We start from the raw sequence: 110,210 nt of genomic DNA on the forward strand, positions 1-110,210 counted from the left end.
GGGCGCAATATGTGAAGACCTATTACGTCGAGGAGGGGTTTGAGCGGGTGACGGCGGGCTGCCCGGTTCCGATCGTGATCGCGGGCGGCAAGAAGCTGCCGGAGCTCGAGGCGCTGGACATGGCGTATAAGGCGATCGACCAGGGGGCGCTGGGTGTCGATATGGGGCGCAACATCTTCCAGGCGGAAGACCCGGTTGCGATGATCCAGGCGGTATCGGCGGTGGTGCACGATCTGGAGAAACCCGGGCAGGCATTCCAGCTCTACAACGATCTGAAGGGCAAGGGCTGACCCCGGCCTTTCCCTAGCAAGCGAACGCCCCGGCCAGGCGGCCGGGGCGTTTTGTTTGGGGGCGTTCAGGTCCGCGCGTTGCGGATGCGCAGGGCTTCCTCCTGATCGCTCTGATCGAGATATTCCGTCACCGCGTTGAGCGTGGCGACGGTTTCCGGCAGGATCACGTTTTCCAGCGCCCGCGCGCGGCGCTCGGTGGCGCGGTATTCGCGGATCAGCCGCAGGATATTGCGCCGGTGAAGCGCGGTGCGGATCGCGAGCGGCACCAGCGCGGCAAAGGCGCTGCGGCAGGCTTCGGCGGCGTCGGAGGCATCGGGCGCGGGCATCGGCTTTGGCGGCTCCCAACTCGCCATGACGGGTTGCAGCAGGCCGAGGCCGAGGAAATTGCGGCTGGTGAGCGCCAGCCCGTCTGCCGCGCCGTCGCCCGTCGGGTAAAGCGCAAGGCTGTCGAAGCCATGCCGCCCCAGCGCCGATTTCAGCGTTGCCACCGCGGTTTGCATCGCGGCATCGTACTCGGCCGACGCGGCGCGCCACGCGGCCAGTTCCTCCAGCAGCGTCGAGGCGAGCAGCATCCGCTTTTCATCGAGAAATTCGTAGCCGTTTTCGAGAAACCGCTGGTCCTCCGCGAGCGAGAGCGCCGCGCCCCGTGTGGGAATGACGTCAACCATCGGTGGCCTCCCCGGCGGTTTCCCGCAGCGGCGCGATATGGCGGGCGATCTGCTTGTCCGACAGCCGCGAAAGCTCCCGCTCCGGCAGCATCGCCAGCATCTCCCAGCCGATCGCGAAGCTGGCCTCGAAGGGGCGCATCTCTTCGTGGTGGACGAAGCGATCTTCGAAGGTGTTGCCGAAATCGAGATAGAGCCGGTCCACATCCGTCAGCCCGTCGCGCCCGACGACGCTGGACAGCACCCGCACCCGCGTGGCGCGGGCATAGCTGGAAAAAAGCTGTTGCGCGAGCGCCGGGTGATCGGGATGGGTGTAGCCCTCGCCGATCCCCTGATCCATCAGCCGCGACAGCGACGGCAGCACGTTGACCGGCGGGTAGATCCCTTTGTGTTCCAGCGCGCGGTCGAGCACGATCTGGCCTTCGGTGATGTAGCCGGTGAGATCGGGGATCGGGTGGCTGATATCGTCGGCGGGCATGGTCAGGATCGGCACCTGGGTGAGCGTGCCCGGCTTGCCCTCGACCAGACCGGCGCGCTCGAAGATGGTGGCGAGGTCGGAATACATGTAGCCGGGGTAGCCCTTGCGCGACGGAATTTCGCCGTGGCTGGCCGAGACCTCGCGCAGCGCCTCGCAATAATTCGTCATGTCGGTGAGGATCACCAGCACGTGCCGGCCTTCCTCGAAGGCGAGGTATTCCGCCGCCGTCAGCGCATAGCGCGGGGTCAGCAGGCGCTGGGCGGAGGGTTCGGAGGCGAGGTTGAGAAACATCGCGGTATGTTCCAGCGCCCCGGATTTTTCCATCGCGGTGCGGAACGCCTCGGCGGAATCGTAGGAAATGCCGATCCCGGCGAAGACCACGGCAAAGCCCTCGGCCCCCTCGCCGCGCAGCCGGGCGGTCTGGGCGATGCCGGCGGCGAGCCGGTCATGCGGCAGCCCGCCGGCGGAAAAGATCGGCAGCTTCTGCCCGCGCACGAGGCTGTTGAGGATGTCGATGGACGATACCCCGGTTTCGATGAAGTCCTGCGGCAGCCCGCGCAAGGCGGGGTTGATCGTGCCGGTATCGACGCGCTTGCGCACCATCGCGGGCACCGGCGCGCCGCCATCGCGGGGGCGGCCCACGCCGTCGAAGACGCGGCCAAGCAGGCCGGGGCCGAGCGCCATGGTCATCGGCTCGCCGCGGAAGCGCACGACCACATCGTCGATGCCGAGGCCGGCGGTGTTTTCCAGCAGCTCCACCACGATCCGGTCTTCGTCGAGCGCGACGATCCGGCCGGGGCGCACCCCGCCATCCGCCGCCTCGACCTCGACCGCCTCGCCAAGCCCCGCCTTCACCACCCGTTTGAGAAACAGGAGCGGGCCTTCGATGGCGGTGACGGAGCCGGTTGCGCGCAGTTCAAAGCTCATCCTGTCCCTCCAGTTTCAGGCCGCCAATGGCGGCGTCGATCTCGGCGGTGAGCGCGACGAAGGCGTCGAGATCGCCATCGGCGATCTCTTCGCCCATCCGCGACACCCGCCGATAGACCGGCAGTTCGGCAATCGCCTGCACATCGGCCCCGCGGGCGACGGCGGCGGTGGCCCGGTCGAAGAATTGCATCAGCACCGAGAGCATGGCGGTTTGCTTTTCGGGCGAGCAGGTGCGGTCCATCTCGGAAAATGCCGACTGGCGCAGAAAGGCATCGTCGACGAGGTCGGCGCAGAGCAGGGTGAGCTGCTGGCCCGGCGGCATCGCGTCCTTGCCGACGATCCGCGCCATGCGTTCCAGTTCGGCCTGCGCTTCGAGCAGGTCGAGCACGCGGCCACGCTGTTCGGGCCATTTCGGGTTGCCATGCGCCGTCCACCAGCCGGTGAGTCCGGCGGCGTCTTCGGAATAGCTCTGCAGCGGGTGGATCGCCGGGTAGAACCGGGCCTGCGCCCGGCCACGGTCGAGCCCCCAGAAGGAGCGCACGAAGCGCTTGGTGTGGCTGGTCACCGGCTCGGAGAAATCCCCGGCGGGCGGGCTGACCGCGCCGATGATCGTCAGCGATCCCTCGCCGCCGCCCAGCGTTTCGACCCGCCCGGCACGCTCGTAGAATTCCGACATCCGCGACGACAGATAGGCCGGGTAGCCGCTTTCGGAGGGCAGCTCGCCCAGCCGGCCCGACACCTCGCGCAGCGCCTCGGCCCAGCGGGAGGTGGAATCCGCCATCAGCGCGACGTTGAAGCCCTGATCGCGGAAATACTCGCCCACCGTCGCCCCGGTATAGATCGAGGCTTCGCGCGCGGCGACGGGCATGTTGGAGGTGTTGGCGACGATCACCGTGCGCTCCATCAGTGGCCGCCCGGTGCGCGGGTCTTCCAGCGCCGGAAACTCGTGCAGCACCTCGGCCATCTCGTTGCCGCGCTCGCCGCAGCCGACATAGACGATCACATCGGCATCGCACCACTTGGCGAGGGTTTCCTGCAGCACCGTCTTGCCGGTGCCGAAACCGCCGGGAATGGCGGCCCGGCCGCCGCGCGCCACCGGGAACAGGCTGTCGAGGATGCGCTGGCCGGTGACCATCGCGGTATCGGCGGGCAGGCGGTGCCGCACCGGGCGCGGCTGGCGCACCGGCCAGGTGTGGGTGAGCGCGATCTCGCGTTCGCTGCCATCGGGCAGGCGCAGAATGGCGACGCTGTCGTCCCTGGCGTAGCTGCCGGACTCGATGCTGGCCACCTCGGCCTGCGCCACCCCGGCGGGGACGAGGATGAACTGGTCTTTCGCCGGGCCGCTCACGCGGGCGAGCTTCTGGCCCGCGCTGACCCGGTCGCCGGGATTGACCATATGCTCCACGTCATAGCTCACCGGGGCGAGGTCATGGCGCAGCGGGCGCAACAGCCCGTCGAAGATATGGCCCAGCAGATGCGGGCCGAGCCGCACCGACAGCGGCGCCCCGGTGCCGGTGAGCATGTCGCCGGGGGCAAGGCCGGTGGTGTCTTCGTAAACCTGCGCGGTCATCTCGGTCGATGACAGCCGCACCACCTCGCCCAGCAGCGCATCATGGCCGACGCGCACCGCTTCGCCGAGGGTGATCGGGCCGTCCCGCCGGGCCTTGATGACCGGCCCGGCCACGGAGGTGATGAGCCCATGCGTCATGTTGCGTCCTCCCCGTCGCGTTCGATCTCGGCGAGCAGCCGCGCGCCAAGCTCCTGCGGGTTATCCATCAGGGCGGCGGTGGTGGCGTCGAGGCAGACAGCGCCGTCGCGGATGCGCAGGCCCGCCGCCAGATCGGCATCGGCGCGCAACTCCGGCGCAGTGCCGCAGGCCGCCTTCGCCGCCTTGGCGATGCTTTGCAGTTCGGCCTTGTCCCAGCCTGCGGGGTGCTCGATCACCCAGGCGCCGGGGATCAGCCGGCGCGCGGCCATCGCCACCGCCGCCTGTGCCCAGCCCTCGCGCGTTTCGGGATCGGCCCAAAGCGTGGCAAAGGCGGCCTCCAGCGCCGGCAGGCCGGTTTCGATCAGGCGGCTCGCCTCGCGCTGGCGCACTTGCCGCCGGGCCGTGTCGAGCCGGGCTTTCTCGTGCCGCCGGGCCTCGTCGCGCGCCCGGCGCAGCGCGCCGATCTCGTCATGCATCCGCTTGCGGGCGCGGGCATGGGCCCTGGCCACCAACACGGCGCCGGCCGCCTCCGCCTCGCGGTGTATCCGCTGCACTTCCTGCGCCGTCGCGGCCTCGATCCGGGCGATCAGCGCTTCGGCGCGGTCCGTGTGCCGTTCATCCGCCATCTCACACCTCGATTCCCAGCGCCCGGCGCACCTCGGTTTCGATATCCGGCACCGCAATGCTGCCGCGTGCATCGGGCACGATCGCCAGCAGCGGATCATCGCCGGTTTCCAGCGCCTGCGCCACGGGGCCAGGCAGGGCCGCCAGCGTTTCGGCGGTCATCATCAGCACCATTGCGTCGCGCGCCAGCTCACCGACAAGCGCGTCGAGCGCGCCCTCCTCGGGCACGTAGCTTGGCACGCCCGCCAGCCGGAACCCCGCCGCCGTCACCGCGTCGCCTATGAAGATCACGTCGCGCATATCCGGTGCCTCACACCGTGTTGAGGATCAGCACGGCCACGATCAGGCCGTAGATGGCGATCCCTTCGGCAAGGCCGACGAGGATCAGCAGCCGGCCGAGCAGTTCGGGCTTTTCGGTCATCGCGCCAACGGCGGCGCTGCCGACCATCGCCACGGCATAGGCTGCGCCGAGCGAGGCGAGGCCGGCGGCGATAGCGGCGCCGATCATCGCCAGCCCGGCATGGGGCGAGACGATGGCGGCAGAGGCCGCCTCGGCCTCCTGCGCGATGGCGGGATTGACCCAGAGATAGGTGAGCGCGATTGCGACCGGCACGGCCAGGGCGATCAGCCCGATCAGGGGTGCGATGGAGCGTTTCATGATGAGGTTCCCTCGTTGAAGTGAGATCGCGGGGCAGATAGCGGGCGAAACTCCCGCCCCTCCGCCCGGAAAAACCGGATGAAGAACTCGAACAGGATCAGGCGCGTCGTCTGGATGGCGGTGACCAATCCTTCGAGTGCCAGGATGATGATGTTGCCGATCAGCAGGGCGATCCAGAAGCCGGGCCCGGGCAGGGCCTCGGCCACGCCGACGATGGCGGCGGACAGCCCGGCATGGGCCAGAGCAAAGGCCCCGACCCGCGAGAACGACACGGTGGCGACGAGCAGGCGCATCATCGCCTCGACGAATTCGGCCAAAGCGGCGCCGGCGGCGGACAGGCTCCAGCCCGTTTCGCCCCGCGCGCCCGCGGCGGTGAGCACCAGCCCCAGCGGCAGGCCCCAGGCGAGCACCGGGACAAACCACGCGCCCAGCAGGCCAAGATAGGCCAGCGACAGCCCGCCATATCCGGCCAGCCAGTGCAGGCCCTGCCGGTGCCAGACGGCCTGGACGAAATCGAGCGCGAGGCCGAGAAGGAGCAGCGCCACGCCGATCCCCAGCGCCGCCACGAGCAGGGTGATCGGCTCGTCAAGCGGATGGACCCAGAGCGCGGGCACCACATGTTCGAGGCTGAAGACCGAGCCGAACAGCAGCCCGAACACCATCGCCACCGCGCCGCCCGGCACCAGCAGGAAGAGCATCGGGATCCGGCGCGAGAGCACCAGCCCCGCCACCAGCAGCACCGCGCCCTGACCGACATCGCCGAACATGAAGCCGAACAGCAGCGGCGCGATGAAAGCGGTGAGCAGCGAGGGGTCTATGTCATGGTCGGCGGGCACGCCGAGGAGGCGGGGGAAGAACTCGAAGGGCTTCAGCCACCACGGGTTGTCGAGCACCATCGGCGGGTTGCCGGCGACGGCGCTGTCGAGGCTGAGGGCGTAATCCACCTTCGCCCGGTCGAGTGCCGCGCGCAGCTCGGCCCCGTCGGCGGAGCGGGTCCAGCCGGTGATCCGCATCATGTGCCGGGTGGCGCTGATGTCGCCGGAGTTTTCCTGCAGCCATTCGAGCACCGCCACACGGTTGAGCAGCCCCTTGAGATCGGTTTGCGCGGCCAGCCGGTCGAGCGCGGCATGGCCCTCGCGGCAGGCGCTTTCGGTTTCGGCAATCTCGGCCTGCACCTGCGCGGCATAGGCGGCCTGCTCTTCGGGCAGGAAATCGGGCAGCGGCACCGGCGTTGCCGCCAGCATGCCCATCCGGGCCTCGACCTGCGGAATATCCTCGGGCGTGGCGATGATGATGGCAAAGGCCCCGTCCTGCGACGGGAAGACATGCAGCAGCGCGTCGCCGATCTCGCCGATCTCGGTATCGGCGTCGGACAGATAGTAGATCCGGTGATGGAGCAGATCGCTCCGGTGGCCGGAGAATTGTGCCAGCGGCGTGCCGGCATCCACCGCCTCGACGAGCCGGGCCACCAGCGCCAACTCGCCCTGCCGGGCCTCGCAGGCGCGCAGGCTCGACACGACCGGATCGGCCTCGTCGACCCAGGCTTCAAGCCGGGTCAGCGTGTCGTCCAGCAGCGCGATGGGGTTTTCCAGCACCAGCCCGGCATGGCCGCGCTCCTCGGGCCAGTAGCGGCCATATTCGGCTTCGAGCGCCCCGAAGGCGGTGAAGAAATCGTCGAGCCGGGGCAGGACCGGCTCGGACCCGTCGAGCGGCCGGGTTTCGAGCTGGGCTGCGCCGGTGGCGGCCAGCGTCTGCATCGTCAGGGCGAACTGGTCGCGGCCGGTGAGCAGCTCGAACCAGTGGGTGGCGCGTGGTCTCAGCATCAGCCTGCCTCCGCCGGCGCCCGGGCCGGAAACAGCAGCGCACGCAGCAAGGCACCACGCAGCCGCTCGAAGACAAGGGCCATCAGGCCGAGCCAGGCCAACGCCGCCACCGGCTCTTGCGCCTGCCGGCGAAAGACGCGATCGAGGTGCTGCCACAGCGCGGCGGTTTCGCTGGCGGGGCTGGGCTGGCCTTCGAGGAACCGGGCGAACAGCGGAGCGAGCGCCGTATCCATTGCCGGATCGCGGGCCGGGAGGCGGGTGGCAAACCCCGCGCGCCAGGCCTGCGAGATCGTCGCGCCCCGCGCCATCTGTTCCGCCAGTTCGGGGCTGCCGTCGAGCGGTGGCGGCATCCCGGCTTCGATCACGCGAAGATGCGGCAGCAGGGCGAACCAGCGCAGCGCCGGTTGCCAGGCGGGCGGCACCCAGGTGGCGACGCGGTCCACCGTTTCGGCCCAGGCCTGCCGCAGCGCCTCCTCGGTGGCGGCCCGGCTGCTCTCGCGGCCAAGCCGGGCGACGATGCCCGCGAGCGAGGTGCGGCTTGCCGCGTCGAGGCATTGCGAAAAATCGCGGCTGGTTTCGATCATCTGCCAGTCCGCAGGCGAAGGAACGCTGGCGAGGCGGGCCTGCAGGCGGACATGGGCATATGCGAAACCGGCCTGTCTCATGATGTGTCGAGCCCCACGAGACGGCGCGCGAGCCTGAGGGCGGCGGCTGAAATATCGGCGGCGGCCACATCCGCCTCGTGATCCTGCCGTTCCGCGTCGAAGGCGGCGGCGAGCTCGGCCCGGTCGGCCTCGATCTGCCGCTGCATGCCGGCATGAAGCGCCTGAACGCGCCGGTCGGTGCGCGCCTCTATGCGATGTTCCTGCGCATGGGCGGCCTGACGGATTGCCTCCGCCGCCTGCCGCCCCTCGGCAAGACGCGCATCGGCGGCCTTTTCGCCGTCGAGCACACGGGCGATGTTGCCGGTGCCGCTGTCCGCTGCCGCAAGACGAGGATCAACCTCTTTCATGACCATTCCTCCCCACAGCCGCAAGTTTCATGGGAATCACCCTGCATTGCCTTGATCTGGCGCAGAGAAATGGCCCGTCAGGGCGGTTCGGTGCGGATCTGCACCGGTACGGGCATGGCCCCTACCGTTTTGCCTCCGGCATGCCTAGAAAGGCGCAAGCGGATGCGCAGCCAGAGGAGCGGCGGATATGAACGATCTCGCAGGAAAGACGGCGCTGGTGACCGGCTCGGTGCAGGGTATCGGGCTGGGAGTGGCGAAGGCGCTGGCCGGCGCGGGCGCGCGGATTGCCGTGCACGGGCTGGCGACGCCAGAGCAAGCCGCCGAAGCGCTGGAGGCCGTGACCGCCGCCGGTGCGCCCGAGGCGCGGTTTTTCGATGCCGATCTGCGCGACGTGGCGGCGATCGAAGCGATGATGGCGGAACTGGCCGATTGGGGCGGCGTCGATATTCTCGTCAACAATGCCGGGATTCAGAAAACCGTGAGTCTGGCCGATGCCGATGCGGCAACATGGGATGCGGTGATCGGGGTCAACCTGTCGGCCGCCTTCCACACCATGCGCCTCGCCATGCCCGCGATGGCCGGGCGCGGCTATGGCCGGGTGGTCAACATCGCCAGTGTGCATGGGCTGGTGGCCTCGGTGAACAAGGCGCCTTACGTGTCGGCCAAGTTCGGGCTGGTCGGGCTGAGCAAGGTGGCGGCGCTGGAATATGCGGCGGCGGGCAATCGCGAGAGCGGCGGCGTCACGGTCAACTGCATCGCGCCGGGCTGGACCGAGACCGAGCTGATCGAGCCGCAGATCCAGGCCCGCGCCGCGGACCATGGTGGCGACAGGGCGGCGGGTGTGGCCGATCTGCTGAGCGAGAAGCAACCGAGCCTGCGTATGACCTCAACCGACGAGATCGGTGCTCTGGCGCTGTGGCTGTGCCATCCGATCGCCCATAACGTGACCGGCACCACGATCCCCGTCGATGGCGGCTGGACGGCGCAATAGCCGGGCCGCGCTATCGGATTTGTGCCGCCGCAAAGGGCGCGGGGGCGGAAATCGCGCCCAAAATCCGGGCGCTTGCTGCATCGCAGCATGCGAGGGGCGGCGCGTGCTTGCCTTTGCCGCGACGGCGGGTGACGCTGGAGGCATAAGGCCCACGGGCCGCGTTCCCTTTCCTTCCATGGGACACGTCACGCCACCCGGCCAACCGCTCTTCTCCTCCCTACGGCGCGGTCGGGTGGCTGACGCCGGGGCATTCCCCACCAACAGGACTTCTTCAGCTTGCGGGCAGGTCGTAGCCGAAATGGGCGATCTCTTCGGCGCAGGCGCGCGCCACCGCCGCTGCCGCGCCGGGGAATTGCGCGTAGATCTCCGCCACCGATGCGCCCTCTTTCGGGCGCGACTGGCCCTTGGCGCTGAGCCCGCGAAAGACCTCCCAGACATCGCCAAGGCCGATCGCGGCAAGCTCGGCTTCGAGGTTTTCATAGGCCAGATAGGTGTCGAGCCGGGCCGGGCCGGAGAGCGGCGCGATCTCGGTGTTCACGTCGATCAGATCGGGGTTTTGCGCCACGAAGGCGCCGAAATCGAGTCCGGGCAGGGTGCGCCGCCGCCAGTAATAGCGCGAGATCACCGCGTCGAACGGGTTCCGCCAGATGGTGATCTTGCGATAATCCCGCCAGATCGCAGCGGGGATGCGGGCTTTCAGGCTTGGCGCGGTCTCGTGCGCCACGAAACCGCCCGCGCTCACGGAGCCATCCGGCCAACGTGTATTTTCGAAATTCTGCGCGCCGCGCCCGGCGAGCGCCTGCCGGGCCTTTTCATCGCCCCAGCCAAGCGGGGTGATGACGCAATCCGGCCCGCAAAAGGCCGACAGAGCCATCTCGAACGATGAGCCGCCGACCTTCTTTGTCTTGATGAAGATGAGTTTGCGGGTGTGCGAAACGATCATCGGGCGGCACAGGCCCCGGCGCGGTCAGATGCCGCGCGCGAGGATTTCGCCGTTATTGTCCGGGTCCATGTCGTGATATTCGCGGCGCACCACGCCCTGGTACTGGGCGAACTCGGCCTGAACGTTCTCGGGGAACATCGACACCTTGAAGCCTTCGAAGCCGGGCAGCCCGCGCAGGACCGTCGATATCGAATTGGCGCAGAACGCCTTTGGCACCGCGCCGTATTCCTGCACCGCGCGCAGCGCCTGCTCGGCCACGGCGGCGGGCACCACCAGATCCTGCCGCACCACGCGCCAGGTCGTGCGCGAATGGTAGTCGATGTAGAAATCGACCGCCGGGTCGGTCATGCCGAAGACCACGTCGTTGCGCTCGGGCAGGCGGGGGTGATGAAAGCTGCCGGCCGGATCGAACAGCACCCGTTCCGACGGGGCCGACACCATCAGCGCCGCATGGCCGCCATTGCCGGAACGTTCGTTGATGACGGTGAACAGCGTCAGCGTCGGCGGGCCGGAGGTGGAGAAGCGCGCGCGTTCGACGGCCTCGTCCGGCGCCCAGACGGATTCGGCGCTGCCGCAGGCGGCAAGACCGAGAAGGAGGGTGAGCAGAACGAAAATGCGTCTCATAGCGGCAGCATACCCCGGTAATTCAAAAACTGTGTGACATCCGGAGCGGAGGCGCAGGCGCGCGCGCCCCGGACGCCGAGATCAGGCGTTGAAGATCGCCATGAAGATGAGAATCGCGAAGATCGCGATGACGGAACGCACCGTGATCTTGATGAAACCCTCGTAGGTCTTTTCCTGCACGCGGGTATCCATCGTGCCGTGTTGATGTTCAGCCATATCTTTCTCCCTAACCATCTTTGCGTGGTCGTGATATCAATCGACGCTTAGACGATTTGTCGCGCCCTGTCACGGCCCCGGATGCCCCCTGAGTCGCAGGCGTGGCAGACAGGGCGCAGGCGCTGATTTTCCCTTGCCACCCTGGGCGATCCGGCCTATACGCCCGACTTCAACCGCGCGGCCGGCCGATGTGGCATGCCGAGTCGCGCTATTCTGGTAACCTCGCAAGGAGACCGAAATGCCCAAGATGAAGACCAAGTCGAGCTGCAAGAAGCGGTTCAGCATGACGGCCTCTGGCCGCGTCAAGACGGGCCAGGCCGGCAAGCGCCATGGCATGATCAAGCGTCACAAGAAGTTCATCCGCCAGGCGCGGGGGACGACCCTGTTGTCGAAGGCTGATGAGCAGATCATCAAGCCGATGATGCCCTATTCGCGCTAAGGAGGCTTGAGACATGTCCCGCGTTAAAGGTGGAACCACGACCCACGCCCGTCACAAGAAAGTCCTGAAGGCCGCGAAAGGCTATTACGGCGCCCGTTCGCGCAACTTCAAGACCGCGACCCAGGCCGTCGACAAGGCCAATCAATATGCGACCCGCGACCGCAAGCAGCGCAAGCGCAACTTCCGCGCGCTGTGGATCCAGCGGATCAACGCCGCCGTGCGCGCTCATGACGAGGCGCTGACCTATTCGCGCTTCATCAACGGCCTCGGCAATGCCGGGATCGAGGTGGACCGCAAGGTGCTCGCCGATCTCGCCGTGAACGAGCCGGAAGCCTTCGGCGCCATCGTCGACAAGGCGAAAGCCGCGCTGGCCTGATCCGGGCGGCAGAGTGATTTCGGGATGCGCCGGCCTTAAGTGCCGGCGCATTTTCGTTTCGGCATGGCCCATTGCCCTCCTGCCGCCACCGTATAATGGTGGGCCTGCGGATCGGCGTGACGGCGGTCCGGTGACGGGTCGCGCGGGGAGCCGATGAGCATCGTCATCTTCGTCAATGGGGCCGTGATCCTGTTCGCGGCGGTGCTGATGGCGGCCGACGCGGCGCTGTTTCCGGCCACGGCGGGTGTGTTCCTCACCGCCGCCGTGCTGGCCGGGGCGGTGGGCCTCTTCGTGATGATCGCCACCCGCAGCGCCAAGGCGCGGCTCGACCGGCTTCACGCCTTTCTGCTCACCGCCTCGATCTGGCTGGTCGCCGGGCTTGTCGGCGCGTTGCCGTTATGGGTCTGGGCGCTTGATCCGGTGGATGCGATCTTCGAGGCGATGTCGGGCATCACCACCACCGGATCGACGGTGATGAGCGGGCTCGACGACACGCCGCGCGGCATCCTGTTCTGGCGGGCGCTGTTGCAATTGCTGGGCGGCGTCGGCTTCGTTGTCACCGGCATGGCGCTGCTGCCGATGCTGCGGGTGGGCGGGATGCAGCTTTACCGCACCGAAAGCTCGGAAAAGGGCGAGAAGGAACTGCGCACAGCCGCGGCCTATGCCCTTGCCACGCTGACGATCTATCTGGGCCTCGTTCTGCTGGCGGCGATCACCTACTGGGCCGGCGGCATGTCGCCCTTCGATGCCACGACCCATGCGATGACCACGCTCTCCACCGGCGGTTATTCCAACTACGATGCCTCCTTTGGTCATTTCACCAGCCCGTTCCTGCAATGGTCGGCGACGCTGTTCATGCTGGCGGGCGGGCTGCCCTTCGTGTGGTATATCCGCGTCTATACCCGGCGGACCTTTCATTCCGAACAGGTGACGGCCTTTCTGGGCAGCGTCGCCGTGGTGATCCTGCTGCTCACCGTCTGGCTCGCCTGGGCCGATGCGGTGCCGCTTGCCGTGGCCCTGCGGCTGGTGGCGTTCAACGTTGTGTCGGTCGTCACCACCACCGGCTATGCCACCGCCGACTACCTCACATGGGGGCCGGTCTTTGCCGTCGCCTTCTTCGTGCTGACGCCGGTCGGCGGCTGCACCGGCTCGACCGCGGGCGGGGCGAAGGCGATGCGCTGGCTGATCCTGTTTCGCGCGGTGAAGGACCGGGTGCGCGCGATCAACCTGCCGCATGGCGTGTTCGTCACCCGCTACGAGGGCCGCGCGGTCTCGGACGATGTGCTTTCGGGCGTGGTCTCGTTCTTCTTTTTCTACGTGCTCACCGTGGGCGTGGTGGCGATCATCCTCGATTTCGAGGGGCTCGACACGCTCACCGCGCTCTCCGCCGCGCTGACGGCGGTGGCCAATGTCGGCCCCGGCGTGGGCGAAATCGTCGGCCCGGCGGGCAATTTCGCCACGCTCCCCGACTTCGCCAAATCCGTCCTCGCCTTCGCGATGTATGCGGGCCGGCTGGAAATGCTCACCGTCTTCGTGCTGTTCACCCCGGCCTTCTGGCGGGCGCTCTGAGCCGCGCAAAGCCTTGTGGCGCTGGACAAGCTGCGTTAGCAAGCCTCGAACCTGAATTGAGGAAGCCGGGATGGACGATCTGAGGCAGAAATATCTGGACGCGATTGCCGGGACCGACAGCGAAGCGGCGCTGGAAGAGATCCGCGTCGCCGCCGTGGGCAAGAAGGGCGAAGTGGCGCTGGCGATGCGCGAGCTGGGCAAGATGACGCCGGAGGAACGGCAGGTCATGGGCCCGAAGCTGAACGCCCTGAAGGATGAGATTAACGCGGCGCTGGCGGCCAAGAAAGAGGCGCTGGGCGATGCGGCTCTGGATGAACGGCTGAAGACGGAATGGCTCGACGTGACCCTGCCGGCGCGGCCCCGCCCGGCAGGCACGATCCACCCGGTTTCGCAGGTTACCGAAGAAGTCACTACGATCTTCGCCGATATGGGCTTCTCCGTCGCCGAAGGGCCGCAGATCGAAGACGACTGGCACAATTTCGACGCGCTCAACATCCCGCCGCACCACCCGGCGCGGCAGGAATTCGACACGTTCTACATGCACCGCGCCGAGGGCGATAACCGCCCGCCGCATGTGCTGCGCACCCATACCTCGCCGGTGCAGATCCGCGCGATGCTGGAGCATGGCGCGCCGATCCGCGTGATCGCGCCGGGGCGGGTGTATCGGTCGGATTACGATCAGACCCACACGCCGATGTTCCATCAGGTCGAGGGGCTGGCGATTGGCAAAGACATCTCGATGGCGAACCTCAAGTGGACGCTGGAGGAATTCTGCCGCGCCTTTTTCGAGGTCGACGAGGTGGAACTGCGCTTCCGCGCCTCGCATTTCCCGTTCACCGAACCCTCCGCCGAGGTCGACCTGCGCTGCTCGTGGGAAGACGGCAAGCTGCATGTGGGCGAGGGCGACGACTGGATGGAAATCCTCGGCTCCGGCATGGTGCACCCGAAGGTGCTGGAAGCCGCCGGCGTGGACCCGAACGAATGGCAGGGCTTTGCGTTCGGGATCGGGATCGACCGGCTGGCGATGCTTAAGTATGGCATCCCGGATTTGCGGGCGTTCTTTGACTCGGATTTGCGGTGGTTGAAGCACTACGGGTTCAGCGCGCTGGATATGCCGACGATGCGGGGTGGGTTGAGCCGGTGAGCACGAGTTTCATCGCCACGCCCGAGGGTGCGGACTACGCGAGAAACGCGGCTGCCATGGCGGTCGGGTTCTCGATAGCAAATGCCTCTCAGTATCTATTCGCGCCGAAGAAGACAGCCAAACAGATCTTGGCTACAGAGCTTGGGGCATACGCTGTTGTCTCGATCTTTACGATCAACCTGCTTGCTTCCAATTTCGGCACGATAGCTGGTCCGATTTCGGAGAGTGCGGCAAACTGGGCTAGGATAGCGCTAAGTTTCGGCATTGGCTCACTCGCAAGCATTGTGTTCATGATGCTCGATGGTTCGCGACGTCTGGTGTTCGACAACGGGCAAGCCTTCAGATTTCCCAACGCCGTCTTTCTTTCAATGATGATGGCGGTGTTCTCGGTGGCATTCGCTGGGCTCCTCAGAATCATAGGATAGAGAAATGAAATTCACACTCTCCTGGCTGAAAGACCACCTCGACACCACGGCCTCCGTGGACGAGATCGCCGAGGCGCTGACCGATCTCGGCCTCGAAGTCGAGGGCATCGAGAACCCGCTGGCCACGCTTGAGGGCTTCACCCTTGGCCGCGTCAAATCCGCCGTCCAGCACCCTGACGCTGACCGTCTGCGCGTGTGCATCGTCGAGACTGACGAGGGCGACAAGCAGATCGTCTGCGGTGCGCCGAACGCGCGCGAGGGGATCACCGTGGTTGTCGCCAAGCCCGGCGATTATGTGCCCGGCATCGACGTGACGCTCAGCGTCGGCAAGATCCGTGGCGTCGAGAGCCACGGCATGATGGCCTCGGAGCGCGAGCTGGAATTGTCGGACGAGCATAGCGGCATCATCGAGCTGCCCTCGGGCGAGGTCGGCCAGAGCTTCGCCGCCTGGATGGCGCAGAACCGGCCCGAGAAGGTCGACCCGGTGATCGAGATCGCCATCACGCCGAACCGCCCCGATGCGCTCGGCGTGCGCGGTGTGGCGCGAGACCTTGCGGCGCGCGGCCTCGGCACGCTGAAGCCGGAGAAGACGGCCAATGTGCCCGGCACCTTCGAATGCCCGATCACCGTCACCATCGACGACGATACCCGCACCGATGGTTGCGAGGTGTTCATGGGCCGGCTGATCAAGGGCGTGAAGAACGGCCCCTCGCCGGACTGGCTGCAACAGCGCCTGCGCGCCATCGGGTTGCGTCCGATTTCGGCGCTGGTCGATGTGACCAACTTCTTCACCTATGACATGAACCGCCCGCTCCACGTGTTCGACGCCGACAAGGTGCGCGGCAATCTCCGCGTGCACCGCGCCAAGGGTGGCGAAACGCTCGTGGGTCTCGACGAGAAGGAATATACCTTCCCCGAAGGCGCGGTGGTGATCTCGGATGACGAAGAGATCGAGAGCATTGCCGGGATCATGGGGGGGCTGCGCACCGGCTGCACCGAGGAGACGACGAATGTGTTCCTCGAAGCCGCCGTCTGGGACAATATCCAGATCGCCAAGACCGGCCGTGCGCTGAAGATCAATTCCGACGCCCGCTACCGCAACGAACGCGGTATCGACCCGGGCTTCAACGCCCCCGCGATCGAGCTGGCGACGCAGATGATCATGGAGCTGTGCGGCGGCGCGCCGTCGAGCGTGGTGGTGGCCGGCGAGGTGCCGGATACCGACCGCGCCTACAAGCTCGACACCGACCGTGTGCAATCGCTCGTCGGCATGGATATTCCCGCCGAGGAACAGCGCCGCACGCTGCAGGCGCTGGGCTTCAGGCTGGACGGCGATATGGCCCATGTGCCCTCGTGGCGCCCCGATGTGCTGGGCGAGGCCGACCTTGTGGAAGAGGTGGCGCGCATCGCCAGCCTCACCAAGCTGGTCGGCAAACCGATGACGCGCGCCTCCACCGGCGTGCCGAAGCCCGTGCTCACGCCGCTGCAAAAGCGCGAGGGCCTGGCCCGGCGCACCATGGCCGCGCTCGGCTATAATGAGGCGGTGACTTATTCCTTCATCGACCAGACCTCCGCCGAACTGTTCGGCGGCGGAGCCGATGCGACGATGCTGGAAAACCCGATCTCGTCGGAAATGTCGCATATGCGGCCCGATCTGCTGCCGGGCCTGCTGCAAGCCGCCGCCCGCAACCAGGCGCGCGGCTTCATGGACCTTGCGCTGTTCGAGGTCGGCCCCGCCTTCGACGGTGGCGAGCCGGAGGAAAGCCATCTGCAAGTGGCCGGCCTGCTCGTCGGCGGCTCTGCCCCGCGCGATCCGTGGGGGTCGCGGCGCAATGTCGATGTCTACGATGCCAAGGCCGATGCCGAGGCGGTGCTTGCCGCCATCGGTGCGCCGGCCAAGGTGATGGTGCTGCGCGATGCGCCCGCCTGGTGGCATCCGGGCCGCTCGGGGCGTGTCGGGCTCGGGCCGAAAAACATCATCGCCACTTTCGGTGAGGTGCACCCGAAAGTGCTTGACAGGATGGGTGTGAAAGGCCCCGCCGTGGCCTTCACCGTATGGCCCGAGCGCGTGCCCTTCCCGAAATCCACCGGTGCCACCCGTCCGGCGCTCGGCGCGTCCGACCTGCAACCGGTCGAGCGCGATTTCGCCTTCGTGGTGGATCGGGATGTCGAGGCGCTGGCCCTCGTCAACGCCGCCGCCGGGGCCGACAAGGCGCTGATCGAGAGCGTGCGGGTGTTCGACGAATTCCATGGCGAGAAGGCCGAGGCGCAGATGGGGGCGGGCAAGAAGAGCCTCGCCATCACCGTGCGCCTGCAACCGCGCGACAAGACCCTCACCGACGCCGAGATCGAGGCGGTCGGGGCGAAGATCGTCGACAAGGTGGCGAAGGCCACCGGCGGCAGCCTGCGCGGCTGATAGCGACTGGCACCGACTCGGCGTCGGTGCCATGCTGCCCCCATGTTCAGAGACCGACAGGATGCGGGCAAGCAACTCGCCGAGGCGCTGGCACAGCTCGATTTGCCGGACCCGGTGGTGCTTGCGCTGCCGCGGGGCGGCGTGCCCGTGGCCCTGCCCATCGCCCGGCGGCTGAACGCGCCGCTCGATCTGTTGCTGGTGCGCAAGATCGGCGTGCCGGGCAACGCCGAACTGGCCGCCGGGGCGGTGGTCGAGGGGGCGGAGCCGGTGTTCAACGCCGATGTGCTGCGCAGCTTCGGGCTGACCGAAGCGCGGCTGGCCGATGCGGTGGAGAGCAAGCGCGCCGAGATCGCCGCCCGCCGTAGGCTCTGGCTCGGGGCGCGGGCGCCGGTGCCGCGCGCGGGCAAGACGCTGATCGTCGTCGATGACGGCATCGCCACCGGCGCGACGATGCGCGCGGCGCTCTCGGGCCTTGTGGGGGCGGAGCCGGCCGCCATCGTTCTTGCCGTGCCCGTCGCCCCGCCCGAAACGCTCGCGGCGCTGGAGGCGCTGTGCACCAGCGCGGTATGCCTCGAAACGCCGGCCTTCTTCGGTGCGGTCGGCGCCCATTACGCGCGCTTCGACCAGGTGGCCGATGCGGCAGTGGCCGAGATGATCGGCGCGGCCTGATCCGGGCGGGGAAGTGCCGCCGGTTTTTCCCCGAAAGATTTGCGGTTGCCGCTCGCCTGTTTATGCTATCTTAACGCGAGTTAACGCCAACATTGGCGGAAACGTTCTGGGTATGGGGACAGCAATGCTTAAAGAATTCAAAGATTTCATCGCCAAGGGCAATGTCATGGACATGGCCGTCGGGATCATCATCGGCGCGGCGTTCACGGCCATCGTCACTTCGCTGGTCACTGACCTGATCAACCCGATCATCGGGCTGTTCACCGGTGGGCTCGACTTCACCAACAACTATGCCGTCCTGTCGGGCGACGTGACCGACGGCGCCTCGCTCGAAGCGGCGCGCGAAGCCGGGGCGGCGGTGTTTGCCTATGGCTCGTTCATCATGGCGATCATCAATTTCCTGATCATCGCCTTCGTGGTGTTCATGCTGGTGCGCTACGTGAACAAGGTGAAAGACGCCGCCGTGAAGAAGGAAGAGGCCGCGCCCGAGGCGCCCGCAGGCCCCTCGGAGATCGACCTGCTCAAAGAAATCCGCGACTCGCTCGCCGCCAAATAAATGGCGCCCGGACTATCGGAAGGGGACGGCCCGCCGTCCCCTTTTTGGTGCCCGCTGCCGGGCGCCGGACCGATCGCGGCCCGCGGCGCGATCCCGAAACAAATCCGGCGATTTCCGCGTTGACACGCGCGGCGCGCAGGGCTATCTGCCCCTTCACGGTGAATGGCGTGGTAGCTCAGCTGGTTAGAGCACAGCACTCATAATGCTGGGGTCGGCGGTTCAAGTCCGCCCCACGCTACCACCGGATCTCCCCCCTTCATCTTGCCGGAAATATCCCGGGGGTGTGGGGGCAGAGCCCCCACCCGGCCTTACCTCCCCAAAGCCAGTTTTGCCGAGATCACGTCAATCCCCTGCGCCATGCCCACCGGGTAGCAGGTGAGCTGCCCGGCATGGACGTTCAGCCCGTCGAGCAGGTGGGGATCGTCTTCGCAGGCCTGCCGCCAGCCCTTGTCGGCCAGCGCCAGCAGGAAGGGCAGGGTGGCATTGCCGAGCGCCAGCGTCGAGGTGCGGGCGACGGCGCCGGGCATGTTGGCCACGCAGTAGTGCATGATCCCGTCCACCTCGTAGGTCGGGTCTTCATGGGTGGTGGCGTGGCTGGTCTCGAAGCAACCGCCCTGGTCGATGGCCACGTCCACCAGCGCGGCGCCTGGCTTCATCGTGCCCAGCATCTCGCGGGTGACGACCCTGGGCGCGGCGGCGCCGGGCACCAGCACCGCCCCGATCACCATATCGGCGCCGGCCACCAGTTCGGCGGTGAGGCCGGAGGAGGTGAAGCCGGTGGAAAATTCCTGGCGGAAGCCGTCATCGAGCTGGCGCAGGCGGGTGAGCGACTTGTCGAGCACCGTCACATCGGCGCCCATGCCGGCGGCCACCCGGGCGGCTTGCGTGCCGACCACGCCGCCACCGATCACGACCACTTTCGCCGGGCCGACGCCGGGCACGCCGCCCATCAGCACGCCGCGCCCGCCATTGGCCTTCTGCAGTGTCCAGGCGCCGACCTGCGGCGCCAGCTTGCCGGCGACTTCCGACATCGGCGCGAGCAAGGGCAGCCGCCCGTCGGGATCGGTGACCGTTTCATAGGCGATTGCGGTCACGCCGCTCGCCAGCAGATCCCGGGTTTGTTCCGGGTCGGGCGCGAGGTGGAGGTAGGTAAACAGCACCTGTCCCTCGCGCAGCATCTTGCGTTCGCCGGCCTGTGGCTCCTTCACCTTCACGACGAGCTCGGCGCGGGCGAAGACCTCCTGCGCTGTCTCCGCCACCTGCGCGCCGACCGCGCGGTAATCGTCGTCGGTGAAGCCGGCACCGTTTCCCGCGCCGGTCTCGACCAGCACCGCGTGGCCGTGTGCGATCACTTCGGCGGCGGCGCGTGGCGTGAGGCCGACGCGGAACTCCTGTGGTTTGATTTCTTTCGGGCAACCGATGAGCATGAAAACCTCCCTTTCCTTCTGCCGCCAATCTGCGCCGGAATTTGCGCAAATGCTTTGACAATATTGCGATCCGCGGGCATGGCCTGTGGTGAAAACTTCGAAAAATCTGCAGCCGATTGAAAGGATCTTCACCAAACATGGATTTGGATAGCATGGACCGCCGTATTCTGACCGTTCTGCAAAAGAGCGGTCGAATGTCGAACGCCGATCTTTCCGAACGGGTCAATCTCTCGGCCTCGGCCTGCCACCGGCGGGTGCAGCGGCTGGAGAAAGAGGGCTATATCAGCGATTACGTCGCACTGGTGAATCCGCGCCGGATCGGGCTGCCCACCACTGCCTTTGTCGAAATCACCCTGTCGGGCCAGGCCGACGAATTGCTCGACGCCTTCGAGCGCGAGGTGGCCCGGGTGCCGGAAGTGCTGGAATGCCACCTGATGGCGGGCAAGTCCGATTATCTGCTGAAGGTCGTGGCGCAGGATACCGACGATTTCGCCCGTATCCACCGCCAGAAGCTCGCCCGGTTGCCCGGTGTGCTGGGGATGCAATCGAGCTTCGCGCTGCGCACGGTGTTCAAAACCACGGCGCTGCCGGTCTAGGCGGCGGCAAGGCCATCCGGCCCGCGGTCGAGCGGCTTTTCGCGGATCGGCAGGTGGATCAGCGCCGAGAAGGTGCCCACGCCGACGCCGATCCACCAGACGAAGGTGTAATCCCCGGTCAGGTCATACATCCGGCCGCCCAGCCAGACGCCGAGGAAACTGCCGAGCTGGTGCGAGAAAAAGACGATGCCATAGAGCGTGCCCATGTAGCGCAGCCCGTAGATATGCGCGATGAGGCCAGAGGTGAGAGGCACGGTGGCAAGCCAGAGGCTGCCCATCGAGATCGAGAACAGCACCACGCTGGTGGGGGTGATCGGAAAGATGATGAACAGCGCCGCAATCACCGTGCGCGCGGCGTAGATTCCGGCGAGCAGGTATTTCTTCGGCAGCCGGTTGCCAAGTGCCCCCGCCGCCAGCGTGCCCGCGATGTTGGCGAGCCCGATCAGCGAGATCGAGACCGCGCCGAGCGCAGAGGTGGTCGCCACGCCGAGCGAGGCGAGCGTGCCCGACGGGTCGATCGCGCCGCACATCTCGGTGACGAAGGCGGGGAAATGGGCGGTGATGAAGGCAAGCTGATAGCCGCAGGAGAAGAAGCCGAGAAAGATCATCGTGTAGGACGGGTCGCGGAAGGCCGTTTTCAGCACCGTGCCGAGGCTCTCCTCCAGCTCCGCCTTGTTGGCGGTGGTGGGCGTGCGCATCATCGGCAGCAGGAGCAGGCTGCCGAGGATCACGGCGGCGAAGATGAAAAACACCTGTTGCCAGGGCATCAGTGAGAGCAACCATTCCGCCAGCGGGGCGCCAACCACCTGGCCCGCCGAGCCGGCTGCCGTCGCGACCGCGAGTGCCATCGAGCGGTGCCGGTCCGAGGCGGCGCGCCCGACCACGGCCAGGATCACCCCAAAGCCGGTGCCGGCGATGCCAAAGCCCACGGCAACTTCCAGCATCTGGTGCTGAAGCGGGGTGACGGCGTAGGCCGAGGCCACCAGCCCACCGGCATAGAGCAGCGCACCGAGGATGATCGCGCGCCGGTCGCCCAGCTTTTCGGCGAGGGCGCCGAAGATCGGCTGGCCGATGCCCCAGGCGAGGTTCTGGATGGCGATGGCGAGCGAGAACTCCGCCCGTGCCCAGCCGAACTCGCTGGCGATAGGGATCTGGAACACCCCGAAGCTCGCCCGAACGGCAAAACTCAGCATCAGAATGAGAGAGCCGGTGAAGAGCACCGGCGTGACAAGGCGCGCGCTGTTCATGATATTCTCCGTCGCGGCACGCTCGGCGATAAGCCCTGCCCCGTCAATCGCTTTTCAACCGCCGGCGCGGCTTGTATGCGTGGAGCATGAGCGAGACGATTGCCGAAATCTATGCCGCCCGCGTGGCGGATGGCGCCCTGCACCCCGACCCGGCGCAGGAGGCGGTTCTGCCGATGCTCGAAGACATCCGCCATCACCTCGAAACCACCAGGCTGAAGCGCAAGGGCATTCTCGGCGGGCTGTTTCACAAGCCGCAGGAGGTGCCGCAGGGGCTGTATCTCTGGGGGGGCGTGGGGCGCGGCAAGTCGATGCTGATGGACCTGTTCGTCGGCCATCTGGATATTCCCGACAAGCGGCGGGTGCATTTTCATGCGCTGATGCAGGAGGTGCATACGGGGATGCACGCGGCCCGCGCGAACGGCGTCGCGGATGCGCTGGCGCCGGTGGCCGAGAAGCTGGTGAAAGGCGTGCGCCTGCTGGCGCTCGACGAGATGCAGATCACCGATATCACCGATGCGATGATCGTCGGGCGGCTGTTCGAGAAGCTGTTCGAGGCCGGGGTGGTGGTGATCACCACCTCCAACCGTCCGCCGGAAGAGCTTTACAAGAACGGGCTCAACCGCCAGCTTTTTCTGCCCTTCATCGACATGATCCGTGAGCGGCTCGTGGTGCATGAGCTGGTGAGCCCGAAGGATTACCGGCAAAACCGGCTGGCGGGTGCGCAGACCTATTTCACCCCGCTTGGCCCCGAGGCGCAGGCCGGGATCGACGCGATCTGGAAGAGCTTCACCAATCATGGCCAGCCGCGCCCGCTGGTGCTGACGGTGAAGGGGCGTGAGGTGGAGCTGCCTGCCGTTTGCTCCGGTGTGGCGCGGGCAAGCTTCTACGATCTCTGCGCCAGGCCGCATGGCCCGGCCGATTACCTCGCCATCGCCGAGGCGGTGCGGATGCTGATCCTTGAAAACATCCCGGCGCTGGGGCGCGGCAATTTCAACGAGGCGCGCCGGTTCGTGACGCTGATCGACGCGCTGTACGAGGCTCATGTGCGCCTGATCGCCTCGGCGGCGGCGGAGCCGGAATATCTCTATATCGAGGGCGAGGGGAGCTTCGAGTTCGAGCGCACCGCCTCGCGGCTGCGCGAGATGCAATCGGCGGATTGGGCGCGCTGAACAGAAAACCGCCCCGGCGAGGGGCCGGGGCGGCAGGTGCACCTTTCCGGGTCTTTTATGGGAGACGACAGCCCGGTGTCTGAAGTGGCGCGATCAGAGCGACCCCGCCGGTATTCGCTGCGCCCCTGACGGCGCTTTCGTTCTCGGCCCCTGCGATCCTGTTATGGCCTGTGTCGATCGCTTCGAAGCTTCGATGCCGTTGGTTCGTCTGGTGTGGGCGTATATCGGTGATTTTGTGATCACAAATTTCGGGAATACGCTCGTGAACCGCCGAACCTTCTTGTGTCCCCCTATCCCCTGTCCTGCTCGACAGGTTGGTGCCGTTTTTGGTTAGCCACCCGTTAATTCGATATGTCAACATTTAGACTGAAGTGCTTGAATTCGTCAATATAATGGGTTGACGAAGATGAAAATTGCCCTAATGCGCCAAAAATTGAGTCGCGCCAATGGGTTGAGTCGCTTTTCTGGGCGTGTGGCGTGCGGGCGGCGAAATTTTTTTCTTGTGATCACGAACGGAATGCGGCGGATCCACGCGCAGAAGGGCGCGTCAGCCGTTCTCGCGAAGCACCTGTCCGGCGAGGTAGAGCGAGCCGCAAATCAGCAGCCGCGCCTGCGGATGATCGGCGGTAATCGCAGCGATGGCGCTGGCCACGTCCGGCGCCGTGCCGCTCCCGATCCCCGCGGCCGCGGCGATCCGGGCGGTCTCTTCCGCCGGCAGCGTTGCCGCTTCGCCGGGGATCGAAACGGCGGTGAGCGTGGCGGCATGGGGTGCGAGCGGGCGCATGAACCCGGCCACGTCCTTGGTGTTGAGCATGCCGCAGATCAGGTGCGTGGGCCGGTCGGGCAGGCGGGCCAGCACCCGCGCCAGCATCTCGCCCGCCGCCGGGTTGTGCCCGCCATCGAGCCAAAGCTCCGCCGCGCCCGCCGCCTCGACCAGCGGGCCGTGGCGCAGACGCTGCATCCGCGCGGGCCAGGTCACATCGGTCATCGCCGCGGCGCAGGCCGCTTCGCCGTAGCCGAGTGCGCGCAGCGCCGCCAGCGCCATCCCGGCATTGTCCACCTGGTGCTCGCCGATCAGGGCGGGCATCGGCAGATCGAGCAAGCCGGTTTCGTCCTGAAACACCAGCCGCCCGTGTTCTTCCCAGACATGCCAGTGCTGCCCGTGGGCAATCATCGGCGCGCCGAGCTTTGCCGCCCGCGCCTCGATCACCTCCAGCGCCGCCTCTTCCTGCCGCCCGACGATCACCGGCACACCCGGCTTGATGATCCCGGCCTTCTCGCCCGCAATCGCCTCCAGCGTCTCGCCGAGAAACTGGGTGTGGTCGATGGAGACGGGGGTGATGATCGTCAGCGCCGGCTTGTCCACCACGTTGGTGGCGTCGAGCCGTCCGCCAAGCCCGACTTCGAGCAGCGTGTAATCGGCCGGTGTCTCGGCGAAGGCCATCAGCGCGGCAACGGTGGTGATCTCGAAATAGGTGATGTTGCCGCCGTCATTGGCGGCGTAGCACCTGTCGAGCACTTCCGTCAGCGCGGCTTCGGAAATCAGCTCGCCCGCAAGCCGGATCCGCTCGTGAAACCGCGCCAGATGCGGGCTGGTATAGGCATGGACCCGCTTGCCATCCCCTTCCAGCCCGGCGCGGATCATCGAGAGCGTGGACCCCTTGCCGTTGGTGCCGGCGATATGGATCACCGGCGGCAGGCGGCGTTCGGGGTGGCCGACAGCCGCGAGCAGCCGCCAGACACGGTCCAGCGTCAGGTCGATCACCTTGGGATGAAGCGCCATCATCCGGTCGAGGATGATGTCGGAGCCGGGGGCGCTCACTCTTTCGCGGCCTCTTCGGCAGGGGCGGGGGCGGGCAGCGGCGCGGGCAGATCGCCCTTCACCGCCGGTGTGTCGCGCATGAGCATCCGCAGGATGATGACGAGTTCGTCCTTGATCGCCTTGCGGTGGGTCACCCGGTCGAGCATCCCGTGGTCGAGCAGGTATTCGGCGCGCTGGAAGCCCTCGGGCAGCTTTTCGCGGATCGTCTGTTCGATCACGCGGGGGCCTGCGAAACAGATCAGCGCGTTGGGCTCGGCGATATGCACGTCGCCCAGCATCGCATAGCTTGCCGTCACCCCGCCGGTGGTGGGGTGGGTCAGCACGACGATATAAGGCAGCCCCGCCTCGCGCACCATCTCGACCGCCACGGTGGTGCGGGGCATCTGCATGAGCGAGAGAATCCCCTCCTGCATCCGCGCCCCGCCAGCGGCGGAAAACAGCACCAGCGGGCGCTTCAGCTTCACCGCGCGCTCGGCGGCGGCGATGATCGCGTTGCCCACATACATGCCCATCGAGCCGCCCATGAAGGCGAAATCCTGCGCCGCGGCCACGATCGGCGTGCGCCCGATCTCGCCCTCGGCCACCAGCATCGCCTCTTTCTCGCCGGTCGCCTTCTGGGCGGCCTTCATCCGGTCGGGATAGCGTTTCTGATCCTTGAAATGCAGCGGATCGGCGACCGGCACGGGCACGTCGATCTCGGAAAAGATCCCGCCATCGAACAGTGCGGCGAACCGGTCGCGCGGGGTGATCGCCATGTGATGCTCACAGGAGGAACAGACATTCAGGTTTTGCTCAAGCTCGCGGTGGAACAGCATCTGCCCGCATTCGGGGCACTTGATCCACAGGTTCTCGGGCACTTCGCGGCGCGAGAAGAGCGAGTTGATCCGGGGCCGGACGTAGTTGGAAATCCAGTTCATCGTTGGTCCTCGTCTGCTTGGCCCTACCTAAGCCGCGTCGCCGCTATTTGCAATCGGGCGGTGGCGGGCCATCCAGCGCCACCACAGCGCGAAGATCACGGCCATCGCGGCGGTCTGCGTCAGGATCGAATAGGTGGCGTAGCCGCTCCTGAGTTCCATCTCGACGACGAAGAGCGAGAAGCCGGCCAGGTTGCCCTTGAGCCCGATGGCCGCCAGCGCCGCGTTGTTGCCGAAATGCAGGCCAATGGCGGCGGCGAGATTGCCGGTGCGCAGCGTCACGAAGGCGGCGAAGGTGCCCATGAGCGTGGCGTTGAGCACATAGGCGGCGGCGTTGATCGTGCCGTAGGTGGTGGCGTCGAAATGCAAAAGGCCGAACAGGAGCGAGGGCGCCACGGCCCAGATCAGCGGCGAGCGGAACCGGGCGCGGAGCTGTTGCAGCAGGTAACCCCGAAACACCGCTTCTTCGGCGAGGACCTGCAGGAAGATGAGCGCGAGCGCCGGCAGCAGGATCAGTGCCCATGTGGCGGGCGGCAGGTTCAGCTCCAGCGGTGGCGAGACGCCGGCGGGCAGAACCGCGTGCTCGACGGCGATGAGCGCGTAAAGCACGGTGGCGATCCCCAACGTCACCGCCGCGCCGCGCCAGAGATGGGCGGGGTTCAGCCGCCCTTCTGGGCCGAACAGGCTGCGGTAGCGGCGCCGGTGCAGGAGCGGCAGCACGATGGCCAGAGCGATGTGAAAGCCGATGAAGCTGGCGAAGAAGGCGGCGGCGCTGGCCGGATCGTTGCCCCGCGCGACCTCCCAGACCGGGCGACCGATGAGCGCGGCGCCGCCGGTGATCGCCCCGAACGAGGCCGCCACCCACACAGCGAAGATCAGCACGGTTCCCAGCGCGCTGCGCCAGATCTGATTGCGCGCCAATGCGGGCTGCCAGAAGGGGGGATGTGTCATGCTCTGCTCCGGGTGGCTGCGACCTGATACCGCCCCGCGCCCGGTGCCGTCCAGCGCCTTGCCGGCTTGCACCGCGCGGTTTGCTCGCCTACCAGAAGTGACACGAGTTTGGAGAGGTTGCGGTGACAATGGCGATCGGGCGCTGGTTGGGCCTCGCACTGGCGGGCGCGGTTCTGTCGGGATGCATGAACGGCGGCGGCCCGTTTGGCGGCGGGACGGGCGGCACCGATGCCCATGCGCCGGCCAGCGTTCAGGTGATGGCGAAGAGCTTTACCATCGCCGGGCCGCGGGGCTTTTGCATTGATCCGGGCGGCACCCGCGACAGCGCGGAGAGCGCCTTTGCCATGCTGGGAAGCTGCGCCGTGATCTCGGGCAACCCGCGCGACGCGAAACCGAAGGCCCCGGCAATCCTCACCGCCTCGGTTACCCCGCTGAGCGACCCGCTGGACGACGCCACGCTCGACCGGATGACCGCCTATCTCGCCACCGACGATGGCCGCGCCGCGCTGGCGCGGGCGGATGGGGTGGGGGAGGTGACGGTGGTCGATCTCGGGCGCGAGGACGGGCTGGTGCTCGTCCATGCCCGCGACGGCACCAGCACCGGCGATATGGCGGGCGATTACTGGCGCGCGGTCTTCGCCACGGCGGACAAGCTGGTGACACTTACCGTCTCGGGCTTCCGCACCGCGCCCCTGAGCGACGATGCCGGAGCCGATCTGACGCGCGCCTTCGTCGCGGCGATCCGCCGGGCAAACCCGGCTTCCGCGCCGCCGGCGGCAACCGTGCCAGAAACCGGCGGCGGCGGCAGATTGGCATCGTTTTTCAATCGTTTGCTCTAAAGAAACCTTTTGTCTTAAAACTGGAAACAACAACCCCCAGGCGATTCCCGATCATGGCCCCTCTCTCTCTCGGATTTCTCAGTCGTGCCCTGCACCGCCGCGTGATGCGGCGCTGGGGGCATGTGGCTGACCGGGCCATGCGGATGCGGCTTTCGGAGTTGCGCCAGCTTAGGCTGCGCGCGCTTGAGTTGCGCCAGGTGCTCGACCGGGTGCTTTACGTGGCCGATAGCCGCCTCACCCTGCCGCTGATCGGCTCCAACGCCTTTCAGAAGCCGCTGCATTCCGACTGGGCATGGCGGCCGCAGCTCTGGCGCGGGCCGATCTTTCCCCCGGGCATCGCCGCCGCGCTCACCAAATCCACCTTCGGCGACGAGGTGACGCTGTTTCACGATTGCCGGATATCGGAGCTTACCGTGCGCCAGATCCGCAATACCCGTGAGGCCGACCTTGCGCCGTTCGGTCTGAAGATGGACGTGTTCAAGTTCGATGGCTCGTTCCTCTCGCTGGTGATCGACCTGCCGCCGGAGGCCGTGGTCGGGCTGAAGCGCAAGCATCTCGTGCGGATGACCTCGGTGGTGGAAACCGAGCATCCGCTGGAAATCTTTGCCCGGCTCAACGTGCGCCACGGCCCCAACACCGAGCAGATGGTGCGCGAGCTGCCGCTGGACAGCGACGAGATCGTCGTCGAGTTCGATCTGGCCTATACCAAGCTGAACGAGAAGCGGGTGGAAGCGGCCTGGGTCGATCTCATCTTCGAAGGTCCGCAGATGAATCAGGTGATCCTGCGCGATGTGAATTTCAGCCGCCGCCCGCGGGCCGAACTCTAGGAGAGGATCATGGCCGAGCTGCAACTGACCAAGACGCGCATCCAGGCCGGGGTCTGGGAAGGGGTGCTGACCGGCACCGAGGCGCGCCCCGAGATCGAGGTGAGCCATATGGCCCGCCCCATCGCCGGGGTGAGCCTGCGCGAAGACCCTGACCTGCCGGGGCAATTCCTCGTGCGGGTGCCGATCCCGATCGAGCTGCTGTCGGAGGGGGTGCAGACCTTTGTCATCACCGACAAGGCCACCGAAGAGCGGCTGGAGAGCTTCACCATCGTCACCGGCCAGCCGGTCGAGGAGGACTTTCGCGCCGAGATGGAGCTGCTGCGCGAAGAGCTCGACATGCTGAAGCGCGCCTTCCGCCGGCATTGCGTAGAGACGATGTGAGTGGCGGGGCCGGTTGTCGGCCTCTCATGCCAAGGGCTCGGCTCTGGCGGCACGCGTCCGGCAGGTATTTACAGAACGAAGAAGAGGCTGACGCCGCGTCGTGGATGACGCGCCCTGGCCCGCTCCTCTAGGGTCCGGCGCAGGGAGGATTCCATGCACGATTACCCGCACCTGTTGGCCCCGCTCGACCTTGGCTTCACCACGCTGAAAAACCGTGTGCTGATGGGCTCGATGCATACCGGGCTGGAAGAGCGCGGCGATTGGGGCCGGGTGGCGGAATATTACGCCGCCCGCGCGCGGGGCGGGGTCGGGCTGATCGTCACCGGCGGCATCGCGCCGAATGTGGAGGGGGCGGTGTTCCCCGGAGCGGCGGCGATGACGGGCGCGCAGGACGTGGCCAGTCACCGGCTGGTCACCGACCGGGTGCATGACGAGGGCGGCAAGATCGCGATGCAGATCCTGCATGCGGGCCGCTACGCCTATGGCAAGGATTGCGTGAGCGCCTCGCCGCTCAAATCTCCGATCTCGCCCTTTCCGCCGCGCGCGCTGGATGCGGCGGGGATCGAACGGCAGATCGCGGATTTCGTCCGCGCGGCGGTGCTGGCGCGCGAGGCAGGGTACGATGGCGTCGAGATCATGGGGAGCGAGGGTTATTTCCTCAACCAGTTCCTCGTGCGCCACACCAACAAACGCGAGGATGAATGGGGCGGGCCATACGAAAACCGGATGCGCCTGCCGGTCGAGGTGGTGCGCCGGGTGCGCGCCGCTGTGGGCAAGGATTTCATCCTGATCTACCGGCTGTCGATGATCGACCTCGTGCCCGACGGCTCCACCTTCGGCGAGGTGGTGCAGCTTGCCCATGCCATCGAGGCGGCGGGGGCGACGATCCTCAACACCGGCATCGGCTGGCACGAGGCGCGGGTGCCGACCATCGCCACCAGTGTGCCGCGCGCCGCCTTTGGTTGGGTGACCCAGAAGCTGATGGGGCAGGTTGGCCTGCCGCTCGTCACCTCGAACCGGATCAACAGCCCGGATGTGGCCGAGGGGCTGCTCGCCGATGGCGTGGCCGACATGGTGAGCATGGCACGCCCCTTTCTGGCCGACCCGGACTTCGTGGCCAAGGCCGCCGGGGGCCGCGCCGACGAGATCGCGCCCTGCATCGCCTGCAATCAGGCCTGCCTCGACCATACCTTCTCGGGCAAGCTCAGCTCTTGCCTCGTGAACCCGCGCGCGGGCCATGAAACCGAGATCCCCGAGATGCCGGCCGACACGGCGAAGCGCATCGCCGTAGCGGGGGCGGGGCCGGCGGGTATGGCGGCCGCGATCACGGCGGCGGACCGGGGTCATCGCGTTGTTCTGTTTGAGAAATCCGCCCGTCTGGGCGGCCAGCTTCATCTTGCCGCGCAGGTGCCGGGCAAGGAGGAGTTTCATGGGCTTATCCGCTGGTTCGAGACGATGGTGGCGAAGGCGGGCATCGAGGTTCGTCTGGGCACAGAGGCGCGGGCGGAGGATCTTGCCGGGTTCGACGAGGTGATCATCGCCACCGGGGTCACGCCGCGCGATCCGGCGATCCCGAACGAGGGCGGGCGGGTGCTGTCGTATATCGAGGTGCTGAACGGCGCCGGGGTGGGCAAGAGCGTGGCCATCGTGGGCGCCGGGGGGATCGGCTTCGACGTGGCCGAATACCTCACCCACGAGGGCGAAAGCCCGAGCGAAAACCTCGCGCTCTGGCGGGCTGAATGGGGGGTGGGCGACCCCGCGGATGTGCCGGGCGGTCTTGTCGCGCCCCGGCCCCATCCCAGCCCACGCCACGTGACGCTCCTGCAGCGCAAGCCCGGTGCGCCGGGCAAGGGGCTGGGCAAGACCACCGGCTGGATCCACCGGGCGAGCCTGCGTGCCAAGGGCGTGCGGATGATCGGCGGCGTGAGCTACGACCATATCGACGCGCAGGGCCTGCACCTGCTGGCGCAGGACGGGCCGCAGCTCGTCGGGGCCGAAACGGTGGTGATCTGCGCCGGGCAGGACAGCGCGCGGGGGCTTGCCGATGCGCTGATCGCCGCCGGGCGCCCGGCCCATGTGATCGGCGGCGCCGATGTGGCGGCGGAGCTGGACGCCAAGCGGGCCATTGATCAGGGCGTGCGGCTCGCGGCCCGGCTCTGAGGCGCGCAAAAGCGTTTCCCGGCCCTAACCAATCCCCCGAATTACCGCGCAATCGTCGCCTTCGCTCCACAGTCTTGCCCGAATTCACGGCGATACAATTCCGTGTTGGGGCGAAGACTGTAGAAAGATCAAAGATGGACCGACTGACCGAGATGGAAGCCTTCGCCACAGTGGTGGACCAGGGCGGTTTCACGGACGCTGCTAAAAAAATGGGGATCTCCAAATCCGCCGTCTCCAAGCACGTTTCGTCGCTTGAGGCCCGTTTGGGCGCGCGCCTTCTGAACCGCACGACGCGGCGCGTGAGCCCGACCGAGATCGGCCTTGCCTATTACGACCGCGCCCGCCGGGTGCTGAACGATGCCGGTGAAGCCGATGCGCTCGTCACCTCGATGCAATCCGCGCCCTCGGGCCTCTTGCGCATCTCGGTGGCCACCGATTTCGGCGTGAACCACCTTTCGCCCGTGCTGGGCGAATTCCTCAGCGAATTCCCCGACATCACCGTCAACATGGTGCTCAACAACCGTTATGTCGAGCTGATCTCGGAAGGGTTCGATATGGCCATCCGCGTGGGTGAGTTGGAAGACAGCTCGCTGCGCGCCCGCAAGATCGCCGAGACGACGCGCCGCATGGTCGGCAGCCCGGCCTATTTCCAGAAATACGGCCGCCCGGAGCGGATCGACGATCTCAACGAACACAAGCTCCTGCATTATTCGAGCCAATCCTCGGGCAATGTCTGGAAGGTTCCCGCGCCGTCGGGCGAAGTGCGTCAGGTGCGCACCGCCGGCTGGCTTTCGGTGAATGACGGCCAATCGCTGCTGAACGCCGCGATCGCCGGGCTCGGCATCGCCTATCTGCCCTCGTTCCTCTATGCCGACGCGATGGAAAAGGGGCTGGTGGAGGACGCGATCCGGGATCTGCCGCAGGATGTGCAGGGGATCTACGCCGTCTACCCGCCGGGCCGCTTCACCCAGCCGAAGGTGCGTGCATTCATCGACTTCCTGGTGAATGCGTTCACCGAGAAAGGCCCCGACAACTGGTAGGATCGGGGCTCTTCAGGCCGGATTTTCTACACGTCGCACAGAAACGCCGGGTGGTGGCAGCCACCCGGCGCTTTGCCGCGCGGGCCAGGCACTTTTCCCAATTCATTGTTTTTTCAGGATAATAGGTGATATGCTTGGGCTGTATCAGTGAGTCGACCCGCATAAATTGATGCGCCTATTGGGGAATCCCTTTCAAAAAACGAGGTATCTGAGATGTCTGCATCGAAACTCAATCGCCGTGAACTGACCGCCATCGTAGCCGGCGCCACGGCCCTGGCGGCGACCCCGGCACTTGCCGCGCAGCCACGTATGGAAAAGGCGCTGGCCCATTGCCAGGAGGCGCTGAAAGAGCTGAAGGCGGCCAACAACAACAAGGGCGGCCACCGTGTCGAGGCGATCCAGCACCTCGAATACGTGATCCAGGAGATCAAGCGCGGGATCGCCTACGCCAGCTGAGCCGGCCCGGTAGGGACCGCGCCCTATTCCGTCGAAATCAGGATGGCCTCCACCCGCCGGTTGCGGGTGCGGCCTTCATCCGTCTGGTTCGACGCGATGGGGGCGAGGTAGCCGATGCCTTCCGCCTCCAGTTGGGCGGCGGGCACACCGTATTCACCGATCAGCCGGTCCATCACCGAAGCGGCGCGGCGTTTCGACAGCGAGATATTGCCCGCAAGCGAGCCCTCGGCATCGGTATGGCCGACCAGTGCGACGCGCCTGGCGGGATGGTCGATCAGGTAGCTCGCAAGCTCAGACAGCGAGGTGAACTGGCCCGGCCCCAGCTCGGACGAGCCGGTGGCGAAGACCAGATCGGCCAGCACGAAGCGCCCCACCTGTTCCATCGCCGGGCCGATATCGGCCTCGATTTCGGCCGGCAGCGCGGTGCCGGGTTCGGCCTTGGTCGAGGTCATCGGTTCGACATCTACCGGCGCCGCCTCCAGCTCGCCCACCTGCACCAGTTGCACGAAGGCCGCCGAAGCCGACCGGCTGACCAGCAGGCTCACGTGATCCGGGGCGTTGCCCGCCTTGCTGGCCGACAGGAAGTGAAAGTCGCCGAGGTTCACATGCATGTCCGGCTCGCCGACCACTTCGGTGCCATAGCGGAAATCGAAGCCGCCACAGGCCTGAGCCTCGCATTCGAAGCGGATCGCATAGCCCTGGTCGATGAGCTGCTCGCGCAGGTTGAGCAGGATCTGGTAGCTTGAAAGCCCGGTGCCGCCGATCCGCCACGCCTGCCGTGTGACCTTGCCGGAAATCGCTTCCGCCGCCACGCCGCTGCCATCCTGCCACGGCCCCGTGGGCAGCGGATAGGTGCCTGCGGCTTCCACCGTCTCGGCGCGCAGTTCCGCGTCGCTTGGCAGCGAGATCACCGCAGCATGGCCGGCAAGTGGCGCGAGGGCCAGCATGGCGACAAAGAGGAGGGGAAGATGGAGTCTGACCAAGGTCATCTGGCCTGTGAGTGATAGGCGTCGTTCGGTTGCATCTCGGTGGCCGCGGCTACCCGGTTCGACATGTTGAAAAAGCCGGCGACATTGGCAATATCCCATATGTCGCGATCCGAAAACCCGGCATTTCGCAGAGGCTCACGGTCGGCGGCTTCCATCTTATGCGGCGTTTCGGTGAGCTTTTCGACGTAAGTGAGCATTGCCCGGTGCCGCTGCGACAGCTCCGCCGCGCGCCAGCTCAATGCCATTGCCTCGCCAAGCTTCGGGTCGCCCGACAGCTCGCGCACCGCCGCGCCGTGGGCGACGAGGCAATACCAGCAATGGTTTACCGAGCTCACCACCACCGCGATCATTTCGCGCTCAAGCTTCGAGAGGCCCGACTCCGCCAGCATCAACTCGTTATAGAGCGCGGTGAAAGCATTGAGCTTGTCGATGCTGAAGGCATAGGCGCGCAGCACATTGGGGACGAGGCCGAGCTTTTCGGCGCAGAGGTCGAAATACGCCTGGGTGTCTTCCGGCAGCGGGTCCACCGGCGGCAGGTCGAGCGCCATGATCTTGTCGGTCATATCAGGCCCCTTCCGGGCGAACGCGGTAATGGTAATGGCCGACCCGGGTCATTCCGATGCCGGCATAGAGCGGGTTGGCGGCGTGGTTGCCCTCGGTCACCAAAAGGCTCAACACCTGCGCGCCATGGCCCTGCGCCCATTTCGCCGCCGCGCGCAAGAGGAGCGTGGCCGCCCCCTGGCGCCGCTGCGACGGCAGAACGTGGATCGCGTGGATCATGGCAATGCCGTCATGCAGGCCGACATAGGCCGCGCCGCCGGGATAGTCGCCGACCCGGGAGAGGATCGCCGTTTTCTCGCAATCGGCCCGCTCCATCACCGCCTGGCGTGCCGCGCCGATACCGCCGTCTTCCCAGATTTCGCGGGTGAGTTCGAGCGGCGGCCACATCGTGTAGGCGGTCGCGCGCGGGATCGGCTCGGCGGTGAGTCGGGCCACGTCGATGGCCCAGATGTTCACCGGGTCGCGCATCGTGTAGCCGCGATCCGCCAAGAGCGCGTCAAGCTTTTCCTCGCCTTCGCGCACCTGAAACAGCCGTTCCTGCCCCAGCGCCAGCATCGCGGCCTCGGCGGCGGGCAGATCGGCATCGGTGACCGGCCAGTCTTCCGTGGCGGCGGATACCCGCTGGCCGCCGCCCTGACCGTCGCGGATCGTCCAGGCGCCGAGATGCTGGCGCGCGGCCGGTGGCCATGTCACCTCGCAAACCTCCAGCAGCTTCGCGGCATCGGGCAGGTGCAGGGGCCGGGTCATACGGTGGCTCCCGGAAAGAGGCGCCCGAGTTCGACCATCGCCGCGCTGACCTCGGCCCCGTCCTGGCCGCGCACGACGATATTCGCCCCGAAAACGCCCTGATGGCTGTACGGGTAGGAGCCGATTGACAGGCCCGGATGCCGCGCGGCGAGATCGCTCAGCGGCCCGGCGATATCGCCCTCCGGCAGTTCCACCCGCAGCGTCTGGCTGAGCAGTGGCTTGCCGCCTTCGAGTGTGGCGAGCAGGCCATCCAGCATCGCCTCGAAAATCTTCGGCACGCCGGCCATCACATGCACATTGCCGAGCGAAAAGCCGGGCGCGGCGGAGACCGGGTTTTCGATCAGCCGGGCACCCTCGGGAATGCGCGCCATTCGGAGCCGGGCCGGGGTGACCTCGCTGCCGCGCGCGGCGATGAACTCTTCGAGGATCGCGCGCGCATCGTCGCGCACGCCGATGGGCACCTCGAAGGCCGCCGCCACCGCATCGGCGGTGATGTCGTCATGGGTCGGCCCGATGCCGCCGGAGGTGAATACATGGGTGTAACGCGCCGACAAGTCGCGCAGGGCCGCCACGATGTCGGCCTGCACGTCAGCCACCACGCGGGCTTCGCGCAGGTCGATCCCGTGCAGCGTCAGCTTGCCCGCGAGGTGGTGCAGGTTCACGTCACGGGTGCGGCCCGAGAGAATCTCGTCTCCGATCACCAGCATGGCGGCGGTTGGATTTGGCATTGGCGCTCCCGGTCTTGTTCGTGTGCTCCAGATTAGAGCAGTTTCGCACTGGCTTGAACTGTTCTCTTTTCGCGGCTGCGGGTCATGGACCTGCCCGGCCAACCCCTGTAGCGTCGCCGGCGAAACAGCCCCGAAAGGACCTGCCATGAGCACATATGAAGACCGCCTTGCCGAGCTTGGCGTCACCCTTCCCGATGCGCCCGCGCCGGCGGCGAATTACGTGCCCTGGGCCATTGTCGGCGATCTTGTCTTCGTGTCCGGCCAGATCTCGATGCAAGACGGCGCTTTCATCACCGGCAAGCTCGGGGATGACATGAGCGTGGAAGAAGGCGCGGCGGCGGCGCGGACCTGCGCCATCGGCCTGCTCGCGCAGCTCAAGGCGGCCTGCGGCGGCGATCTGGACCGGCTGGTGCGGGTGGTCAAGCTGACCGGCTTTGTCAATTCCACCGCCGATTTCGGCGACCAGCCGAAGGTGGTGAACGGGTGCTCCGATTTCCTCGTCGAGGCGCTGGGCGATGCGGGGCGGCACACGCGCTCGGCGGTGTCGGCGGCGAGCCTGCCCTTTGGCGTGGCGGTGGAGATCGAGGGCATCTTCCAGATCGGCTGATCATGCTGCCCGAGGCGTTCCTGCTCCGGCCGCTCGCACATCGCGGCTATCACGACCTTGCCGCCGGGCGGCCGGAAAACTCGCGCGCGGCGATCGCGGCCGCCGTCGCGGCGGGCTATGGGATCGAGATCGACGTGCAACTTGCTGCCGATGGCGTGGCGATGGTTTTTCACGACCCGGTGCTGGGCCGGATGACCGGGGCGCAGGGGCATGTCCATGCCCGCACGGCGGCGGAGCTTGGGCAGATCCCGATTTCCGGCGGCGATGAGGGGATCCCGACGCTTGACGAGGTGCTGGCCCTGGTGGCCGGGCGGGCGCCCCTGCTGATCGAGATCAAAGCCCAGAGCCACCAGCGCCCGCGCGGCATCGCCTCGCTGGAGGAAGATGTGACGCGGGCGCTCTCTGGCTATGCCGGGCCGGTGGCGGTGATGTCGTTCAACCCGCAGGTGGTGGCGCGCATGGCCGCGCTTGCGCCCGGCGTGCCGCGCGGCCTCACCACCTACGATTTCGACGATGAGGAGACGCGCGCCCTGCCCGCCGATCTGCGTGCCCGGCTGGCCGGGATCGAGGATTTCGACGCTGCGCAGGCGAGTTTCATCAGCCACGACGTGGCCGATCTGGCCAGCCCGCGCGTTGCCGCGCTGAAGCGCCGGGGCGTGCCGGTGCTGTGCTGGACGGTCACCTCACCCGAGATGGAGACAAAAGCCCGTGAAGTGGCCGATAACATCACCTTCGAAGGCTACGCCGCCGCGCTGCCGGCTTGACGGCTCCGGGCCGCCCCGTTCCAATGCCGCCGAATGAGTGACGCGCAGATTGAAATCCGCCTGCATGACAGCCTTGCCGGGATCGCGGCAGAGGCATGGGATGCCTGCGCCGCGCCGGAGGGGAGCGCGCGCCCCATCGACCCGTTCACCACTCACCGCTTCCTGTTCGCGCTGGAGCAATCGGGCTCGGTCGGCCCAGGCACCGGATGGGAGCCGCATTACATCACCGCCCATCTGGACGGCGAGATGATCGCCGCCGCGCCGATGTATGCCAAGAGCCACAGCCAGGGCGAATATGTGTTCGACCATTCCTGGGCCCATGCCTGGGAACGCGCGGGCGGGCGCTATTACCCCAAGCTGCAGATTGCCGTGCCCTTCACGCCCGCCACCGGGCGGCGCTTTCTGGTCAGGCCCGGCCATGAGGCGCAGGGCATGGCGGCGCTGGTTCAGGGTGCAGTGCAGGTGGCGGCGGGCTCCGAGCTATCGTCGCTCCATGTTACCTTCTGCACCGAGGACGAGGCCATCGCGGGCGCGGCGATGGGCCTGATCCGCCGCCTCGGCACGCAATACCATTGGGAAAACCGGGGATATGCCGATTTTGACGCCTTTGTTGCGTCGCTCTCGTCGCGCAAGCGCAAGGCGATCCGGCGCGAACGGCGCGGCGCGGAGGCGTTCGGCGGCGAGATCGTGAGCCTCACCGGCGCCGATCTGCGCCCGGAACACTGGGACGCATTCTGGGGCTTCTACCAGGATACCGGCAGCCGCAAATGGGGCAGCCCCTACCTGACCCGCGCCTTCTTCGACATCGTGCAGGATACGATGGCCGACGATGTGCTTCTGGTTCTGGCCATGCGCGGCGGGGTGCCGGTAGCGGGCGCACTCAATTTCATCGGGCGCGATGCGCTTTTTGGCCGGTATTGGGGGCAAAGCGAATATCACCCTTTCCTGCATTTCGAGCTGTCCTATTACCGCGCCATCGACTTCGCCATCGCGCACGGGCTTGAGCGGGTCGAGGCGGGGGCGCAGGGCGATCACAAGCTTGCACGCGGCTATCTGCCGGTGGCCACCTATTCGCTGCACTGGATCGGCGATGCGGGGTTTCGCAAGGCGGTGGAGGAATTCGTCGCGCGCGAGGCCGAAGCGGTGGACGAGGATATCGAGATTCTCACCTCGATGGGGCCATTCCGGCGCGGCCCCGGTTGACCGGAGCGCGGCGGCAGCCCACATTCGGAAAAGCGAATATGGAGGAACGCATGAGCTACACCATCGACCGCACCTTCCCCGGTGCCGACTTTGAAGAAATCGACAAACGCACCCGCGAGGCGCTGGCCGCCAACGGCTTTGGCGTGCTGACCGAGATCGACGTGAAAGCGACGATGAAAAAGAAGATCGACAAGGATCTCGACGATTACCGCATCCTTGGCGCCTGCAACCCCGGCATGGCCTATCAGGCGATCGGGCTTGAGCCGAGAGTGGGCGCGATGCTGCCCTGCAACGTGATCCTGCGCGGCGTCGAAGGCGGCGTCGAGGTGTCGGCGGTGGACCCGCTGGCCTCGATGGCCGGGATCGACAACGATGCGCTCAAAGATGTTGCCGGCCAGGTGCGCGGGATGATGGAAAAGGTCGTCGCGGCGATCTGACGGCAGGACCGGGGGCTTTGCCCGTCACCCCGGAGGGGTGCTGGCGGCAGGACCGGGGGCTTTGCCCCGTCACCCCGAAGGGGTGCTGGCGGCAGGACCGGGGGCTTTGCCCCCGGACCCCCAAGGTATTTCAGGAACGAAGAAGAGGGCGGTCAGAGCGCCGCCAGCATCGCCTCGCCACCCGAGATTTCGCAGCCGCGCCCCGTTTCGGGGTGCCAGACGGTGACCACGCCGTCTTCGGCGGCCAGCGCATAGCGCTTCGAGCGGGCGAAGAGGCCGGCCGCTGCCGCGTCAAACCGCATGCCGATGGCATCGGCAAAGCTGCCATCGGCATCCGAGAGCAGGGCGATGCCCGCCGCCGTGGCGCCGGTGGCCTCGCCCCAGGCCTGCATCACGAACGGGTCGTTCGCGGCGAGACAGATCACCTCGTCGACCCCTTTTTCCTTCAGCCCCTCCATCACCCGGATGAAGCCCGGCACATGGGCCGAGTGGCAGGTGGGGGTGAAGGCACCGGGTACCGCAAAGATCACCACCTTGCGGCCCTTGAGCACGTCGGCAAGTGCCACCTGCTCCGGGCCTTCTGCGCCAATCCTCAACATGGTGGCTTCAGGAAGGCGATCTCCTACATCAATTGTCATGCTTTTCTCCTGTTCGCGTTGCATGTGGTCTGCCCCGCGCGATAGGCTCCCGCGGAAACAGGCACAAGGGAAAACCGATCATGAGCCAGGTTGTTGTAATCGGCGCGGGGCAGGCCGCTGCTTCGCTCGTCGCCAAGCTGCGGGGGCTGGGCTTTGACGGCGGGATCACCGTGATCGGTGAAGAGCCCGCGCCGCCCTATCAGCGCCCGCCGCTCTCGAAAGCCTATCTGCTGGGCGACATGGCGCTCGACCGGCTCTACCTGCGGCCCGAGAGCTACTATGGTGAACATGACATCACCCTGCGCCTGGGCTGCCGGGTGGAGCGGATCGAGCGCGATGCCAAGCTCGTCCTGCTCGATGGCGAGGCGATTGCCTATGACATGCTGGCGCTCACCACCGGCTCGGTGCCGAACCGGCTGCCCAACGCCATCGGGGGCGATCTGGACGGCGTCTACACCGTGCGCACGCTGGCGGATGTGGATGCGATGGCGCCGCAGTTTCGCGAAGGGGCGCGGGTGCTGATCGTCGGCGGTGGCTATATCGGGCTGGAAGCGGCGGCGGTGGCGGCCAAGAAGGGGCTGAAGGTGACGCTGGTGGAAATGTCCGAGCGCATCCTGCAGCGCGTGGCCGCGCCCGAGACCTCGGCTTTTTTCCGCGATCTGCACAAGGGCCACGGCGTCGATCTGCGCGAAGGCTGCGGGCTGAAAGCCCTGACCGGCGAGACCCGTGTGACCGGGGCCGAACTGACCGATGGCACCAGCATCGACGTGGATTTCGTCATCGTCGGGGTCGGTATCCGGCCCGATACGGCGCTGGCCGAGCAGGCCGGGCTGGAGATCGACAATGGCATCGCGGTGGATGAACAGGGCCGCACATCCGACCCGTCGATCTGGGCGGCGGGCGATTGCGCCTCGTTTCCGCAGGGCGGCGGGCGGCTCCGGCTCGAAAGTGTGAGCAATGCCATCGACATGGGCGAGCTGGTGGCGGCCAACATGACGGGGGCGGGCACGGCCTATGTGGCCAAGCCCTGGTTCTGGTCCGACCAGTATGACGTGAAGCTGCAGATCGCCGGGCTCAATACCGGCTATGACGAGATCGTCACCCGGCGCGACGGTGAGGCGGTAAGCTTCTGGTACTATGCGGGCGATACGCTGCTCGCGGTGGATGCGATGAACGATTCGCGCGCCTATATGGTCGGCAAGCGGCTGATCGAGGCGGGCAAATCGCCCGACAAGGCGGTGATCGCCGATGCGAGCGCCGATCTGAAACCGCTCCTGCGGCCGTGAGGATCATCGCCGGAGAATGGCGGGGCCGGGCGCTTGCAAGCGTGGGCAAGGGCGACAAGGGCGCGCATCTGCGCCCGACCACCGACCGGGTGCGTGAAAGCCTGTTCTCGATGCTCGCGGGCGGGCGCTTTGGCGATCCGGTCAGCGGGGCGGAGGTGCTCGATCTGTTTGCCGGTACCGGGGCGCTGGGGCTTGAGGCGCTGTCGCGCGGGGCGCGTCACGCGACCTTTGTGGATGACGGCCGGGCCGCCCAGCGGCTGATTCGCGACAACATCGCCAAATGCGGGGCCGGGCCGCGCGCCACACTGGTGACGCGCGACGCCACCCGGCCCGGCGCCAGCACCGGCGCGCCCGCCGCGCTGGTATTTTGCGATCCGCCCTACGGCAAGGGGCTGGGCGAGGCGGCGCTGGCGGCGGCGCTGGCGGGCGGCTGGATCGCGCCCGGTGCGCTGGTGGTCTGGGAGGAAAGCGCCGCGATCGCGCCGCCCGACGGGCTGACGCTCCTCGATCAACGGCGCTACGGCGACACGGTGATTCACCTGCTGGAGGCGGCGTGAGACCGGCGGCGGTTCTGTTCGATTGCGACGGCGTGCTGGTCGATAGCGAACCTGTCGGCCACGCATTGTTGCGCGACGATCTGGCGGCACATGGGCTGGAGATGTCGGTGGAGGATGTGCACCGGCTCTTCGTCGGTGGCACGATGGCCTCGGTCGCGGTGCAGGCGGCAAAGCTGGGGGCAGTGCTGCCTGAGGATTGGGTGGCGCGGCATTACCGCCGCCTCTATGCAAAGCTTGCCGAAGGCACGCCGCTGATTGCAGGGGTTGTCGCCCTGCTCGATGCGCTCGACGTTGCGGGCGTGGCCTATGCTGTGGGCTCCAACGGCACCACCGAAAAGATGACGACGACGCTGAGTCAGCACCCGGAGGTCTGGCGCCGGGTGAAAGACCGGCTTTATTCCGGGCAGGAGCTGGCTTGCCCGAAGCCGGATCCGGGGCTGTATCTGCACGCCGCGCGGGCGCTGGGCGCGGACCCGGCCGGTTGCGTGGTGATCGACGACAGCCCCACCGGCTGCCGCGCCGGGGTGGCGGCGGGGATGCGCACTTTGGGCTATGCGGCTGCCGGCAATGGCGCGGCTTTGCGCGCGGTCGGCGCCGAAGTGTTCGTGGCGATGGACGAGGTGCCGGGCCTGCTTGGGCTCTGAACGGGCGGGCGGAACCGGCGAGAGGGGGAAAACCGGCTGGCATTTCCCCCTTATCAACTCCAGGTGGGGAAGAACCTGCCCGCCGGGCTGAGGGTGAAGATCTCGGCCCCGGTCGCGCTGACGCCGATGGAATGCTCGAACTGGGCCGAGAGCGACTTGTCGCGGGTGACCGCCGTCCAGTCATCGGCGAGCACCTTGGTTTCGGGCCGGCCCAGGTTCACCATCGGTTCGATGGTGAAGAACATGCCCTCTTCCAGCACCGGTCCCTTACCGGGGCGGCCGTAATGCAGCACGTTGGGCGGCGCGTGGAACACCTGCCCGAGCCCATGACCGCAGAAATCGCGCACCACGCTCATCCGGTTCGCCTCGACGAAGCTCTGGATCGCGTAGCCGATATCGCCGAAAGTGTTGCCGGGCTTCACCGCCTCGATCCCGCGCATCAGGGCCTCGTGGGTGATCTCGATCAGCCGTTCGGCCTTGCGCGGCAGCTTGCCCGCCACATACATCCGGCTCGTGTCGCCGAACCAGCCATCGAGGATCACGGTTACGTCGATGTTGAGGATATCGCCGTCATGGATCTTCTTGTCGGACGGGATGCCGTGGCAGACCACGTGGTTGAGCGAGATGCAGGTGGCGTGCTTGTAGCCCTTGTAGCCGATGGTGGCCGAGGTTGCTCCGGCTTCTTCGACCCAGGTCTCGACCAGCTTGTCGAGCTCGCCGGTGGTGACGCCGGGCTGAACATGCGGGATGATCCGGTCGAGGATATCGGCCGCCAGCCGCCCCGCCTTGCGCATGCCTTCAAAATCCGCGTCTTCGTAGATGCGAATACCGTCCCGGGTGATGCGGCCGCGCGTATCCAATGCGCCTCTCCTTGCTGTCTTCGGCCTCTAGATAGGACAGAACGCCACTAAGGACCAGTGCATGAGGCGGTTTGCCTCTCGGTGCGGGCCTGTGCCGGTCAGGCGACCGGGAGCGCGACGGGAAGCTGCGGCCCCAGCGTCACGCCTTTGGGCGAGATGTTGGTGGAATGCGCGATCACCTCGACCCCGGCGCCATAGGCGGTCAGGAAGGCCTGCGCATAGCGCGGGTCGATGTCTTCGGCGATCCGCACTTCGCTGGCGTCGGTGCGCTGAACGAGGAAGAACACCGCCGCGCGGTGCCCCTGCTTGGCCATCAGCGCCAGTTCCAGCATATGCCGCGCGCCGCGCTCGGTCTTTGCGTCGGGAAACTCGGCGATGCCGGGGCGGCGGCAGAGGGTGACGGATTTTACCTCGACATAGGCGTCGGGCAGGTTCTCCGCCGAAAGCAGGAAGTCGATCCGGCTTTTCTCGCCGTATTTCACTTCGGCGCGCACATCGGTGTAGGCGTCGAGCGCGGGCACCTCGCGCGCCTCCAGCGCCGCTTTCAGCATCCGGTTCGGCACCGAGGTATCGACCCCGGTGAAATGCCCGTCATGATGCTCGACCAGCCGCCAGCCGTATCTGAGCTTTTTCTTCGGGTCGTCATTGGGTTCGAGCCAGATCCGCATACCCGGATTGGCGAGGCCCATCATCGAGCCGGGATTGGCGCAATGGGCGGTGATTTCACTGCCGTCATCCAGCCGGCAATCGGCGAGGAAACGCTTGTAGCGGCGGATCAGTGTGGCGGGTACGAGGGGGGATGCGAAGTCCATCCGGCGAAGATGGGGGCGGCGGTGGAGAATGTCCACCGCCCGCCTCAGTTCTCGCGGAACGCGGTGTTGAAATAGTCCGCCAGCGGCTTCATCAGGTAGGCGATCGGGCTGTGCTCGCCGGTTTGCAGATAGGCCTGCACAGGCATGCCGGGGATCAGCACCGACCCTTCCGGCAACTTTTCGATCTCGCCTTCCGAAATCTCGACCCGGGCGCGGTAATAGCTCTGCCCGGTGCGCTCGTCCTGGATCGCGTCGGGCGAGACGGAAATCACCCGGCCGAGGATTTCCGGCGTGCGCCGCGTGTCGAAGGCGGCGAAGCGCAGCGCCACGTCCTGGCCTGCATGGACCTGGTCGACATGGATCGTTTCGATCTGCAGGCCGATGATCAGCGGCTGGTCCTGCGGCACGAGATAGAGCACCGGCTGCGCGGGCTGGATCACCGATTGTTCGCCGAAAACGCGCAGCTCGTGAACCGCGCCCGAGCGCGGGGCGCGGATGTCGAGCCGGTTGAGCTGTTCGAGAAGCGCCCGGCGGCGTTCGGCCAGTTCCAGCTCGCGGCCCTCCTGCTCGGACAGTTCGGCAATCGCCTCTTCCCGGCTCTGGGCCTGAATGCGGATGATTTCGATTTCGATCTCGGTAATCCGACCTTCGGCCTGGGCGCGCGCGGCGACAATCTCGCCAGATGACCCTTCCAGGCTGGATTTTTCGCGTTCCAGCGCCAGCACCCTGCTTTGCTGCGTCAACCCGCGCTCGAACAGGGTGGTCTGGTTGGTGAGTTCTTCCTGGATGAAGGCGATCTGTTCGCGCAAGGCGTTGAGCTGGGCATCGAGCCCCTCGATCTGCGAGGCGATCTGCGCCTTGCGCTTGCCTAGCTGCTCGACCGAGGCGGCGAGGTTGTCGCGCCGCTGCGAAAAGAGCTTGCGATTGCTCTCCAGCATTTCGGCCACGTCGGGGCTGCTTGCGGCGACGGCCAGCAGGTCATCGCTGAAGGTGACCGCATCGCTGCCGTCGCGTTCCGCTTCGAGCCTGCCGCGGCGGGCCATCAGTTCGAAGAGCTGGCTCTGGACGATGGTCAGATCCGAGTTCAGCCGCTCGGGGTCGAGCCGGATCAGCACCTGCCCGGCTTCCACGATGTCGCCTTCGCGCACCAGGATCTCGTCGACCACGCCGCCATCGGGGTGCTGGACGACCTGCCGGTTCTGCTCCACCTCGATCGCGCCGTTGGCGACGATGGCGCCGGCGATGTTGGAGAGCACCGACCAGGTGCCGAAGCCCCCCACCAGCACGACGAGCGCGAGGATGCCGAGGATCACCGGCCCGCGCGCCGACCATGCCTTGAGCACCTGCGCCTCGGTCGCGCTCTCGCGGTTCTGCGGGTTGCCGAGCACCAGCACATCCTTGCTCACCTTCGTATGGGGCACCTGGCTGGCGGGTTTGTTTGCGTCTTTGTTCATCAGCTCACCCCGCCCGATTTGCCCTGCGCCACGGTCGAGCGGATCGCTTCGGCGTTCTGTACCGTGCGGTTCAGGATTTCGTCGCGCGGGCCAAAGGCTTTCGACATGCCGTGATCGAGCACCAGCAGAAGCTCGCACTCGGTGATGGCCGAGGGCCGGTGGGCCATGATCAGGATCGCGCCGCCCTGCGCCTTGACCTCGCGCACGGCGGTGTTGAGCGCCTGCGACCCCTCGTTGTCGAGGTTGGAGTTGGGTTCGTCGAGCACCAGGATCACCGGGTTGCCATACATCGCACGGGCCAGGCCGATGCGCTGCATCTGGCCGCCCGAGAGCATCCCGCCGCCGCCGGTGACCTTGGTGTCATAGCCGTCGGGGAGGCGCAGGATCATCTCATGCGCGGCGGCCTTTTTCGCCGCTTCCACCACCGCCGCATCGTCCGGTGTCATCGACAGCCCGGCGATGTTTTCGGCAATGGTGCCGTCGAAAAGCTGCACCCGCTGCGGCAGATAGCCGATATGCTGGCCGAGCGTGGCGGGCTCGAACTGGTCGAGCGCCGCGCCGTCGAGCCGGATCTTGCCGCCGGCGGGGCGCCAGACGCCGGTGATCGTGCGCGCGAGCGAGGATTTACCGGCGCCGGACGGACCGATGATCCCCAGCGCCTCGCCGGGATGCACCTCGAAGTTGATCATCCTGAGCGAAGCCTGCGACTGGCCGGGCGGCACCACGGTAAGGTTTTCGGCCTTGAGCAGACCGCGCGGGCGCGGCAGCCGGGTACGGGGCGCTTCCGGCGGCACTTCGCTCAGCAGTTCGACGAGCCGCTGCCAGCCGTGGCGGGCCCGCTGGACGAGCTGCCACTGGCCGATGGCCATGTCGATCGGGGCGAGCGCGCGGCCCAGCAGGATCGACCCGGCGATCATCGCGCCAGGGCTGAGTTCGCCGCGCAGCACCAGCCAGGCGCCAAGACCGAGCATCGCCGATTGCAGAAACATCCGGAACGTCTTCGAGATCGCGGCGAACTTGCCGGCCCGGTCGGATGACAGGATCGTATCGTTCAGGCTGGCGGCACGGGCCTGGTGCCAGCGTTCGAAGGCGGAATCGGACATGCCGAGGGCGCGCACCATCTCGGCCTCGCCGCGCAATTGCTCGGCCAGCTGGTCAGCCTTCATCGTGGCGGTGTTGGCGCTGGTGACGGGGCCGGAGGTGAGCAACTGGTTGAGAATGGTGATGAACACCAGCACGGCACCGCCGGACAGCGCGAGATAGCCGAGATAGGGGTGAAAGATCAGGATGCCGGCCAGGAAGATCGGCGTCCAGGGAATGTCGAACACGGCGGCGAAAACGGGCGACGACAGCAGCCGCTGCACCGATTCGAGGTCGCGCAGCGTGTTCGTCGTGCGCTGGCCGGTGCCGGCGGCCACCGCTTCGCGCCGGAGCACGGCGGAAAATACCCGGCGGTCGAGCCGGGCCTGAAAGGTGGCGCCGATACGGGCGAGCACGCGGCCCCGGGCATAGTCGAGCACACCCATGATCAGGAAGAAGAACGCCATCAGCAGCGTGAGGGCGATCAGCGTGGCTTCCGAGCGTGAGCCAAGCACCCGGTCATAGATCTGCAGCATGTAGATCGGGCCGGTGAGCATGAGGATGTTGACGAAGACGGAAAAGATCGCCGCCGCCCAGAACAGCGCACGGCTCTCCCGCCGTATGCCGCGAAGCTCACTTTCGCCTTTTTCTTTCTGGGCTGGGGTCATTCCGCGTGCGCCTGTCTTTTTTCAATTATGTCGTTTTGCAATCTCTCGTCCACAGACGATCGGCCTGTGGCGTCAGCTTATCCTACGGGATGTAAATTTTTTACCCTTCAATACCGAGAATGGACCGAAGTACACCCAGAAGCGAGTCTTCTCCAGCCGGTGTGCGCGTTGGACCGCCGATTCCGGGCTGTCGGGTGCCGGACTCGACGGTCGGCGGCGCGTCCGGGCGGATCATCGGCAGGGGATGCGCGGGCAGGTTTTCGTGCACCCGCGCCATCGTCTCGTGCCAGATCTCCGCGGGCAGGCCGCTGCCGGTGACGCCGGTGAGCGGCGTGTTGTCGTCATAGCCCATCCAAACCCCGGCCACGTAATCGGCGGTGAAGCCGAGGAACCAGGCGTCGCGTGCGGCGGTGGTGGTGCCGGTCTTGCCGGCTGCTTCGTGGGCGTCGAGCGCGGCGCGGCGGCCCGAGCCATCGGTGACCACACGGCTCATCATATAGATCAGCTGCTCCGCCGCCTGCGGGGTGATGACCCGTTCGCCGATGCCGCCGGCCTGTTCCATGAGCGGTGTGCTCTCGCCGAGCAGCCGCAGTTCGATCAGCCCGTAGGGTGTGACCGAGGAGCCGCCGTTGAGAATGCCGGCATAAGCGCCGGTCATTTCCAGCAGGGTCGATTCCGATGCGCCGAGGGCCAGCGCCGGGCCGGCGGCAAGGTCCGACTGGATGCCGAACATCGAGGCGACGGTGCGTACATTCTCGCGCCCCACCGCCTCGGAAAGCTTCACGGCGGGGATGTTGAGCGAATTGCGCAGCGCGTCGGTGAGGGTGACCCAGCCGCGGGTCTGGTTGTCGTAATTGGTCGGGCACCACTGGCCCGAACCGGGAATGCTCATGCAGAACGGCGCATCTTCGATCAGGCTGTCATAGCGCCAGCCGAGATCGAGCGCTGTGGCGTAGACGAAGGGCTTGAAGCTGGAGCCGGTCTGCCGCAGCGCCTGCGTGGCCCGGTTGAACGCGCCCGACACCTTCGTTTTGCGCCCGCCCACCATCGCGCGCACCGCGCCATCGGCGCTCATCACCACGATGGCGGCCTGCGCCTTCGATCCCGGGCTGACCTTGTTGTCGAATACCCAGGCCAGCGCCTCTTCGGCGGCGCGCTGCATATCCTGGTCGAAGGTGGTGCGGATGATCACGTCTTCGGTGGTGTCGCGGGTGAGGAAGGACGGGCCGGAGGACATCACCCAATCGGCAAAGTAGCCGCCCGCCCGCGCCTCGGCGGCCTCCGAAAGCTCGGCCGGATGTTCGCGGGCATAGGCCGCTTGCTGGGCGGTGAGATATCCCTGGTCCTCCATCAGCCGCAGCACGGTCAGCGCCCTGTCCCAGCTGCGTTGCAGGTTGTTGGTGGGATCGTAGCGGCTGGGGGCGGTGAGCGCGCCGGCGAGGATGGCCGCTTCGGCCGGGCGCACATCGGCGGCGGATTTGCCGAAATAGCGCTGGCTCGCCGCCTCGAAGCCATAGGCCCCGGCGCCGAGATAGGCGCGGTTGAGGTAGATGGTGAGGATCTCGTCCTTGGAAAACTTCGCCTCCAGCGCCGTCGCGTAGACCGCTTCCTTGATCTTGCGCCAGAGCGAGCTTTCGCGGCAATCGGCCTCGTATTCGGCTTCGGTCATCCCGCCGGCCGGATCGAAGGGCACGCCGAGGCAGAGCAGCTTGGCGACCTGCTGGGTGAGCGTCGAGCCGCCATGGCCCGAGAGCGGGCCGCGGCCTTCGGACAGGTTGATCCGCACCGCACTGGCGATGCCGCGCGGGCTGACGCCGAAATGGTTGTAGAAGCGTTTGTCTTCGGTGGCGACCACGGCGTTCTTCAGCGCGGGCGAGACGGTGTCGGCGGTAACGATCCCGCCGAACTGGTCGCCGCGCCAGGCGAAGATCTCGCCGTTGCGGTCCATCATCGTCACCGAGCCCTGCGCCCTTCCATCGACGAGCGAGGAGAGCGGCGGCATGGTCGAGGAGAAGTAAAATACGCCCCCGGCCACGAGCAGGCCGACCACCAGCAGGGCGACGACAGTCAGCTTGAAACCGAGCCGGAACAGCCAGCGGATCAGCGCCAGCGGCCAGGCGATGAAAAACGGACGGGTCCGTTTGGGCGGTTTGGCGGTGCGGCGCTTCGGCTTTCGGGGCTTCTTCGGCGGCGGAGACTTGGCCGGCTTCTTCTTGCCAGCCGCGCCCGGATAGCGCTTGTCCGCCACCAGCGGCGGCCGCCGGGAACCATTCTGTGCCATGTGTCTTTTCCGACCTGCTCTGTTTTGCGCGACCATAGCGACTCGGTGGCGCCAAGACGAGGGGGAAGCGCTCCCCGCATTGTGATCGGGTGCGGCCTGCACATCTTTTCATCGCCCAAAAAACAGGCAAATCGCCACGCGGTTGCGGAAAAACCGACGTATTGCCTGTTTTTCGTGCAAACGCCCCCCCTCGTTTTCTTGAGAGAGCGCGGTGCGAGGGGCTTGGCTGTCTTCGTAATCGCGCGGGGGATGCCTCGCTTCTGGCAAAAGGGGAAACACGTGAAACTGATCATTGCAGCGATCAAGCCGTTCAAGCTCGAGGAGGTGCGCGAGGCGCTCACCTCCATCGGCGTGCGCGGCATGATGGTGACGGAAATCAAGGGCTTCGGCACGCAGTCGGGCCACACCGAAATCTATCGCGGCGCCGAGTATGCCGTGAATTTCGTTCCCAAGGTGAAACTCGAAATCGTCGTCGCCGATGCGCTCGCCGAGCAGGTCGTCGAGACGATCGCGAAGACGGCCCAGACCGGCAAGATCGGTGACGGCAAGATCTTCACCCTGGATGTCGACAGCGCCCTGAGGGTGCGCACCGGCGAAACCGACGGCGACGCGCTCTGAGCCCGGCCGGAACGAGACAAAAGGACAAAAGACCGATGCAACTCAAGAAATTCCTTCCCCTCGCGGCCGCGGTGGTGCTTCTGCCCACCCTCGGCTTCGCGCAAGAGGCGGACATGACGCCGCCGAATGAAGAGATCGGCTATATCTTCACCACCTTCATGTTCCTGGTGACGGGCTTCCTCGTCATGTGGATGGGCGCGGGCTTTTCGATGCTCGAAGCGGGCCTCGTGCGCTCCAAGAACGTGACGATGCAGCTCACCAAGAACATCGCCCTCTTCGCCATCGCGGCGATCATGTATTACCTCATCGGCTACAACCTGATGTATCCGGGCGATGGCTGGACCATCACTAACGTGCTCGGCGCCTTCTCGCTGACCTCGCTGGAGCCGGTGGGCGGCTCGCCCGACACCGACCTCACCTATGCGTCGGTCGGCTCGGACTTCTTCTTCCAGCTGATGTTCTGCGCCACCACCGCCTCGATCGTTTCGGGTACCCTGGCCGAGCGCATCAAGCTGTGGCCCTTCCTGATCTTCACCATCGTCCTCACCGGCCTGATCTACCCGATCCAGGCGTCGTGGAAATGGGGCGGCGGCTTCCTTGACGCCAATTTCGGCTTCCTCGACTTCGCCGGTTCGACCGTGGTGCACTCGGTCGGTGGCTGGGCCGCGCTTGCCGGTGCCATCGTGCTCGGGCCGCGTATCGGCAAATATGGCAAGGACGGCAAGGTTAACGCCTTCCCGGGCTCGAACCTGACGCTGGCCACGCTCGGCACCTTCATCCTGTGGCTCGGCTGGTTCGGCTTCAACGGCGGCTCGCAGCTCTACATGGACACCGCCGGCAACGTCGCCGACATCTCGCGGATCTTCTCGAACACCAACACCGCGGCTGCCGGTGGCGCGCTCGCCGCGCTGATCCTGACCCAGCTCCTCTACAAGAAGGTCGACCTGACCATGGTGCTCAACGGCGCTCTCGCGGGCCTTGTCTCGATCACCGCCGAGCCGCTGACCCCGGGCCTGGGTGCCGCCACCCTGATCGGCGCCGTGGGCGGTGTGATCGTGGTCTTCGCCGTGCCGTTCCTCGACAAGCTCAAGATCGACGACGTGGTCGGCGCCATCCCGGTGCACCTCTTCGCCGGCATCTGGGGCACCATCGCCGTGGTTCTGACCAACTCCGACGCGACCATCGGAGGCCAGCTGATCTCGATCGTGATCGTCGCCGCCTTCGTCTTCATCGTCTCGCTGGTGGTCTGGTTCATCCTGAAAGCGGTCATGGGGATCCGCGTCTCGGAAGAAGACGAGGCGATGGGCCTCGACCGCGCCGAGCTCGGGATGGAAGCCTACCCCGAATTCACCAACGGCTAACGTTCCTTCCATACCAGCCGTGTGATAACTGGCCCGGGCGTTCGCGCCCGGGCTTTTTTGCGGAGCGGCTGCGCCGCGCAGGTTTGCCGGAGGGGGGCGCTGCCCCCCTGTGACCCCCCGAGGTATTTGAAGAACAGAGAAGCGAAACGCCGGGGCGTTTTCCCGCCCCGGCGTTTCGCTTCGTTTTCGGAGAGGGCGTCAGACGCCCGCGTCAACGATCGCGTCGGCCAGGATGTCGATGGTGCGTTCATTGAGGCCGGCGATGTTCATCCGGCTGTCGGCCACCATGTAGATGGCGTGTTTCTCGCGCATATAGGCCACCTGCTCCGGCGTTGCGCCGATGCGGGAAAACATGCCGCGATGCTCGGCGATGAAGCCGAACCGGTCGGACCCGGTGCGGCTGCGCAGCGCGTCGGCGAGCTTTGTGCGCAGGTTGAGCATGCTCTTGCGCACGTCTTCCAGCTCGCCTGCCCAGTCGGCCCTGAGTGCCGGATCGTCGAGGATCATCTGCACCAGCCGCGCGCCGTGATCGGGCGGGAAGGAGAAGTTCTGCCGGTTGAGATGGGCGAGGGATTGCTGGGTCAGCGCCGTCGATTTCGCGTTCGGCGCCATGGCGATGAGCAGGCCGGTGCGCTCGCGGTAGAGGCCGAAATTCTTCGAGCAGGAAGCCGCGATCATCGCTTCCGGCAGGCGCGCGGCGATGAGGCGGGTGCCTGCCGCGTCTTCCTCCAGCCCGTCGCCGAAGCCCTGATAGGCGATGTCGATCAGCGGCACCGCGCCTTTTTCCTCCAGGAGCGTCGCCACCTCATCCCATTGCGGCAGGGTGAGGTTGGCGCCGGTGGGGTTGTGGCAGGCGCCGTGCAGCAGCACCACGTCGCCCGTTTTCACGCCGGCCAGATCTTCCATCATGCCGGCGAAATCGACGGCGCGGTTTTCGTCGTCGAAATAGCGGTACTCGGTCATCTTCATCCCGAGATGCCGGATGATCGAGGGATGGTTCGGCCAGGTCGGGGCCGAGAGCCAGACGGTGGCGTCCGGCGTCGCCATCCGGATCAGCTCCAGCGCCTGGTGGATCGCCCCGGTGCCGCCGGGCTGGGCGGCGAGGGCGAGCCGGCTGTCTTCGACCGCGTCGCCCAGAACGAGGCCGGACAGCGCCTTGCCGAAGGCGGGGTCGCCTGCCAGGGCGGTATAGGTCTTGGTGGTTTCGCGTTCCCAGAGCTGCTTTTCGGCCTCCTTCACCGCCCGCATCACGGGGGTGTTGCCGGACGCGTCCTTGTAGACGCCCACGCCGAGATCGACCTTGTTCTCGCGCGGATCGGCGCGGAACTCGGCCATCAGCGCGATGATCTTGTCGGCGGGCAGCTCGTGGAGGTGTTCAAACATGGGAGGATTCCTATTCTCCGGTTGCGACGATGAGGTCGTTATACATGCCCCATTCGGCCCATGCGCCATCGTAGACGGCGTGGCGTTCATGGCCGATCAGGGTAAGGGCAAGGTCGAGGATCGCGGCGTTGATGCCCGAGCCGCAGGAGGCGATCGCGGGTTTCGACAGATCCACCCCCGCCGCCTCGAACAGCGCCTTCAGCTCGCCGGGCGATTTCATCGTACCGTCCTCGGTGAGCAGCGTCATCCAGGGCACGTTTTTCGAGCCGGGGATATGGCCCATGCGCAGGCCGGGCCTGGGTTCCGGGGCCTCGCCGCGGAAACGGTCGGCGACGCGGGCGTCGATGATTTCCCAGCCGCCGAGCTTGGCGGCGGCGGCCACTTCGGTGACGTCCTTCACCATGTCGAACTGCTTGTGCACGGTCATGTGCCGGTCGCGGATCACCGGCGCGGCGTCGGTCACCGGGCGGCCCTCGGCCTGCCATTTCGGCAGCCCGCCATCGAGCACGGCGATGCTGGTCTTGCCGAAATAGCGGAAGGTCCACCACACGCGCGGAGCCGAGAAGATGCCGGCGCTGTCATAGACCACCACCTGGTGCCCGTCGCCCACGCCCATCGCGCGCATCCGGCTCATGAATTTCTCGACCGGTGGCAGCATATGCGGCAGCGGTGAGCGCAGATCGGCGATCTCGTCGATGTCGAAGAAACGGGCGCCGGGAATATGGGCGGCCTCGTATTCGGCCTTCGGGTCGCGGTCCACCGTCGGCAGGAACCAGGAGGCGTCGAGCAGGCGCAGATCGGCATCGTCGAGATGGCGGGCGAGCCAATCGGTCGAAACCAGTGTTTTCGGGTCGTTATACGCCATGGACTCCCCTCCGCTTTCCACGCAACTGCCTACTCACAGAGGCCGGGGGAGGCAAGGGGTATGCCTGTCAGCCGGGCGGGCCCAGAAGCCGCATCGCGCCGGCGGCGAGGGCCGGGGCAAGGCCGGGGCCGAGCGGCTGGTGCCCGGCAAGGAGGCGGTAGAGCAGCGGGGCATAGATCATGTCGAGCACCACCTCGATCTCGCCGGGCGGTGCGATCTCACCCCGTCCGGCGGCCTCGGCGATCAGCGTCCGCCCCGCCTCGCGCGACGACAGGATCACGCGGTTGCGGAAGGCGCGGGTGAACTCGCTCTCGGGGTCGGCGGTGGCGAGCGCCATGGCGATCTGGCGTCCGCGGGTGGTGGCAAAGGCCCGCACCAGCGCGGCGATCTGGGCGGTGAGCGCGGCCTCCAGCCCGGACTCGCCCGCGCCGCCGGTGGCGGGAAATCCGGCCATCAGCGCCTCCATCGCCAGTTCGGACGCATTGGCCCAATGGCGGTAGATCGTCGGCTTGCCCACGCCTGAGCGCTGGGCAACGGCCTCGATGCTGAGCCGTCCGAAGCCTTCATGCATCAGGATCGCATGTGCCGCCGTCAATGCCTTGTCGCGCGCGGCGCGGCTGGGCGGGCGACCGCGCCGGGTGGGGGATATGGCCGGGTCTTGACTCATTTCTTTACGATACGTAACGTAATTGTGTGCGCAATGCAAGGAGGCCCGCCATGTCGCTCACGCCTTATCTCGTTGTCGGCAATGCCGAGGCGGCCATCGCTTTCTACATCGCGGCTTTCGGCGCAGAGGAAGACTTTCGCATGACCGATCCGGGCGACGGGCGCATCGGCCATGCCGAGCTGACCATCGGTGCGGCCCGGTTCATGCTGGCGGATGAATATCCCGATTTCGGCGCGCTCTCGCCCGATTCTATCGGCGGCACGCCGGTGACGCTGCACCTGGCGCTGGACGATGTGGATGCCACCGTGGCGCGGGCCGAAGCCGAGGGCGCGCTGGTTCTGCGCGCGCCCGCCGATCACAGCTTTGGTGAGAGAACGGCGACCCTCGTCGATCCGTTCGGTCACCGCTGGACGCTGGCGCAGGAGATCGAGGCAGTCGCGCCCGAGGAGATGCAACGCCGCTGGGAGAACGAGACCGGCGCGTGAGGGCAGGCCCCGGCGCCGGGCCGGGGCCCGATCTGTTATTTTGCCATCATCGACTTGATGACGCCGATCACGGCCATGATCACGCCGCCGCCGACGCCGCCCGAGGCGATCGAGCCGACGATGGAGCCCACGTCAAGCCCGCCATCGGCGGCGCTTGCCAGCCCGCCTGCGCCCATCATGGTCAGAAGCTGCCCGCCGAGGCCGCCCCCGACGATGCCCGCAATCGAGTTGCCCAGCGTGCCGAGGCTGAGGTTTTTCGCGACGCCGCCGACGAGATTGCCGCCGACCGCGCCAGAGATCAGGCTGATGATAAGCTGTTCCATGCGTCCTTCCCTTCACGCGGGCTTGTGTGAAGCGTGCGACGGCGCCCGCGACCTGTTCGCGCTGTGAGTGTAGCGCAGGATGCGGAATACCCCTATGGGGAGTTTCGGCCTCAGCTTCCCCGTGTGGCGGCGCGCCTGAGCGCCCGCTCCAGCCCGTCGCGAAAGCGCGCCCGGTCGGTCTTGGAGAAGGGCCGCCCGCCGCCCTGGCGGAACGGATCGGCGGCGCGCAGATCGGCCATCAGATCGCGGGTGGCGAGCGCCGTGCCGATATTGGCCTCGGTGAATGCCTCGCCATTGTGGCGCAGCACTTCCGCCCCGGCGGCGACGGCTTTGGCCGCGAGCGGGATGTCGCCCGTCACCACCACGTCGCCCGGGCCGGCGCGCTCGGCGATCCACTTGTCGGCCTCGTCGGCGCCGTGGTCGACATAGACCATCTCGACCAGCGGATTGGCGGAGGGCCGAAGCCCGCCATTGGAGACGAAGGCGATCTTCACCCGGTTGCGGGTGGCGATCTGTTCGGCCTCGGCTTTCACCGGGCAGGCATCGGCATCGACATAGATCATGGCCGCTCCATAGCCGGTTTGCCGCGCTCTGGACAGCCTGCGAATGCGGGTGTTCAATTGCGCCATGATCCGCAATTACGCCGACCATGCCTCGAACGAGCGCACCTTCCTTGCCTGGGTGCGCACCACCATCGCGGTGGTGGGCTTCGGGGTGGCCGCCGCGCGCCTTGGCGGGGCCGCGCCCTCGCCCTGGGCAGATGCGGCGATGCTCGGTTCCGGCGCGCTGGTGGTGGCGCTGGCCTATCTGCGGATGCGGATGATCCGGCTGCGGATCGACAGCGGCGCCGAGGCCGACGATGCCGGCCCGCGCGCCGATGCGATGCTGGCGATTCTGGTGATCGCTTTTTTCGGCCTGCTCGGCACATTTGCCCTGCGCCTCAGCGTCTAGGCCACGGTGGAAATCAGGGTCTCCGACGAGGCCCGCTGCGGCAGAACGCCGTTATGCCGGGCGTGGCGGGCGCGGCCCCGGCAGCGGTCCGCCGTCTTCGCGCCCGGATCACCCGCCGCCGATCAGCGCGCCTGCGGCGAAGACCAGCGCACCGCCCAGCACCACCTGAAAGGTTGCCCGCAGGAATGGCGTTTCCATGAAGCGGTTCTGAATCCAGACGATGGCCCAGAGCTCGACGAAGACCACCACCATGGCGATGATCGTCGCGGTCCAGAAATGCGGGATCAGGTAGGGCAGGGCGTGGCCGAGCCCGCCGAGCGCGGTCATCACGCCCGAGGCGATGCCGCGCTTGAGCGGGCTGCCGCGCCCCGACAGCTCGCCATCGTCCGACGCCGCTTCGGTGAAGCCCATCGAGATGCCCGCGCCGATACTGGCGGCGAGGCCGACGAGAAAGGTGGTGTGGGTGTTCTGGGTGGCGAAGGCGGTGGCGAAGATCGGTGCCAGCGTCGAGACCGAGCCGTCCATCAGCCCGGCCAGGCCCGGCTGCACCCAGGTGAGCACGAATTGCCGGTGCGCCGAGCGGTCTTCCTCCGCGCGTGCCTCGCCGCTGAGATACCTGGCTTCCAACTCGCCGGCGAGCTCGTTATGCCCGGCCTCCGCCGCCGCGAGATCGCCCAGGAGCTTGCGGGTCTCGGCATCGGTCGAGCGGTCGGCGGCCTTGCGGTAGAATTGCTCCGCCTGCCGCTCCATCTCGCTCGCCTCCGAGCGCATCCGCTCCAGCCCGAGATTCTCGATCAGCCAGATCGGGTTGCGGGCATAGAAGCCCGATACGTGCTCGCGCCGGATCAGCGGGATGACATCGCCAAAGCGGCGCTGATGGGCTTCGATCAGCCGGCGGCGGTGTTCGTCCTCCTCGACCGCCATTTCTTCGAACACCTTGGCGGAGCTGGGAAATTCTTCCCTGAGCCGCTCGGCATACTGGCGGTAGATCCGCGCATCGTCCTCTTCGTTCGAGATTGCGAGCGCGAGAACTTCCTGTTCGGAAAGGTCGCCGAAACGGCGCCGTCCGCTGCTTACACCGGGGATCATCCGGGGGCCTCCTGTCTGGAACGGCTCTAAACTAGCGATCAGGGGCCGCCACGCAAGGGCCAGATGGCCTTGGGGGCGCGGGGTATGGCCGGAATGCCCGACATGGGCCACCGATCCGGCTGCATGGGGGCGGATCTCCGGTTCTCCGGACATCCACTTATCCGGAGAACTGGTTTTCCGGAAATCTCGCAACCTACTGAAAATAATTCAGTAATACAGTCATCCCGGTTGCCGGGTAAGGCTTTGTTCACCTCTCCGACGCGCCATCTGATCCCGGTGCCGGCGCAGGGCCGCCCGCCAAACCGGGCGTCAGTCTACCCGCCGCACATGGATGTGGTTGCCCTCGCGCTTGGTCTCGAACCGCTTGAGTTCGCGGATCAGGTCCGAAAGCTTGGCTTTGCCATAGGTTCGCGTGTCGAAGTCGCGGGTGTCGGCCTGGATTGTCTGGCCGATCAGGCCGAGTTGATACCACTCGCCGTCCTGGTCGATCTTTTCCATCGCCCGCAGGATCAGCGGCACCGCCTCGACGGGCGGGCGCTTGGCCGATGTGCCGCTGCTGCCGCCCTTGCTCGGGGTCTCGGCAGGTTCTTCGACGATATTCTCGATCATCACGAAGCGGGTGCAGACGTTGCGCAAGGATTCGGGTGTCTTGCCCTCGCCGATGCCGATCACGTCGAGCCCCTGCTCGCGGATCCGGTTGGCGAGCGCGGTAAAGTCGCTGTCGGACGAGACCAGCACGAAGCCGTCGAACCGGCCCGTATGCAGCAGGTCCATCGCGTCGATGACGAGGCCGATATCGGAGGCGTTCTTGCCCTTGGTGTTGGCCGTTTCCTGATGCGCGACGAGGCCGAGCGCATGCACCTTTTTGGACCAGGGCTGAAGTCGCGGGGCCGCCCAGTCGCCATAGACGCGGCGCAGGGCCGGTTCGCCGTAAGCGGTAATTTCCTTCAGGATCGCCTCGGCGTGGCGGGCGGGGATATTGTCGGCGTCGATGAGAACGGCGAGGAGGGGGGATTTGTTGTCTTTCATGCGTACAAGGTGGGGCCGCGCGCGCCGCCACTCAAGAGCGATTTACGCCTGTCGCGAACGGTCGTGCAGATCGGTGGCGTAACGGTCGCGGTAGCGCATGAAAAACGCCGCCGCAGGCAGGCTGCGACGGCGCGAATGGTCGGCTTTTGGGTGCGATCAGTCCTTGTAGACGGAGTGGCAGGCCTGGCAGGCGCCGCCGAGCCCGCCCATCGCGGCGCCGAGTGCCTCGGCGCTGTCGACCGCGGCACCCGCTTCGGCGGCCATTTGCAGATTGTTCGCCTTGGACACGAAATCGTCCCAGTTTTCCCAGATCGCATCCTTGGCGTCGCTTTCCGGGTCGGTGTTCGACTGCGGCTCGAACAGCACCGGCACGGTTGCGGCTTTTTCGGCGATCTCGGCAAAAGCGGTCTGGGCGGCGGCGGCATCGAAGGCTACGGCGCCCTTGGCCATCTGCGTGAGCGCCTTCACATCGGCGCCGATCAGGCCCATCGTCTCCTTGCGCGCGATCACTTCCGGGTCTTGCGCGGCGGCGAAAGCGGCGGTCGCGACCGTGCCGAAAGCGAAAGCGGCGACGAGGGCGGATTTGCGGTTAAACATTGATAATCGTCCTTTTTTCGGGGTATCCGCGCGCAGACTAGCGGCGTGCCGGTGAGGGTCTAGTCACATCATCGTCAGATGCGGCAACTCGGCGCTGGCTTGCCGGGGGGGAGACGTGGCAAAAGGGCGCGCATGACAGTGATCGCACAAAATACGCTCATGGATGCCGCTTATGCAGGCCCTTCGTGGCACCGCGAGGTGGCCGAGGATCTGGCCGCGCGCCTGACTCCTCCATCGGATTTTCCCTGCACCTTTTCGCAAAACGCCTTCCGGCGCGGTCTCGTCGATCTGATCTTCGTCGAGGCGCTGGACGAGGTGGGCCGGGCGCAATTGCGCGCCGACATGCTCGCCTATATCGCGGCGGCGAAAAAGTGGGACGGGCAGGTCAACACCGCCCGCCCGCTGGTGGTCGCCTTCTCGCGGGACGCGGCCAGCGCCGATACGGTCGAGGGCTATCATGCCATTGGCTGGGAGGTGCTGCAGGATTGGCACGACCATGACCCCGAGCCATGGCCCGAGGGCGTGGCCACCGACCCGATGGCGCCCTACTGGTCGATGTGCTTCGGCGGTATCCAGCTATTCGTGAACTTTTCGTCCCCCGCGCATGAGCAGCGGAAATCGCGCAATCTGGGGCGGCATTTCCTGTTTATCGTCAATCCGCGCGAACGGTTTGACATGGTGGCGGGCGACACGCCCGAAGGCAACCGCATCCGCCAGGTGATCCGCGACCGCGCCGAAGCCTATGACGGCATTCCTCATGCGCTGGAACTGGGCAGCTACCAGAAAGGCGAGATCGAGTGGTGGCAATACGGCGTGACCGATGACAACCACGAGCGCGCCGACCGCTGCCCGATGAAGATGCGGGCGACGTGAGGTGGTCGCGCGCCGTGCGCCGTCGCGGGCATTGAAGTGACCGTGGAAGGTATTCTCACTCTGATCTTCGGCCTTCTGATTTTCGCCGGCATGCTCTGGTTGTATATTTTCTTGCCGGCGGACATGGCGGCCAGACGCAATCGCAGCGCATTTGTATGGGTGCTCATTTCGCTGGTTGGCAGCCCGTTGCTTGCAATCCTGCTCCTCATAGCCCTTGGAGCCAGTCCGGACCCCGGTTCGGACTGACCTTCAGCGCAACCAACGCCCCAGCAACGAAAAAGGGGAGCGGCTTGCCGCTCCCCTTCGCGTTTCAGATTTGACCGGCTTCAGCCGATGATCGCGTTCAGCGTGGCCGAGGGGCGCATCACCGCCGCCATCCTGGCCGGGTCGGTGTTGTAATAGCCGCCGATATCGGTGGGCTGGCCCTGCGTCGCCATCAACTCGGCCACGATCTCGGCTTCCTTCTCCACCAGCGCGGCCGCGATCGGCGCGAAATGGGCGGCGAGAGCGGCATCGTCCTTCTGCGCCGCCAGCGCCTCGGCCCAGTAGCGGGCGAAGAAGTAATGCGAGGTGCGGTTGTCGTTCTGGCCGACCTTGTATTCCGGGCTGTTGCCGTTTTCGAGCACCTTCTGCGTGGCCTCGTCTACCGCGTCGCCCAGCACCTGCGCCGCGGCCTTGCCGCGCGCTTCGGCGAGGAACTTGAAGCTTTCGCCGAGTGCGCAGAACTCGCCCAGACTGTCCCAGCGCAGGTGGTTTTCGGCCACGAGCTGCTGGACGTGCTTGGGTGCCGAGCCGCCCGCGCCGGTCTCGAACATGCCGCCGCCATTCATCAGCTTGACGATCGAGAGCATCTTGGCCGAGGTGCCAAGCTCAAGGATCGGGAACAGGTCGGTGAGGTAGTCGCGCAGCACGTTGCCGGTGATCGTCACCACGTCCTTGCCCTTCTTCTGCTCTTCGAGCGTGAAGCGGGTGGCCTCGCGCGGCGCGAGGATCGGAATGTCGATCCCGGCTTCGGCCAGAACGGGTTTGACATATTTGATGATCTCGGCGTCATGGGCGCGGGTTTCGTCGAGCCAGAAGGCCGAGGTGCCGGTGGCTTTGTGGCGGGCGATGCCAAGCTGGATCCAGTCGAGGATCGGCGCTTTCTTCGCGGTGGAGGAGCGCCAGATGTCGCCCTTTTGCACCGCCTGCTCATGCAGCACCTCGCCCGAGGCGAGCACGATGCGCACGGTGCCATCGGCGGGGATCTCGAAGGTGGTCGGGTGCGAGCCGTATTCTTCCGCCTTCTGCGCCATCAGGCCGACATTCGACACCGCGCCCGCCGTGGTCGGGTCGAGCGCGCCATTGGCTTTGAAGAACGCGATGGTCTCGTCGTAGACCGGGGCGTAGCAATTGTCGGGGATGCAGCACTTCACATCCGCCTTGGCGCCATCCGGCCCCCAGCCCTTGCCGCCGGCGCGGATCGCGGCGGGCATCGAAGCGTCGATGATCACGTCCGAGGGCACATGCAGGTTGGTGATGCCCTTGTCCGAGTCGACCATGTAGAGCGGCGGGCGGGCCGCCATCGCGGCCTTCAGATCGGCCTCCAGCGCGGCGTCGCCCTTGATGCGCGCCACGAGGTCGCCGATCCCGTCATTCGGGTTCCAGCCGAGCGCGTCGAGCCTGGGGCCGTGCTGGGCGATGAAGTCTTCAAGGTAGACGCTGACGAAATGGCCAAACAGGATCGGGTCGGAGACTTTCATCATCGTCGCCTTGAGATGCACCGAGAACAGCACGCCCGGCTCCGTCGCCGCGATCTGTTCCTTGATGTATTCACGCAGCGCGCGGGCCGAGAGGAAGGTGGCGTCGACCACTTCGCCCTCGATGTATTTCAGCCCGTCCTTCAGCACCGTTTCGGTGCCGGCGGCATCGGTAAAGGTGATCTTCGCACCGCCGGCCTGGGCAGCGGTGATGGTGGCGGCCTTTTCGTTGGCGAAGAAATCGTTGCCCGGCATCGAGGCGACGTGGGTTTTGCTGTCGGCTGACCAGGTGCCCATCGAATGCGGGTTTTTCATCGCATAGGCTTTCACCGCCTTGGCCGAGCGGCGGTCGGAATTGCCCTCGCGCAGCACCGGGTTCACCGCCGAGCCCTTCACCGCATCGTAGCGCGCCTTGGCGTCTTTCTCGGCATCGGTCTTCGGCTCTTCCGGGTAATCGGGCAGGGCAAAACCCTGGCCCTGAAGCTCTTTGATCGTGGCCACGAGCTGCGGCACCGAGGCCGAGATGTTTGGCAGCTTGATCACGTTGGCGTCGGGCGTTTTCACCAGTTGGCCCAGCTCGGCCAGATCGTCCGAGACCTTCTGGCCGTCCGGCAGCAGATCGGCGAAGGCGGCGAGCACCCGGCCGGCGAGCGAGATGTTGCGGGTCTCGACGTCAATCCCGGCGGCGGAGGCAAAGGCGCGGATGATCGGCAGGAGCGAGGCGCTGGCCAGCTCCGGGGCTTCGTCCACCTTGGTGTAGATGATGTCGGGGGTCTCGGTCATGTCACGTCTCCCATGTAATCCCGCCCTCGGGCGTCGCGCGCTTCCTCGCCTGAATCGTGCCGGCTGTCAAGGTCTGTGTGCAATGGTATACCGAACTGGCGCCACCGTTCCGCCGCTCACAGCGTCACGGCGGTCAGGTCTCCTGAAATATGCGTGCCGGGCGGCAGGAGCGGTACGATACAGGCCTGGAAGGCGTGGTAGATATCGGGCTTGCCGGCGAAGATCGCGCCGGTGGGCCGGTTCTTGTCATCGAGTTCGGGGAACCAGCCGCCGTGTGTGTGGTCGATGAAATGGCCGGCCACCACGTCCCAGACTTTTGCGTACCAGTCGAGCGCCAGCGCGTCGCCGTCGTGCTTCCACAGCGTTGCCGCCGCGCCGATGGCCTCGGCGTTGGGCCACCAGAGCCGCAAGGATTGCAGCGGAGCATTGTCCCAGCCCAGCGTGTAGATGAACCCGCCGCGTGCGGTATCCCAGCCATGGGCGGTGGCTTCGGCAAACAGCCCCTTCGCGGCCTCGATCATCCATCCATGCGCCTGCCCGGACAGGTCGTGAAGCTGCACCAGAAGCCGTGCCCATTCCAGCGCATGGCCCGGGGTGATCCCGGCAGGGCGAAACATCGGATCGCCCTCATAGGCGAGGTCCACCTGCCAGGTGCTGTCGAAATGTTCGGCCACCCGCCAGCCCTGCGCCCGGGCGGTGCGGTTGACGATGAGATCGGCAATGCTGAGCGCCTTGTCGAGATAGCTCCGCGCGCCGGTGGCCTCGAAGGCGGCCATCAGCGCCTCGGTCATGTGCATGTTGGAATTCTGCCCGCGATAGGGGCCGGTCCCGGACCAGTCGGCACGGAATTCCTCGCGCATCGCGCCGTGCTCCGCATCCCAGAACCGCGCCTCGATCACCTCGCTCACATCGTCGAGCAATGTCTGTGCCTGCGGGTGGCCGACCCTGAGCGCCGAGGCGGCGGCGAGCAGCACGAAGGCATGGCCATAGGCGAGCTTGTCGTCCCGCGCCGGGCCATCCGCCGTGACGCCCCAGACATAGCCGCCGCGCCGCGCATCGCGGTGATGCGACCAGAGAAAGCGCATCCCCTGGTCGATCCCGTCAGCCAGTCCGGGAATGCCGAGCTGCGTGGCGAGCGAGAGCACATGCACCATCCGCGTGCTGTCGTGGATCTGAAAAACCTCGTCGGCGCCGTGCAGCGGCTGACCGTCCTGCCCGAGCATCCGAAAGCCTGCCGGCCCGCCAAGGCTGGCGCGATGAAAGCCGACCAGCCGCTCCGCCTGCCCGATCAGCCAGCGGCGGTGCAGCGGGCGGGCGGGCAGCGGCTGGGGCATCCTACCAGGTGCCCACGTTCGGCATCGAAGCCCAGGGCTCCTGCACCGGCAGCGGCTCGCCTTCCTGCAGCAATTCGACCGAAATGTTGTCGGGGCTCTTGAAGAAGGCCATGAAGCCGTCGCGCGGCGGGCGGTTGATGGTGATGCCCGCATCCATCAGCTTCTGGCAGAAGGCATAGATATCGTCGACGCGGTAGGCGAGATGGCCCCAGCTTCGGCCGGTCTGGTACACCTCGTCGCTGCCCCAGTTATAGGTCAGTTCAAGCTCCGGCGCGCGGGTCTCGTGGGCGCTGGCTTCGTCCTTCGGCGCGGCGAGGAAGACGAGGGTGAAGTTCCCCTCCCGGCTCTCGGTCCGGCGCAGTTCCACCATTCCGACCTTGTTCACCCAGAAATCGAGGCTTTCGTCGAGATCGGTGACACGGATCATCGTATGCACATAGCGCATGGGCAGGGTCCTTTCTTTCTGTCCGGCGGCCCGCAGCGGCGGGTGCCGGCGCTCTTACAGGCGGGTGCGCGCGAGCAGGGCCGACGAGACGAGTCCGATGGTCTGGGTCACGCCGATCATCGGGCTTTCGGTTACCAGCACAAGATCGCCCGGATGCACCTCGAAGGTGCGCGCGGCGAACAGGCCGTCGGCGCTGGTGAGATCGACGGTGAAAACCACCTGTTCCATCTGCGGCCCCTTGATCCCGTCGGCGCGCAGGGCGCTTGCCGGATAGTCGCGCAGGATCAGGATGCCTTTCGGGTCGGCGCGGTTTTCAAACAGCCCGCCCGCCATCGACAGCGCTTCCATCGCGGTGACGTGCTCGCGGTCGAAATAGACAAGCTGGTCGCCCGTCGCGCCGGCGGCGACGAAATAGCGCTGGTCTTCCTCGACGATCACCTTGTCGCCGCCGCGCATCACGATGTTGCGCCGGGCGTCCGACAGCAGGTCTTCGGCGCGGATTTCGTAGGTCTGGCCGTTGCGGATCAGCCGCACCAGCGGGTTGCGGACGCGCTCGGCGATGCCGCCGCCACGCGAGATCAGGCTGAGGATGGTGAAGTTGCGCGAGGGCAGTTCCACCGGACCGGGCCGGGCCACGCCGCGCACGAGATCGACGGTGTTGTTCTCGCCCGGCACCACGGAGAGCTGCACCTGCGCCGAAGGTGCGATCCGCTCGACTTCCTTCTGCACCTCGATGCGCGCCGCGTCGGGGCTGAGGCCGTTGATCACCACATCGCCGACATAGGGCACGAAGATTGCCCCCGCCGGCGACACCTCGATTCCGTTCATCTGGGTCGATTTTGAATTCGGATCGGTCAGCAAGGAGTTGGTCTGGTTGTCCCAGATCACCAGATTGACCCGGTCGCCGGGGCGAATGGTTGTCGACGAGGCGCCGCCGCCGGCTTCGAGCCAGCGGTAATGCCCGCGCCAGCCGGTCGTCGGCCAGCCGCCTACGCGGTCGAGATTGGCCCGGGTCACTTCAACGACGGAAAATTCGGGATCGCTCGCATCGGCCTCGGCCAGCACCTCGGCCTGAATCGGCGCACCTGCCGGAAACCCGCAGGATGCGAGTGTAAAAAAAACACCTAATACCAGCAGAATGTTGCGCAAAACTCTGAGATCCCCCCAAGATCGGGCTGGCCTATCTCTGGCCTATTTACACACCGGCTGCAATCGGTGATACGTCGCACGGATTAAGAAACCGGAGTTTTTGCCGAGTGCGACCGGAATGCAATATCCACTTCGCACGGTGGGTTTTCGGCACCTCCGGAGAGGTAACGACGGATGACGTTCAGCAAGCGTGCGTTTGACCTGACGCTCGCACTTACCTTGGGGATTCTGCTTTTGCCGGTGATTGGGGGGATCGCCGCCGTTATTCTTGTGCGCGATGGCCGGCCGGTTTTCTTCGGCCATAAACGGGCCAGGGCGCCGGGGCAGAATTTCACCCTGTGGAAGTTCCGCACCATGATCAACATGCGCCGCAAATCCGATCATGGCGTGTCGGGCGGCCACAAGCGGCGGCGGATCACGCCGACCGGACGGTTCCTGCGCAAGACCCGGCTCGACGAGTTGCCGCAATTGTGGAACGTGATCCGGGGCGATATCTCCTTCGTCGGCCCGCGCCCGCCCGATCCGCGCTATGTGAAGATGTTCCCCGAGCTCTACGGCGAGGTGCTCAAAAGCCGCCCCGGCATCACCGGCCTGGCCACGCTGATCTATCACAAGACCGAGGAGCGGCTGCTCGCCCAATGCCGCACGCCGCAGCAGACCGAAGAGGTCTACACCCGCCGCTGCGTGCCGCGCAAAGCCAGGCTCGACCTGATCTACGCCGAGAACCGGACGCTGTGCTACGATATCTTCCTGATGCTGCACACGGTGTTTCGCAAACTGCCGCTGCATCTGAAAGCCTGGCGCTGATCGCCGCGCCGGGTGCGCGCGCTGCCGCCTGTCTGCCTGCGCTGCCTTGATCTTCCGCGCGCGAGGGCCACATCCTGTGGCAAACGGAGGTGCCCATGACCCGGATCGTTCCCGCCATCGCCATCCTTCTGGCCATGTTTCCCGCCAGCCTGAGCGCCGAGACGCGCGTGCCGGCGACCAATGCCGAGGTGCAGCTCAGCTTTGCGCCCGTGGTCGAGCGCGCCGCGCCGGCGGTGGTCAATATCTACGCCACGCAGGTGGTGGCCGAGCGGGTGAGCCCGTTTTTCGACGATCCGTTCTTCTCGCAGTTCTTCCGCGATTTCGGCACCGTGCGCCCGCGTGAGAAAAACTCGCTCGGCTCCGGCGTGATCGTGGGCGACGGGCTGGTGGTTTCCAATTTTCACGTTGTCGAGAACGCCACCGAAATCCGTGTCGTGCTCGCCGACCGGCGGGAATTCGACGGCGCGCTGGTGCTGGCCGACGAGCGTGCCGACCTTGCGGTGATCCGCCTCGAAGGCGGCGAAGACCTGCCGGCGCTCGATTTTGCCGACAGCGATGCGCTGGCGGTGGGCGATCTGGTGCTCGCCATCGGCAACCCGTTCGGCGTGGGGCAGACGGTGTCGTCGGGCATCGTCTCGGGCCTTGCGCGGTCGGGCCGGGGCGGCGGGGCGTTCAATGCGGCGAGCTACTTCATCCAGACCGATGCGCCGATCAATCCGGGCAATTCCGGCGGTGCGCTGGTCGACATGTCGGGGCGGCTGGTCGGGATCAACACCCAGATCGTCACCCGGTCGGGCGGCTCCAACGGCATCGGCTTCGCGATCCCGGCCAATCTGGTGGCCCGCGTCGTGGCGCAGGCGGCGGCGGGCGAGGCAAGCTTTATCCGGCCCTGGGCCGGGCTCGAAGTCCAGCCGATTGATGCCGATATGGCCAATGCGCTGGGCCTTGACCGGCCGCAGGGCGTGCTGGTGCGCGCGCTCGCCGATGGCAGCCCCTTCGCCGAGGCGGGCGTGGCCCCCGGCGATGTGATCCTCGCGATGGACGGCCAGCCGGTCAACGCGCCCGCCGAACTGGTTTTCCGCTTGTCGTTGCAGGAGATGGGCAGCATGGTGCCGGTGACCCTGCGCACCGGCACGGAAGAGCATATCGTGGCCGTGGAGATGCGCGCCGCCACCAGCGCGGGCGACGGGCTGGGGCAGGGGGCGGTGAGCTTCACCGCTGCCGGCCCGTTTCAGGGCCTTGTCCTGCAGGACCTCACCCCCGATCTCTCGGCCCGGCTCGGCCTGCGCTCATCGACCGGCGGCGGCGTGGTGGTGATGGGGATCGACAATCCCCGCAGCGCCCGCAATTTCCAGCCCGGTGACATCATCACCGAGGTCAACGGCGTCGAGATTCACGGGCTGGCGGAACTCACCGAACTGGCCAGCGAAGACCGGCGAACGTGGAAGCTGGTGATCGAGCGGCGGGGCGGGCGCGTCTACCTCACCTGGCGGGGCTGACGAATTGGATTGACCGCGATGCGATCGGCCCTTACCCATTGAAATAAATGGGGGAATGTCATGAAACACGGTCCTGAAGACGCCATCATCGTGATCGACGTGCAGAACGATTTCTGCCCCGGCGGCGCGCTTGCGGTGGAGGGGGGCGATGAGGTCGTGCCCGAGATCAACCGCATCCTGCGCGATTTTCCGGTGCGCGTCTTTACCCAGGACTGGCACCCGATCGGCCACGGCTCCTTCGCCTCGTCACACGACGGGGCGCAGGCGTTCGACACGATCCGGATGCCCTATGGTCCGCAGGTGCTCTGGCCCGACCATTGCGTTCAGGGCAGCGATGGCGCCGAGTTTCACGAAGACCTGCACGTGGAAACCGCCGAGATGATCCTGCGCAAAGGGTTCCGTCACGAGATCGACAGCTATTCGGCCTTTTTCGAGAACGACAAGATCACGTCCACCGGGCTTGAAGGCTACCTGCGCGGGCGCGGGGTGACATGCGTGACGCTGGTCGGGCTGGCCACGGATTATTGCGTCGCCTGGTCGGCGCTCGATGCGGTGCGGCTGGGTTTCGAGGCGCGGGTGAAGCTTTCGGCCTGCCGGGCCATCGACCTGAACGGCTCGCTCGATGCGGCGCTGCGCGAGATGGAGGCCGCCGGCGTCACGCTCTACTGAGTGGCGCTCAGATCGGCAGCATCGAGGCCGCGAAATGCGGGAACACGAAGATCATGAAGAGCGATACGCCCAGGCGCAGTGCCGAGGCGGCGGAGATCTTGCCGATGGCCTTGCGCATCAGCCCGCCGAGGCCGGGGCCGGGCGCCGGTGCTTCCGCCTCCGGCTGCGCCGTCATGTCGATGGGCTGCGCCGCGATTTCGTATTCGATGAAGGCGGCGAAATCGAAGCCGTTGGTCTCGCGCCCGGTGAGATCGTGGGATGACAGGTTTTCCGCCAGCCGCTCCGTCACATCGTTGCGCGCGGGCAGGTCTTCGGCGGGAAAGCACCCTTCGGGCGCGCCGCTGTCATAGGTGTCGAGGCCAAATCCGCAGGCGGTGAAATAGTCCTGCACCGCCGGGTCGGCCCCGCGCAGCGCCGCCACCGTCTCGGGATTGCGAAACTGCGCCACGTAATTGGCGCGGCTGTCCGGCGCGGCCGCCGCATCGTCTTGGGCCTCTTGGGGAATCGCCCAATGAATATCGTAGTCATAAGTCAGAGCCATGGTCGTGCCTCGGCATTGTTAACTATGATGGTACAAATACGGACAAATGCGCTGACTGTCGGGCGGAAATGCGGAAATCCCAAGGCGGGGCGTTTACGGCACGATCACCAGCTTGCCCGCCACCTGCCGTGCGCCCATCAGCGTGAGCGCCTCGCGCGCGCCGACCAGCGCCGTCACCTCGCCCACCACCGGGCGCAGCCGCCCGTCGGCCACCATCGCCAGCAATTCGGCCAGGGCGTCCGGCCCCTGGTGCACGGCGAGAATGCCCGCCCTGCGCCGGGTCGGGGCTGACCACAGCGTGGCAAGGGCCGCCGCGATCACCACCGGCAGCGGGCCGCCGACCAGCATGTAGCGCCCGCCGGGTTTGAGCGTGCGGCGCACCCGGCGCATCGGGCGCGTGCCCCAGAGATCGAGGATCAGGTCGAAGGCATCGCGCTGAGCGGCGAAGTCCTGCTGCTCGAAATCCAGCACCCGGTCGGCCCCTGCCTCGCACATCACCTCGGCCTTCGCGCCGGTATCCACCGCCCAGACCTCGGCCCCGCCCGCCCTGGCGATCTGGATTGCGAGCGGGCCGGACCCGCCGCCGCCGCCATTGACCAGCACCCGCATCCCGGGCCGCACCCGGCCCTGAAAGGTGGTGAGCGCGATGGTGCCCGATTGCGGCAGGGCGGCGGCGAGGATCTCGCTCACGCCCTCCGGCACCGGCACCCAGAGCCGCGCCCTGGCGACGCAGAAATCGGCAAAGCCGCCGAAGGTTTCAAACGTGTCGGCCACCACCCGCTGGCCGGGGCGAAAGCCCGTCACCCCCGGCCCCAGCTTGTCGACCACGCCGACCACGTCGGAGCCGAACACATCGCGCCGGCGCCAGAACCACCGCGCGATCCGGGCATAGGCGGGGCGGCCGGTGACGAATTCCCAGTCCGAGGCGTTGGCGCCGCAGGCCAGCACCCTTACCCGCACCTCACCCGGCCCCGGTTCCGGCACCGGGCGGTTTTCCAATGTGAGGTTTTCGCCCGCGCCGTAGCCACGGCAAACGAGGGTCCGCATCGCTGCTCTCCCTTGCAAACGCCCGGCGCTTTGTGGTCCAAAAGCCCAGACATCCCGGAGCATACCATGGTCGACATCGCCAGCCGCGTCTACAATCACCACTGGAAGATCGACCCGATCGTGCGCTCGCTGATCGACACGGATTTCTACAAGCTGCTGATGGCGCAGTCGGTGTTTCGCAACCGGCCCGACACGCAGGTGACCTTCTCGCTCATCAACCGCACCACCGCGATCCCGCTGGCCGAGCTGATCGACGAAGGCGAATTGCGCGAACAGCTCGACCATATCCGCACCCTCAGCCTCAGCCGGGGCGAAAGTACCTGGCTGCGGGGCAATACCTTCTACGGCAAGCGGCAGATGTTTCGCCCCGATTTCATGGAATGGTTCGAGGGGTTGCGCCTGCCGCCCTACCACCTCGAACGGGTGGGCGATCAGTATGAGCTGACCTTCGAGGGCAACTGGCCCGAGGTGATGATGTGGGAAATTCCCGCCCTCGCCGTGCTGATGGAGCTGCGCTCGCGGGCGGTGCTGAAGGAGATGGGCAAGTTCGAGCTTCAGGTGCTCTATGCGCGGGCGATGACGAAGCTGTGGGAAAAGGTCGAGACGCTGCGCGAGGTCGAGGCCGTGCGCATCGCCGATTTCGGCACGAGGCGGCGGCATTCCTTTCTGTGGCAGGATTGGTGCGTGCAGGCGATGGTGGAGGGGCTGGGCGAAAAATTCGTCGGCACCTCCAACTGCCTGATCGCCAAGAACCGCGATCTCGAAGCGATCGGCACCAATGCCCATGAGCTGCCGATGGTCTATGCCGCGCTGGCCGGGAGCGACGAGGAACTCGCCGAGGCGCCCTACAAGGTGCTGGCCGACTGGCATGAGGAACACGAGGGCAACCTGCGCATCATCCTGCCCGATACCTACGGCACCAGGGGCTTTCTCGACAACGCGCCCGACTGGCTGGCGGGCTGGACCGGCATCCGCATCGACTCGGGCGATCCGGCGGAAGGCGCCGAGATCGCCATCGACTGGTGGCGCGCGCGCGGCGAAGACCCGACCCAGAAGATGGTGATCTTCTCCGACGGGCTCGATGTGGACAAGATCGTCGAACTGCAGGCGAAATTCGCCGGCCGCGTGCGCCCGAGCTTCGGCTGGGGCACGCTGCTGACGAACGATTTCCGTGGCCTCACCCCGGAGGATTCCCTCGCCCCCTTCTCACTGGTCTGCAAGGCGGTGGAAGCGGAAGGCCGGCCCACGGTGAAACTCTCCGACAACCCGAGAAAGGCGATGGGGCCGGAGGACGAGGTGGCGCGGTATAAGCGGGTGTTCGGCGTGGGCGAACAGGTCGCGCGGGAGGTTGTGGTTTAGGGGGATGTCAGCCGCCCGGTTCACGATCAGCCCAACCCGCCGATCAAAGCCCCAACCCCCTCACTCATCGCGCACCTTCCCCCGCATCGCCTTCACTTCCCCGCGCTGCTTCTTCGCGTCCAGCCGCCGCCGTTTGCTCCCAAGCGTCGGTTTCGTGGCGATCCGCCGTTTCGGGGCCACCAGCGCCTTGCGGATCATCTCGGCCAGCCGTTCGGCGGCGATCTCGCGGTTGCGGGCCTGGCTGCGGGTGTCTTCCACCCGGATCAGCAGCGCGCCTTCCGCCGTCCATTTCCGCCCGGCGAGGCGTTTCAGCCGGGCCTTCACCGCAGGTGTCAGCGCGGGCGAGCGGGCGGCCTCGAAGCGCAGTTCCACCGCCGTCGACACTTTGTTGACATTCTGCCCGCCCGGCCCGGTGGAGCGGGTGAAGCTCTCGCTCAGCTCCCAGTCCTGGATCACGATATCGTCGGTCACGTGGATCATGGCGGGCACCCTAAACGGCGGCTCTGCAATCGAAAAGGGCCACCGCTCGGGTGGCCCTTCGAGAAGTCTGGAGGTGGGGCCGGTTAGGCGATGCGCCAGCCTAGCCCGCTACCATCCGGGGGCTGCCCCGGATGTGCGCTTCTACTTTGTCCCGGCACCTCTCTCCATGAAATCTCTCGACATGGCCACCTCCTTTCTTCAGCAAATGATGTTGCGATACTGAAAGCGTGCCACAGATTTTGTGTCGGTCAACAAAAATTACGCCGCATCTGGTGAAAGTTTTGTGACAAGCATCCTGAAAGGCACAAGTGCCACCAAAGCGAGCGAAAGTTTGACGAGCCAGTCGGCGAAGGCAAGCGAAACCCAGAGCGGCGCCACCGCGCCGATGCCGAGGAAGGGCACCGCCTCCCACGCCCAGTTGATCGCCGCATCGGCATTTTCGCTAAAGAAGGCGAGCGTGGCCGAGAAGGCGATGGTGAAGAACAGCGCGGTATCGACGGCGGAGCCGACCAGCGTCGAGGCCAGCGGCGGCAGCCACCACTGGCGGCGGCGCAGGGCGTTGAACACGCCCACGTCAAGCAGTTGGGCGGCGAGAAAGGCCACGCCGGAGCCGACAGCCACCCGGAGCGAGACGGCGGCATAGGTGTAGCCGTCGCCCTCCAGCATGATCTGCGAGCCGACCAGCGAGCAGACGACGCCGACGACAAAACCCGCCAGCACGACCTTGCGGGCCGGGCCGGGGCCGTAGACGCGGTTCATCACATCGGTGACGAGAAAGGCGACGGGATAGGTGAAGGCGCCCCAGGTGAGCCAGTTGCCGAGCAGGAACTGGACGAGGATGTTGGAGGCCAGCACGACGGCGGCCATGGCAATGATGCCGGGAAGAATACGAGCCATATTGTGATCCGTTTTGGCAAGGTTGCGGAGACTTGGCCCCTGAGCGGGACGGGCGGCACCTACGCCCCCGCCGCGCCTGCGTCAAGTCATTCCGTGACCAGGTATTCGACGAATTCGGTGGTCTGGAAGAACTTGAAATTGTTGTCCGAGATCATCGTCAGCCGCATCGCCCCCGCCTCGTCGCGCCAGACGGCGAGGCCCTCAAGGTTGTCATGCGTGCCGGCCTTGGTGCGCAGCAACTCGGTTTCGTTGGTGAAGCCATCGGCGGTGATGTCGAAGCGGCGCACCCGGCTGGCAAAGCCGAAAATGCCGTAGAACAGCCGTTCGAGCAGGTAGAAGCGCCCGTCGGGGCCGATATCCGCGCCCACCGGCAAAAAGTCGTCGCGGCGCGGAATGCGGGCGAAGATCGTCCAGTCGCCATCGGCGAAACGGTAGACGGGGAAGGGACGGGTGGCGCCGCCGGACCGCTCCGGCACGGTGTAGAGGGCGCCGTCCGGGCCGATGGCGAGCGCTTCCAGCGAGGAATTGTTGCGCAGCTTCTCGAAATTGGGATGTGCGGGCAGGGTCGTCGCGCGCTCGACCGAGGCATTGGCATATTCCACCACCCGGTGCATCGCCTCGAACGAGACGAAGACCCGCCCGTCCGGCGCCAGGGCGAGGCCCTCGCTGTCGTTGTAATATCTCGGCAGGGTGCCGCCATCGGTGTGGCGCATGGCGCGGATCGTGCCTGCGGCCACGCTGACGATCCGGCCCTGGGCGTCGCGGTCGATCCGCCCGGTAAGGATCGAGCCCTTGTCGGAGATCGTCACGAAGGTCTTGCCGTCGGGCGAAAGCTCCAGCCCCGACCAGCCGCCGAAGGCCTCGTCCTGCATCGACCATGACAGCTCCGACACCAGCCGCGCGGAACTGTCGGACTGGGCCGTCGAGGCGGGAGCGAGGAGCGCGATCGCGCCTATTGCGAGCGCAGTACGGAGACGCATTGCGCGGGCATGTCGGCCAGCACGAGCGGCCGGCTCGGCTGGGATGGCGTGGCGTTGGGATCGGGCGGCGGCGGGTTCAGAATCCGGTCGACCCAGCCCTGGGCTTCGTCGCAGCCGTCGCCGGGCGGCGGCGGCGCCTGATCCACGCAGGTATTGTCGCCCGCCGGGCAGGCGAGGCGGACGTGGAAGTGGTAATGGTGCCCCCACCAGGGGCGGACCTTGCGCAGCCAGCTCCTGTCGCCGGTGGCGTCCTTGCACATCTGCACCTTGGCCCCGGCAAAGACGAAGATGCGCGCCACCGCAGGATCGGAGGCCGCAGCCCGGATCACCTCCATATGCTGACGGGTCCAGTCTGAATTGACGTAAGCGCCATTCGCGCGCTGCATCGAGATCGACGACAGGCTCTCGCGCTCGGCGGCGCTCAGGTCGAGCCGGTTCGGCGGCAACATCCAGATATCCACGTCGAGCCCGATCTGGTGGCTGGCATGGCCCGACGACATCGGCCCGCCGCGCGGCTGGCTCATGTCGCCGATATAGAGCCCGGACCAGCCCGGCTGCTGTGCGGCCCTGGCCGAGACGCGCCTGACGAAGTCGATCAGCGCCGGGTGGCCCCAGTTGCGGTTGCGGCTGAGGCGCATGGCCTGCCATGTCGGCCCGGTTTCGGGCAATTGCACCGCGCCCGCCACGCAGCCCTTGGCGTAGGAGCCGAAGCTTTCGGGCGCCTGCGCCGAGGCGGTGGCGACCGGCCCGAACAGCGCCTTGGCGGGTTCGTTCGAGGTCGACACCCGGATCGCCGTCGCACGCGGTGCGCCGGTGTCATAGTCCGATGCGGTGCCGCCGCCATTGCTCATGCAGGCGGTCAGCGCCAGCGTCATGGCGATGGGCAGGAGGAAGACTGCTCTCATGGGTCAGGCCTTTTCGCCGTCCGGTTTCACCCAGATTAGCAGAATAAGCCCGAGAAGAAACAGCGCGATCAGCGGCGAGACGCCAAGCTGCTGGCTGCCGGTCCAGGCGGTGACCACACCGATCGAAAACGGGGCGATGAAGCTCGTGGCCTTGCCGGCGAGCGCGTACAGTCCGAAGGCTTCGGTCATCCGCTCCGGGTTGCCCTGGCGCACCATCATCGTGCGGCTGGCCGATTGCATCGCGCCCCCCGCCGCGCCGATCAGCGCGCCGAGGATGTAGAAGGCGATATCGGGCAGCGCCGAGTCGGCGCCGACGGCGATGCCGAAAACCCGGTCGCGCGAGATGAAGACGATGGCGATGGCCACCAGCGTGAGCACGGTGATCGAGATGTTGATGACCGGCTTCGGCCCGAAGCGGGTATCGGCCTTGCCGCCGAGCCAGGCGAAGACCGCGCCGGTGACGATGGCGAGAATGCCGAACACGCCGGTATCGACCACCGACCAGTCCAGCACCCCGGCGGCGTATATACCTCCAAAAGTATACATGCCGTTCAGCGCGTCGCGGTAAAACATCGACGAGGCGAGATAGGCAAACAGGCTCGGGCGTTCCGGCAGGCGGCGCACGGTGCGGCCCAGTTCGGTCAGCGCATGGCGGATGAGTTGCGGATCCGGGTTGAGGTGCTTGGGGTCGCGCACCCAGAGGAAGAACGGGATCATGAACACCACGTACCAGACGGCGGTGAGCGGGCCGACGAAGCGGGTGCCCTCGCGCGTTTCGGGATCGAGTCCCAGCGCCGGGGCGCGGCCGATCAGCGTCTGCCCGTTGGTGCCCTCGGCGAAAAGCGCGAGCATCAGCACCAGCGCGATCAGCCCGCCGATATAGCCCCAGGCCCAGCCATTGCCCGAGATCCGCCCGATCTCTTCGCGCGAGCCAAGGTCGGGCAGCATCGAATTGGTGAAGATCGTGGCGAATTCCATGCCGATGAGGCCGATGGCGAAGAAGCCCATCACCAGCACCACGTTGAAGCTTTCGGGCGCCGAGAACCAGACGCCGAGCGCGCCGATCACGTAGAGCACCGAAAAGCCCCAGATCCATCGCAGCCGGTTGCCGGAATTGTCGGCGATCGCGCCGAGGATCGGGGCGAGGATGGCGATGGCCACCCCGGCGGCGGCGATGCCGAAGCCCCAGACGGCCTGCGCCTTGCTGCCGTCTTCCATCACCGATTTGACGTAGGGGCCGAAAATGAAGGTGAGCAGCAGCGTGTTATATGGCTGGCTGGCCCAGTCGAACCACCACCAGCCCCAGATCCGCTTCTTCGCAGAGTTCCCAGCCATGCCCCATCCCTCGTTGTGGCTGAGACGAAACAGGAAAACCGGGAACGGGGCAAGCTACATCTGCGGCGGCCAGGGCCGTTCGGCCTCGGCGGTGATCCAGTGCTGCACCCAGTCCGGCAGCGGCGGCGAGGCCGGGCCGTGCCCCATCTGTTCGGCCACTTTCGGCGGCGGAACGATGCCCTCGCGGCTGGTCACCGCCACACGGTAGAGCCCGTGCGTCGTGGCCTCGCCCTTCTTCCACATGCTCTGTTCGAGGTAGAGAAAACGGTTGTCCCAGCCGATGGTTCGCGAGCGCATCTCGATCCGGTCAAACACCCGGATGCGGCGGCGGTAGCGCATCGACACGCCCGCCACCGTCAGCCCCCAACCGTTTGCCCTGATGGCGCGGACAAGCCCGGTGCGCCGCCCCAGCGGGATACGGCCCAGATCGAACAGGGTGAGCGTGCGCCCGTTATTGAGCTCAAGCCAGAGGTCGAGATCCCAGGGCCAGCAGATATGCCGGCTCACATGCACCCCCTCCACCGGCAGGCTGCCCGCCCGGCTGTGCACCACCAGCTCTTTCACCATCCGTATAAATGGATACATACGCGCCTCCGTTTCCCGCATCTCGTGCCGTGCCCGCGCCCCGGCGTCAACCGCGACCGGGCGTCAGGCTTGCGCTTCGCCGCGCCTGCCCCTAGGTGAAGGGCGTTCAAACAGAGGGCCGCACCGCCATGACACCGCTTATCGCCACCATCCTGCAGGTTTTCGTCGCGATCCTGGGGATCATCTGGTTTCTCGTCATCGCGCATGTGGTGGTGTCCTGGCTGGTGAACTTCCAGGTGCTGAACCTGCGCCAACCGCTGGTCAGCCAGATCTGGTATGCGCTCAACAAGCTTGTCGAGCCGATCTACCGCCCGATCCGCCGTTTCCTACCCGATCTCGGCGGGATCGACCTTGCACCGCTTGTGGTGCTCCTGATCCTGTTCTTCCTGCGTCAGCTCGTGTCGAACTACTACTACGCCTACTCGTTCTGATCCGGGTTGCTCCTGACCGGGCGGCATGGGATTGTGCCGCCCAAACACAGAGCAGCCCATGCCCCGCGATCACGACCTCCTGCAATCCGTTTTCGGCTTCGATGCCTTTCGCCCCGGCCAGGCCGAGATCGTCTCGGCGGTGACGGCGGGTGAGAACACGCTGGCGATCATGCCCACCGGCGGCGGCAAGTCGCTCTGCTTCCAGCTTCCGGCGCTGATGCGCGAGGGCGTGACGGTGGTGATCTCGCCACTGATCGCGCTGATGCGCGACCAGGTGCGCAGCCTGCAGGCGGTGGGCGTCGAGGCGGGGGCGCTCACCTCCGGCAATACCGAGGGCGAGACCGATGCCGTTTTCGAGGCCATCGCGCAGGGCCGCCTGAAGCTCCTCTACATGGCGCCAGAACGCCTTGCCTCGGGCGGCACGCTGACCCTGCTGCGCCGCGCCGGAACCTCGCTGATCGCGGTGGACGAGGCCCATTGCGTGAGCCAGTGGGGCCACGATTTCCGCCCCGATTACCTGCGCATCGGCGATCTGCGCCGGGCGCTCGATGTGCCGCTTGCCGCTTTCACCGCCACGGCGGATGCCGAGACGCAGGCCGAGATCGTCCAGAAGCTGTTCGACGGGGCCGCGCCCCGCACCTTTCTGCGTGGTTTCGACCGGCCCAACATCCACCTCGCCTTCGCGGTGAAAGACAGTCCCCGCGCCCAGATCATGAATTTTGCCGCCGCCCGCAAGGGCCAGTCCGGCATCGTCTACACCGCCACACGGGCCAAGACCGAGACGCTGGCGCAGGCGTTGCGCGAGGCGGGCCATGCGGCGGTGGCCTATCATGCCGGGCTGGAAAGCGATGACCGGCGCGAAGTCGAGCGCCGCTTTCAGCAGGAAGACGGGCTGATCGTGGTGGCGACGGTGGCCTTCGGCATGGGGATCGACAAGCCCGATATCCGCTGGGTGGCCCATGCCGATCTTCCCAAAAGCATCGAAGCCTATTATCAGGAGATCGGCCGCGCCGGCCGCGATGGCGCGCCCGCCGATACGCTCACTCTGTTCGGCCCCGACGATATCCGCCTGCGCCGCGCCCAGATCGACGAGGGGCTCGCCCCCGAAGAGCGCCGCGCCGCCGATCACGCCCGGCTGAACGCGCTGCTGGGGCTGGCCGAAACGCCGGGCTGCCGCCGTCAGGCACTGCTTGGCTATTTCGGGGAAGAGGCCGAGCCTTGCGGCAATTGCGATTGCTGCCAGACCCCGCCCGAAACCTTCGACGGCACCGTGCCGGTGATGAAGGCGCTCTCGGCGGCTTTGCGCACCGAAGAATGGTTCGGGTCCGGCCATCTGATCGACATTCTGACCGGCACCGAGACGGACAAGACTCAGGCCCGCGGCCACCAGAACCTGCCCACGTGGGCGGTGGGGCAGGATCTGTCGCGGCGCGAATGGCAGGCGGTGTTTCGTCAGATGATGGGGCTCGATCTGGTCCGTCCCGACCCGGCCCGCCACGGCGCGCTGCGCGTCACCGAAAAGGCCCACCCGGTGCTGCGCGGCGAGGAAAACGTGACGCTGCGCAGGGATACGATCCGCACGTCCAAATCCCGCCCGCTGGCGAAGGCGCTCGTTTCGGAGGAGGATGCGCCGCTGCTTTCGGCGCTCAAGGCCAAGCGGCGCGCGCTGGCCGAGGCGCAGCGCGTGCCCGCCTATGTCGTCTTTACCGACCGCACGCTGATCGAGATGGCCGAACGCCGCCCGGCCACGCTGGACGAGATGGCGGGGATTTCCGGCATCGGCGCGAAAAAGCTCGAAACCTATGGCCGCGCCTTCCTCGAGGTGATCGCGGGCGACGCGCCCGAGATGCACCCCAGCCGCCGCCGCCTTGCGGGGCGCGAGGCGGGCACGCTCTATGACCGCTTGCAGGAAGCAGCGCAGCGCCTCGTCCGCGGCGAGGATGGCACGCAAAAGCCCCTGTCCTGCACCCCCGCCACGCTGCGCCACCTTGCCGAGCGCCGCCCGGCCTCGCTTGACGATCTGGCCCGTGTGCCGGGGATGAACGAGGCGCGCACCGAGCGGTTCGGCGCCGCCTTCCTCGATGCCATCGCCGGGAGTTGACAGCGCCCCGCCAAGGCGCTTGCCTGACCCGGCCCGCACCCGAAAGACGCCATATGACCCTGCGCCCGCTGATCCCGCTTCTTCTCGCCCTCGCGCCGACTATGGCCGAGGCGCAAGCGGCCTGCCCGGCGGATGCGAATGCCGCGCTCTCCCGCTTCAGCGCGCGCGCGGCATCCGGCGAGGCGACCCTGCCGGAGCTGGGTGACGCCGCCACCACCTATGCCACCGGCTGCGCCGATGACCGGGTGGTGCTGAGCCAGATCCTTGCCATGTTCACCACGGCGGGGCTGGCCATCGAGCCGCCCGCCGCCGAGCGGTTTCAGGCGCATCTCTTCGCCTTCCGCACGATCAACCGCATCCTGCGCGCCGGTGGCGACGATTTCGAGCCGGTGGCCTTTACCGGGCCAGAGGGCGAGCCGCGCGAATGGACCGTGCTCGACGAGCGCAACGCCTATTGGGATCTGGTCTATACGATGGCCTCGGATTTCCTCGTCTACGGTGTCCATGCCGATATCTACACGCCGGGCAAGACCGAAGAGATCGGCTGCGGCATCTACCCGGCCGAGGAAGCCTCGGCGCTCGCCCGGCTCGCGGTCGGCAACGACGATGGCGGCGAGCTGGTGGCGCGGGTCTCCTATCTCGGCCGCGCCTGCGACGGCACCGGCCATGAGGCGAGCGGCTATGCGGCGCAGTATTTTGCCGAACATGCCGCCGCGCGGGCCGGCGATGCGGGCTATGCCGGGCTGACCGAGCGCGACATTCGCGCCGGGCTGACCGGCTTTCTCGACCGCCATCTCGACGGCGCCGGCGAGAGCTGGCTGTTCGACGCCGCGACCGTCGCGGAGCTGCGCGCGTTTTGACCGGTTGCGCCGCCCGTCAGCGGCGTTACAACCGGCGCCATGCTGATTACCGTCTCGCCCGCCAAACGCCTCGATGAAAGCCCGGCCCGCGCCGCGGGCGGCACCAGCCCGCGCTTTCTCGACGAAGCTGCCCGCCTTGCCGATACCGCCGGAGCGCTCGATGCGCCGGCGCTTGAAAGGCTCATGCATATCTCGCCCAGGCTCGCGGCGCTGAACGTGGACAGGTTCGCCGCCTTCGGGTCGGGCAGCGGCGAGAAGCAGGCGATCGAGATTTTCGCGGGCGATACCTATACCGGGCTCGATGCGGGGTCGCTCGACGCTGACGAACTGGACTATGCCCAGCGTCACCTGCGTATCCTCTCCGGCCTTTACGGCGTGCTGCGCCCGCGGGACGTGATCCAGCCGCACCGGCTGGAAATGGGATCGCGGCTGGCCAATGCGCGGGGCAAGAACCTCTACGATTTCTGGGGTGACCGGGTGGCGGAGCGGTTGAATGCCGATGCTGCCGAGGTGGGCACGCAGGTGTTGGTGAACTGCGCTTCGGTGGAATATTTCACCGCCGCTGACCGGCCTGCGCTGACGCTGCGGGTGATTACCCCCGTCTTCATGGAAGACCGCCCCGAGGGGCCGCGGATCATGTCGTTCTGGGCGAAGCAGGCGCGGGGGGCTATGGCGCGGTTTGTCATCCTGAACCGGCTGAGCGATCCAGAGGCGCTGAAGGATTTCGATGCGGGCGGCTACCGCTATCGGGCCGATATGAGCGCGGGTGACCGGATGGTGTTTCTGCGCGGCGAGGGCTGAGCGGGTGGGCGAGGTTGCACATATGAGTAACCACCTGATTTAATTATAGATAGCGCTAACTATTTTGCGACTCTTCCGGCACTGGCGGGCGGGCGTCTTGGGGGCGGGCGCGGGTGATTTCGGTGAGGATCGCCGCTTTCTGGAATGGCTTGGTCAGATGCGCGTCCAGCCCGTGTGACATGATCTCTTCGGCATCCCCGGCCATCGCATGAGCGGTCAGGGCGACGATCCGGGTTGGCGGCAGCCCGCGCGCCGCCTCGATCTGGCGAATGCGGCGCGTGGCGGCCTTGCCGTCCATTCCCGGCATGGAAATATCCATGAAAATCAGATCGGGCCGCTCCGTATCGAAGGCCGCCACCGCCTCGGCGCCGTTGGCGGCAAAGCGGAGCGCGATGTCGCAGCTTTTCACGAGCTTGGAAAACACGAGCTGGTTGGTCTTGTTGTCTTCCGCCGCGAGCACCCGCATCTGCCGCGCCGGGGCGGTGGACGGGGCGGTGCCGCGCACCGAGCCGAAGACGGGGGCGGTCGCGGTTGCGGTGCCCTCGTCGGTCACCGGATCGGTGAGCAGGAGCGGCGCGGGCGGCTCCAGCCCCGAGAGCGCCGCGACGAGTGCGCCGCGCGAGATCGGCCGGGTGAGCAGGGCCGCCGCGCCGCGATCACGTGCCGGGCGGTCATCGCCCAGCGCCGCCACCAGCACGAGCGGGGCCGTGAGCCCGGATGCGGCGAGCGCCGCGGGTATGCTGCCGTCGGGCCGGGCCTGGGCGACGATGGCGTCGGGCGCCGGCAATGCGCGCGGATCCTCGCCGCTGGCGAGCGCATGCACCTCAAGCCCCAGGGCGGCGAGGCGCTTGGCGAGGATGTCGCGCGCCAGCGCATCTTCCATCGCCAACAGCACGCGGCGCAGCCAGCCGGGCAGGGCGGGCGGCGTGGCCGGGCCGATCGCGGGCAGGGGAAGCCGCACGCCGAAGGCCGAACCTTCGCCCGGCGTGCTCTCGACCCAGATCCTGCCGCCCATCAGCTCGACGAGCTGGCGGGTGATCGCCAGCCCGAGCCCGGTGCCTTCATAATTGCGGTCGCGCCCGTCTTCGACCTGACTGAACTCGCCGAAAATCTGCGTGAGCTTGTCGGCGGGGATGCCGATGCCGCTGTCTTCGACCACGATGCTCACCTGTGCCGGCCCCTCGCCCGTGCCGGGCAGGCCGACGACGCGCACGAGCACATGACCGGCCGGGGTGAACTTGACGGCATTGCCGACGAGATTGGTCAGTATCTGGCGCAGGCGGACCGGATCGCCCTCGAACCCGGTGGGCAGGAACATGTCGTAATCCAGTGTGATCGCCAGCCCCTTTTCGCGCAATGAGGGCGACATGAGGTGGATCACGTCGAGGATGATGCGCTCAAGATCGAACGGCTCGATATGGAGGCTGAGCTTGGCGGCCTCGATCTTGGAGTAATCGAGCACGTCGTTGATGATGGTCAGAAGCGACTGGCCGGAAGAGCGGATCGTGTCGACGTAAAGCCGCTGCTCATCGTCCAGCCCGCTTTCGGCCAGCAGATCGGCCATGCCCACCACTCCGTTCATCGGCGTGCGGATCTCGTGGCTCATATTGGCGAGGAAGGCCGATTTGGCACGGCTCGCCGCCTCGGCCTTTTCGCGTGCTTCGGTCAGCGCGGCTTCGCGCTTCATCGTGCCGGTGATGTTGAGGCCGAGGCAGACGGTATCGCCGCCCGGCGCGCGCTGATCGACGAGCCGCACCCAGGTGCCATTCCACAGCCGGATCACGCGCGGCTCGGGCGCGGGCGAGAACCAGCGCGCCAGCATCTGCTCGCGCCACTGGCCGGGGGTCGCGCCCTCGATATCCACCACGCCTTCGGCCAGGGCCGCCTCGATCACCTCCTGATAATGGGCGCCGGGGCGGATGCATTCGAGCCCGTCGAAAGGCAGCAGATAGGCGGAATTGGCGATCACCAGCCGGCTGTCGGCGTCGAACACGGCGAACCCGTCTTCGATCGACTGGATCGAGTTCCACAGCCGCCGCTTGGCGATATCCACCTCGGTATTGGCACGGGCGAGGTCGCCCCTCACCACCGCGACCTCCTCGCGCTTTTCCACCACCTCTTCGGAGAGTGTGAGCGCGTGGCGCGAGAGCATCCGGTTGGCGGCGTTGAGCTCGGCCTCCTTCTGCGCCAGCAGCCGCTCCGCCGCCATCCGCGCGCGCCGTTCTTCGGTAAGCTGGTGTTCCGCGATCATTGCAATCTCCATCGCTGGGCCGGGTTCGGTGCGGCAAGTCTTGGCCAAACAAGGTGAACAGGCGCTTAACGGCGGCGGATTTCCCGGCGCAGCCGTTGCGCGATGCGATGCGAAGTGCCAGCATGAGGCGACGCACGAGGGAGGGCCCGATGCGGATATTTCTGATTTTCGCCGCTTTTGTTATTCATTTTGCCGGGCTGGCCTATGCCGAAAGCCCCTTGCCCGACAGGCGGGTGATCCTGACGCGGGACATGGATTTTCCCGGTGGCGACATCCAGCAGATCTTCGACACGACGATGGCGGCCTGCGAATCGGCCTGCCTGACGCGCGGCGAATGCACGGCCTTCACGTTCAATTCGCTGAAAGGCGCCTGCTTCCTCAAGAACGGCTATGGCGCACCCACGCCCTATTCCGGCGCTTTCTCCGCCGATGTTGTGGCGCTCGACCCGGCGCTGGTTGCCGCCGCCGAGGCGCGCGCGGCCGAGCTTTCGTTTCTCTACGAGACCGACATTGCCGCCGCGCAGACCCGCGCGCGCCAGTTGCCGCATGATTTTGTCGCCGGCGGCTGGACGGCGGATCAGCTGACCCAATATGCGCGCGACGCCGAGCGGGATGCCGAGATCGTCTCGGCGATGCGCTACATGGCCGCCGCCACGGTGATCGGCGACGGGGCGGGGGACTGGGCCGGCTATGCCCGTCTGGCCAATGCCGCCGCCTTCGCCACCAGCGATAGCGGCGAGAAGCGCAAGCTGTTCCAGACCGGGCTTGAGGCTGCCATTGCGGCCTATCTGCGCAGCGGGTCGGGGCCGGAGCGGGCCAATGCGCTGACCGGGATGGCGGTGGCGCTGGAAAATCTGGGGCGCGGCCGGGCGACGATTCCGGCGCTGCGGCTGGCGCAGGCGGCCAGCCCGCGCGACGAGACCGCCCAGGCGCTCGACCGGGTGACCGGCCTTTTCGGCTTTCGCGTGACCGAGACGGATGTGACCTCCGACGCTGCCAGCCCGGCGATCTGCGCCACCTTCTCAGAGCCGCTGGTGGAGGCCGGGGTGGATTACGCGCCCTTCGTGCAGACGGATGTGTCGGGCCTGGCCGTGGCCCCGCGCGGCAGCCAGCTTTGCGTCGAGGGGGTGGAGCATGGCACGCGCTATGCGCTGACCCTGCGCGCCGGTCTTCCGGCGGCTTCGGGCGAGGCGCTGGCGGCGCCGGTGCAACTGAACCTCTATGTCCGCGACCGCGCGCCTTCGGTGCATTTTCCGGGCCGGGCCTATGTGCTGCCCGCGGCGCCCGATGCCGGGCTGCCGGTGGTGGCGGTGAACACCGATACGCTCGACCTCACCCTGTCGCGCCTGCCCGACCGCAATCTGGTGCGTGTCTATGAGGAGGGCTGGTTTGGCAATGCGCTGGGCGTGTGGGACGAAAGCTGGTTCAACGACACGATGGCGCAGGAAATCTGGCGGGGCGCGGCGGATGTGGCGAGCGAGCTGAACCGCGACGTGACCACGCGGCTGCCCATCGGTGAGGCTTTGGCGGGCCAGCCGCCGGGGATCTATGTGCTGCAGGCGGCGATTCCGGGGGTTGATCCCTATGCCAGCCCGCCCGCGACGCAATGGTTCGTGATCTCCGATATCGGCCTGACCACGATGATGGGGGCGGACGGGCTGCATCTGTTTGCCCGCGCGCTTGCCAGCGCGGACCCGATTGCCGGGGCGAGGGTGCAGCTTCTGTCGCGCGCCAATGCGGTGCTGGGCGAGGGCGAGACCGATGCGCAGGGCTATCTGCGCTTTGCCGAGGGGATGACCGCCGGTACCGGCAGCGCCACCCCGGCTGTGGTGGTGCTGGAGAATGGCGATGACATCGCCTTCCTGTCGCTCACCGGCCCGGCCTTCGACCTCTCCGACCGGGGGGTGGAGGGCCACCCCGCCGCGCCGCCGATCGACGTGTTTCTCACCACCGACCGGGGGGCCTATCGCGCCGGCGAGACGGTGTTCGCCACCGCGCTGGCGCGCGACGGGCAGGCCGACGCGATCGACGGATTGCCGGTCACCGCCGTGCTGTACCGGCCCGACGGGGTGGAATATGCGCGCCATCTGTCGGGCGGCGCGGGCGCGGGGGGGCATGTGTTTACCCTGCCGCTCGCGGGCAATGCGCCGCGCGGCACCTGGCGGCTCGATCTGCACGCCGACCCGGATGCGCCCGCACTCGCCTCGACCACGCTTCTGGTGGAGGATTTCCTGCCCGAGCGGATCGACTTCGCGCTGACGCTGTCCGACCCCGCGCCGCGGCTCGCCTCGCGCCCGGTGCTCGGCATCGACGCGCGCTATCTGTTCGGTGCGCCGGGGGCCGATCTGGCGGTGGAGGGCAATCTGCGCCTGCGCCCGGTGCGCAGCCTTGAGGGCTGGCCGGGCTATGTGTTCGGCCCGCATGAAGACCTGCCCGATACGCAATGGGGCGCGATCTCGTCCGTCCGCACCGATGCCATGGGCCATGCCGACGCCACCATCGCCTTCCCCGAAATCGAGGCCGTGGGGTTGCCGCTTCAGGCCGAGATCAATGTGGAGGTGCGCGAAGGATCGGGCCGTCCGGTCGAGCGCAGCCTGACCACCGCCGTCACCGCAGAGGGGCCGGTGATCGGTATCCGGCCCGCCTTTGACGGCACGCTGCCGGAGAATGCCGAGGCCAGCTTCGAGGTGATCGCGCTGGCGCCGGACGGTACGCCGATGGCGATGGAGGCGGCCTGGGAGGTGAACCGGGTCGAGACGCGGTATCAATGGTATTCGGTCAACGGCAACTGGAACTGGGATCCGGTCACCACCCGCAGCCGGGTGGCCTCGGGCACGCTCACGCTGGGCGAGAGCCCGGCCCGCCTCGCCACGCCGACCGAATGGGGCAATTACGAACTGATCGTCTCGGGCCGGGACGGCGGACATGTGACCGCCTCCACCGGCTTTTCCGCCGGCTGGTATGCGCCCGCCGATGCGGGCACCACGCCCGACATGCTGGAGGTATCGCTCGATGCCGAGACTTATGCCGCTGGCGACACCGCCACGCTGCGCTTCGTGCCGCGCAGCGGCGGCACCGCGCTGATTACGGTCGTCTCCAACCGGCTGATCGACATGGTGGCGGTGGAGGCCGTGGCGGGGGAAAACACCGTCACCCTGCCGGTGACCGAGGAATGGGGCGCGGGCGCTTATGTGACCGCCACGCTGATCCAGCCGCTCGCCGATGCCGCGGGCCATGACCCGACGCGGGCGCTGGGCCTGGCCCATGCCAGCGTCGATCCCGGCGCGCACCAGCTTGCGGCGCGTTTCGACGTGCCCGCCGAGGCCGCGCCGCGTGCGCCCTTTACCGTCACGCTCGACGTGGCGGGCGTGGCCGATGGCGAGACGGCCTATGCCACCATTGCCGCCGTCGATCTGGGCATTCTCAACCTCACCTCGTTTGACGTGCCCGACCCGTCCGACCATTATTTCGGCCAGCGCCGGCTCGGCATGGCGATCCGCGATCTTTACGGGCGGCTGATCGACGGGCGCAGCGGCGCGATGGGGGCGATCCGCTCCGGCGGCGATGCGATGGCGCAGATGCGGATGCAGGCCCCGCCGCCGACCGAAGAACTGATGGCGCAGTTCTCCGGCCCCGTCGAGGTGATCGACGGCAAGGCGACGGCCACCTTCGATCTGCCCGCGTTCAACGGCACCGTGCGGCTGATGGCGGTGGTCTGGTCGGCCACCGGCGTGGGCAATGCCAGCGCCGATGTGCTGGTGCGCGATCCGGTGGTGGTGACCGCCTCGCTGCCGCGTTTCATGGCGCCGGGCGATGACAGCCGCATCCTGATCGAGCTGACCCATGCCACCGGCCCCGCCGGGGCGATGCAGATCAGCGTCGGCTCGGATACGGTCGACGTGGATGGCGGCGGCTTTGCCCGCGAGCTGGTGCTGGACGAGCTGGGCACGGCGCGGCTTGCGGTGCCGATCGTCGGGCCGGAGGACGGCGTGCACAGCATCGACATCTCGCTCACCACGCCCGATGGCATCCGGCTCGGCAAGGTGCTCAGCCTGCCGGTGATGTCGCTCGATCCGGAAGTGGCCGAAACGCGGCGCATCACGCTCGCGCCCGGCGAAAGCTTCACGCTCACCGACGACATCCTTGCCGCCATGACGCCGGGCACCGCGCGTGCCACGGTCACCGCCGGGCCGCTGGCGCGGATCGACGCCGCCGGGCTGATCGACAGGCTCGACCGCTACCCCTATGGCTGCACCGAGCAACAGACCAGCCGGGCATTGCCGCTGCTCTATCTGAGCGGGCTGGCCGAGGCGATGGGGCTGGCCGACCGCGACGATCTGCCGGGCCGGGTGCAGACCGCGATCACCGCCGTGCTGGCGAACCAGTCATCGTCGGGCAGCTTCGGCGTCTGGCAGCCGGGAAATGGCGATCTGTGGCTCGATGCCTATGTCAGCGACTTCCTGTCGCGCGCCCGGGCGCAGGGCTACGCGGTGCCCGATACCGCCTTCCGCGCTGCGATGGACAATCTGCGCAACCGGGTGAATTACTATCCCGATTTTGAAGATGGCGGCGCCGATCTGGCCTATGCGCTCTACGTGCTGGCCCGCGAGGGTGCGGCGGCGATGGGCGATCTGCGCTACTATGCCGACATCAAGGCGCCGGACTTCGCCACCCCGCTGGCCTCGGCCCAGCTTGGCGCGGCGCTGGCGGCCTATGGCGATCAGGGCCGGGCCGATGCGATGTTTGCCCGTGCCGCGCGCCAGCTTGCCGCGGCCCGGCCCGAAGGCCAGCTCTGGCGCGACGATTACGGCACCAACCTGCGCGATGCGGCGGCGGTGCTCACGCTGGCGGTGGAGGCGGGCAGCGATGCGGTGGACCGCGAGGCGCTGCTGACCCGCGTGGCCGGGGCCGATGCGCATCTGTCGACGCAGGAGGCCACATGGTCGCTGCTCGCCGCCAATGCGCTTCTGACCGATGCGCCGGGGGGCGGGCTCAGCCTTGACGGGGCGCCGCTTGCCGGGCCGCTCGCGCAGGTGATGACGCCGGTGGAGCTGACCACGCCGCGCATCTTCAGCAATGAGGGCGACAGCGAGACGATGCTGACGGTGACCAGCTTTGGCGTGCCCCGGGTGGCGCCGCCGCCCTCGGGCAATGGCTATGCCATCGACCGGCGCTACTTCACCATGGAGGGTGAGCCTGCCGATGCCGGGAGCGTGGCGCAGGGCACGCGGTTGGTGACGCTCCTCACGGTGACGCCGTGGGCGGGCAATGCGGGCCGGCTGATGGTGACCGATCCGCTGCCCGCGGGCTTCGAGATCGACAACCCCAACCTGTTGCGCGCGGGCGATATCAAGGCGCTCGACTGGCTGCAGGTGACGACGGACACCGAGACCACCGAGTTCCGGCAGGACCGCTTTCTCGCCGCCGTCAACTGGTCGTCCGATACGCCGTTCCGGCTGGCCTATATCGTGCGGGCGGTGAGCCCCGGCGTGTTTCACCATCCGGCGGCCTCGGTGGAGGACATGTATCGCCCGACCTACCGGGCCACGGGCGCGGCGGGCGCGGTGACGGTGACGGAGTAGCCGGGCGGGGGCGCTGCCCCCGTCACGCCGCTGGCGTGACTCCCCCGAGGTATTTGGCGAACAGAGAAGGAGGGCCGGAAGCTTCATGCGTGCGGGGTGGCTATTCGTTCTGGCCCTTGGCCTGTTCCTCGCCGCGCTCGGGCGCGATGCGGTGGCGGGCTGGATCGCGGCGACGCCGATGCCGCCGCTGGCGGTGGAAACCTCCGTCGAGGTGCTGGACCGGCACGGGGATTTGTTGCGCGCCTATAGTGTGGCCGACGGGCGCTGGCGGCTGGCGGTGAACCCGGACCAGGTGGACCCGCTGTTCGTGCAGATGCTGGTGGCCTATGAGGACAAGCGGTTTTACCGGCATCGCGGGGTGGACATCCGGGCGGTGGCGCGGGCGGCGGGGCAGGCTGTGGCGAACGGGCGGGTCGTGTCGGGCGCCTCGACGCTGACGATGCAGGTGGCGCGGCTGATCGAGGACGGGCCGACCGGCACGGTTGCGGGCAAGCTGCGCCAGGTGCGGCTGGCGCTGGCGCTGGAGCGGCGGCTGAGCAAGGCGGAGATTCTGGCGCTCTATCTCGACCGCGCGCCCTATGGCGGCAATACCGAGGGTATCCGCGCCGCCGCCCGGAGCTGGTTCGGCAAGCCGCCATCGCGGCTGACGGCGGCGGAGGCGGCGCTGCTCGTCGCCTTGCCGCAAAGCCCGGAGGCGCGCAGGCCCGACCGCCATCCGGAGGCGGCGCTTGCGGCGCGTGACAGGGTGCTGGCGCGGGTGGTGGCGGCGGGGGCGATCCCGCCGGAGGTGGCGGCCAGCGCACGCCGGGCGGCGGTGCCGGCGGCGCGGGCGGGGATGCCCCGGCTGGCGGCGCATCTGGCCGACCGGCTCAGGGCGGAAAACCCGGGTGCCGCGCTGCATCTGACCACGCTGGACGGTGGGTTGCAGCAGCGGCTGGAGCGGCTGGCGGCGCAGGCCGTGCGCGATCACGGGCAGGGGGCGCTGTCGATCGCCATCGTGGTCGCCGATCATCGCAGTGGCGAGATTCTCGCCGCGGTCGGGTCTGCCGGCTATTCGGCCGATACGCGGCAGGGTTTCGTCGACATGACGCGCGCGTTGCGCTCGCCCGGCTCGACGCTGAAGCCGCTGGTCTACGCGCTGGCCTTCGATGAGGGGCTGGCCCATCCGCAGACGATGATCGACGACCGGCCGATGCGGTTTGGCAGCTATGCGCCGGAGAATTTCGACGGCCAATATCGCGGGCCGGTGACGGTGGAGGAGGCGCTGCAGCTTTCGCTCAACATCCCGGTGGTGGCGCTGACCGCCGAGCTCGGGCCGGCGCGGCTGATGGCGGCGCTGGCGCGGGCCGGGGTGCGGGCGGCGCTGCCCGGCGATGCCGCGCCGGGGCTGGCGGTGGCGCTGGGCGGGGTCGGGGTGAGCCCGGAGGCGCTGACGGCACTGTATGCGGGGCTTGCGGCGGGTGGCGAGGCGGTGGCGCTGCATGCCGTGCCGGGCGGCGGGGCGGGCACACGCCAGCGCATCGTTTCGCCCGAGGCGGCGTGGCAGGTGGGGCATATCCTGGCCGGGATGCCGCCGCCGCCCAATGCCGCGCGTCAGCGGCTGGCCTACAAGACGGGCACCTCCTATGGCCATCGCGACACCTGGGCGGTCGGGTTCGATGCGAGCCATGTGATCACGGTGTGGATGGGCCGGCCGGACGGCACGCCGGTGCCGGGGGCGTTTGGCGCGGAGGTGGCGGCGCCGGTGCTGTTCGAGGCGTTCTCGCGGCTCAAACCGGCGCTCGAGCCGCTGCCGCCGCCACCGCCGGGCACGCTCATCGTGTCGACCGCCGCGCTGCCGGCGCCGTTGCGCGAATTCCACCCGCGCGGGGCGGGTCTGACGGGGGAGAACCGGCCGGTGCTCGCCTTTCCGCCCGATGGCGCGCTGATCGAGACCGGGGGGCTGCCGCTGGTGGTGAAGATCGCCGGGGGCACGCCGCCGTTCACCCTGCTGGCCAACGGCGCACCGGTGCTGGTGGCGACGCCGACCCGCGCTCCGGCGCTGCCGCTGCTTCCGGGGCATGTCACCCTGTCGGTGATCGACGCGGCGGGCCATGCCGCGCGCGCGCAGGTGGAGCTGCAATGATCGGCCTGCGTTGCTGGTGCGGAGGCTCCGGTCGGGCTGTTGCGTCTAATCTGTCGCGTGGAGCCGCGCGGCGCTGACCACGGAGATACGCGCCCGGCGGGGATGGTCGGGGACGCGGAGGGTGCCGGTGGCGATTTCGCCGCTGCCCGTGTGCCGGTGGCGGTGATGATCGCCTGGCAGGTCGGGAGCGCGGGGTGCGGGTCATGTTGCACGCAGGTGGCGTTGCTGCGATCGGCCGCTGCTGCCGGTGCTGCCGGTGCAGCGGTTCCGGTCGACGTCGCGCATCCAAGCCATCGCGTGGAGCCGCGCGGCGCGAAACACCGAGACATGCGCCTGGCTGCGAGCTTTCAGCAGGTCGTCCATTCGATCCCTATCGAGTTGGTTGGAGTTACCAGGCACCAACACTATTCGGAGGGATCGAATGAACGTGCATCAGAATGCCAGACGGACGCCGTTGGGGCGAGAGCGGCTTGTCAGGACGATCGAGGGTGGCATGACCTTCTGGCGGGCCGCGGCGGTATGCGGCTGCCCGGCCAAGACCGCCGCGACGTGGCGGCGGGCGGTGATTGCTTGGATGGCCGGAAGCGCACGGGGCGCGCGCGTCATGCTGCGTGCGGGTGGCCTTGCAATGATCGGCCTGCGTTGCTGGTGCGGCGGTTCTGGTCGGGCCGTTGCGTCTAATCTGTCGCGTCGAGCCGTGCGGTGCTGACCACGGAGATACGCGCCCGGCGGGGATGGTCGGCGGCGTAGACGGTGCCGGTAGCGATTTCGCCGCTGCCCGTGTGCCGGTGGCGGTGATGATCGCTTGGCAGGCCGGGAGCGCGGGGTGCGGGTCATGTTGCACGCGGGTGGCGTTGCTGCGATCGGCCGCTGCTGCCGGTGCAGCGGTTCCGGTCGACGTCGCGCATCCAAGCCATCGCGTGGAGCCGCGCGGCGCTGATCGCCGCGACATGCGCCCGACAGGGACGGTCGGGGACGCGGAGGGTGCCGGTTGCAATGTCGTCACCGGGCGCGCCCGCCCGGCTCGGGCCGCCACGGGCCCGTTTGCCGGTGGCGGTCGTGATCGCGTGGAAGGCCGGGCGCATGTGGGGCGCGGGTCATGTCGCGCGCGGGTGGCGTTGCTGCGATCAGCCGGCGCTGCCGGCGCAGAGGCTCCAGTCGACGTCGCGCACCCAACCCATCGCGTGGAACCGGTCGGCGCGGAACACCGAGATATGCGCCCAGCCGGGATGGTCGGGGAAGTAGACGGTGCCGGTGGCGATGTCGTCGCCGGGGGCGACGCGGGCGAGCACCGGCGCGTCTGTGCGGGGGCCTGCCAGAACGTCGAGCGGTGCGCCGGTCCAGCCGAGGCAGCCGCTCGCATCTTCGCCGGGCGCGGTGACCACCTCCTGTGCGAACAGCAGATCGAGCCGGTCGAGATCGGGCGCGGTGCGGGTGGTGTCGACGGCGCAGCCCAGTGCGGCCTCGCGCGCCCGCACATAGGCCACGAGCCGGGCCGCATCGGGCGAGAGCGCCACCCCGGTGCCGGTGCAGCCGGTATTGTCGAAGACCGCGCGCCCGAGCGGGGAGGCGAAGCAATAGCCCGCGCGGTCGAAGACGAGGTTACGGGCGAACCACAGATCGTCGCATTCGTCATATCCCAGCGCCGGGCTGGCGAGGCTGAGGGCGATCAGTGCGGCGGCAGGGCGGATCATTGTACCGGCCCCCGCGATCAGCCCGCGGCCTCGGTGCAGAGATCCCAGTTCATCGGTGTATCGGACCAGCCGAGTCCGACGGGAACGCCACCGCGCTCCACCTCGACATAATACCAGTCGCGCTGGGCATCGCGCGTGTCGTAGAGGAAGATCAGATCGTCGCCCGGCTGCACCGCGCCGAGCGGGGCGCGGTCGGCGCGGAAGCCCGACCAGAGGGTGAAGCCCGCCCCCGTCCAGCCGAAGCAGCCGGCGCCGGAATGCTCGTCGCGCGCGGCGAGGTCGGTGAGTTGCAGCCTGAGGCCGGTCAGCGGGATCGGCAGGCTGGTGCGTGAAGTATCGACATGGCAGCCGCCGCGGCCTTCGATATCCCTGATCCGGGCCACCAGCGTCTGGTTACGCGGAGACAGGGCGACATCCTGGCCGATGCAATCGGAATTGTCGAACAGAGCCTGCCCGAGCGCCGACCCGAAGCAATAGCCGGCCATGTTGAACGCCTGGTTCCGCACGAGCCAATAATCGTTGCAATACTCGTCGACGATCTGGGCGCTGGCGGGCGATGCGGCCAGAGCGAGGGCCAATGCGGCGAAAAGTCGGTTCATATCAAGCCTCCCTGCCGGCCAGATTTGAGCGGTTCGGGGCGCGAGGCAAGCCCGCATTTCGTCGCGTGAGGGCGCAAAAGAAAACGCCCCGCGGCGGAGGCCGGGGGCGCGTTCGCGGGATCGGCCAGCCGGGGCGGCTTACTTGTCGTCGTCGTCCTCGTTGTCGTCGTCCGGCAGGTTGAAGAAGCTCTCGGCGTCGAACTCCTTCTCCTCTTCCTTGTCGTCACCGCCCAGCGTGAAGGTTTCCAGCCCTTCGATGGCGGTCGGGATCTTCGGCTCGGTATCGGCGGCGAGGCTCTGCTCGGTCGAGAGCAGCTTGCGGCGCTCGTCATCCGACATCGCCGCGCCTTCGGCGGCCTTCTTGGCGGCGGCCTTCTGCACGGCGGCGTCAAGCTCGGTCTGCTTGCACAGCCCCAGCGCCACCGGGTCGATCGGCTCCATGTTCTGGATGTTCCAGTGGGTGCGTTCGCGGATCGACTGGATGGTCGGCTTGGTGGTGCCGACCAGCTTGGCGATCTGGCCATCGGTCAGCTCGGGGTGGAACTTGACCAGCCAGAGGATCGAGTTGGGCCGGTCCTGACGCTTCGACAGCGGGGTGTAGCGCGGGCCGCGGCGCTTTTCCTCGCCCACGGCGGCGGCGTTGAACTTGAGCTTCAGCTTGTGCAGCGGATCGGCCTGGGCCTTGTCGATCTCTTCCTGGGTAAGCTGGTTGTTGGCGATCGGGTCGAACCCCTTGACGCCCTGAGCCACGTCGCCATCGGCGATGCCCTGCACTTCGAGCTCGTGCAGGCCGCAGAAATCGGCGATCTGCTTGAAGCCGATCGTCGTGTTGTCCACCAGCCAGACGGCGGTGGCTTTGGCCATGATCGGTTTGTCCATAGTGACACTCCTTCGGATAAGCCGGTCCCGTTCCCCGGAAAGGGGCGCCCGTTGCGGGCTGGGTTACCGTTGTCGGGAAACTTGGGGGCTATATAGTGCGCGCGTCCCGGTTAGGAAAGTGAAAATGCGACATCTCCTCGTGATCCTCCTTGGCCTGCTGCCGCTTGCTGCGCGGGCCGATGGCGAGCGCGCCGGCGAGTTCGACTATTACGTTCTGGCGCTGTCGTGGTCGCCCAACTGGTGCGCGCTGGAGGGGGCGGCGCGCGGCTCGGAGCAATGCGACGAAGCCTTTGGCTGGGTCGTTCACGGGCTCTGGCCGCAATACGAGGATGGCTGGCCCGCCTATTGCCCGACAGTGGAGCGCAACCCCTCGCGGGCGCTGACCGGCGCGCAGGCCGACATATTCGGCGCCGGCGGCGCGGCCTGGTATCAGTGGAAGAAGCACGGGGTCTGCTCGGGGCTTTCGGCGGAGACCTACTACCGGCTCGCACGCGAAGCCTATGGCCGGGTGACCCGGCCCGAGGTGCTGCGCAAGCTCGACCGCACCGTGACCCTGCCTGCCGCGGTGATCGAGGACGCCTTTTTGCAGGCCAATCCCGGCTGGGAGGCCGACATGGTGACGATCACCTGCCAGTCGGGCCACATCCAGGAAGCGCGCATCTGCCTCACCCGCGCGCTTGAGCCGCGTGCCTGCGGCGCCGATGTGGTGCGCGACTGCACGCTGGAGCGCGCGCTGTTCGAGCCGATTCGCTGAGGCTGGCGGGGGCAGGGATTTCATGCCTCCGGCGGGAGTATTTTTGCAAGGATGAAGGGGCGGAGCCTAGCCCGCGCCAGCCGCCGTCATCGCTGCGCCGATGTAATAGGGCCAGACGATGAGGGCGAGAACGCCCTTCCAGAACCCGAGATTGAGAAAGCCGAGTGTGAACAGCCACCCGGCGAACCACAGGAGCCCGAATTCGTTCTGCACTTTGATGGTTTTGTCGGCCATGACGCATCCCCCTTTCACCGATGGATATGGGGATGCGGGGGCGGCGAGGCAAAGCAAAACAGATCGAATTTTTAAATCACAGAAGTATTTTTAATTCATTTCACAAGGTTCATGGCGGGCCCCATATTCCTTTCAACGACACCGGGAAAGGAGAGACCGAGATGAATAGCAAGACGAACAAGGCCGCAAAGGCCACCGCCGACGCCCTCGCCAGAGTGCTGGCCGACAGCCATATGCTCTACATGAAGGCGCATAATTTTCACTGGAATGTGGAGGGGCCGCACTTCTTTGCGCTGCATGAGATGTTCGAGGCGCAATATACCGACATTGCCGGGGCGATGGACGAGATCGCCGAGCGTATCCGCGCGCTGGGCGAATATGCGCCGGGCAGTTCGGCGGAGTTTGCCGCGCTCGCCCGGGTGACGGAGGTGGAGGGCCGGCTGGCCGCCGCCGACATGGTGCGCGAAACGGCCGCCGATTATGACATTATCGGCGAGACTATTGCCGGGGCCATCGCGGTGGCCGAAGAGCATGGCGACGATATCAGCGCCGGGATGCTCGCCGACCGGCTGGCCTTTCACCAGAAACAGGGCTGGATGATGAAAGCCTGGCTGAAATGAGGCCCCGCCCCGCTCTTCCCGCAGGGTCGGGGAGGGCGGGATCAGCCTTGCAGCAGGCCCACCACCATCATCACCAGCCCGGCGAAGGAGACCGCCCAGGTGGCCGAGCGCAGAAGGGCGATGCCGGAGCCATAGGCGGGCACGTAGACGAGCCGGGCGAAGAAGAACACCATCGCGCCGGTGAGCGCCCAACCGCTTTCGATCCCCTTCATCTCGGCCAGCAGCGCCAGCGGCAGGAAGACCGGCAGCGCCTCGAACATGTTGCGCAGCGCATGGGCCATCCGTGCCGACATCACCGTATGCGGCGGTTCTTCGTCGCGGTTGCTGCGCAGATAGGCGAGTTGTTCGGGTTGCTTCGACGCGCCCCGCGCGATCGACGGCAGAAGGGTTTGCAGGACAAACAGGGCCAAGACGGCCAAAATCCAGGGAATCATAAGAACCTCAGGGCAGAAGGATGGTTGAACCGGTGGTCTTGCGCGCTTCCAGCAGGCGGTGGGCTTCGGCGACGGCGTCGAGGGGGAAGCGCTGGTCGATATGGATGGTTACGGCGCCGGAGGCGATCTTGTCGAACAGATGCGCCGCCATCGCCATGCAGCTTTCGTGACTGGCGATATGGGTGAACAGCGTGGGCCGCGTGACCTTGAGGCTGCCGCGCCGGGCCAGCTCCTGCAGCCCGAAGGCTTCGACATTGCCCGAGGCGCTGCCGAAGGAGATCATCATGCCCAGCGGTTTGAGGCAGTCGAGCGAGCCGAAGAACGTATCTTTCCCCACCCCGTCCATCACCACGTCGACGCCCTTGCCGTCGGTGAGTTCGCGGACGCGGGCGACGAAATCATCGCTGCGGTAGTTGATGCAATGGCTCGCGCCGTTCGCCAGCGCCTCGTGGCATTTCTCGTCCGAGCCGGCGGTGCCGATCAGGGTGATGCCCTCCGATTTCGCCCATTGGCAGGCGATCAGCCCGACGCCCCCGGCGGCGGCGTGAAACAGCACCGTATCGCCCGGATTGATCGGCGTGGTGCGGTGGAAGAGATATTCCACCGTCATGCCCTGCAGCATCGCGGCGGCGGCGGTCTCGAAGCTGATTCCGTCGGGCAGGGGGACCACCTGCGCGGCGGGCATCACCCGTTCGGTGGCATAGGCGCCGGGCGGGTTGGCGGCATAGGCGGCACGCATCCCGGGTTTGAGATGGGTCACGCCCTCGCCCACGGCTTCGACCACGCCGGCGCCTTCCATGCCCAGCCCGTGCGGCAGTTCGAGCGGGTAGGTGCCGGTGCGGAAATAGACGTCGATGAAGTTGAGGCCGATGGCCTCGTGACGGATGCGGATCTCGCCCGGGCCGGGATCGCCCACCTCGGTCTCGACGAGCTTCATATTCCGGGGTCCGCCGAATTCCTCGATGATCACCTGTTTCGCCATGATGCGTCCTCCCAATCCGGTTCGGCCACATCAAAGGGCAGCGCGGGCGGAATGTCCATCGGTCAGGAGCGCCTATCCGGCCCGGCTGCTGCGCATGGCGGCGACCTTGTGCACCGAGGGGTCTGCCACCAGCGCGCCGTATCGGTCGGTTTCGCAGCCCACCAGCGCCACGCGGCCCTCGGCATCGTGGTGCAGGCCCCAGCCGTTGGACTTGGCCAGCGGCGAGGTGCGCAGGCAGGCGCGGGGCCGGGCGAAGAACTCGGCGGCGAGCGCCTGATGCGCCTGCGGCCCCAGCCCGCGCCGCCTTGCCTCGACCGCCGTGAGCAACTCGTCGCTGGTGTAACGGTAGGGCGCGGCCGCCAGCAGATCGTATTGCAGTGCGGCGATGGTGCCGGGCCGCGCGGGCACCTGCCCGGCGACCGCCTTCGTATCCGGCGCGACGAGGATCAGCGTGCTGGCGTAATTGGTCGAGTACATCACCCGATCCTCAAAACGATCTTGCCGATATGGCCGCTCGACTCGATCCGCTCATGCGCCTTCGCGGCATCTTCCAGCGCGAATTCCGAATCCATCACCGGGCCGATCCGCCCCGCTTCCAGAAGCGGCCAGACCTGCGCGCGCAGGTCTGCGGCGATCTTCGCCTTGGCGGCGTCGGATTGCGGCCGCAGGGTGGAGCCCGTCACCGTCAGCCGGCGGGCCATGATCTGGGCGAAGTTCAGCTCGGCCTTGGGGCCGGAGAGAAAGGCGATGTGGACCATGCGGCCCTCATCGGTGAGCGCGCGGATGTTGCGCGGGATGTAATCGCCGCCGACCATGTCGAGGATCAGGTTGGCGCCGCCTGCCTTGCGCATGATGTCGACGAAATCCTCGTCGCGGTAATTGATCGCCACATCGGCACCGAGTTTGCGGCAGACCTTCAGCTTGTCGGCGCTTCCGGCGGTGGTGAACACCCGGGCGCCGAAAGCATGGGCAAGCTGGATCGCGGTGGTGCCGATGCCGGACGAGCCGCCATGGACAAGAAACCGCTCGCCCGCCCTGAGGCCGCCCCGCAGGAACACGTTGGACCAGACGGTGAAAAAGGTCTCGGGCAGGCAGGCGGCCTCGCGCAGCGCCATCCCGCCGGGTACCGGCAGGGCATGGGCGGCGGGGGTGGCGACATATTCGGCATAGCCGCCGCCGGGCAGGAGCGCGGTGACCATGTCGCCGGGCTTCCAGCCGGAAACGCCCTCGCCGATGGCCACGATCTCGCCCGCGCCTTCCAGCCCCGGCAGGTCCGACGCGCCGGGCGGCGGGGCGTAGCTGCCCGCCCGTTGCAGCGCATCGGGGCGGTTCACACCGGCATAGGCCAGTCTGATCAGGATTTCGCCCGCGCCGGGCACCGGCACGGGCCGGGTGCAGGGCTGCAAAACCTCCGGCCCGCCCGGCGCTGAAATCTCGACGGCGCGCATCGTTTCGGGAAGGCTCATTTGCCGTGCCCTGCCTGCGGTGCGTGGACGAGATCGAGCAGCTTGCCCGGCCCCTTCATGAAGGCGCTGACCAGCGGGTTCTCGCGCGCCCTGGCCTTGGCCTTCTCGAATTGCATCACGTTCTCGATCCGCCGGTCGAGAAAGGCCCAGGTGGCGGTGTTGTCTGCGCTCTCGTCACCGAGCCAGTAGAGCGCAGTGGAGGAATAGACGGCTGAGAGCGAGGCGCGTTTGGTGTACCAGTTGATGTCGCGCGAGGTATCGCCCAGTGCCGTCCAGATATGATCGGCGGTTTCCCACAGGGCGCGCGAGCCGGTGGCGGCATGTTGCGGCAGGGCAAACAGGCTGAAGCCGCGGCGCACCAGCTCCTTGTCGGCGATCTCCAGCCGCAGCCGCACCGCATGGGCGATCCGGTCGCGAAAGCGCATCTCCGACAGGTCTTCGGCGCGCAGAAGCTCGATCATCTGCATGTCGCCGCGCCGGTGATAGGCGACAGCCAGATCCACCGCGCCGCGCGGCAAGAGCGCCTTCACTTCCGCCGGGCTCATGCCCAGATCGGCGCGGGCCGCGTCGATCGCCTTCTGGCTCCAGCCGTCGAACATCGCATGGTTCATCGCGGCATCGAGAAGCTCGTCCTTGCGTGTCATCCGCGGCCTCCTTCCGATCTCTGCTCGCTCCACACATAACCGCCTGCGGCGCCCGGCGCCAGCCATCGAGGCGACGCTGGACAAAATCCGGGACCCCTGCTATAGCGCCACTTCCTGCAAATTCTGCAACTCAAACTTAGAAAGGTGGTGACAACCACATGCAGGTTAGCGTTCGCGACAATAACGTCGATCAGGCCCTTCGGGCTCTGAAGAAGAAGCTGCAGCGTGAGGGCGTCTTCCGCGAAATGAAGCTTCGGCAACATTTCGAGAAGCCCTCCGTCAAGAAAGCGCGCGAAAAGGCCGAAGCCATCCGCCGTGCGCGGAAACTGGCTCGCAAGAAAGCCCAGCGCGAAGGCCTCCTCTGAGGCGTTGCGACGGAACGGGTCTCGGCCCGTGACAGCAATTCAGGCGGGGCGACCCGCCACGACGACCCCCGGCCTGTCCGGGGGTTTGTTGTTTTCAGGCGGTCAGATCCGGTGCGGCAGCAGCGCGACCGGCGCGTCTTCATCGCGGGCGAAGTCGAGCGGGGCGGTATCGGTGACCGCCGTGGAGCGCTTGAATTCATAGCGCATCAGCTCGCCATCCTCTTCCGTGGCCACGATCAGGCATTGGTAGAGATGGCGTGCGCCATCGTAGAGATCGACCAGCCCGCGCAGCTTGGGCGCGTTGTCGATATCGAGGGCAAAGCCGTTGTCGCGGTAGTCGATCACCGGGAACACTTCGCCCCCGACCGTCACCCGCATCCGGGCCTTGCGCTTGCGGTCGCGCTTGCGGGCCAGTTCCAGCCCCTCGCGCACCTCTTTTGGTAAAAACGTCATCATTCCCGTGCCTCCCCAGACCCTTAGAGGATGCAGCACGGCCCGATTCGGTCAAGCTAACCTTTTGTGAGGGCCTGCAAACCGGCTCAGGTGTTGTGTTCTTCCACCAGGTCGACGCCGACCACCGGGCGCAGAACGTGGGGCTTGGCCGGGTCGTAGAGCGCCGAATCGCGGAAATCGCGCACCGCGCCGAGGGCGGGGCCGATGAGGATGAGCGCGGTGCGGGTGATCTTCTCGGCCCGCACTTTGGCGCGGATGTCCGACAACGTGCCGCGGATCAGCATCTCGTCCGGCCAGCCAACGCGGTAGGCCACCACCACCGGGCAATCGGCGCCGTAATGCGGCGTGAGCACACGCTCGATCTCGCGCATGTTGCGCACGCCGAGATGGATCGCCAGCGTCGCCCCGGTGTGGGCGAAGTTCTCCAGCGTCTCGCCCTCGGGCATGGCGGTGGATTGCATCGAGACGCGGGTGAGCACGATGCTCTGGGCAATCTCGGGGATGGTCAGCTCCTGCCCCAGCGCGGCGGCGGCGGCGGCATAGGCGGGTACGCCGGGCACGATCTCATAGGCGATCCCGTCGGCGCGCAGGCGGCGGATCTGCTCGGCGATCGCGCCATAGAGGCTCGGATCGCCGGAATGGACGCGGGCCACGTCCTCGCCCCGGTCGCGGGCGGCGAGAATCTCGGCATGGGTGTCGTCCAGCGTCATCGCGGCGGTGTCTTTCACGATGGCGCCGTCCGGCGCGCCGGCCACTACTTCGGGTGGCACCAGGCTGCCGGCATAGAGGCAGACGGGGCATTGCGAGATGATCCGCTGCGCCTTGAGGGTGAGCAGTTCGGGGTCGCCGGGGCCGGCGCCGATGAAATAGACCTTCATGCCAGATCTCCGTCGATCTTGCGGGCATAGCCGCGCGGTGTGTACATGCGCGGCCCCTCGCCCAGATGGGCGAGCCGCGAATTGGATGAGCCGACGAGAACGACGGTGAGCATATCCACCTCGTCCACTTCCAGCTCCGACAGCATACGATAGCGTATGTTTTCCTCGGGCCGCCCAAGGCTGGTGGCCAGCAGCACCGGCGTATCGGCGGGGCGGTGGGCAAGCAGGATGTCGCGCGCCTCGGCCAGCAGGGTGCGGCGGCGCAGCGAGACGGGGTTGTAGAAGGCGATCACGAAGTCACCTTCGGCGGCGGCGTGCAGGCGGCGGACGATGTCTTCGCGCGGGGTCAGCAGGTCGGAAAGGGAGATGGCGCAGAAATCGTGACCAAGTGGCGCACCGGCCCGCGCGGCGGCGGCTTGCAGGGCCGAGACGCCGGGGGCGGAGACGACCTCGACCCGGCGGGCAGCATCGGACACGCCCATCTGGTCGGGCCCCCGATCCATCAGTTCGAACACCAGCGCGCCCATCGCGTAGATCCCGGCATCGCCCGAGGAGATCAGTGCTACGCGCTTGCCTTCGGCTGCTTTTTCAAGGGCATAGCGGCAGCGATCTTCCTCGCCGCCAAGCGGGAAATCACTGCGCGTCTTGCCTGCGGCGAGCGGGCCGAGCAGGTCGATATAGAGGCCATAGCCCACCAGTTCCTCGGCCTCGGCAATGAGCCGCGAGGCCTCCGGCGTGCGCCATGAGCTTTGGCCCGGGCCGATGCCGACGATGGCCAGGTGCCCCCGCGCGCGCCCGTTCAGCGATGTGATCGGGCCGGGGGCGCGGCCCAGCGCGCAGGTGGCGCTGGCGCTCTTGCGTTTCTCCACCGCGAGCACGGTGTTCTCGGCTGCCGCGAGTGCGGCGGCCTCGGCCACGCCATGGGTGCCGACCTCGGCAAAGACCACGTCGGAAGGGTTGGCGAGGCGCGGCGTTTGCGCTTCAAGTTCGGCGGCGGTGAACAGGATGAGCGGCACGCCCAGCTTGCGGGCCAGCGCGTTCATCGCCGGTTCATCGGCCTTGAGATCGAGCGTGGCGATTGCAGCAATGGCGCCGGGGGCGATATAGGCCTCGGTGAGCATGTCCGACACCAGCGCGTCAAGCTCCGCCGGATCGGCATTGCGCGCGCAGCCGACGCCCAGAACATACGCTTGCGGATGGTAGACCAGCCGGGTGGCGCTGCCTGCAAGCGGCGCGTCGGTCACCGCCAGTTCCACCGGGCCGGCATCGTCGGCGTCCAGCGCGAAGATGTTTTCGCCGGTCACGCACGGGCACGCGCCGGAAAGGAGGGCGGCCATCACCGGCTTGGCGTCGCCGGGGTTTTGCAGCCGGTAGCCCGGTGGCGGCTCGTCGAGCGCGACGCCAAGCGCCACGTCTCCGGCCGTGGTGACGGCGGCTTTTCCGTTGAGAACATTGGAGATTTCTCGCGCGAGACGGTTGGCGCCGCGATGGCCGCCAAGGAGCGGTACGACCACCGAGCCGTCATCGGCCACCGACAGCACCGGCGGCTCGCTGGTTTTGTCGGCGAGCAGCGGGGCCACGGCGCGGATCAGGATGCCGCTGGCGCAGACGCCGACCACCGGCACGCCCGCCGCAAAGAGATCGCGGATATGGGTCAGCGCGTTGGGGAAGACGGCATCGGCCTCAGCCACCCGGCCTTCGCGGCCATGAAGCGGCGCACCGAGGGCGGTGGCGATGCGGCGGGCCGTGGCTTCACCGGCGCGGTTCAGCGCGATTACGACGGGGGAGTGAGCCAAGGATCGGCACCTTTCGTGACGAGGATCATCGAGAAATAAGGGGCGGGGTCGGGCGCGTCGGAGAGCGGCAGGATACGCTCATCGGCCAGCGTCGCGCGCTCGACATAGGTGGCGCTGTCGGCCAGCCCAAGCGCGCCCAGCAGCGCGCGGATGCGGGCGAGATGGCGGCCGACCTTCAGAATGGCAAAGCTGTCTGCGCTTTCGATACGTTGGCGTATGGTATCGTCATCGAGCGGCGCGGGCACCGTTGTCAGTACATCGTTGCGCGCGGTGAGCGGTTGCCCGGCGCGGGCGGCGGCGGCGGAAACGGAAGTGACGCCGGGCACCACCTCGACCTCGTAACGCCCGGCCAGCCGCGCGTGCAGGTACATGAAGGAGCCGTAGAAGAACGGATCGCCCTCGCAGAGCACCACCACGTCCTGCCCCAGATCAAGCGCCTCGGCGATGCGCGCGGCACCCTGATCGTAGGCCGCCTGAGCCGGGCCACGGGCCGTGGTCATGGGGATCTCCATCACGATTTCATGCGTGTTTTCAGAGATATGAACCGCAGCGATCCGGCGCGCGAAGCTCTCGGTGCCGGGCAGGGCCGGGTAGGCGATGACCTTTGCCGCTTCGATGGCGCGGGCGGATCTGAGCGTGATCAGGTCCGGGGCGCCCGGCCCGAGGCCGACGCCGATGAGCTTGCCTGTCATCGCTTCACGAGGCTCCATTGGGTGACCGGCATGAAGGGCCGCCAGCCGGTGCGCGGGCCAACCGGCTCGGCGCGGCTCACCGCGAGCTGGACCAGATCGCCGCCATGTTTGCGGTGAAGGCCGAGCAGCACGGCCTGGCTTTCCAGCGTCACCGCATTGGCGACGAGCCGGCCCAGCGGCTTGAGGGCCGACCATGCGGCATCGTATGTTTCTTCCGACAGCCCGCCGCCGATGAACACCGCGTCGGGCGCTTCGAGCCCGTCGAGCACCTGCGGCACCAGCCCGTCGACCAGTTCCAGCCGGGGCACGCCGAGGGCCAGCGCATTGGCGGCGGCGAGGGCGCGGCGGTCGGCGCGCGGCTCGATGCCGATGGCGCGGGCATAGCGCGCCGACCGCATCCATTCGACCGCGACAGAGCCGCAGCCGGTGCCGATATCCCACAGCAGGGCGCCGCGCATCGGCATCAGCTTGGCGATGGTGACGGCGCGCACCTCGCGCTTGGTCATCGTGCCATCGTGCTGGAACAACTCGTCCGCCAGCCCCGGCACGCGCGGCAGCAGCGCGGCATCGGGGGCGGCGATGCATTCGACGGCGAGCGTGTTGAAGGGCGGCACGTCATGCTGCCATTCCTTGGCAAGCCCTTCGAATCGTTCTTCTTTATCGCCTCCCATATTGGCGAAGACGCTCATCCGGCTGGCGCCGAAGCCGCGCTCGGTGAGGAAGCGGGCGATCTGGGCCGGGGTCTCTTCGCCGGTGGTGAGGATCAGGAGCCGCGCATCGGGCTGGATGAAGGCGATCATCTGCTCGACCGGGCGGCCATGCACGGTGAGCGTTTCGACATCGGCCATCGACCAGCCCATCCGCGCGGCGGCGAGCTGGAAGGCCGAAAGCTGCGGGTGATAGGTGATCTCGGCGGGGTCGATCGCCTGGCCGATCTTGGCGCCGACCGAGAACCAGAGCGGATCGCCGGTGGCGAGCACCACCACCCGCTGGCCGCGCAATCCGGCGAGCGTGCCGATCAGCGCATCGAAAGGCGAGGGCCAGGCGATGCGCCGGGCATCGAGACCATCCGTAAGCGTATGGTGCCGCGCGCCGCCAAGGATCACCTCGGCCGCCTCGACCACCGCGCGGGTGGCCGGGGTGAGGCCGGAAAGCCCGTCTTCGCCGATGCCGACGATATGCAGCCAGGGGGTCATGGGCGGGCCAGCTCCTTCATCATGCGCCGATCTCGGGCAATCCGGCGGCGAGCGCGTTCACCGCCGCCGAGGCCATGGCCGAACCGCCGCGCCGCCCGCGCAGGGCAACGAAATCGCAGCCGCGCGGATCGCGGGCCAGTTCGGCCTTGCTTTCCGCCGCGCCCACGAAGCCGACCGGAAAGCCGAGGATGATCGCCGGTTTCGGCGCGCCGGCGTCGATCAGTTCGAGCAGGTGGAAGAGCGCGGTGGGCGCGTTGCCGATGGCCACCACGGCGCCTGCCAGCCGGTCGCCCCAAAGCTCGACCGCTGCCGCTGAGCGGGTATTGGCGATGGCTTTGGCGCGGGCGGGAACGGTGGGATCGTTCAGCGTGACGATCACCTCGTTGCCCGCCGGCAGGTAACGGCGGATGATGCCCGCGCCGACCATCTCGCAATCGGCCAGCACCGGCGCGCCCGCCGCCAGCGCGCTGCGCCCGGCCTCATAGGCGCCGGGGGAAAAGGCGAGCCGGTCGGCGATCTCGACCATGCCCGAGGCGTGGATGAGCCGTGTCGCCACCGCGTCAAGCCCCGGCGGGAAGCGGTCGAGCCGGGCTTCCTTCCGCACCGTGGCGAAGCTCTGGGCATAGATCGCCGCCGGGTCACGCTCGTAGCCGAGCAGCCGTTTGGGGGGGCCGCCGGTCATGTCCGGCGCGCCGATTCCGGCCCGTGCGGATGCTTCGCATGGGGGTATTCCGGGTGGTGGTGATCGTGGTCGTGATGGTGGTGGTGATGCCCGTGGTGGTGGTGATGCCCGTGGTCGTGATCATGCCCGTGGTCATGATCGTGATGGTGGTGGTGGCCCAGATCGAGCCGGCATTCGCCGGTGCAGAAGGTATCGCAGAGCGGGCAATCGGCCACGTTGGAGCCGGGAGCGGAGGCGCCCTGGCCCTCGACATGGTGATGGTGGCTCTCCTGCACCGCGCCCACCTCGGCCTCGAAGCCGAGCACCTGACTGCGGTATTTGCACATCACGCAGACCGGCGGCGGCACCTCGCCGAATGCCGGGTGCCCGGCGCGCTCTTCGGCGCTGATCCGCCGGGCCTCGCCATTGGCCAGCGCCAGAACCTGCGTGCGGTAGGGGCAGATCGCGCAATTGGGCGGCGGCACCTCGGCAAGCTGCTCCTTCACCCGGTCGGCAAAGGTTTCGAGCACCTTGGGGTGGTCGTTGAGATAGCCCGCCTTGACGAACTGGATCCCGGGATGGGCCGCCGCCACCTTGTCGGTGAACCCGTAGATCCGGTCGATCAGGATGCCGGTGAAGAGGAAATAGGGAAAGACGACGATGCGCTTGTAGCCGAGCTTCGCCGCATGGGTGAGCGCCGGTTCGACCAGCGGGAAGGTGACGCCGGAATAGCCCACTTCGAGCCAGCCGAAGCCCATCCCCTCCTGCAACAGCCGCGCCACCTTGGCGACGTTGGCATTGGCGTCCGGGTCCGACGCGCCGCGCCCGATCACCACCAGGCAGGTCTCGGTCAGCGGCACCTCGCCATGGCGCGAATTGGCGGCCGAAACCGCCTCGCGCACCCGGTCGCCGGCGGCGGCGATCATCTTCGGGTCCACCCCCAGATCGCGGCCATAGCTCACCTCGATGCCATGTTCGGCGGCATAGGCGTTGAGCACGGTGGGAATGTCGTTCTTCGTATGCATCGCGGCGAAGAGCATCCCCGGCACGGCGACGATCCTGTCCACCCCCGCCTCGCGCAGATTGTCGAGCCCGACGCGGATCACCGGGTTGGCGAATTCCAGATAGCCGTAATCGGTAATCCAGTCTTCGGGGAAATAGGCGGGCAGCTTTTCTGCCAGCACCTTGAATTCATCCACGGCTGCCGTGCTGCGGGAGCCGTGCCCGCAGATCATCACACCTATTTTCGTCATGTACTCAGGCTTCCTGAAGCTCGTCTTCGTCCGCCTCTTCGGCGTCGGTGTCTCTGGCCTTGTCGGCGGTGGGCCTGCCCTTGAGCGCGCCCCAGACCGCCACGCCGATGGCCACCCCGATGGCGACGCCGGCAATGAGATGATCGTGCCCGGCCACCTCGATCAGATGGCCCGGATGGGCAAAGGCCAGCCCCGGCAGGAGCATGAGCATCAGGGTGAGAAGGGCTCGCATGGCACATCCTTTCTGAGCGTCCGACCGGGCGCAGAGAGGCTGTGGCTTTGCCGACGATCGCTTGGCAAGACCCCCTGATTGGGTCGATCCCGCCGCCGCGCACCTCTCCGGCCCTCTGGGCATCGTCTGCCCCCGGTATAGGCGAGGCGGCGGCGATGCTCAACGCTTCAAACGGCATATTGGCGCGGCTGAGCGACGCGGCCCTGTGCGTCAGCGCACGAGACTTGCGCTGCCATGCCGGTTTTGCACAAAAGGGGGAAGGGCTATGTCGGACGGCGAAAGGAGATCACATGGGACAACTCGTCAATGGCATCTGGGAAGACAGCTGGTACGATACGCGCAAGAGCGGTGGCCGCTTCGTGCGCAGCACACAGACCTTCCGCAACTGGATTACCCCCGACGGCAGCGCCGGCCCCAGCGGCAGCGGCGGCTTTGCGGCGGAGAGCGGGCGGTATCACCTCTACGTCTCCTATGCCTGCCCCTGGGCGCACCGCACGCTGATCTTCCGGGCGCTGAAAGGGCTGACCGACCATATCACCATTTCGGTCGTGCATCCCGACATGCTGTCGGATGGCTGGACCTTCGATGACAGCTTCGCCGGCGCGACGGGCGATACGCTGATGGGCCACCGCTTTCTGCGTGAGGTCTATCTTGCCGCCGACAGCCAGATGACGGGCCGGGTGACCGTGCCGGTGCTGTGGGACAAGCAGACCGGCGCCATCGTCTCGAACGAGAGCGCCGAGATCATCCGCATGTTCAATACCGCCTTCGACGGGATCACCGGCAACAGCGACGATTACTGGCCCGAACCGCTGCGCGACGAGATCGAGGCGGTGAATGCGCGGGTTTACTCCGATGTGAACAACGGTGTGTACAAGGCCGGCTTTGCCACCACGCAAAACGCTTATGACGAGGCGGCGGGCGAGCTTTTTTCGGCGCTCGACTGGCTGGAGCGCCGGCTTGCCGACAACCGCTATCTGCTCGGCGACCGGGTGACCGAGGCCGACTGGCGGCTGTTCCCGACGCTGGCGCGGTTCGACGCGGTGTATCACGGCCACTTCAAGTGCAACCGGCGGCGGCTGGTGGATTATCCCAATCTCTGGGCCTATACCCGCGAGCTTTACCAATGGCCCGGCGTTGCGGCGACGGTGCGGCCCGACCATTACATCCGCCATTATCACTACAGCCACGAGACGATTAACCCCTACCGGATCATCCCGATCGGCCCGGTGATCGACTGGAGCGAGCCGCACGGGCGAGGGTGACGAAGCATCCCGGACCGGGCGATCCGCTGCGGCATGAGCCGGGCGATGGCCTTTACCTTTTGTGAAGATGTGAACGGATGGTGAACCCGTTCCGGTGGCTAAGTCATTGTTTTGGCTTGGGATATCTTGGCGGTCTGACTTCAGGATTCTAGCGTTCTAGAATCCTGGTGCTGGTTGGGTCCGGACCCGGAGCCGGACCCGGAGCCGGCACCGGGCAGGGCCAAAGCCGGATGGATTGGGTTGCGCTCGGCGCGTGGAAGCGGCCCGGCCTCCTGTAGCCGCGACGGGTCAGGCCGGGGTGGCGGTTGCGTCCATGCAGAGCTGCCCGTCCGCGCCGCGCACCCAGAGCGCCGTGCCGTCGCGGCAGAGCGCGATCTCGTCGTTCACGATGGCGGGCGCGGTGGCGCGGTAGCGGAACCCGGCGAGCGGGCCCAGATCGCGCGCGGCTTTCAGCAGCAGTTCCTGCGCCAGAAGCGGCCCGTGCACGAGCAGGCCGGGATAGCCCTCCTGACCCGTTGCGAAGCCCGGATCGTAGTGGATGCGGTGGGCATTGTAGGTGAGCGCCGAGTAGCGAAACAGGTCGACCTCGCTGAAGCGGCGGGCCTCGGCGCTGGCATCCTCGGGCGCTTGCGTCACGCGGGGCGGCGGCGCGTCGGGCGCGCGCTCTTCGAGATAGACCACCTCCTGCCATTCGGTCACCTTCACCGTGCCGGCCTGCGCGATCTCGTGGCGCAGGGTGACGAAGCCGAGCCGGCCCGAGCGGCCCGCCTTCTCGGCCCGGCTCTCGACCACCGAAGTTTTCGTGGCTACCTCGCCCGCCAGAAGCGGGGCGTGAAAGGCCAGCTTTCCGCCCGCCCACATCCGGCGCGGCAGGCCGAGATCGGGGATCAGCCCGGTGCCCAGCCGCGCATGTCCGTCTTCGGCCAGCGCATCGGGCGTGGTCGCCTCCCAGAAATAGATCTGGTGGAAGAAGGGCGGCAGCGCATCGCCGGGCGCGAAGCGGCGGCGATCGTCGAGCATGGCGGCAAGCGCGTTGGCACGGGCCGGGTCCATCACATCCTGCGCGCTCACGATTCGAGCACTCCGCGCAGCTTGCGCATGAGGATGCCGAGGAACTTCTCGGCGCCCGCATCGGTCAGCCGCCCGCTCTCGTCAAACGCCTTGTCGCAGCCGGCGAGAAACACTTCCGGCCCATAAACCAGGTTGGCGCGGAACGGCATCATGCACAGGATCAGCGAATGCATCGCCCGCTCGCCGCCCGCGCGCCCGTCGGCGGCGGCCATCAGCACCACCGGCTTGTCCTTCCACGGGTTGCCCTTCACCCGGCTTACCCAGTCGAGCGCGTTCTTGAGCACGCCGGAGAGGTTCTTGTTGTATTCCGGGGTCGAGATCATCACCGCATCCGCCGCGGCGATCTGTTCGGCGAGCCGCGCCACCTCCGGCGGGATGCCTTCGGCGTTCTGCAGATCCTCGTCGAACAGTGGAAAGCGGATATCGGCCTCGACATACTCGGCCTCGCCGAAGGTGCGCACCGCCTCGCGCAGAAGCCGACGGTTGCAGGCGTCTTGCCGCAGCGAGCCCGAAATGCCAAGCAGGGTGAACGTAGACATGACGCCTCCATATTCTTGCGTCCGAATGTATTGGGCGGGGCGCGGGGCGCAAGGTGAAAGGGCGGACGATGCGGCATGGCGGGCAGATCCTCGCGGATGCGCTGGCGATCCAGGGTGTGAAGCGGGTGTTTTCCGTGCCGGGCGAGAGCTTTCTCGCCGCGCTCGACGGGCTCTACCGGAGCGGGATCGAAAACGTGGTTTGCCGGCAGGAGGGGGGCGCGGCGATGATGGCCGAGGCCAATGGCAAGCTGACCAATGCGCCGGGCGTGCTCTTCGTCACCCGCGGCCCGGGGGCGACCAACGCGTCGGCGGGCATCCACGTCGCCATGCACGATTCGACGCCGATGGTCGTGTTCATCGGCCAGATCGCGCGGGGCCACCGTGACCGGGCGGCGTTTCAGGAGGTCGACTACAAGGCGTTCCTCGGCGATATCGCCAAGGCGGTGTTCGAGGTGGGTGAGACCGCGCGGCTGCCCGAATACGTCTCGCGCGCCTTTCACACCGCCATGTCGGGCCGGCCCGGCCCGGTGGTGCTGGCGCTGCCGGAAGACATGCTCTCTGAGACCGCCGATGTGCCCGATCTGCCCGCCATCGCGCCCGCTCCGGCGGCGGTGGCGCCGGCGCAGGTCGAGGCGGTGATGGCGGCGCTGGCGGCGGCGAAAGCGCCGCTGGTGGTGGCGGGCGGGGCGCTCTGGACGGCTGAGGCCAGCGCCGATCTTGCCCGCTTCGCCGAGGCGCAGGGGCTGCCGGTTGCCGTGAGTTTCCGGCGGCAGGATTACCTGGACAACCGCAACCAGCATTACGTGGGCGATCTTTCGGTCGGGATGCGCCCCGATCTGAAGGCGGCGCTGGCGGAGGCCGATCTGCTCTTGCTGCTCGGCACCCGTTTCGGCGATGTCGCCTCGGGCGGCTATGCGATCGACCCCGGTGCGCCCGGCACACGTATCGTCCACGTCCATCCCGACCCGGACGAGCTGGGCCGCGTGTTCCGCCCCGATCCGGGCATTGTCGCCTCCGCGCCGGCGATGCTTGCGGCTTTGGCCGAGCAGAACGGGCCGGGCCGGGAGGAGTGGGGGCCGTGGCGCAGCCGGCTGCGTGCGGGCTATGAGGCCTGGCTGGAGCCTGTCGAAACCCCCGGTGCGGTGAAGCTCGAAAGGGTGGTGGCGGAGCTGGGCCGTTTGCTGCCGGACGGTGCCACGCTGGCCAATGGCGCGGGCAATTACAACATGTGGCTGCACCGCTATCACCGGTTCACCCGGCCCAAATCCTATCTCGGCGCCACCTCCGGCAGCATGGGCTACGGCTTTCCCGCCGCCATTGCCGCGGCGCTGGAAACCGGCAGGCTCGCCGTGGCCTGGGAGGGCGATGGCTGCTTCCAGATGACGCTGAACGAGATGTCCACCGCTGTGCAGCATGGCGCGCAGGTGGTGGTGATCGTCGCCAATAACGGCCGCTACGGCACGATCCGGATGCATCAGGAGCGCGCCTATCCCGGCCGGGTTTCGGGCACGGACCTTGCCAATCCCGACTTCGCCGCGCTGGCGCGGGCCTATGGCGGCCATGGCGAGGTGGTGGTGCGCGATGAAGATTTCGCGCCGGCCTTCGGGCGGGCCGTGGCCTCGGGCGGGCTGGCGGTGATCGAATTGCGGCTCGATCCGGAGGCGCTGACCACGACGCAGACGCTGAGCGAGGTGCGGGGGGATTAGGGGGCTGTCCGCCCCCTCTTGGCCTGCGGCCAATTCACCCCCGAAGGTATTTGGCGAACAGAGAAGGGGCTGGTTGTTCAGTCCCGGCATCTGGTGGATCGGATTTAGGATGGATCGATCTGGTTCTGATGTCCGGATTTTGCAGATGTATTC

The 110,210-nt window shown here is 67.2% G+C and carries 114 protein-coding genes, 1 tRNA gene and 1 pseudogene (1 of these 116 running past the window's edge); 47 read left to right on the forward strand and 69 right to left on the reverse strand.

Features of this window, described 5'->3' with window-relative positions; translation table 11 throughout:
• Positions 1-290: beta/alpha barrel domain-containing protein (locus QMG28_RS13245; RefSeq protein ID WP_491850073.1), on the forward strand; the 290-nt coding region annotated here is incomplete at its 5' end.
• A 65-nt stretch (positions 291-355) separates the two neighbouring features.
• Here the strand turns inward: QMG28_RS13245 and QMG28_RS13250 are convergent.
• Genes QMG28_RS13250 through QMG28_RS13290 form a run of 9 tightly spaced genes read right to left on the reverse strand, consistent with a single transcriptional unit; the run spans position 356 to position 8,185 of the window.
• The gene (locus tag QMG28_RS13250) at positions 356-958 is read right to left on the reverse strand and encodes a V-type ATP synthase subunit D (protein ID WP_281842793.1); all 603 of its coding nucleotides are present in this window, start codon (positions 956-958) and stop codon (positions 356-358) included.
• A complete protein-coding gene (locus tag QMG28_RS13255) occupies positions 951-2,360 on the reverse strand; it encodes a V-type ATP synthase subunit B (protein ID WP_281842794.1) in 1,410 nt (469 codons plus the stop codon). The genes QMG28_RS13250 and QMG28_RS13255 overlap by 8 nt, the downstream gene beginning before the upstream one ends.
• Positions 2,350-4,068, reverse strand: coding sequence for a V-type ATP synthase subunit A (locus tag QMG28_RS13260; protein ID WP_281842795.1), 1,719 nt, complete (start codon positions 4,066-4,068; stop codon positions 2,350-2,352). The genes QMG28_RS13255 and QMG28_RS13260 overlap by 11 nt, the downstream gene beginning before the upstream one ends.
• A complete protein-coding gene (locus QMG28_RS13265) occupies positions 4,065-4,694 on the reverse strand; it encodes a hypothetical protein (RefSeq protein WP_281842796.1) in 630 nt (209 codons plus the stop codon). Before QMG28_RS13265 ends, QMG28_RS13260 begins: the two co-directional genes overlap by 4 nt.
• A gap of 1 nt (position 4,695) precedes the next feature.
• On the reverse strand, positions 4,696-4,992 hold the full coding sequence (locus tag QMG28_RS13270; RefSeq protein ID WP_281842797.1) for a V-type ATP synthase subunit F: 297 nt from the start codon (positions 4,990-4,992) through the stop codon (positions 4,696-4,698).
• Between the two features lie 10 nt (positions 4,993-5,002).
• Positions 5,003-5,350 (reverse strand): ATP synthase subunit C, encoded by a 348-nt coding sequence (locus QMG28_RS13275; RefSeq protein WP_281842798.1) that lies wholly within the window; start codon positions 5,348-5,350, stop codon positions 5,003-5,005.
• Positions 5,347-7,173, reverse strand: coding sequence for a V-type ATPase 116kDa subunit family protein (locus QMG28_RS13280; RefSeq protein ID WP_281842799.1), 1,827 nt, complete (start codon positions 7,171-7,173; stop codon positions 5,347-5,349). The genes QMG28_RS13275 and QMG28_RS13280 overlap by 4 nt, the downstream gene beginning before the upstream one ends.
• Positions 7,173-7,838, reverse strand: a complete 666-nt coding sequence (locus QMG28_RS13285) for a hypothetical protein (protein WP_281842800.1) — start codon at positions 7,836-7,838, stop codon at positions 7,173-7,175. The genes QMG28_RS13280 and QMG28_RS13285 overlap by 1 nt, the downstream gene beginning before the upstream one ends.
• Positions 7,835-8,185 carry a hypothetical protein gene (locus tag QMG28_RS13290; protein WP_281842801.1) on the reverse strand — a complete coding sequence of 117 codons (351 nt, stop codon included), beginning with the start codon at positions 8,183-8,185 and terminating at the stop codon, positions 7,835-7,837. The genes QMG28_RS13285 and QMG28_RS13290 overlap by 4 nt, the downstream gene beginning before the upstream one ends.
• A 187-nt stretch (positions 8,186-8,372) precedes the next feature.
• Between QMG28_RS13290 and QMG28_RS13295 the strand changes: the two genes are divergently transcribed.
• Complete coding sequence (locus tag QMG28_RS13295; protein ID WP_281842802.1) at positions 8,373-9,176, forward strand: 3-hydroxybutyrate dehydrogenase; 804 nt, start codon at positions 8,373-8,375, stop codon at positions 9,174-9,176.
• 271 nt (positions 9,177-9,447) lie between these two features.
• Here the strand turns inward: QMG28_RS13295 and QMG28_RS13300 are convergent, their stop codons facing one another.
• The 3 genes from QMG28_RS13300 to QMG28_RS13310 all read right to left on the reverse strand — a co-directional run bounded on the left by QMG28_RS13300 (position 9,448) and on the right by QMG28_RS13310 (position 10,959).
• Positions 9,448-10,119, reverse strand: a complete 672-nt coding sequence (locus QMG28_RS13300; protein ID WP_281842803.1) for a hypothetical protein — start codon at positions 10,117-10,119, stop codon at positions 9,448-9,450.
• 24 nt (positions 10,120-10,143) lie between these two features.
• Positions 10,144-10,743 (reverse strand): hypothetical protein, encoded by a 600-nt coding sequence (locus tag QMG28_RS13305; RefSeq protein WP_281842804.1) that lies wholly within the window; start codon positions 10,741-10,743, stop codon positions 10,144-10,146.
• 81 nt (positions 10,744-10,824) lie between these two features.
• Positions 10,825-10,959, reverse strand: a complete 135-nt coding sequence (locus QMG28_RS13310; protein WP_281842805.1) for an aa3-type cytochrome c oxidase subunit IV — start codon at positions 10,957-10,959, stop codon at positions 10,825-10,827.
• Between the two features lie 238 nt (positions 10,960-11,197).
• On the opposite strand from QMG28_RS13310, the gene rpmI reads away from it, so the two are divergent.
• From rpmI to QMG28_RS13355, 9 genes are all read left to right on the forward strand, one after another.
• Entirely contained in the window at positions 11,198-11,398 is a 201-nt protein-coding gene (gene rpmI / locus QMG28_RS13315; protein ID WP_281842806.1) for a 50S ribosomal protein L35, read from the forward strand.
• Positions 11,399-11,411: 13 nt separating this feature from the next.
• Complete coding sequence (rplT, locus tag QMG28_RS13320) at positions 11,412-11,774, forward strand: 50S ribosomal protein L20 (RefSeq protein WP_281842807.1); 363 nt, start codon at positions 11,412-11,414, stop codon at positions 11,772-11,774.
• A gap of 153 nt (positions 11,775-11,927) precedes the next feature.
• The gene (locus QMG28_RS13325) at positions 11,928-13,343 is read left to right on the forward strand and encodes a TrkH family potassium uptake protein (protein WP_281842808.1); all 1,416 of its coding nucleotides are present in this window, start codon (positions 11,928-11,930) and stop codon (positions 13,341-13,343) included.
• Positions 13,344-13,413: 70 nt separating this feature from the next.
• Positions 13,414-14,487 carry a phenylalanine--tRNA ligase subunit alpha gene (gene pheS, locus QMG28_RS13330; protein ID WP_281842809.1) on the forward strand — a complete coding sequence of 358 codons (1,074 nt, stop codon included), beginning with the start codon at positions 13,414-13,416 and terminating at the stop codon, positions 14,485-14,487.
• Positions 14,484-14,912 carry a hypothetical protein gene (locus QMG28_RS13335; RefSeq protein WP_281842810.1) on the forward strand — a complete coding sequence of 143 codons (429 nt, stop codon included), beginning with the start codon at positions 14,484-14,486 and terminating at the stop codon, positions 14,910-14,912. Before pheS ends, QMG28_RS13335 begins: the two co-directional genes overlap by 4 nt.
• 4 nt (positions 14,913-14,916) lie before the next feature.
• On the forward strand, positions 14,917-17,328 hold the full coding sequence (gene pheT, locus QMG28_RS13340) for a phenylalanine--tRNA ligase subunit beta (RefSeq protein WP_281842811.1): 2,412 nt from the start codon (positions 14,917-14,919) through the stop codon (positions 17,326-17,328).
• Positions 17,329-17,370: 42 nt separating this feature from the next.
• Complete coding sequence (locus tag QMG28_RS13345; protein ID WP_281842812.1) at positions 17,371-17,997, forward strand: phosphoribosyltransferase; 627 nt, start codon at positions 17,371-17,373, stop codon at positions 17,995-17,997.
• Between the two features lie 124 nt (positions 17,998-18,121).
• A complete protein-coding gene (gene mscL, locus QMG28_RS13350) occupies positions 18,122-18,553 on the forward strand; it encodes a large conductance mechanosensitive channel protein MscL (protein WP_281842813.1) in 432 nt (143 codons plus the stop codon).
• Positions 18,554-18,717: 164 nt separating this feature from the next.
• Positions 18,718-18,794, forward strand: a tRNA-Met gene (locus tag QMG28_RS13355).
• A gap of 67 nt (positions 18,795-18,861) precedes the next feature.
• Here QMG28_RS13355 and ald read toward each other — a convergent pair.
• Complete coding sequence (gene ald / locus QMG28_RS13360; RefSeq protein ID WP_281842814.1) at positions 18,862-19,980, reverse strand: alanine dehydrogenase; 1,119 nt, start codon at positions 19,978-19,980, stop codon at positions 18,862-18,864.
• 137 nt (positions 19,981-20,117) lie between these two features.
• On the opposite strand from ald, the gene QMG28_RS13365 reads away from it, so the two are divergent.
• The gene (locus tag QMG28_RS13365) at positions 20,118-20,576 is read left to right on the forward strand and encodes an Lrp/AsnC family transcriptional regulator (RefSeq protein ID WP_281842815.1); all 459 of its coding nucleotides are present in this window, start codon (positions 20,118-20,120) and stop codon (positions 20,574-20,576) included.
• On the opposite strand, the gene QMG28_RS13370 is transcribed toward QMG28_RS13365, so the two are convergent.
• The gene (locus tag QMG28_RS13370; RefSeq protein ID WP_281842816.1) at positions 20,573-21,823 is read right to left on the reverse strand and encodes an MFS transporter; all 1,251 of its coding nucleotides are present in this window, start codon (positions 21,821-21,823) and stop codon (positions 20,573-20,575) included. The two genes, QMG28_RS13365 and QMG28_RS13370, sit on opposite strands and share 4 nt — an antisense overlap.
• 86 nt (positions 21,824-21,909) lie before the next feature.
• On the opposite strand from QMG28_RS13370, the gene zapE reads away from it, so the two are divergent.
• Positions 21,910-22,992 (forward strand): cell division protein ZapE, encoded by a 1,083-nt coding sequence (zapE, locus tag QMG28_RS13375; RefSeq protein ID WP_281842817.1) that lies wholly within the window; start codon positions 21,910-21,912, stop codon positions 22,990-22,992.
• Between the two features lie 547 nt (positions 22,993-23,539).
• Here the strand turns inward: zapE and QMG28_RS13380 are convergent.
• Genes QMG28_RS13380 through QMG28_RS13390 form a run of 3 tightly spaced genes read right to left on the reverse strand, consistent with a single transcriptional unit; the run spans position 23,540 to position 26,679 of the window.
• Complete coding sequence (locus QMG28_RS13380; RefSeq protein WP_281842818.1) at positions 23,540-24,814, reverse strand: bifunctional folylpolyglutamate synthase/dihydrofolate synthase; 1,275 nt, start codon at positions 24,812-24,814, stop codon at positions 23,540-23,542.
• Positions 24,811-25,731, reverse strand: a complete 921-nt coding sequence (gene accD, locus QMG28_RS13385) for an acetyl-CoA carboxylase, carboxyltransferase subunit beta (protein ID WP_281842819.1) — start codon at positions 25,729-25,731, stop codon at positions 24,811-24,813. Before accD ends, QMG28_RS13380 begins: the two co-directional genes overlap by 4 nt.
• Positions 25,732-25,758: 27 nt before the next feature.
• A complete protein-coding gene (locus QMG28_RS13390; protein ID WP_281842820.1) occupies positions 25,759-26,679 on the reverse strand; it encodes a CPBP family intramembrane glutamic endopeptidase in 921 nt (306 codons plus the stop codon).
• A gap of 122 nt (positions 26,680-26,801) precedes the next feature.
• On the opposite strand from QMG28_RS13390, the gene QMG28_RS13395 reads away from it, so the two are divergent.
• The 6 genes from QMG28_RS13395 to QMG28_RS13420 all read left to right on the forward strand — a co-directional run bounded on the left by QMG28_RS13395 (position 26,802) and on the right by QMG28_RS13420 (position 32,382).
• Positions 26,802-27,518: a hypothetical protein gene (locus QMG28_RS13395; RefSeq protein WP_281842821.1), complete on the forward strand. Its 717-nt coding sequence runs from the start codon at positions 26,802-26,804 to the stop codon at positions 27,516-27,518.
• A gap of 53 nt (positions 27,519-27,571) precedes the next feature.
• Positions 27,572-28,345 (forward strand): DUF6478 family protein, encoded by a 774-nt coding sequence (locus QMG28_RS13400; protein ID WP_281842822.1) that lies wholly within the window; start codon positions 27,572-27,574, stop codon positions 28,343-28,345.
• A gap of 9 nt (positions 28,346-28,354) precedes the next feature.
• The gene (locus QMG28_RS13405; protein WP_281842823.1) at positions 28,355-28,726 is read left to right on the forward strand and encodes a hypothetical protein; all 372 of its coding nucleotides are present in this window, start codon (positions 28,355-28,357) and stop codon (positions 28,724-28,726) included.
• A gap of 153 nt (positions 28,727-28,879) precedes the next feature.
• Positions 28,880-30,886, forward strand: coding sequence for an NADPH-dependent 2,4-dienoyl-CoA reductase (locus QMG28_RS13410; protein WP_281842824.1), 2,007 nt, complete (start codon positions 28,880-28,882; stop codon positions 30,884-30,886).
• Between the two features lie 134 nt (positions 30,887-31,020).
• Entirely contained in the window at positions 31,021-31,926 is a 906-nt protein-coding gene (locus QMG28_RS13415; protein ID WP_281842825.1) for a LysR family transcriptional regulator, read from the forward strand.
• Positions 31,927-32,139: 213 nt separating this feature from the next.
• Entirely contained in the window at positions 32,140-32,382 is a 243-nt protein-coding gene (locus tag QMG28_RS13420) for a hypothetical protein (RefSeq protein WP_281842826.1), read from the forward strand.
• A 23-nt stretch (positions 32,383-32,405) separates the two neighbouring features.
• Here QMG28_RS13420 and QMG28_RS13425 read toward each other — a convergent pair whose 3' ends face one another.
• From QMG28_RS13425 to QMG28_RS13440, 4 genes are read right to left on the reverse strand one after another with little or no spacing between them, the layout of a single operon-like run.
• Positions 32,406-33,329: an OmpA family protein gene (locus QMG28_RS13425; RefSeq protein WP_281842827.1), complete on the reverse strand. Its 924-nt coding sequence runs from the start codon at positions 33,327-33,329 to the stop codon at positions 32,406-32,408.
• Positions 33,330-33,367: 38 nt separating this feature from the next.
• Positions 33,368-33,934, reverse strand: coding sequence for a peroxidase-related enzyme (locus QMG28_RS13430; RefSeq protein ID WP_281842828.1), 567 nt, complete (start codon positions 33,932-33,934; stop codon positions 33,368-33,370).
• 1 nt (position 33,935) lies between these two features.
• Positions 33,936-34,679: a GNAT family N-acetyltransferase gene (locus QMG28_RS13435; protein WP_281842829.1), complete on the reverse strand. Its 744-nt coding sequence runs from the start codon at positions 34,677-34,679 to the stop codon at positions 33,936-33,938.
• A complete protein-coding gene (locus tag QMG28_RS13440; protein WP_281842830.1) occupies positions 34,676-35,407 on the reverse strand; it encodes a competence/damage-inducible protein A in 732 nt (243 codons plus the stop codon). The genes QMG28_RS13435 and QMG28_RS13440 overlap by 4 nt, the downstream gene beginning before the upstream one ends.
• A gap of 145 nt (positions 35,408-35,552) precedes the next feature.
• On the opposite strand from QMG28_RS13440, the gene QMG28_RS13445 reads away from it, so the two are divergent.
• The 4 genes from QMG28_RS13445 to QMG28_RS13460 are packed head-to-tail and all read left to right on the forward strand — an operon-like array spanning position 35,553 to position 38,418.
• Positions 35,553-36,014, forward strand: coding sequence for a RidA family protein (locus QMG28_RS13445; RefSeq protein WP_281842831.1), 462 nt, complete (start codon positions 35,553-35,555; stop codon positions 36,012-36,014).
• Positions 36,015-36,016: 2 nt separating this feature from the next.
• Positions 36,017-36,778, forward strand: coding sequence for a glycerophosphodiester phosphodiesterase family protein (locus QMG28_RS13450; RefSeq protein ID WP_281842832.1), 762 nt, complete (start codon positions 36,017-36,019; stop codon positions 36,776-36,778).
• Positions 36,779-36,811: 33 nt separating this feature from the next.
• Positions 36,812-37,981, forward strand: a complete 1,170-nt coding sequence (locus QMG28_RS13455; protein WP_281842833.1) for a GNAT family N-acetyltransferase — start codon at positions 36,812-36,814, stop codon at positions 37,979-37,981.
• Positions 37,982-38,031: 50 nt separating this feature from the next.
• Positions 38,032-38,418, forward strand: coding sequence for a DUF302 domain-containing protein (locus QMG28_RS13460; RefSeq protein ID WP_281842834.1), 387 nt, complete (start codon positions 38,032-38,034; stop codon positions 38,416-38,418).
• A gap of 152 nt (positions 38,419-38,570) precedes the next feature.
• Here the strand turns inward: QMG28_RS13460 and QMG28_RS13465 are convergent, their stop codons facing one another.
• Entirely contained in the window at positions 38,571-39,056 is a 486-nt protein-coding gene (locus QMG28_RS13465) for a peroxiredoxin (protein ID WP_281842835.1), read from the reverse strand.
• An 80-nt stretch (positions 39,057-39,136) separates the two neighbouring features.
• Between QMG28_RS13465 and QMG28_RS13470 the strand changes: the two genes are divergently transcribed.
• From QMG28_RS13470 to QMG28_RS13480, 3 genes are read left to right on the forward strand one after another with little or no spacing between them, the layout of a single operon-like run.
• The gene (locus QMG28_RS13470; protein ID WP_281842836.1) at positions 39,137-40,342 is read left to right on the forward strand and encodes an NAD(P)/FAD-dependent oxidoreductase; all 1,206 of its coding nucleotides are present in this window, start codon (positions 39,137-39,139) and stop codon (positions 40,340-40,342) included.
• A complete protein-coding gene (gene rsmD / locus QMG28_RS13475) occupies positions 40,339-40,899 on the forward strand; it encodes a 16S rRNA (guanine(966)-N(2))-methyltransferase RsmD (RefSeq protein WP_281842837.1) in 561 nt (186 codons plus the stop codon). The genes QMG28_RS13470 and rsmD overlap by 4 nt, the downstream gene beginning before the upstream one ends.
• On the forward strand, positions 40,896-41,543 hold the full coding sequence (locus QMG28_RS13480; protein ID WP_281842838.1) for an HAD family hydrolase: 648 nt from the start codon (positions 40,896-40,898) through the stop codon (positions 41,541-41,543). Before rsmD ends, QMG28_RS13480 begins: the two co-directional genes overlap by 4 nt.
• Positions 41,544-41,596: 53 nt before the next feature.
• Here QMG28_RS13480 and map read toward each other — a convergent pair whose 3' ends face one another.
• The 5 genes from map to QMG28_RS13505 all read right to left on the reverse strand — a co-directional run bounded on the left by map (position 41,597) and on the right by QMG28_RS13505 (position 48,698).
• Complete coding sequence (gene map / locus QMG28_RS13485; protein ID WP_281842839.1) at positions 41,597-42,403, reverse strand: type I methionyl aminopeptidase; 807 nt, start codon at positions 42,401-42,403, stop codon at positions 41,597-41,599.
• Between the two features lie 98 nt (positions 42,404-42,501).
• Positions 42,502-43,215 carry a DNA/RNA nuclease SfsA gene (gene sfsA, locus QMG28_RS13490; RefSeq protein ID WP_281842840.1) on the reverse strand — a complete coding sequence of 238 codons (714 nt, stop codon included), beginning with the start codon at positions 43,213-43,215 and terminating at the stop codon, positions 42,502-42,504.
• A 44-nt stretch (positions 43,216-43,259) separates the two neighbouring features.
• Positions 43,260-44,669 (reverse strand): HlyD family type I secretion periplasmic adaptor subunit, encoded by a 1,410-nt coding sequence (locus QMG28_RS13495; protein WP_281842841.1) that lies wholly within the window; start codon positions 44,667-44,669, stop codon positions 43,260-43,262.
• Positions 44,669-46,417, reverse strand: a complete 1,749-nt coding sequence (locus QMG28_RS13500; protein ID WP_281842842.1) for a type I secretion system permease/ATPase — start codon at positions 46,415-46,417, stop codon at positions 44,669-44,671. The genes QMG28_RS13495 and QMG28_RS13500 overlap by 1 nt, the downstream gene beginning before the upstream one ends.
• A 100-nt stretch (positions 46,418-46,517) precedes the next feature.
• Positions 46,518-48,698 (reverse strand): transglycosylase domain-containing protein, encoded by a 2,181-nt coding sequence (locus QMG28_RS13505; protein WP_281842843.1) that lies wholly within the window; start codon positions 48,696-48,698, stop codon positions 46,518-46,520.
• Between the two features lie 279 nt (positions 48,699-48,977).
• Here QMG28_RS13505 and QMG28_RS13510 point away from each other — a divergent pair, with 279 nt between their 5' ends.
• Both QMG28_RS13510 and QMG28_RS13515 read left to right on the forward strand, forming a co-directional pair.
• Positions 48,978-49,316 (forward strand): P-II family nitrogen regulator, encoded by a 339-nt coding sequence (locus QMG28_RS13510; protein WP_281842844.1) that lies wholly within the window; start codon positions 48,978-48,980, stop codon positions 49,314-49,316.
• 35 nt (positions 49,317-49,351) lie between these two features.
• Entirely contained in the window at positions 49,352-50,677 is a 1,326-nt protein-coding gene (locus QMG28_RS13515; protein WP_281842845.1) for an ammonium transporter, read from the forward strand.
• Positions 50,678-50,875: 198 nt separating this feature from the next.
• On the opposite strand, the gene QMG28_RS13520 is transcribed toward QMG28_RS13515, so the two are convergent.
• The 3 genes from QMG28_RS13520 to QMG28_RS13530 form a co-directional block, all read right to left on the reverse strand.
• Positions 50,876-52,060 (reverse strand): amino acid aminotransferase, encoded by a 1,185-nt coding sequence (locus QMG28_RS13520; RefSeq protein WP_281842846.1) that lies wholly within the window; start codon positions 52,058-52,060, stop codon positions 50,876-50,878.
• 10 nt (positions 52,061-52,070) lie between these two features.
• Positions 52,071-52,925: a 3-mercaptopyruvate sulfurtransferase gene (gene sseA / locus QMG28_RS13525; RefSeq protein ID WP_281842847.1), complete on the reverse strand. Its 855-nt coding sequence runs from the start codon at positions 52,923-52,925 to the stop codon at positions 52,071-52,073.
• Positions 52,926-52,992: 67 nt separating this feature from the next.
• Positions 52,993-53,592, reverse strand: a complete 600-nt coding sequence (locus QMG28_RS13530) for a TetR/AcrR family transcriptional regulator (protein WP_281842848.1) — start codon at positions 53,590-53,592, stop codon at positions 52,993-52,995.
• 50 nt (positions 53,593-53,642) lie between these two features.
• Here QMG28_RS13530 and QMG28_RS13535 point away from each other — a divergent pair, with 50 nt between their 5' ends.
• Complete coding sequence (locus QMG28_RS13535) at positions 53,643-54,077, forward strand: VOC family protein (RefSeq protein WP_281842849.1); 435 nt, start codon at positions 53,643-53,645, stop codon at positions 54,075-54,077.
• Positions 54,078-54,112: 35 nt separating this feature from the next.
• Here QMG28_RS13535 and QMG28_RS13540 read toward each other — a convergent pair whose 3' ends face one another.
• Both QMG28_RS13540 and QMG28_RS13545 read right to left on the reverse strand, forming a co-directional pair.
• On the reverse strand, positions 54,113-54,400 hold the full coding sequence (locus tag QMG28_RS13540) for a hypothetical protein (protein WP_281842850.1): 288 nt from the start codon (positions 54,398-54,400) through the stop codon (positions 54,113-54,115).
• 110 nt (positions 54,401-54,510) lie between these two features.
• Positions 54,511-54,963, reverse strand: a complete 453-nt coding sequence (locus tag QMG28_RS13545; protein WP_281842851.1) for a YaiI/YqxD family protein — start codon at positions 54,961-54,963, stop codon at positions 54,511-54,513.
• Between the two features lie 64 nt (positions 54,964-55,027).
• Here QMG28_RS13545 and QMG28_RS13550 point away from each other — a divergent pair, with 64 nt between their 5' ends.
• Positions 55,028-55,351, forward strand: a complete 324-nt coding sequence (locus tag QMG28_RS13550) for a DUF202 domain-containing protein (RefSeq protein ID WP_281842852.1) — start codon at positions 55,028-55,030, stop codon at positions 55,349-55,351.
• Positions 55,352-55,459: 108 nt separating this feature from the next.
• Here the strand turns inward: QMG28_RS13550 and mbfA are convergent, their stop codons facing one another.
• From mbfA to QMG28_RS13565, 3 genes are all read right to left on the reverse strand, one after another.
• Positions 55,460-56,440 carry an iron exporter MbfA gene (mbfA, locus tag QMG28_RS13555; protein WP_281842853.1) on the reverse strand — a complete coding sequence of 327 codons (981 nt, stop codon included), beginning with the start codon at positions 56,438-56,440 and terminating at the stop codon, positions 55,460-55,462.
• A gap of 309 nt (positions 56,441-56,749) precedes the next feature.
• Complete coding sequence (locus tag QMG28_RS13560; protein ID WP_281842854.1) at positions 56,750-57,469, reverse strand: NYN domain-containing protein; 720 nt, start codon at positions 57,467-57,469, stop codon at positions 56,750-56,752.
• A gap of 156 nt (positions 57,470-57,625) precedes the next feature.
• Positions 57,626-58,066, reverse strand: coding sequence for a cytochrome c (locus QMG28_RS13565; RefSeq protein WP_281842855.1), 441 nt, complete (start codon positions 58,064-58,066; stop codon positions 57,626-57,628).
• A gap of 132 nt (positions 58,067-58,198) precedes the next feature.
• Here QMG28_RS13565 and QMG28_RS13570 point away from each other — a divergent pair, with 132 nt between their 5' ends.
• Positions 58,199-58,939 (forward strand): YqcI/YcgG family protein, encoded by a 741-nt coding sequence (locus QMG28_RS13570; RefSeq protein WP_281842856.1) that lies wholly within the window; start codon positions 58,199-58,201, stop codon positions 58,937-58,939.
• Between the two features lie 42 nt (positions 58,940-58,981).
• On the forward strand, positions 58,982-59,185 hold the full coding sequence (locus tag QMG28_RS13575) for a hypothetical protein (RefSeq protein ID WP_281842857.1): 204 nt from the start codon (positions 58,982-58,984) through the stop codon (positions 59,183-59,185).
• 80 nt (positions 59,186-59,265) lie between these two features.
• Here QMG28_RS13575 and QMG28_RS13580 read toward each other — a convergent pair whose 3' ends face one another.
• The 4 genes from QMG28_RS13580 to QMG28_RS13595 all read right to left on the reverse strand — a co-directional run bounded on the left by QMG28_RS13580 (position 59,266) and on the right by QMG28_RS13595 (position 64,389).
• Positions 59,266-61,461 (reverse strand): NADP-dependent isocitrate dehydrogenase, encoded by a 2,196-nt coding sequence (locus QMG28_RS13580; RefSeq protein WP_281842858.1) that lies wholly within the window; start codon positions 61,459-61,461, stop codon positions 59,266-59,268.
• 116 nt (positions 61,462-61,577) lie between these two features.
• The gene (locus QMG28_RS13585; RefSeq protein ID WP_281842859.1) at positions 61,578-62,795 is read right to left on the reverse strand and encodes an AGE family epimerase/isomerase; all 1,218 of its coding nucleotides are present in this window, start codon (positions 62,793-62,795) and stop codon (positions 61,578-61,580) included.
• Between the two features lies 1 nt (position 62,796).
• A complete protein-coding gene (locus tag QMG28_RS13590) occupies positions 62,797-63,240 on the reverse strand; it encodes a VOC family protein (protein ID WP_281842860.1) in 444 nt (147 codons plus the stop codon).
• A 54-nt stretch (positions 63,241-63,294) separates the two neighbouring features.
• Positions 63,295-64,389, reverse strand: coding sequence for a polysaccharide biosynthesis/export family protein (locus tag QMG28_RS13595; RefSeq protein ID WP_281842861.1), 1,095 nt, complete (start codon positions 64,387-64,389; stop codon positions 63,295-63,297).
• Positions 64,390-64,563: 174 nt separating this feature from the next.
• Here QMG28_RS13595 and QMG28_RS13600 point away from each other — a divergent pair, with 174 nt between their 5' ends.
• From QMG28_RS13600 to pncA, 3 genes are all read left to right on the forward strand, one after another.
• Positions 64,564-65,196 (forward strand): sugar transferase, encoded by a 633-nt coding sequence (locus tag QMG28_RS13600; protein WP_281842862.1) that lies wholly within the window; start codon positions 64,564-64,566, stop codon positions 65,194-65,196.
• A 95-nt stretch (positions 65,197-65,291) separates the two neighbouring features.
• Entirely contained in the window at positions 65,292-66,695 is a 1,404-nt protein-coding gene (locus tag QMG28_RS13605) for a trypsin-like peptidase domain-containing protein (protein WP_281842863.1), read from the forward strand.
• A 60-nt stretch (positions 66,696-66,755) separates the two neighbouring features.
• The gene (gene pncA, locus QMG28_RS13610) at positions 66,756-67,364 is read left to right on the forward strand and encodes a bifunctional nicotinamidase/pyrazinamidase (RefSeq protein ID WP_281842864.1); all 609 of its coding nucleotides are present in this window, start codon (positions 66,756-66,758) and stop codon (positions 67,362-67,364) included.
• 7 nt (positions 67,365-67,371) lie between these two features.
• Here the strand turns inward: pncA and QMG28_RS13615 are convergent, their stop codons facing one another.
• On the reverse strand, positions 67,372-67,905 hold the full coding sequence (locus tag QMG28_RS13615; RefSeq protein WP_281842865.1) for a hypothetical protein: 534 nt from the start codon (positions 67,903-67,905) through the stop codon (positions 67,372-67,374).
• Between the two features lie 93 nt (positions 67,906-67,998).
• Complete coding sequence (locus QMG28_RS13620) at positions 67,999-68,952, reverse strand: NAD(P)-dependent alcohol dehydrogenase (protein ID WP_281842866.1); 954 nt, start codon at positions 68,950-68,952, stop codon at positions 67,999-68,001.
• 66 nt (positions 68,953-69,018) lie between these two features.
• Here QMG28_RS13620 and pncB point away from each other — a divergent pair, with 66 nt between their 5' ends.
• Positions 69,019-70,311: a nicotinate phosphoribosyltransferase gene (gene pncB, locus QMG28_RS13625; protein ID WP_281842867.1), complete on the forward strand. Its 1,293-nt coding sequence runs from the start codon at positions 69,019-69,021 to the stop codon at positions 70,309-70,311.
• A gap of 60 nt (positions 70,312-70,371) precedes the next feature.
• On the opposite strand, the gene arfB is transcribed toward pncB, so the two are convergent.
• The 6 genes from arfB to QMG28_RS13655 form a co-directional block, all read right to left on the reverse strand.
• On the reverse strand, positions 70,372-70,791 hold the full coding sequence (gene arfB, locus QMG28_RS13630) for an alternative ribosome rescue aminoacyl-tRNA hydrolase ArfB (protein ID WP_281842868.1): 420 nt from the start codon (positions 70,789-70,791) through the stop codon (positions 70,372-70,374).
• Positions 70,792-71,049: 258 nt separating this feature from the next.
• Complete coding sequence (locus tag QMG28_RS13635) at positions 71,050-71,688, reverse strand: queuosine precursor transporter (RefSeq protein ID WP_281842869.1); 639 nt, start codon at positions 71,686-71,688, stop codon at positions 71,050-71,052.
• Between the two features lie 86 nt (positions 71,689-71,774).
• A complete protein-coding gene (locus QMG28_RS13640) occupies positions 71,775-72,668 on the reverse strand; it encodes an esterase-like activity of phytase family protein (protein WP_281842870.1) in 894 nt (297 codons plus the stop codon).
• On the reverse strand, positions 72,641-73,573 hold the full coding sequence (gene mepA / locus QMG28_RS13645; protein ID WP_281842871.1) for a penicillin-insensitive murein endopeptidase: 933 nt from the start codon (positions 73,571-73,573) through the stop codon (positions 72,641-72,643). Before mepA ends, QMG28_RS13640 begins: the two co-directional genes overlap by 28 nt.
• A 3-nt stretch (positions 73,574-73,576) precedes the next feature.
• Positions 73,577-74,908: an MFS transporter gene (locus tag QMG28_RS13650; RefSeq protein WP_281842872.1), complete on the reverse strand. Its 1,332-nt coding sequence runs from the start codon at positions 74,906-74,908 to the stop codon at positions 73,577-73,579.
• A 54-nt stretch (positions 74,909-74,962) separates the two neighbouring features.
• The gene (locus QMG28_RS13655) at positions 74,963-75,493 is read right to left on the reverse strand and encodes an acyl-CoA thioesterase (protein WP_281842873.1); all 531 of its coding nucleotides are present in this window, start codon (positions 75,491-75,493) and stop codon (positions 74,963-74,965) included.
• A 140-nt stretch (positions 75,494-75,633) separates the two neighbouring features.
• Between QMG28_RS13655 and QMG28_RS13660 the strand changes: the two genes are divergently transcribed.
• The 4 genes from QMG28_RS13660 to yaaA are packed head-to-tail and all read left to right on the forward strand — an operon-like array spanning position 75,634 to position 79,686.
• Positions 75,634-75,924, forward strand: coding sequence for a YggT family protein (locus QMG28_RS13660; protein WP_281842981.1), 291 nt, complete (start codon positions 75,634-75,636; stop codon positions 75,922-75,924).
• Positions 75,925-75,982: 58 nt separating this feature from the next.
• Positions 75,983-78,025 carry a DNA helicase RecQ gene (gene recQ, locus QMG28_RS13665; protein ID WP_281842874.1) on the forward strand — a complete coding sequence of 681 codons (2,043 nt, stop codon included), beginning with the start codon at positions 75,983-75,985 and terminating at the stop codon, positions 78,023-78,025.
• 53 nt (positions 78,026-78,078) lie between these two features.
• Positions 78,079-78,885 carry a hypothetical protein gene (locus QMG28_RS13670; protein WP_281842875.1) on the forward strand — a complete coding sequence of 269 codons (807 nt, stop codon included), beginning with the start codon at positions 78,079-78,081 and terminating at the stop codon, positions 78,883-78,885.
• Between the two features lie 39 nt (positions 78,886-78,924).
• Complete coding sequence (gene yaaA / locus QMG28_RS13675; protein WP_281842876.1) at positions 78,925-79,686, forward strand: peroxide stress protein YaaA; 762 nt, start codon at positions 78,925-78,927, stop codon at positions 79,684-79,686.
• A 55-nt stretch (positions 79,687-79,741) separates the two neighbouring features.
• Here the strand turns inward: yaaA and QMG28_RS13680 are convergent, their stop codons facing one another.
• Positions 79,742-81,937, reverse strand: coding sequence for an ATP-binding protein (locus QMG28_RS13680; RefSeq protein ID WP_281842877.1), 2,196 nt, complete (start codon positions 81,935-81,937; stop codon positions 79,742-79,744).
• Between the two features lie 149 nt (positions 81,938-82,086).
• On the opposite strand from QMG28_RS13680, the gene QMG28_RS13685 reads away from it, so the two are divergent.
• Both QMG28_RS13685 and pbpC read left to right on the forward strand, forming a co-directional pair.
• Positions 82,087-87,519 carry an alpha-2-macroglobulin family protein gene (locus QMG28_RS13685; RefSeq protein ID WP_281842878.1) on the forward strand — a complete coding sequence of 1,811 codons (5,433 nt, stop codon included), beginning with the start codon at positions 82,087-82,089 and terminating at the stop codon, positions 87,517-87,519.
• Positions 87,520-87,604: 85 nt separating this feature from the next.
• Positions 87,605-89,644 (forward strand): penicillin-binding protein 1C, encoded by a 2,040-nt coding sequence (gene pbpC, locus QMG28_RS13690; protein ID WP_281842879.1) that lies wholly within the window; start codon positions 87,605-87,607, stop codon positions 89,642-89,644.
• A gap of 201 nt (positions 89,645-89,845) precedes the next feature.
• Here pbpC and QMG28_RS13695 read toward each other — a convergent pair whose 3' ends face one another.
• From QMG28_RS13695 to QMG28_RS13710, 4 genes are all read right to left on the reverse strand, one after another.
• Positions 89,846-90,007, reverse strand: coding sequence for a hypothetical protein (locus QMG28_RS13695; RefSeq protein ID WP_281842880.1), 162 nt, complete (start codon positions 90,005-90,007; stop codon positions 89,846-89,848).
• A 764-nt stretch (positions 90,008-90,771) separates the two neighbouring features.
• Positions 90,772-91,338, reverse strand: coding sequence for a DUF4453 domain-containing protein (locus tag QMG28_RS13700; RefSeq protein WP_281842881.1), 567 nt, complete (start codon positions 91,336-91,338; stop codon positions 90,772-90,774).
• 17 nt (positions 91,339-91,355) lie between these two features.
• Positions 91,356-91,937, reverse strand: a complete 582-nt coding sequence (locus QMG28_RS13705; RefSeq protein ID WP_281842882.1) for a DUF4453 domain-containing protein — start codon at positions 91,935-91,937, stop codon at positions 91,356-91,358.
• A gap of 138 nt (positions 91,938-92,075) precedes the next feature.
• Complete coding sequence (locus QMG28_RS13710; protein WP_281842883.1) at positions 92,076-92,816, reverse strand: DUF1013 domain-containing protein; 741 nt, start codon at positions 92,814-92,816, stop codon at positions 92,076-92,078.
• Positions 92,817-92,940: 124 nt separating this feature from the next.
• Between QMG28_RS13710 and QMG28_RS13715 the strand changes: the two genes are divergently transcribed.
• The gene (locus tag QMG28_RS13715; RefSeq protein WP_281842884.1) at positions 92,941-93,570 is read left to right on the forward strand and encodes a ribonuclease T2 family protein; all 630 of its coding nucleotides are present in this window, start codon (positions 92,941-92,943) and stop codon (positions 93,568-93,570) included.
• A 66-nt stretch (positions 93,571-93,636) separates the two neighbouring features.
• Here the strand turns inward: QMG28_RS13715 and QMG28_RS13720 are convergent, their stop codons facing one another.
• Positions 93,637-93,804 carry a hypothetical protein gene (locus tag QMG28_RS13720; RefSeq protein WP_281842885.1) on the reverse strand — a complete coding sequence of 56 codons (168 nt, stop codon included), beginning with the start codon at positions 93,802-93,804 and terminating at the stop codon, positions 93,637-93,639.
• A 161-nt stretch (positions 93,805-93,965) separates the two neighbouring features.
• Here QMG28_RS13720 and QMG28_RS13725 point away from each other — a divergent pair, with 161 nt between their 5' ends.
• Positions 93,966-94,424: a Dps family protein gene (locus QMG28_RS13725; protein WP_281842886.1), complete on the forward strand. Its 459-nt coding sequence runs from the start codon at positions 93,966-93,968 to the stop codon at positions 94,422-94,424.
• A 41-nt stretch (positions 94,425-94,465) separates the two neighbouring features.
• On the opposite strand, the gene QMG28_RS13730 is transcribed toward QMG28_RS13725, so the two are convergent.
• From QMG28_RS13730 to QMG28_RS13750, 5 genes are all read right to left on the reverse strand, one after another.
• On the reverse strand, positions 94,466-94,834 hold the full coding sequence (locus QMG28_RS13730; RefSeq protein WP_281842887.1) for an MAPEG family protein: 369 nt from the start codon (positions 94,832-94,834) through the stop codon (positions 94,466-94,468).
• Between the two features lie 31 nt (positions 94,835-94,865).
• Entirely contained in the window at positions 94,866-95,840 is a 975-nt protein-coding gene (locus QMG28_RS13735) for a quinone oxidoreductase family protein (RefSeq protein WP_281842888.1), read from the reverse strand.
• 72 nt (positions 95,841-95,912) lie between these two features.
• Positions 95,913-96,317 carry a DUF6157 family protein gene (locus QMG28_RS13740; RefSeq protein ID WP_281842889.1) on the reverse strand — a complete coding sequence of 135 codons (405 nt, stop codon included), beginning with the start codon at positions 96,315-96,317 and terminating at the stop codon, positions 95,913-95,915.
• Complete coding sequence (locus tag QMG28_RS13745; protein WP_281842890.1) at positions 96,317-97,306, reverse strand: NAD(P)H-quinone oxidoreductase; 990 nt, start codon at positions 97,304-97,306, stop codon at positions 96,317-96,319. The genes QMG28_RS13740 and QMG28_RS13745 overlap by 1 nt, the downstream gene beginning before the upstream one ends.
• Positions 97,303-97,950, reverse strand: coding sequence for a COQ9 family protein (locus tag QMG28_RS13750; protein ID WP_281842891.1), 648 nt, complete (start codon positions 97,948-97,950; stop codon positions 97,303-97,305). Before QMG28_RS13750 ends, QMG28_RS13745 begins: the two co-directional genes overlap by 4 nt.
• A 158-nt stretch (positions 97,951-98,108) precedes the next feature.
• Here QMG28_RS13750 and rpsU point away from each other — a divergent pair, with 158 nt between their 5' ends.
• Positions 98,109-98,315, forward strand: a complete 207-nt coding sequence (gene rpsU / locus QMG28_RS13755; RefSeq protein WP_043744533.1) for a 30S ribosomal protein S21 — start codon at positions 98,109-98,111, stop codon at positions 98,313-98,315.
• 102 nt (positions 98,316-98,417) lie between these two features.
• Here rpsU and QMG28_RS13760 read toward each other — a convergent pair whose 3' ends face one another.
• From QMG28_RS13760 to QMG28_RS13795, 8 genes are all read right to left on the reverse strand, one after another.
• Positions 98,418-98,771: a hypothetical protein gene (locus QMG28_RS13760; RefSeq protein ID WP_281842892.1), complete on the reverse strand. Its 354-nt coding sequence runs from the start codon at positions 98,769-98,771 to the stop codon at positions 98,418-98,420.
• An 83-nt stretch (positions 98,772-98,854) separates the two neighbouring features.
• Complete coding sequence (cobM, locus tag QMG28_RS13765; RefSeq protein WP_281842893.1) at positions 98,855-99,646, reverse strand: precorrin-4 C(11)-methyltransferase; 792 nt, start codon at positions 99,644-99,646, stop codon at positions 98,855-98,857.
• Entirely contained in the window at positions 99,643-101,442 is a 1,800-nt protein-coding gene (cobJ, locus tag QMG28_RS13770) for a precorrin-3B C(17)-methyltransferase (protein WP_281842894.1), read from the reverse strand. The genes cobM and cobJ overlap by 4 nt, the downstream gene beginning before the upstream one ends.
• The gene (cobI, locus tag QMG28_RS13775; RefSeq protein ID WP_281842895.1) at positions 101,421-102,134 is read right to left on the reverse strand and encodes a precorrin-2 C(20)-methyltransferase; all 714 of its coding nucleotides are present in this window, start codon (positions 102,132-102,134) and stop codon (positions 101,421-101,423) included. The genes cobJ and cobI overlap by 22 nt, the downstream gene beginning before the upstream one ends.
• Positions 102,131-103,330 carry a precorrin-6y C5,15-methyltransferase (decarboxylating) subunit CbiE gene (cbiE, locus tag QMG28_RS13780; protein WP_281842896.1) on the reverse strand — a complete coding sequence of 400 codons (1,200 nt, stop codon included), beginning with the start codon at positions 103,328-103,330 and terminating at the stop codon, positions 102,131-102,133. Before cbiE ends, cobI begins: the two co-directional genes overlap by 4 nt.
• A gap of 19 nt (positions 103,331-103,349) precedes the next feature.
• Entirely contained in the window at positions 103,350-104,012 is a 663-nt protein-coding gene (locus QMG28_RS13785) for a precorrin-8X methylmutase (RefSeq protein ID WP_281842897.1), read from the reverse strand.
• Complete coding sequence (locus QMG28_RS13790) at positions 104,009-105,244, reverse strand: sirohydrochlorin chelatase (RefSeq protein WP_281842898.1); 1,236 nt, start codon at positions 105,242-105,244, stop codon at positions 104,009-104,011. The genes QMG28_RS13785 and QMG28_RS13790 overlap by 4 nt, the downstream gene beginning before the upstream one ends.
• A gap of 4 nt (positions 105,245-105,248) precedes the next feature.
• Positions 105,249-105,476, reverse strand: coding sequence for a DUF6732 family protein (locus QMG28_RS13795; protein WP_281842899.1), 228 nt, complete (start codon positions 105,474-105,476; stop codon positions 105,249-105,251).
• Positions 105,477-105,766: 290 nt separating this feature from the next.
• On the opposite strand from QMG28_RS13795, the gene QMG28_RS13800 reads away from it, so the two are divergent.
• Entirely contained in the window at positions 105,767-106,741 is a 975-nt protein-coding gene (locus QMG28_RS13800; RefSeq protein ID WP_281842900.1) for a glutathione S-transferase family protein, read from the forward strand.
• A 288-nt stretch (positions 106,742-107,029) separates the two neighbouring features.
• Here QMG28_RS13800 and QMG28_RS13805 read toward each other — a convergent pair whose 3' ends face one another.
• Both QMG28_RS13805 and QMG28_RS13810 read right to left on the reverse strand, forming a co-directional pair.
• Positions 107,030-107,812 carry an HTD2 family dehydratase gene (locus tag QMG28_RS13805; RefSeq protein WP_281842901.1) on the reverse strand — a complete coding sequence of 261 codons (783 nt, stop codon included), beginning with the start codon at positions 107,810-107,812 and terminating at the stop codon, positions 107,030-107,032.
• A complete protein-coding gene (locus QMG28_RS13810) occupies positions 107,809-108,351 on the reverse strand; it encodes an NADPH-dependent FMN reductase (RefSeq protein ID WP_281842902.1) in 543 nt (180 codons plus the stop codon). Before QMG28_RS13810 ends, QMG28_RS13805 begins: the two co-directional genes overlap by 4 nt.
• Before the next feature lie 68 nt (positions 108,352-108,419).
• Between QMG28_RS13810 and QMG28_RS13815 the strand changes: the two genes are divergently transcribed.
• Positions 108,420-110,057: a thiamine pyrophosphate-dependent enzyme gene (locus QMG28_RS13815; RefSeq protein ID WP_281842982.1), complete on the forward strand. Its 1,638-nt coding sequence runs from the start codon at positions 108,420-108,422 to the stop codon at positions 110,055-110,057.
• 75 nt (positions 110,058-110,132) lie between these two features.
• Here the strand turns inward: QMG28_RS13815 and QMG28_RS13820 are convergent.
• Positions 110,133-110,210, reverse strand: a pseudogene (locus QMG28_RS13820) (DDE-type integrase/transposase/recombinase); its annotated part runs 876 nt beyond the window's last position; the annotation flags it as partial.

The sequence above is a fragment of the Sinisalibacter aestuarii genome (assembly GCF_027923545.1).
In the GTDB taxonomy this organism is placed as follows: domain Bacteria; phylum Pseudomonadota; class Alphaproteobacteria; order Rhodobacterales; family Rhodobacteraceae; genus Sinisalibacter; species Sinisalibacter aestuarii.

Bases quoted from the DNA above. Each gene is read 5' to 3' on its own strand.
- QMG28_RS13250 (WP_281842793.1), bottom strand. From the start codon at position 958: ATGGTTGACGTCATTCCCACACGGGGCGCGGCGCTCTCGCTCGCGGAG.
- QMG28_RS13255 (WP_281842794.1), bottom strand. From the start codon at position 2,360: ATGAGCTTTGAACTGCGCGCAACCGGCTCCGTCACCGCCATCGAAGGC.
- QMG28_RS13260 (WP_281842795.1), bottom strand. From the start codon at position 4,068: ATGACGCATGGGCTCATCACCTCCGTGGCCGGGCCGGTCATCAAGGCC.
- QMG28_RS13265 (WP_281842796.1), bottom strand. From the start codon at position 4,694: ATGGCGGATGAACGGCACACGGACCGCGCCGAAGCGCTGATCGCCCGG.
- QMG28_RS13270 (WP_281842797.1), bottom strand. From the start codon at position 4,992: ATGCGCGACGTGATCTTCATAGGCGACGCGGTGACGGCGGCGGGGTTC.
- QMG28_RS13275 (WP_281842798.1), bottom strand. From the start codon at position 5,350: ATGAAACGCTCCATCGCACCCCTGATCGGGCTGATCGCCCTGGCCGTG.
- QMG28_RS13280 (WP_281842799.1), bottom strand. From the start codon at position 7,173: ATGCTGAGACCACGCGCCACCCACTGGTTCGAGCTGCTCACCGGCCGC.
- QMG28_RS13285 (WP_281842800.1), bottom strand. From the start codon at position 7,838: ATGAGACAGGCCGGTTTCGCATATGCCCATGTCCGCCTGCAGGCCCGC.
- QMG28_RS13290 (WP_281842801.1), bottom strand. From the start codon at position 8,185: ATGAAAGAGGTTGATCCTCGTCTTGCGGCAGCGGACAGCGGCACCGGC.
- QMG28_RS13295 (WP_281842802.1), top strand. From the start codon at position 8,373: ATGAACGATCTCGCAGGAAAGACGGCGCTGGTGACCGGCTCGGTGCAG.
- QMG28_RS13300 (WP_281842803.1), bottom strand. From the start codon at position 10,119: ATGATCGTTTCGCACACCCGCAAACTCATCTTCATCAAGACAAAGAAG.
- QMG28_RS13305 (WP_281842804.1), bottom strand. From the start codon at position 10,743: ATGAGACGCATTTTCGTTCTGCTCACCCTCCTTCTCGGTCTTGCCGCC.
- QMG28_RS13310 (WP_281842805.1), bottom strand. From the start codon at position 10,959: ATGGCTGAACATCAACACGGCACGATGGATACCCGCGTGCAGGAAAAG.
- rpmI (WP_281842806.1), top strand. From the start codon at position 11,198: ATGCCCAAGATGAAGACCAAGTCGAGCTGCAAGAAGCGGTTCAGCATG.
- rplT (WP_281842807.1), top strand. From the start codon at position 11,412: ATGTCCCGCGTTAAAGGTGGAACCACGACCCACGCCCGTCACAAGAAA.
- QMG28_RS13325 (WP_281842808.1), top strand. From the start codon at position 11,928: ATGAGCATCGTCATCTTCGTCAATGGGGCCGTGATCCTGTTCGCGGCG.
- pheS (WP_281842809.1), top strand. From the start codon at position 13,414: ATGGACGATCTGAGGCAGAAATATCTGGACGCGATTGCCGGGACCGAC.
- pheT (WP_281842811.1), top strand. From the start codon at position 14,917: ATGAAATTCACACTCTCCTGGCTGAAAGACCACCTCGACACCACGGCC.
- QMG28_RS13345 (WP_281842812.1), top strand. From the start codon at position 17,371: ATGTTCAGAGACCGACAGGATGCGGGCAAGCAACTCGCCGAGGCGCTG.
- mscL (WP_281842813.1), top strand. From the start codon at position 18,122: ATGCTTAAAGAATTCAAAGATTTCATCGCCAAGGGCAATGTCATGGAC.
- ald (WP_281842814.1), bottom strand. From the start codon at position 19,980: ATGCTCATCGGTTGCCCGAAAGAAATCAAACCACAGGAGTTCCGCGTC.
- QMG28_RS13365 (WP_281842815.1), top strand. From the start codon at position 20,118: ATGGATTTGGATAGCATGGACCGCCGTATTCTGACCGTTCTGCAAAAG.
- QMG28_RS13370 (WP_281842816.1), bottom strand. From the start codon at position 21,823: ATGAACAGCGCGCGCCTTGTCACGCCGGTGCTCTTCACCGGCTCTCTC.
- zapE (WP_281842817.1), top strand. From the start codon at position 21,910: ATGAGCGAGACGATTGCCGAAATCTATGCCGCCCGCGTGGCGGATGGC.
- accD (WP_281842819.1), bottom strand. From the start codon at position 25,731: ATGAACTGGATTTCCAACTACGTCCGGCCCCGGATCAACTCGCTCTTC.
- QMG28_RS13390 (WP_281842820.1), bottom strand. From the start codon at position 26,679: ATGACACATCCCCCCTTCTGGCAGCCCGCATTGGCGCGCAATCAGATC.
- QMG28_RS13400 (WP_281842822.1), top strand. From the start codon at position 27,572: ATGGCCCCTCTCTCTCTCGGATTTCTCAGTCGTGCCCTGCACCGCCGC.
- QMG28_RS13405 (WP_281842823.1), top strand. From the start codon at position 28,355: ATGGCCGAGCTGCAACTGACCAAGACGCGCATCCAGGCCGGGGTCTGG.
- QMG28_RS13410 (WP_281842824.1), top strand. From the start codon at position 28,880: ATGCACGATTACCCGCACCTGTTGGCCCCGCTCGACCTTGGCTTCACC.
- QMG28_RS13415 (WP_281842825.1), top strand. From the start codon at position 31,021: ATGGACCGACTGACCGAGATGGAAGCCTTCGCCACAGTGGTGGACCAG.
- QMG28_RS13420 (WP_281842826.1), top strand. From the start codon at position 32,140: ATGTCTGCATCGAAACTCAATCGCCGTGAACTGACCGCCATCGTAGCC.
- QMG28_RS13425 (WP_281842827.1), bottom strand. From the start codon at position 33,329: ATGCTGGCCCTCGCGCCACTTGCCGGCCATGCTGCGGTGATCTCGCTG.
- QMG28_RS13430 (WP_281842828.1), bottom strand. From the start codon at position 33,934: ATGACCGACAAGATCATGGCGCTCGACCTGCCGCCGGTGGACCCGCTG.
- QMG28_RS13435 (WP_281842829.1), bottom strand. From the start codon at position 34,679: ATGACCCGGCCCCTGCACCTGCCCGATGCCGCGAAGCTGCTGGAGGTT.
- QMG28_RS13440 (WP_281842830.1), bottom strand. From the start codon at position 35,407: ATGCCAAATCCAACCGCCGCCATGCTGGTGATCGGAGACGAGATTCTC.
- QMG28_RS13445 (WP_281842831.1), top strand. From the start codon at position 35,553: ATGAGCACATATGAAGACCGCCTTGCCGAGCTTGGCGTCACCCTTCCC.
- QMG28_RS13450 (WP_281842832.1), top strand. From the start codon at position 36,017: ATGCTGCCCGAGGCGTTCCTGCTCCGGCCGCTCGCACATCGCGGCTAT.
- QMG28_RS13455 (WP_281842833.1), top strand. From the start codon at position 36,812: ATGAGTGACGCGCAGATTGAAATCCGCCTGCATGACAGCCTTGCCGGG.
- QMG28_RS13460 (WP_281842834.1), top strand. From the start codon at position 38,032: ATGAGCTACACCATCGACCGCACCTTCCCCGGTGCCGACTTTGAAGAA.
- QMG28_RS13465 (WP_281842835.1), bottom strand. From the start codon at position 39,056: ATGACAATTGATGTAGGAGATCGCCTTCCTGAAGCCACCATGTTGAGG.
- QMG28_RS13470 (WP_281842836.1), top strand. From the start codon at position 39,137: ATGAGCCAGGTTGTTGTAATCGGCGCGGGGCAGGCCGCTGCTTCGCTC.
- sfsA (WP_281842840.1), bottom strand. From the start codon at position 43,215: ATGGACTTCGCATCCCCCCTCGTACCCGCCACACTGATCCGCCGCTAC.
- QMG28_RS13495 (WP_281842841.1), bottom strand. From the start codon at position 44,669: ATGAACAAAGACGCAAACAAACCCGCCAGCCAGGTGCCCCATACGAAG.
- QMG28_RS13500 (WP_281842842.1), bottom strand. From the start codon at position 46,417: ATGACCCCAGCCCAGAAAGAAAAAGGCGAAAGTGAGCTTCGCGGCATA.
- QMG28_RS13505 (WP_281842843.1), bottom strand. From the start codon at position 48,698: ATGGCACAGAATGGTTCCCGGCGGCCGCCGCTGGTGGCGGACAAGCGC.
- QMG28_RS13515 (WP_281842845.1), top strand. From the start codon at position 49,352: ATGCAACTCAAGAAATTCCTTCCCCTCGCGGCCGCGGTGGTGCTTCTG.
- QMG28_RS13520 (WP_281842846.1), bottom strand. From the start codon at position 52,060: ATGTTTGAACACCTCCACGAGCTGCCCGCCGACAAGATCATCGCGCTG.
- sseA (WP_281842847.1), bottom strand. From the start codon at position 52,925: ATGGCGTATAACGACCCGAAAACACTGGTTTCGACCGATTGGCTCGCC.
- QMG28_RS13530 (WP_281842848.1), bottom strand. From the start codon at position 53,592: ATGAGTCAAGACCCGGCCATATCCCCCACCCGGCGCGGTCGCCCGCCC.
- QMG28_RS13535 (WP_281842849.1), top strand. From the start codon at position 53,643: ATGTCGCTCACGCCTTATCTCGTTGTCGGCAATGCCGAGGCGGCCATC.
- QMG28_RS13540 (WP_281842850.1), bottom strand. From the start codon at position 54,400: ATGGAACAGCTTATCATCAGCCTGATCTCTGGCGCGGTCGGCGGCAAT.
- QMG28_RS13545 (WP_281842851.1), bottom strand. From the start codon at position 54,963: ATGATCTATGTCGATGCCGATGCCTGCCCGGTGAAAGCCGAGGCCGAA.
- QMG28_RS13550 (WP_281842852.1), top strand. From the start codon at position 55,028: ATGATCCGCAATTACGCCGACCATGCCTCGAACGAGCGCACCTTCCTT.
- mbfA (WP_281842853.1), bottom strand. From the start codon at position 56,440: ATGATCCCCGGTGTAAGCAGCGGACGGCGCCGTTTCGGCGACCTTTCC.
- QMG28_RS13560 (WP_281842854.1), bottom strand. From the start codon at position 57,469: ATGAAAGACAACAAATCCCCCCTCCTCGCCGTTCTCATCGACGCCGAC.
- QMG28_RS13565 (WP_281842855.1), bottom strand. From the start codon at position 58,066: ATGTTTAACCGCAAATCCGCCCTCGTCGCCGCTTTCGCTTTCGGCACG.
- QMG28_RS13570 (WP_281842856.1), top strand. From the start codon at position 58,199: ATGACAGTGATCGCACAAAATACGCTCATGGATGCCGCTTATGCAGGC.
- QMG28_RS13580 (WP_281842858.1), bottom strand. From the start codon at position 61,461: ATGACCGAGACCCCCGACATCATCTACACCAAGGTGGACGAAGCCCCG.
- QMG28_RS13585 (WP_281842859.1), bottom strand. From the start codon at position 62,795: ATGCCCCAGCCGCTGCCCGCCCGCCCGCTGCACCGCCGCTGGCTGATC.
- QMG28_RS13590 (WP_281842860.1), bottom strand. From the start codon at position 63,240: ATGCGCTATGTGCATACGATGATCCGTGTCACCGATCTCGACGAAAGC.
- QMG28_RS13600 (WP_281842862.1), top strand. From the start codon at position 64,564: ATGACGTTCAGCAAGCGTGCGTTTGACCTGACGCTCGCACTTACCTTG.
- QMG28_RS13605 (WP_281842863.1), top strand. From the start codon at position 65,292: ATGACCCGGATCGTTCCCGCCATCGCCATCCTTCTGGCCATGTTTCCC.
- pncA (WP_281842864.1), top strand. From the start codon at position 66,756: ATGAAACACGGTCCTGAAGACGCCATCATCGTGATCGACGTGCAGAAC.
- QMG28_RS13615 (WP_281842865.1), bottom strand. From the start codon at position 67,905: ATGGCTCTGACTTATGACTACGATATTCATTGGGCGATTCCCCAAGAG.
- QMG28_RS13620 (WP_281842866.1), bottom strand. From the start codon at position 68,952: ATGCGGACCCTCGTTTGCCGTGGCTACGGCGCGGGCGAAAACCTCACA.
- pncB (WP_281842867.1), top strand. From the start codon at position 69,019: ATGGTCGACATCGCCAGCCGCGTCTACAATCACCACTGGAAGATCGAC.
- arfB (WP_281842868.1), bottom strand. From the start codon at position 70,791: ATGATCCACGTGACCGACGATATCGTGATCCAGGACTGGGAGCTGAGC.
- QMG28_RS13635 (WP_281842869.1), bottom strand. From the start codon at position 71,688: ATGGCTCGTATTCTTCCCGGCATCATTGCCATGGCCGCCGTCGTGCTG.
- QMG28_RS13640 (WP_281842870.1), bottom strand. From the start codon at position 72,668: ATGCGTCTCCGTACTGCGCTCGCAATAGGCGCGATCGCGCTCCTCGCT.
- mepA (WP_281842871.1), bottom strand. From the start codon at position 73,573: ATGAGAGCAGTCTTCCTCCTGCCCATCGCCATGACGCTGGCGCTGACC.
- QMG28_RS13650 (WP_281842872.1), bottom strand. From the start codon at position 74,908: ATGGCTGGGAACTCTGCGAAGAAGCGGATCTGGGGCTGGTGGTGGTTC.
- QMG28_RS13655 (WP_281842873.1), bottom strand. From the start codon at position 75,493: ATGTATCCATTTATACGGATGGTGAAAGAGCTGGTGGTGCACAGCCGG.
- recQ (WP_281842874.1), top strand. From the start codon at position 75,983: ATGCCCCGCGATCACGACCTCCTGCAATCCGTTTTCGGCTTCGATGCC.
- QMG28_RS13670 (WP_281842875.1), top strand. From the start codon at position 78,079: ATGACCCTGCGCCCGCTGATCCCGCTTCTTCTCGCCCTCGCGCCGACT.
- yaaA (WP_281842876.1), top strand. From the start codon at position 78,925: ATGCTGATTACCGTCTCGCCCGCCAAACGCCTCGATGAAAGCCCGGCC.
- QMG28_RS13680 (WP_281842877.1), bottom strand. From the start codon at position 81,937: ATGATCGCGGAACACCAGCTTACCGAAGAACGGCGCGCGCGGATGGCG.
- QMG28_RS13685 (WP_281842878.1), top strand. From the start codon at position 82,087: ATGCGGATATTTCTGATTTTCGCCGCTTTTGTTATTCATTTTGCCGGG.
- pbpC (WP_281842879.1), top strand. From the start codon at position 87,605: ATGCGTGCGGGGTGGCTATTCGTTCTGGCCCTTGGCCTGTTCCTCGCC.
- QMG28_RS13695 (WP_281842880.1), bottom strand. From the start codon at position 90,007: ATGGACGACCTGCTGAAAGCTCGCAGCCAGGCGCATGTCTCGGTGTTT.
- QMG28_RS13700 (WP_281842881.1), bottom strand. From the start codon at position 91,338: ATGATCCGCCCTGCCGCCGCACTGATCGCCCTCAGCCTCGCCAGCCCG.
- QMG28_RS13705 (WP_281842882.1), bottom strand. From the start codon at position 91,937: ATGAACCGACTTTTCGCCGCATTGGCCCTCGCTCTGGCCGCATCGCCC.
- QMG28_RS13710 (WP_281842883.1), bottom strand. From the start codon at position 92,816: ATGGACAAACCGATCATGGCCAAAGCCACCGCCGTCTGGCTGGTGGAC.
- QMG28_RS13715 (WP_281842884.1), top strand. From the start codon at position 92,941: ATGCGACATCTCCTCGTGATCCTCCTTGGCCTGCTGCCGCTTGCTGCG.
- QMG28_RS13720 (WP_281842885.1), bottom strand. From the start codon at position 93,804: ATGGCCGACAAAACCATCAAAGTGCAGAACGAATTCGGGCTCCTGTGG.
- QMG28_RS13725 (WP_281842886.1), top strand. From the start codon at position 93,966: ATGAATAGCAAGACGAACAAGGCCGCAAAGGCCACCGCCGACGCCCTC.
- QMG28_RS13735 (WP_281842888.1), bottom strand. From the start codon at position 95,840: ATGGCGAAACAGGTGATCATCGAGGAATTCGGCGGACCCCGGAATATG.
- QMG28_RS13740 (WP_281842889.1), bottom strand. From the start codon at position 96,317: ATGTACTCGACCAATTACGCCAGCACGCTGATCCTCGTCGCGCCGGAT.
- QMG28_RS13745 (WP_281842890.1), bottom strand. From the start codon at position 97,306: ATGAGCCTTCCCGAAACGATGCGCGCCGTCGAGATTTCAGCGCCGGGC.
- QMG28_RS13750 (WP_281842891.1), bottom strand. From the start codon at position 97,950: ATGACACGCAAGGACGAGCTTCTCGATGCCGCGATGAACCATGCGATG.
- rpsU (WP_043744533.1), top strand. From the start codon at position 98,109: ATGCAGGTTAGCGTTCGCGACAATAACGTCGATCAGGCCCTTCGGGCT.
- QMG28_RS13760 (WP_281842892.1), bottom strand. From the start codon at position 98,771: ATGATGACGTTTTTACCAAAAGAGGTGCGCGAGGGGCTGGAACTGGCC.
- cobM (WP_281842893.1), bottom strand. From the start codon at position 99,646: ATGAAGGTCTATTTCATCGGCGCCGGCCCCGGCGACCCCGAACTGCTC.
- cobI (WP_281842895.1), bottom strand. From the start codon at position 102,134: ATGACAGGCAAGCTCATCGGCGTCGGCCTCGGGCCGGGCGCCCCGGAC.
- cbiE (WP_281842896.1), bottom strand. From the start codon at position 103,330: ATGACCCCCTGGCTGCATATCGTCGGCATCGGCGAAGACGGGCTTTCC.
- QMG28_RS13785 (WP_281842897.1), bottom strand. From the start codon at position 104,012: ATGACCGGCGGCCCCCCCAAACGGCTGCTCGGCTACGAGCGTGACCCG.
- QMG28_RS13790 (WP_281842898.1), bottom strand. From the start codon at position 105,244: ATGACGAAAATAGGTGTGATGATCTGCGGGCACGGCTCCCGCAGCACG.
- QMG28_RS13795 (WP_281842899.1), bottom strand. From the start codon at position 105,476: ATGCGAGCCCTTCTCACCCTGATGCTCATGCTCCTGCCGGGGCTGGCC.
- QMG28_RS13800 (WP_281842900.1), top strand. From the start codon at position 105,767: ATGGGACAACTCGTCAATGGCATCTGGGAAGACAGCTGGTACGATACG.
- QMG28_RS13810 (WP_281842902.1), bottom strand. From the start codon at position 108,351: ATGTCTACGTTCACCCTGCTTGGCATTTCGGGCTCGCTGCGGCAAGAC.
- QMG28_RS13815 (WP_281842982.1), top strand. From the start codon at position 108,420: ATGCGGCATGGCGGGCAGATCCTCGCGGATGCGCTGGCGATCCAGGGT.